Origin of the sequence: Mesonia ostreae (assembly GCF_031845265.1) — a bacterium.
Lineage (GTDB): Bacteria > Bacteroidota > Bacteroidia > Flavobacteriales > Flavobacteriaceae > Mesonia > Mesonia ostreae.
Map to the genome: position 1 here is coordinate 57672 of NZ_JAVRBG010000009.1, position 115343 is coordinate 173014.

Annotated in this window: 103 protein-coding genes, 1 tRNA gene and 2 pseudogenes (2 of these 106 cut by a window edge); 58 read left to right on the forward strand and 48 right to left on the reverse strand. The window is 33.6% G+C overall.

Annotated elements, in window-relative coordinates; translation table 11 throughout:
• On the reverse strand, positions 1–1449 hold the 5' portion of the coding sequence (locus RLT85_RS10025; RefSeq protein WP_311401902.1) for a zinc-dependent metalloprotease. 813 nt of this gene lie to the left of the window's left edge; only the first 1449 of its 2262 coding nucleotides appear in the window; the start codon lies at positions 1447–1449; its stop codon lies beyond the left edge, outside the window.
• A 139-nt stretch (positions 1450–1588) separates the two neighbouring features.
• Between RLT85_RS10025 and RLT85_RS10030 the strand changes: the two genes are divergently transcribed.
• Positions 1589–2434, forward strand: a complete 846-nt coding sequence (locus tag RLT85_RS10030) for a DUF2911 domain-containing protein (protein WP_311401903.1) — start codon at positions 1589–1591, stop codon at positions 2432–2434.
• Between the two features lie 50 nt (positions 2435–2484).
• Here RLT85_RS10030 and RLT85_RS10035 read toward each other — a convergent pair whose 3' ends face one another.
• The 7 genes from RLT85_RS10035 to RLT85_RS10065 all read right to left on the reverse strand — a co-directional run bounded on the left by RLT85_RS10035 (position 2485) and on the right by RLT85_RS10065 (position 10197).
• Complete coding sequence (locus tag RLT85_RS10035; RefSeq protein ID WP_311401904.1) at positions 2485–4158, reverse strand: sodium:solute symporter family transporter; 1674 nt, start codon at positions 4156–4158, stop codon at positions 2485–2487.
• A gap of 113 nt (positions 4159–4271) precedes the next feature.
• Complete coding sequence (locus tag RLT85_RS10040; protein WP_311401905.1) at positions 4272–6761, reverse strand: PIG-L family deacetylase; 2490 nt, start codon at positions 6759–6761, stop codon at positions 4272–4274.
• A 59-nt stretch (positions 6762–6820) separates the two neighbouring features.
• Positions 6821–7360, reverse strand: a complete 540-nt coding sequence (locus RLT85_RS10045; RefSeq protein ID WP_311401906.1) for a mechanosensitive ion channel domain-containing protein — start codon at positions 7358–7360, stop codon at positions 6821–6823.
• Between the two features lie 84 nt (positions 7361–7444).
• On the reverse strand, positions 7445–8038 hold the full coding sequence (locus RLT85_RS10050; RefSeq protein ID WP_311401907.1) for a Maf family nucleotide pyrophosphatase: 594 nt from the start codon (positions 8036–8038) through the stop codon (positions 7445–7447).
• Positions 8029–8943 carry a geranylgeranylglycerol-phosphate geranylgeranyltransferase gene (locus tag RLT85_RS10055; RefSeq protein ID WP_311401908.1) on the reverse strand — a complete coding sequence of 305 codons (915 nt, stop codon included), beginning with the start codon at positions 8941–8943 and terminating at the stop codon, positions 8029–8031. The genes RLT85_RS10050 and RLT85_RS10055 overlap by 10 nt, the downstream gene beginning before the upstream one ends.
• Before the next feature lie 2 nt (positions 8944–8945).
• The gene (locus tag RLT85_RS10060; RefSeq protein WP_311401909.1) at positions 8946–9455 is read right to left on the reverse strand and encodes a KdsC family phosphatase; all 510 of its coding nucleotides are present in this window, start codon (positions 9453–9455) and stop codon (positions 8946–8948) included.
• On the reverse strand, positions 9439–10197 hold the full coding sequence (locus RLT85_RS10065; protein WP_311401910.1) for a Rossmann-like and DUF2520 domain-containing protein: 759 nt from the start codon (positions 10195–10197) through the stop codon (positions 9439–9441). Before RLT85_RS10065 ends, RLT85_RS10060 begins: the two co-directional genes overlap by 17 nt.
• A 121-nt stretch (positions 10198–10318) precedes the next feature.
• On the opposite strand from RLT85_RS10065, the gene RLT85_RS10070 reads away from it, so the two are divergent.
• Entirely contained in the window at positions 10319–13513 is a 3195-nt protein-coding gene (locus tag RLT85_RS10070) for a cytochrome c biogenesis protein CcsA (protein WP_311401911.1), read from the forward strand.
• A gap of 109 nt (positions 13514–13622) precedes the next feature.
• Positions 13623–14237: a class I SAM-dependent methyltransferase gene (locus RLT85_RS10075; RefSeq protein WP_311401912.1), complete on the forward strand. Its 615-nt coding sequence runs from the start codon at positions 13623–13625 to the stop codon at positions 14235–14237.
• Between the two features lie 77 nt (positions 14238–14314).
• Here RLT85_RS10075 and RLT85_RS10080 read toward each other — a convergent pair whose 3' ends face one another.
• From RLT85_RS10080 to fumC, 3 genes and pseudogenes are all read right to left on the reverse strand, one after another.
• Positions 14315–15043, reverse strand: a complete 729-nt coding sequence (locus RLT85_RS10080; RefSeq protein WP_311401913.1) for a hypothetical protein — start codon at positions 15041–15043, stop codon at positions 14315–14317.
• 1 nt (position 15044) lies between these two features.
• Positions 15045–16665 (reverse strand): annotated as a pseudogene (locus RLT85_RS10090) (sulfatase-like hydrolase/transferase).
• Positions 16666–16774: 109 nt separating this feature from the next.
• On the reverse strand, positions 16775–18172 hold the full coding sequence (fumC, locus tag RLT85_RS10095; RefSeq protein WP_311401916.1) for a class II fumarate hydratase: 1398 nt from the start codon (positions 18170–18172) through the stop codon (positions 16775–16777).
• Positions 18173–18630: 458 nt separating this feature from the next.
• Here fumC and RLT85_RS10100 point away from each other — a divergent pair, with 458 nt between their 5' ends.
• The gene (locus RLT85_RS10100; RefSeq protein ID WP_311402006.1) at positions 18631–18810 is read left to right on the forward strand and encodes a hypothetical protein; all 180 of its coding nucleotides are present in this window, start codon (positions 18631–18633) and stop codon (positions 18808–18810) included.
• Between the two features lie 83 nt (positions 18811–18893).
• Here the strand turns inward: RLT85_RS10100 and RLT85_RS10105 are convergent, their stop codons facing one another.
• From RLT85_RS10105 to prfB, 4 genes are all read right to left on the reverse strand, one after another.
• Positions 18894–21410: a TonB-dependent receptor gene (locus RLT85_RS10105; RefSeq protein WP_311401917.1), complete on the reverse strand. Its 2517-nt coding sequence runs from the start codon at positions 21408–21410 to the stop codon at positions 18894–18896.
• Positions 21411–21533: 123 nt separating this feature from the next.
• Entirely contained in the window at positions 21534–21920 is a 387-nt protein-coding gene (locus RLT85_RS10110; RefSeq protein WP_311401918.1) for a hypothetical protein, read from the reverse strand.
• 250 nt (positions 21921–22170) lie between these two features.
• Positions 22171–22515, reverse strand: a complete 345-nt coding sequence (arsC, locus tag RLT85_RS10115; RefSeq protein WP_311401919.1) for an arsenate reductase (glutaredoxin) — start codon at positions 22513–22515, stop codon at positions 22171–22173.
• Positions 22516–22687: 172 nt separating this feature from the next.
• Positions 22688–23786 (reverse strand): peptide chain release factor 2 gene (prfB, locus tag RLT85_RS10120; protein WP_311401920.1). Its coding sequence is split into 2 segments (ribosomal slippage): positions 22688–23722 and positions 23724–23786, totalling 1098 coding nucleotides; the frame shifts between segments, so codons are not numbered across the junction.
• A 259-nt stretch (positions 23787–24045) separates the two neighbouring features.
• Between prfB and RLT85_RS10125 the strand changes: the two genes are divergently transcribed.
• Positions 24046–25065, forward strand: a complete 1020-nt coding sequence (locus tag RLT85_RS10125; protein ID WP_311401921.1) for a threonine aldolase family protein — start codon at positions 24046–24048, stop codon at positions 25063–25065.
• A 90-nt stretch (positions 25066–25155) separates the two neighbouring features.
• Here RLT85_RS10125 and RLT85_RS10130 read toward each other — a convergent pair whose 3' ends face one another.
• From RLT85_RS10130 to porX, 6 genes are all read right to left on the reverse strand, one after another.
• Positions 25156–25506, reverse strand: a complete 351-nt coding sequence (locus tag RLT85_RS10130; RefSeq protein ID WP_311401922.1) for a hypothetical protein — start codon at positions 25504–25506, stop codon at positions 25156–25158.
• An 86-nt stretch (positions 25507–25592) separates the two neighbouring features.
• The gene (locus RLT85_RS10135) at positions 25593–25970 is read right to left on the reverse strand and encodes a hypothetical protein (protein ID WP_311401923.1); all 378 of its coding nucleotides are present in this window, start codon (positions 25968–25970) and stop codon (positions 25593–25595) included.
• 6 nt (positions 25971–25976) lie between these two features.
• Positions 25977–27173 (reverse strand): alanine dehydrogenase, encoded by a 1197-nt coding sequence (locus tag RLT85_RS10140; RefSeq protein ID WP_311401924.1) that lies wholly within the window; start codon positions 27171–27173, stop codon positions 25977–25979.
• A 63-nt stretch (positions 27174–27236) separates the two neighbouring features.
• Positions 27237–27767 (reverse strand): hypothetical protein, encoded by a 531-nt coding sequence (locus tag RLT85_RS10145; protein WP_311401925.1) that lies wholly within the window; start codon positions 27765–27767, stop codon positions 27237–27239.
• Between the two features lie 257 nt (positions 27768–28024).
• Positions 28025–28432: a tRNA (adenosine(37)-N6)-threonylcarbamoyltransferase complex ATPase subunit type 1 TsaE gene (tsaE, locus tag RLT85_RS10150; protein ID WP_311401926.1), complete on the reverse strand. Its 408-nt coding sequence runs from the start codon at positions 28430–28432 to the stop codon at positions 28025–28027.
• A 10-nt stretch (positions 28433–28442) separates the two neighbouring features.
• A complete protein-coding gene (gene porX / locus RLT85_RS10155; RefSeq protein ID WP_311401927.1) occupies positions 28443–29990 on the reverse strand; it encodes a T9SS response regulator signal transducer PorX in 1548 nt (515 codons plus the stop codon).
• Between the two features lie 35 nt (positions 29991–30025).
• Between porX and RLT85_RS10160 the strand changes: the two genes are divergently transcribed.
• The 24 genes from RLT85_RS10160 to RLT85_RS10275 all read left to right on the forward strand — a co-directional run bounded on the left by RLT85_RS10160 (position 30026) and on the right by RLT85_RS10275 (position 53551).
• Positions 30026–31255 carry an HD domain-containing protein gene (locus tag RLT85_RS10160; protein WP_311401928.1) on the forward strand — a complete coding sequence of 410 codons (1230 nt, stop codon included), beginning with the start codon at positions 30026–30028 and terminating at the stop codon, positions 31253–31255.
• Between the two features lie 23 nt (positions 31256–31278).
• Entirely contained in the window at positions 31279–32313 is a 1035-nt protein-coding gene (gene lpxD, locus RLT85_RS10165; protein WP_311401929.1) for a UDP-3-O-(3-hydroxymyristoyl)glucosamine N-acyltransferase, read from the forward strand.
• 5 nt (positions 32314–32318) lie between these two features.
• The gene (locus tag RLT85_RS10170; RefSeq protein ID WP_311401930.1) at positions 32319–33704 is read left to right on the forward strand and encodes a bifunctional UDP-3-O-[3-hydroxymyristoyl] N-acetylglucosamine deacetylase/3-hydroxyacyl-ACP dehydratase; all 1386 of its coding nucleotides are present in this window, start codon (positions 32319–32321) and stop codon (positions 33702–33704) included.
• A gap of 9 nt (positions 33705–33713) precedes the next feature.
• Positions 33714–34496: an acyl-ACP--UDP-N-acetylglucosamine O-acyltransferase gene (lpxA, locus tag RLT85_RS10175; RefSeq protein WP_311401931.1), complete on the forward strand. Its 783-nt coding sequence runs from the start codon at positions 33714–33716 to the stop codon at positions 34494–34496.
• A 6-nt stretch (positions 34497–34502) separates the two neighbouring features.
• The gene (gene efp / locus RLT85_RS10180; RefSeq protein ID WP_311401932.1) at positions 34503–35069 is read left to right on the forward strand and encodes an elongation factor P; all 567 of its coding nucleotides are present in this window, start codon (positions 34503–34505) and stop codon (positions 35067–35069) included.
• A 68-nt stretch (positions 35070–35137) separates the two neighbouring features.
• Positions 35138–36073, forward strand: coding sequence for a UDP-3-O-(3-hydroxymyristoyl)glucosamine N-acyltransferase (locus RLT85_RS10185; RefSeq protein WP_311401933.1), 936 nt, complete (start codon positions 35138–35140; stop codon positions 36071–36073).
• A 1-nt stretch (position 36074) separates the two neighbouring features.
• A complete protein-coding gene (locus RLT85_RS10190) occupies positions 36075–36485 on the forward strand; it encodes a nuclear transport factor 2 family protein (RefSeq protein WP_311401934.1) in 411 nt (136 codons plus the stop codon).
• 105 nt (positions 36486–36590) lie between these two features.
• Entirely contained in the window at positions 36591–37466 is an 876-nt protein-coding gene (sucD, locus tag RLT85_RS10195) for a succinate--CoA ligase subunit alpha (RefSeq protein ID WP_311401935.1), read from the forward strand.
• A 384-nt stretch (positions 37467–37850) separates the two neighbouring features.
• Complete coding sequence (locus tag RLT85_RS10200; protein ID WP_311401936.1) at positions 37851–39176, forward strand: hypothetical protein; 1326 nt, start codon at positions 37851–37853, stop codon at positions 39174–39176.
• Positions 39177–39192: 16 nt separating this feature from the next.
• Positions 39193–39798, forward strand: a complete 606-nt coding sequence (locus RLT85_RS10205; protein ID WP_311401937.1) for a DUF6705 family protein — start codon at positions 39193–39195, stop codon at positions 39796–39798.
• A gap of 109 nt (positions 39799–39907) precedes the next feature.
• Positions 39908–40654: a 3-oxoacyl-[acyl-carrier-protein] reductase gene (gene fabG, locus RLT85_RS10210; protein WP_311401938.1), complete on the forward strand. Its 747-nt coding sequence runs from the start codon at positions 39908–39910 to the stop codon at positions 40652–40654.
• 21 nt (positions 40655–40675) lie between these two features.
• A complete protein-coding gene (locus RLT85_RS10215; RefSeq protein ID WP_311401939.1) occupies positions 40676–42703 on the forward strand; it encodes a vWA domain-containing protein in 2028 nt (675 codons plus the stop codon).
• A gap of 19 nt (positions 42704–42722) precedes the next feature.
• Positions 42723–43538: a prohibitin family protein gene (locus RLT85_RS10220; RefSeq protein ID WP_311402007.1), complete on the forward strand. Its 816-nt coding sequence runs from the start codon at positions 42723–42725 to the stop codon at positions 43536–43538.
• 221 nt (positions 43539–43759) lie between these two features.
• Positions 43760–44617, forward strand: coding sequence for an ATP phosphoribosyltransferase (gene hisG, locus RLT85_RS10225; RefSeq protein ID WP_311401940.1), 858 nt, complete (start codon positions 43760–43762; stop codon positions 44615–44617).
• 71 nt (positions 44618–44688) lie between these two features.
• Entirely contained in the window at positions 44689–45972 is a 1284-nt protein-coding gene (gene hisD / locus RLT85_RS10230) for a histidinol dehydrogenase (RefSeq protein WP_311401941.1), read from the forward strand.
• 96 nt (positions 45973–46068) lie between these two features.
• A complete protein-coding gene (hisC, locus tag RLT85_RS10235) occupies positions 46069–47121 on the forward strand; it encodes a histidinol-phosphate transaminase (protein WP_311401942.1) in 1053 nt (350 codons plus the stop codon).
• A 49-nt stretch (positions 47122–47170) separates the two neighbouring features.
• Positions 47171–48313 (forward strand): bifunctional histidinol-phosphatase/imidazoleglycerol-phosphate dehydratase HisB, encoded by a 1143-nt coding sequence (gene hisB, locus RLT85_RS10240; RefSeq protein ID WP_311401943.1) that lies wholly within the window; start codon positions 47171–47173, stop codon positions 48311–48313.
• Between the two features lie 52 nt (positions 48314–48365).
• Complete coding sequence (hisH, locus tag RLT85_RS10245) at positions 48366–49001, forward strand: imidazole glycerol phosphate synthase subunit HisH (RefSeq protein ID WP_311401944.1); 636 nt, start codon at positions 48366–48368, stop codon at positions 48999–49001.
• Positions 49002–49086: 85 nt separating this feature from the next.
• Positions 49087–49845: a 1-(5-phosphoribosyl)-5-[(5-phosphoribosylamino)methylideneamino]imidazole-4-carboxamide isomerase gene (hisA, locus tag RLT85_RS10250; protein WP_311401945.1), complete on the forward strand. Its 759-nt coding sequence runs from the start codon at positions 49087–49089 to the stop codon at positions 49843–49845.
• Positions 49835–50590 carry an imidazole glycerol phosphate synthase subunit HisF gene (gene hisF, locus RLT85_RS10255; protein WP_311401946.1) on the forward strand — a complete coding sequence of 252 codons (756 nt, stop codon included), beginning with the start codon at positions 49835–49837 and terminating at the stop codon, positions 50588–50590. The genes hisA and hisF overlap by 11 nt, the downstream gene beginning before the upstream one ends.
• Positions 50591–50768: 178 nt before the next feature.
• Entirely contained in the window at positions 50769–51371 is a 603-nt protein-coding gene (gene hisIE / locus RLT85_RS10260) for a bifunctional phosphoribosyl-AMP cyclohydrolase/phosphoribosyl-ATP diphosphatase HisIE (RefSeq protein WP_311401947.1), read from the forward strand.
• A 6-nt stretch (positions 51372–51377) separates the two neighbouring features.
• Positions 51378–52055 carry a DUF2461 domain-containing protein gene (locus tag RLT85_RS10265; protein WP_311401948.1) on the forward strand — a complete coding sequence of 226 codons (678 nt, stop codon included), beginning with the start codon at positions 51378–51380 and terminating at the stop codon, positions 52053–52055.
• Positions 52056–52059: 4 nt separating this feature from the next.
• Positions 52060–52842 carry a tRNA pseudouridine synthase A gene (locus tag RLT85_RS10270; protein WP_311401949.1) on the forward strand — a complete coding sequence of 261 codons (783 nt, stop codon included), beginning with the start codon at positions 52060–52062 and terminating at the stop codon, positions 52840–52842.
• A 4-nt stretch (positions 52843–52846) separates the two neighbouring features.
• On the forward strand, positions 52847–53551 hold the full coding sequence (locus RLT85_RS10275; protein WP_311401950.1) for a TVP38/TMEM64 family protein: 705 nt from the start codon (positions 52847–52849) through the stop codon (positions 53549–53551).
• Between the two features lie 200 nt (positions 53552–53751).
• On the opposite strand, the gene corA is transcribed toward RLT85_RS10275, so the two are convergent.
• Together corA and RLT85_RS10285 are read right to left on the reverse strand one after the other, a co-directional pair.
• Positions 53752–54834 carry a magnesium/cobalt transporter CorA gene (gene corA, locus RLT85_RS10280; protein ID WP_311401951.1) on the reverse strand — a complete coding sequence of 361 codons (1083 nt, stop codon included), beginning with the start codon at positions 54832–54834 and terminating at the stop codon, positions 53752–53754.
• A 3-nt stretch (positions 54835–54837) separates the two neighbouring features.
• Complete coding sequence (locus tag RLT85_RS10285; protein WP_311402008.1) at positions 54838–55248, reverse strand: glyoxalase; 411 nt, start codon at positions 55246–55248, stop codon at positions 54838–54840.
• 168 nt (positions 55249–55416) lie between these two features.
• Here RLT85_RS10285 and RLT85_RS10290 point away from each other — a divergent pair, with 168 nt between their 5' ends.
• The 4 genes from RLT85_RS10290 to RLT85_RS10305 all read left to right on the forward strand — a co-directional run bounded on the left by RLT85_RS10290 (position 55417) and on the right by RLT85_RS10305 (position 59358).
• Positions 55417–56769, forward strand: coding sequence for an NAD-dependent succinate-semialdehyde dehydrogenase (locus tag RLT85_RS10290; RefSeq protein ID WP_311401952.1), 1353 nt, complete (start codon positions 55417–55419; stop codon positions 56767–56769).
• Positions 56770–56888: 119 nt separating this feature from the next.
• A tRNA-Arg gene (locus RLT85_RS10295) sits at positions 56889–56962 on the forward strand.
• A gap of 261 nt (positions 56963–57223) precedes the next feature.
• Positions 57224–58024 (forward strand): restriction endonuclease, encoded by an 801-nt coding sequence (locus RLT85_RS10300; protein WP_311401953.1) that lies wholly within the window; start codon positions 57224–57226, stop codon positions 58022–58024.
• A 401-nt stretch (positions 58025–58425) separates the two neighbouring features.
• Entirely contained in the window at positions 58426–59358 is a 933-nt protein-coding gene (locus tag RLT85_RS10305) for a mechanosensitive ion channel family protein (RefSeq protein WP_311401954.1), read from the forward strand.
• 156 nt (positions 59359–59514) lie between these two features.
• Here the strand turns inward: RLT85_RS10305 and RLT85_RS10310 are convergent, their stop codons facing one another.
• The 3 genes from RLT85_RS10310 to RLT85_RS10320 form a co-directional block, all read right to left on the reverse strand.
• Positions 59515–59820, reverse strand: coding sequence for a potassium channel family protein (locus RLT85_RS10310; RefSeq protein ID WP_311401955.1), 306 nt, complete (start codon positions 59818–59820; stop codon positions 59515–59517).
• Positions 59821–60406: 586 nt separating this feature from the next.
• Positions 60407–61285 (reverse strand): alpha/beta hydrolase, encoded by an 879-nt coding sequence (locus RLT85_RS10315; RefSeq protein WP_311401956.1) that lies wholly within the window; start codon positions 61283–61285, stop codon positions 60407–60409.
• Positions 61286–61388: 103 nt separating this feature from the next.
• Positions 61389–61796 carry a nuclear transport factor 2 family protein gene (locus RLT85_RS10320; RefSeq protein ID WP_311401957.1) on the reverse strand — a complete coding sequence of 136 codons (408 nt, stop codon included), beginning with the start codon at positions 61794–61796 and terminating at the stop codon, positions 61389–61391.
• Between the two features lie 395 nt (positions 61797–62191).
• Between RLT85_RS10320 and RLT85_RS10325 the strand changes: the two genes are divergently transcribed.
• The 3 genes from RLT85_RS10325 to RLT85_RS10335 all read left to right on the forward strand — a co-directional run bounded on the left by RLT85_RS10325 (position 62192) and on the right by RLT85_RS10335 (position 66496).
• Positions 62192–63175 carry a hypothetical protein gene (locus RLT85_RS10325; protein ID WP_311401958.1) on the forward strand — a complete coding sequence of 328 codons (984 nt, stop codon included), beginning with the start codon at positions 62192–62194 and terminating at the stop codon, positions 63173–63175.
• A 159-nt stretch (positions 63176–63334) separates the two neighbouring features.
• A complete protein-coding gene (locus RLT85_RS10330) occupies positions 63335–63820 on the forward strand; it encodes a ferritin-like domain-containing protein (protein ID WP_311401959.1) in 486 nt (161 codons plus the stop codon).
• Between the two features lie 528 nt (positions 63821–64348).
• A complete protein-coding gene (locus RLT85_RS10335) occupies positions 64349–66496 on the forward strand; it encodes a catalase (RefSeq protein WP_311401960.1) in 2148 nt (715 codons plus the stop codon).
• A gap of 147 nt (positions 66497–66643) precedes the next feature.
• Here the strand turns inward: RLT85_RS10335 and RLT85_RS10340 are convergent, their stop codons facing one another.
• Complete coding sequence (locus RLT85_RS10340; protein WP_311401961.1) at positions 66644–67654, reverse strand: helix-turn-helix transcriptional regulator; 1011 nt, start codon at positions 67652–67654, stop codon at positions 66644–66646.
• 74 nt (positions 67655–67728) lie between these two features.
• Positions 67729–67872, reverse strand: a complete 144-nt coding sequence (locus RLT85_RS10345; protein WP_311401962.1) for a hypothetical protein — start codon at positions 67870–67872, stop codon at positions 67729–67731.
• A gap of 180 nt (positions 67873–68052) precedes the next feature.
• Here RLT85_RS10345 and RLT85_RS10350 point away from each other — a divergent pair, with 180 nt between their 5' ends.
• The 6 genes from RLT85_RS10350 (at position 68053) to RLT85_RS10375 (ending at position 72432) form a co-directional block, all read left to right on the forward strand.
• Entirely contained in the window at positions 68053–68589 is a 537-nt protein-coding gene (locus RLT85_RS10350; protein WP_311401963.1) for a DUF421 domain-containing protein, read from the forward strand.
• A gap of 267 nt (positions 68590–68856) precedes the next feature.
• A complete protein-coding gene (locus RLT85_RS10355; protein ID WP_311401964.1) occupies positions 68857–69042 on the forward strand; it encodes a CsbD family protein in 186 nt (61 codons plus the stop codon).
• Positions 69043–69276: 234 nt separating this feature from the next.
• Positions 69277–69729 carry an MgtC/SapB family protein gene (locus RLT85_RS10360; RefSeq protein WP_311401965.1) on the forward strand — a complete coding sequence of 151 codons (453 nt, stop codon included), beginning with the start codon at positions 69277–69279 and terminating at the stop codon, positions 69727–69729.
• Positions 69730–70106: 377 nt separating this feature from the next.
• On the forward strand, positions 70107–70856 hold the full coding sequence (locus RLT85_RS10365) for a 3'(2'),5'-bisphosphate nucleotidase CysQ family protein (protein ID WP_311401966.1): 750 nt from the start codon (positions 70107–70109) through the stop codon (positions 70854–70856).
• Positions 70857–70957: 101 nt separating this feature from the next.
• The gene (gntA, locus tag RLT85_RS10370) at positions 70958–71617 is read left to right on the forward strand and encodes a guanitoxin biosynthesis heme-dependent pre-guanitoxin N-hydroxylase GntA (RefSeq protein ID WP_311401967.1); all 660 of its coding nucleotides are present in this window, start codon (positions 70958–70960) and stop codon (positions 71615–71617) included.
• A gap of 230 nt (positions 71618–71847) precedes the next feature.
• Positions 71848–72432, forward strand: coding sequence for a DUF1989 domain-containing protein (locus RLT85_RS10375; RefSeq protein WP_311401968.1), 585 nt, complete (start codon positions 71848–71850; stop codon positions 72430–72432).
• Positions 72433–72595: 163 nt separating this feature from the next.
• On the opposite strand, the gene RLT85_RS10380 is transcribed toward RLT85_RS10375, so the two are convergent.
• From RLT85_RS10380 to RLT85_RS10390, 3 genes are all read right to left on the reverse strand, one after another.
• A complete protein-coding gene (locus RLT85_RS10380) occupies positions 72596–73333 on the reverse strand; it encodes a DUF3891 family protein (RefSeq protein WP_311401969.1) in 738 nt (245 codons plus the stop codon).
• A 30-nt stretch (positions 73334–73363) separates the two neighbouring features.
• A complete protein-coding gene (locus RLT85_RS10385) occupies positions 73364–74383 on the reverse strand; it encodes a hypothetical protein (protein WP_311401970.1) in 1020 nt (339 codons plus the stop codon).
• 129 nt (positions 74384–74512) lie between these two features.
• Complete coding sequence (locus RLT85_RS10390; RefSeq protein ID WP_311401971.1) at positions 74513–74674, reverse strand: hypothetical protein; 162 nt, start codon at positions 74672–74674, stop codon at positions 74513–74515.
• An 883-nt stretch (positions 74675–75557) separates the two neighbouring features.
• Here RLT85_RS10390 and RLT85_RS10395 point away from each other — a divergent pair.
• The 7 genes from RLT85_RS10395 to RLT85_RS10425 all read left to right on the forward strand — a co-directional run bounded on the left by RLT85_RS10395 (position 75558) and on the right by RLT85_RS10425 (position 84167).
• Positions 75558–75698 (forward strand): hypothetical protein, encoded by a 141-nt coding sequence (locus RLT85_RS10395; protein WP_311401972.1) that lies wholly within the window; start codon positions 75558–75560, stop codon positions 75696–75698.
• A 565-nt stretch (positions 75699–76263) separates the two neighbouring features.
• Positions 76264–77322 (forward strand): endonuclease/exonuclease/phosphatase family protein, encoded by a 1059-nt coding sequence (locus RLT85_RS10400; protein WP_311401973.1) that lies wholly within the window; start codon positions 76264–76266, stop codon positions 77320–77322.
• 372 nt (positions 77323–77694) lie between these two features.
• Positions 77695–78690 (forward strand): 2,3-diaminopropionate biosynthesis protein SbnA, encoded by a 996-nt coding sequence (sbnA, locus tag RLT85_RS10405; protein ID WP_311401974.1) that lies wholly within the window; start codon positions 77695–77697, stop codon positions 78688–78690.
• A 15-nt stretch (positions 78691–78705) separates the two neighbouring features.
• A complete protein-coding gene (locus RLT85_RS10410) occupies positions 78706–80442 on the forward strand; it encodes an FAD/NAD(P)-binding protein (RefSeq protein WP_311401975.1) in 1737 nt (578 codons plus the stop codon).
• 10 nt (positions 80443–80452) lie between these two features.
• Complete coding sequence (locus RLT85_RS10415) at positions 80453–81916, forward strand: Y4yA family PLP-dependent enzyme (RefSeq protein WP_311401976.1); 1464 nt, start codon at positions 80453–80455, stop codon at positions 81914–81916.
• A 256-nt stretch (positions 81917–82172) separates the two neighbouring features.
• The gene (locus tag RLT85_RS10420) at positions 82173–82349 is read left to right on the forward strand and encodes a BF3379 family histone-like protein (protein WP_311401977.1); all 177 of its coding nucleotides are present in this window, start codon (positions 82173–82175) and stop codon (positions 82347–82349) included.
• Positions 82350–82787: 438 nt separating this feature from the next.
• Positions 82788–84167 carry an NAD-dependent succinate-semialdehyde dehydrogenase gene (locus tag RLT85_RS10425; protein WP_311401978.1) on the forward strand — a complete coding sequence of 460 codons (1380 nt, stop codon included), beginning with the start codon at positions 82788–82790 and terminating at the stop codon, positions 84165–84167.
• Positions 84168–84327: 160 nt separating this feature from the next.
• Here the strand turns inward: RLT85_RS10425 and RLT85_RS10430 are convergent, their stop codons facing one another.
• The 4 genes and pseudogenes from RLT85_RS10430 to RLT85_RS10440 all read right to left on the reverse strand — a co-directional run bounded on the left by RLT85_RS10430 (position 84328) and on the right by RLT85_RS10440 (position 89432).
• Positions 84328–84885 (reverse strand): DUF6624 domain-containing protein, encoded by a 558-nt coding sequence (locus RLT85_RS10430; RefSeq protein WP_446221216.1) that lies wholly within the window; start codon positions 84883–84885, stop codon positions 84328–84330.
• 6 nt (positions 84886–84891) lie between these two features.
• A pseudogene (locus RLT85_RS15120) lies at positions 84892–85029 on the reverse strand (TPR end-of-group domain-containing protein); the annotation flags it as partial.
• 84 nt (positions 85030–85113) lie between these two features.
• A complete protein-coding gene (locus RLT85_RS10435) occupies positions 85114–85293 on the reverse strand; it encodes a hypothetical protein (protein WP_311401981.1) in 180 nt (59 codons plus the stop codon).
• 539 nt (positions 85294–85832) lie between these two features.
• Positions 85833–89432 carry a metallophosphatase gene (locus RLT85_RS10440; RefSeq protein WP_311401982.1) on the reverse strand — a complete coding sequence of 1200 codons (3600 nt, stop codon included), beginning with the start codon at positions 89430–89432 and terminating at the stop codon, positions 85833–85835.
• A gap of 330 nt (positions 89433–89762) precedes the next feature.
• Here RLT85_RS10440 and RLT85_RS10445 point away from each other — a divergent pair, with 330 nt between their 5' ends.
• Entirely contained in the window at positions 89763–94865 is a 5103-nt protein-coding gene (locus RLT85_RS10445) for a translocation/assembly module TamB domain-containing protein (protein WP_311401983.1), read from the forward strand.
• Entirely contained in the window at positions 94865–97162 is a 2298-nt protein-coding gene (tamL, locus tag RLT85_RS10450) for a translocation and assembly module lipoprotein TamL (RefSeq protein WP_311401984.1), read from the forward strand. Before RLT85_RS10445 ends, tamL begins: the two co-directional genes overlap by 1 nt.
• Positions 97163–97288: 126 nt before the next feature.
• On the opposite strand, the gene RLT85_RS10455 is transcribed toward tamL, so the two are convergent.
• The 6 genes from RLT85_RS10455 to RLT85_RS10480 form a co-directional block, all read right to left on the reverse strand.
• The gene (locus RLT85_RS10455) at positions 97289–97612 is read right to left on the reverse strand and encodes a YbaB/EbfC family nucleoid-associated protein (RefSeq protein ID WP_311401985.1); all 324 of its coding nucleotides are present in this window, start codon (positions 97610–97612) and stop codon (positions 97289–97291) included.
• Between the two features lie 130 nt (positions 97613–97742).
• Positions 97743–97919, reverse strand: a complete 177-nt coding sequence (locus RLT85_RS10460) for a hypothetical protein (RefSeq protein WP_311401986.1) — start codon at positions 97917–97919, stop codon at positions 97743–97745.
• Positions 97920–98261: 342 nt separating this feature from the next.
• Positions 98262–99695: a hypothetical protein gene (locus RLT85_RS10465; RefSeq protein ID WP_311401987.1), complete on the reverse strand. Its 1434-nt coding sequence runs from the start codon at positions 99693–99695 to the stop codon at positions 98262–98264.
• Positions 99696–99740: 45 nt separating this feature from the next.
• Complete coding sequence (locus RLT85_RS10470; protein ID WP_311401988.1) at positions 99741–100331, reverse strand: AAA family ATPase; 591 nt, start codon at positions 100329–100331, stop codon at positions 99741–99743.
• A 67-nt stretch (positions 100332–100398) separates the two neighbouring features.
• Positions 100399–100764 (reverse strand): hypothetical protein, encoded by a 366-nt coding sequence (locus tag RLT85_RS10475; RefSeq protein ID WP_311401989.1) that lies wholly within the window; start codon positions 100762–100764, stop codon positions 100399–100401.
• On the reverse strand, positions 100765–101694 hold the full coding sequence (locus RLT85_RS10480; RefSeq protein WP_311401990.1) for a hypothetical protein: 930 nt from the start codon (positions 101692–101694) through the stop codon (positions 100765–100767).
• A 190-nt stretch (positions 101695–101884) separates the two neighbouring features.
• On the opposite strand from RLT85_RS10480, the gene RLT85_RS10485 reads away from it, so the two are divergent.
• The 3 genes from RLT85_RS10485 to capB all read left to right on the forward strand — a co-directional run bounded on the left by RLT85_RS10485 (position 101885) and on the right by capB (position 106487).
• Positions 101885–103951, forward strand: a complete 2067-nt coding sequence (locus RLT85_RS10485) for a S9 family peptidase (RefSeq protein ID WP_311401991.1) — start codon at positions 101885–101887, stop codon at positions 103949–103951.
• Between the two features lie 78 nt (positions 103952–104029).
• A complete protein-coding gene (capA, locus tag RLT85_RS10490) occupies positions 104030–105082 on the forward strand; it encodes a cysteate synthase (protein ID WP_311401992.1) in 1053 nt (350 codons plus the stop codon).
• 145 nt (positions 105083–105227) lie between these two features.
• A complete protein-coding gene (gene capB / locus RLT85_RS10495) occupies positions 105228–106487 on the forward strand; it encodes a cysteate-C-fatty acyltransferase (RefSeq protein ID WP_311401993.1) in 1260 nt (419 codons plus the stop codon).
• 144 nt (positions 106488–106631) lie between these two features.
• Here the strand turns inward: capB and RLT85_RS10500 are convergent, their stop codons facing one another.
• The 7 genes from RLT85_RS10500 to RLT85_RS10525 all read right to left on the reverse strand — a co-directional run bounded on the left by RLT85_RS10500 (position 106632) and on the right by RLT85_RS10525 (position 110303).
• Positions 106632–107228, reverse strand: coding sequence for a hypothetical protein (locus RLT85_RS10500; protein WP_311401994.1), 597 nt, complete (start codon positions 107226–107228; stop codon positions 106632–106634).
• A 110-nt stretch (positions 107229–107338) separates the two neighbouring features.
• Complete coding sequence (locus RLT85_RS15095; protein ID WP_375712350.1) at positions 107339–107416, reverse strand: hypothetical protein; 78 nt, start codon at positions 107414–107416, stop codon at positions 107339–107341.
• 16 nt (positions 107417–107432) lie between these two features.
• Entirely contained in the window at positions 107433–107879 is a 447-nt protein-coding gene (locus tag RLT85_RS10505) for a cytochrome c oxidase assembly factor Coa1 family protein (protein ID WP_311401995.1), read from the reverse strand.
• Between the two features lie 22 nt (positions 107880–107901).
• The gene (locus RLT85_RS10510; protein WP_311401996.1) at positions 107902–108096 is read right to left on the reverse strand and encodes a hypothetical protein; all 195 of its coding nucleotides are present in this window, start codon (positions 108094–108096) and stop codon (positions 107902–107904) included.
• 163 nt (positions 108097–108259) lie between these two features.
• Positions 108260–108886 carry a hypothetical protein gene (locus RLT85_RS10515; protein WP_311401997.1) on the reverse strand — a complete coding sequence of 209 codons (627 nt, stop codon included), beginning with the start codon at positions 108884–108886 and terminating at the stop codon, positions 108260–108262.
• A gap of 153 nt (positions 108887–109039) precedes the next feature.
• Complete coding sequence (locus RLT85_RS10520; RefSeq protein ID WP_311401998.1) at positions 109040–109207, reverse strand: hypothetical protein; 168 nt, start codon at positions 109205–109207, stop codon at positions 109040–109042.
• Positions 109208–109325: 118 nt separating this feature from the next.
• Positions 109326–110303, reverse strand: a complete 978-nt coding sequence (locus RLT85_RS10525; protein ID WP_311401999.1) for a transporter — start codon at positions 110301–110303, stop codon at positions 109326–109328.
• Between the two features lie 103 nt (positions 110304–110406).
• Between RLT85_RS10525 and RLT85_RS10530 the strand changes: the two genes are divergently transcribed.
• The 4 genes in view from RLT85_RS10530 to RLT85_RS10545 are tightly spaced (at most 33 nt apart) and all read left to right on the forward strand, a layout consistent with a single transcriptional unit that may run on beyond the window.
• Positions 110407–110682: a DUF4834 family protein gene (locus tag RLT85_RS10530; protein ID WP_311402000.1), complete on the forward strand. Its 276-nt coding sequence runs from the start codon at positions 110407–110409 to the stop codon at positions 110680–110682.
• A gap of 33 nt (positions 110683–110715) precedes the next feature.
• A complete protein-coding gene (locus RLT85_RS10535; protein WP_311402001.1) occupies positions 110716–113142 on the forward strand; it encodes a YfhO family protein in 2427 nt (808 codons plus the stop codon).
• Positions 113143–114432: a glycosyltransferase family protein gene (locus RLT85_RS10540; protein ID WP_311402002.1), complete on the forward strand. Its 1290-nt coding sequence runs from the start codon at positions 113143–113145 to the stop codon at positions 114430–114432.
• Positions 114433–114436: 4 nt separating this feature from the next.
• Positions 114437–115343, forward strand: partial view of a lipopolysaccharide biosynthesis protein gene (locus tag RLT85_RS10545; protein WP_311402004.1) — the 5' portion only. Its footprint extends 539 nt past the window's final position; 907 of the gene's 1446 nt are visible here — the first part of the coding sequence; it begins with the start codon at positions 114437–114439; its stop codon lies off the right edge, out of view.

Genomic DNA, 115343 nt, shown 5'->3' on the forward strand with positions numbered 1-115343 from the left:
TGGAGCTGGTGCAAGTTCATTGTCTATCTGTTCCCAGCAATAGGTTAAATTGTCTCCATCTGCATCCGTAGCCTGAGCCGTTAATTCGAAAGCAGTTCCGTAAGGAATTGTGTAATCTGGTGTTGAAGTTATACTAGGGGCATTATTTGCAATGTTTATTTCTTGAGCGCAATTGCTACCACTTAATAAAGTTACATTAGTATAGATATTATTAATACTTACCGCATGAAAATGAGGGTCACTAGAAAACTGTACATTTTCTCCAGCACATAAGCCTGCGTAAGCCATAATTGTAGATCCACTTCCTGGCTCTACAGCTGTAGCATTAGTTCTATTTGGTCCGCAAGAATTAGTATCAGAATTAAAAGTATGGGTAGCTGAAAATTGGTGTCCAACCTCGTGAGCTACAAAATCAACGGCATAAGCATCTCCAATTGGTGCAGTAATACCAGTTACTCCTCTTGCTTTTCCTTGATTACTACATACAGAGAATAATTGAGCTAAACCGCCAGCTCCAGTACTAAACGTATGACCAATATCATAATTAGCAGTACCTACAAATCCATCAATCACAGTTTGACTCTGGTTAATTAAAACCTGTGTATTGTTATTGTCAAATGGGTCAGTAGTGCCGTCTAAGTAAATAATGTTTTCATTATCTACCAAAGTAAAAGTTACAGCTGCGTCTCTTTCATAGATTACATTTAATCTATCCACAACCGCAACAATGGCTGCTACTACCGCTTGTTTTTTTACAGCATCTGAGCTACCACCATTTCCTGTTTGGCCAACGTGATACGAAGAATACTCTCCCGTAGCTGCAACAGCCAATCTGTAACTTCTTAATTTAGAATCATTCACATCTGCCAGGTTAGAAGTGTTGTTGTTTGATGCATTCGCTTCTTCCTCTGCTTGTTCATCAAATAAACAAGTGAAATCTAAGTTATTAACAGTATTTTTTCTAAAAAACACTTGATATTCCTTTCCAGTAGAAGTATAAGGATTAATATATAGGTAGCCATTCGCAGTAGAAACGGAAGCAAACATACCTTCAGCTGTTAAGGTAATTCTTATACTACTTTTTTTATCTTTAGAAGTACCAACATATGAAGAAATAGCGGGATATTTAGTAGCCATTTCATCGCTCATGGTTTGAGCCTTATACATCGTAAAACTTTGATAATTAGAGTTTCCTACAGGAAAAGTTAATTCTAGATCACTAGTAATTCCTTGAAATCTAAAGGGAGCTTGTAAAATCTCATTCTTAAAAGTAGCTAAATTTAAGTTGTACACTTCAAATTTATTTATACTCGTAACACTTTCTCTAATATCATTTTGGTTCACTTCATTCACATCACTTTCTGTCCAAAAATTTCTGTTTTGAGCAAATACGAAAGTGGGTAAAGCTATCATAATCAATAGCAAATTTGTAATTTTTTTGTTTTTCATAATTTCATTTTAAAATATAGCCATAAATATACGGCTCAAATCTCATTATCTAAAGTATTTAGTAGATTTTTTATGCTAAATTAAAGAATCATTGTCTTTGATTTCCTATTTTTACCTAACTAAAAAAATAAAAAAAATTATGAGAAAGTTTACATTTCTATTGGTTTGTATTTTATTTGCAGGTGTTTCATCTGCGCAAATTCAAACGCCGCAACCTAGTCCAAGCGCTAAAATGGAGCAAATGGTGGGTCTAACAAACATTGAATTGGAATACTCTAGACCTTCTATGAGAGGGAGAGAAGTTTTTGGAAATTTGGTTCCTTACGATAAAATGTGGAGAACTGGAGCAAATACCAATACAACAATCTCTTTTAGTGATGATGTAAAGATAGGAGGAGAAAAACTTCCTGCTGGAACTTACGCAATCTTTACAGTGCCACACAAAAATAATTGGGATGTTATTTTTTATTCAGATTCAAATAATTGGGGGCTTCCAGAAAAGTGGAATGAGAGTAAAGTAGCTTTAAAAGCTAGTGCTGAGTCTCAAAAAATGCCGATGGAAATGGAAACATTTACTATGGTTATTGATGATTTAACGAACAACTCTGCCGTGATTAGCTTTCTATGGGGAGATACAGCTGCCTCTTTTACGGTAGATGTTCCTACAAAAGATAAAACTATGGCTAATATTGAAAAGGCTCTTAATGGACCTACCGCAAGTGATTATTATGCTTCTGCAGTATATTATTACGAAGAAGGAAAAGACATCAAACAAGCTTTAGAGTGGATCAATAAGTCAGTGGATATGCAGAAAAACACTCCTTATTATATGTTAAGAAAAAAATCTTTAATTGAAGCTAAAGCAGGAAAGAAAAAAGAAGCGATTGCTACAGCTAAAGAATCATTAGCTGGTGCTAAAAAAGCTGGAAATAAGGATTATGTAAAAATGAATGAAGATTCATTAAAAGAGTGGGGAGCTAAATAAATCTTAGTTCAAAATATAATTATTAAATAAGGAAGTAATTTTTTACTTCCTTATTTTTTTGTTCCTAATTGAAGGATTGTCGCGATTCCCATCACTAGAGCGCAACCAAATAAGTTAAGCCATAAATACGGCATCCAATCATTCCACCAACCTATCACCACAATAATTTGGGTAATAATGGCCGCAATAAAGGTAGCATTGCTTTTTACATATTTTATAAAAAACGCCAATAAAAAAATACCCAAAACATTTCCGTAAAAAATAGAACCTATAATATTTACGAGCTGAATTAAGTTATCAAATAGATTGGCCGTACACGCAATTATAATGGCGATTATTCCCCATACAAGAGTAAAAACCCTTGAAGCATTTAAGTAGTGCTGATCAGATTTTTCTGATTTTACGTTTCTTTTATACAAGTCTATCACGGTAGTGGAAGCCAATGAATTTAACTCTGAAGCAGTAGAAGACATTGCTGCCGATAATATCACGGCTAATAACAATCCAATTAGCCCAATCGGTAAGTGATTTAGGATAAAATGAATAAAGACATAATCTTTATCGTTGGTTTGTATGGTTTCATCTGCTTGTTTAATTAAAGCACTTGCTTCTTCACGTAATACTGATTCTTCTTGTTGAAGCTGATTTAATTCCGCTTTAGCGATATTAACCTCTGCAGGATTAGACAATTTCACAAATGCGGTAGATTTTTCTGCTTTTTTTAGCTGAAGCCGATTTAACTCCTCCTGCAATTCACGATATTCGTTTTGATAAGACGAATTCTCGATCACTTGCGTGGAAACTGGATTAAAATTTAAGGGTGAGGGATTGTATTGATAAAAAACAAAAACCATAATCCCTACCAATAAAATAAAAAATTGCATAGGTACTTTTAACAAGCCATTGAAAATAAGACCCATCTGGCTCTGCTTTAAACTTTTAGCCGAAAGATAACGTTGCACTTGGCTTTGATCGGTTCCAAAATAAGAGAGTGCAAGAAAGGTTCCGCCAATAAGTCCGCTCCAAATGGTATACCGATTTTCAAAATCAAAAGAGAAATCTAAAATTTCCATTCTTCCGTTAGCTCCAGCAATATCAAGGGCTTTGGTAAAAGTAATTTCTTCAGGTAAATATTTTAGGATCAAGAAAAATGCGATAAACATTCCGGTAAAAATAATCGCCATTTGTTGCTTTTGCGTGACGCTAACGGCTTTTGTTCCGCCAGAGACGGTGTAGATGATCACTAAAATTCCGATAAGGATATTGAGCGTAAATAAATCCCATCCCAAAACTGCTGAAAGTACGATGGAAGGTGCAAAAATGGTAATCCCAGCTGCTAACCCTCGCTGCACTAGAAACAACAATGCGGTAAGCGTTCTGGTTTTTAAATCGAAACGAGATTCTAAATATTCGTAAGCGGTATATACTTTTAAACGATGGTAAATAGGAATAAAAACCATGCAAATGACAATCATCGCAATAGGAACTCCTATATAAAATTGCACAAAACCCATCCCGCTATGAAAAGCTTGTCCTGGTGTAGATAAAAAGGTAATCGCACTGGCTTGAGTTGCCATAACCGATAAGCCAATGGTCCACCAACGAGCTTCGTTGCCACCTTTTAAATAGTCGTTTACATTTTTGCTTCCGCGGGAATGATAATAACCATAAATGACAATAAAAGCCAAGGTTGAAAATAGGATAATGAGATCAATGTAATGCATGGCGGCTTATTGAAAGAATTTCATAAGGATATAAAAAAACAGAATATATATTACATTCATTACTAACAGTAAAGTGTAGCTTTTCTTCCAACTATATTTTTCGGGCTTTTCCATTATTTTCCTAATGAGATTAAGTTGGCAAACAAACGGTAAGAACCTGAAACTCCAGCAGGAAATTCTCTAAAGAAGCTCAATCCAGTATAGATGTAATTTCCTTTTCCATAAGAAGCTACTAATAAACTGCCGTCCATCCAAGATTCTCCTTTTTCTTTTAAGGAAAGAATAGGAGTAAAGTGTTCTTTATCCCATTCTCCTGGAAAATACAAACCGCGTTCTTGCACCCAATTTTCAAAATCTTTACTAGTAATTTTGTTGGGTGAGTTAAGGACGGGATGTTTTTTTGCCAAAAATTTCACATCAGAAAATTCATCGGTTACGCGATCTCTAGAAAGCTGAAGTGAATATGGCGTCAAATCTTGCGTAACTAAACCTCTATTGGTGTTGTATTGCACAATCATATTTCCGCCTTGTTTTACATAAGCAAACAAAATCTCTTGTTTATAAGCCAACTCATTTACGGTATTGTAAGCTCTAATTCCCATAACAACAGCATCAAAAGCTTTTAATTTTTCTAAAGAAATTTGACTAGGCGTTAAAACACTTACTTGGTAACCAATTTCACGAAGACTTTCTGGAACTACGTCTCCCGCGCCTTCAATATACGCTATTTTATCTCCTTTCTTTTTGATGTCTAAAGCGATAAGCTTGGCATTTGCAGGCTCTAACAAAATTTGCTTGGGAATATGCTCGTAATCTATTTCTACTACATTCTGTTGGTAGGTTTTACCTGAAATGATAAAACTAGCTATTAACTCATCCTCGGTTCCTTCATTGGGCGGTGTAATGTTTGCATAAATGATTTTTTCCTCTCCTTTTTTGCTGAATTGTATCTCTTCATTTGAATATTCTATCTTCCAGTGATTAGGAGCATCTAATTTTAGTCGGCCTGAAATTTTATCAGAAAAAGTCTTAATATGTATAGGTAACACTTTAGTTTTTTCGTTTCCAAAAATTAAGATAGGTTTTTCTATGCTTACTGAAATGGTTGGAACCACTTGAAAAGGCTCATAAACCTCTCCTTCTACAGGATCATTGTATTTATAAACCAATTCTTTCTCGAAAGTAAGCGTTTCTCCTTCTATTTCTATGCTAAAATTAGCGATTAGCGTAGGAGGGGTTTCGGGTAAACCGATTACATCTTTATTCTCTACTTCATACATTCCTATTCCACTAGGTTTTTTTAACCAATATGGATTAGTGTATGGCGTATTCGCCGGAAGCGTAAATTCTTCTTTGAAAGCAACTTTTTGATTCGGATTTAAACTAGTGTTTAATTTTTTACTGAAGTTAGAATTACTGATCGCAATTTCTTTCAGCACAGAGTTACCTAGGCGTTGTGTAGCTTCAATTTGTAAGAAAAGGGTTTCTCCTGGAGTTGTTAATGCAGTTTCGGTAACGGCTTCTAAATATAAACCAGAACAAGCAGCAATGAGATTTTTAGTTTCCTGAAGCTTGATGTCTCTCCAATGTTTATTTTCTATTTTCTCAATTAGTCGGTAGACCTTTACCAAGTCTTTCACGCTTTTTGAAGGAGTTTTAAAATCGTATTCCGTTTTAATTTTAGCAATTAAAACACCTATTTCTTTTCCTCCTTTTACGCGAGTCCAAGTGGTGTTGATGCCTTCAAAAACAGAATTTCCTTCTATGGGATTTCCTTCAATTAACTCAATATATTCTAATTGTTCACCTCGTACGGGTGTATTTCCAAAACCTTGTGATTTATGCTGACTTCTACTGTGTGATGCGATTTCGCTATTAGAAATTCCTATAAGCGGATTGTAAACTCCGGCGTCTATGGCTAGCATCTTGCTTTTATCGGCGGAATCAAACTTCTCTTGGCTTCCGTAAAACCACCAAGAAGTATTAAAGAATAAACGTTGCGGCTGCCAAGTACCAAGTGTTTTTGCTTCCGCGGAAGCGTAATTTTTATCTGCCGCTTTTGCAAAGGCTTCTAAACTTAATCTCGCTGATGCCGTATGATGACCGTGCGTATTACCTTCAGTGCGATGATCAAAACGGTTAATAATTACATCGGGTTGAAATTTACGAATGCTTTTTACCACGTCGTTTAAGACCTTTTCTTTATTCCAAATGGCTAAGGTTTCTTGTGGGGTTTTAGAATACCCAAAATCATTGGCGCGGGTAAAAAATTGTTTTCCGCCATCAATTCTTCTGGCTGCCAATAATTCTTGTGTACGTATAAGACCTAATTTTTCTCGTAATTCTGAACCTATAAGATTTTGACCACCATCGCCACGCGTAAGCGATAAATAAGCAGTATTTGCGTGAATTTGATTAGAAAAATAGGATATAAGCTTGGTATTTTCATCATCTGGATGAGCGGCGATATATAAAACAGAGCCTAAAAAATCTAACTTTTCTAGTTGCTGATATATTTCAGAACTGTTGAGTTGAGGCGGCTTCTGACCGTAAAAGGTGAAATTACTTAGTAAAATGAGGAATACGAAAGCGTACTTTTTCATTGACATTGAATTTGGGTGCTGCCAAATATAACAACTTTCAAAGCATCCAAAAGTTAATCTTATAAAGAATCTGAGCCATCGTCTACAAAAGCATCTTTCTTCACCAAAGAGATGGCTTTTTGCAAGACCAAATTATTAGGGTAAGTCACCAATTCGCCATTTGGAATTCTTAAATATACATGAAAAGCTTTAATGTCTTCAATAATGCCTTCTAGAGGTATATCTGCATCGTGAATTTTAATTTTATCTCCTATCTTATAAGGAAAAGAGAAGAACATAATTACACCAGAGGTAATGTTGCTCAAAATAGACCAAACAGCAAACAAACCAATTCCAATTACTGCAAATACCGATGAAAAAACAAGCGCTAAATCTTCGGCTTTCACGCCCCAAACAATCATAAGTAAAAAGACGGCGATAAAGATCATTAAAATATTAATGTACTTCACCATTAATCTTACACGTGCTAAATTAATGCCTTGTCTTTTCCCTACTTTATTTGCGGTGGTAGTTAAAATTAGACGCAGCAATAGTAAGCCAATAAGTACGGCGGCGCTGATAATAAAATCTGAAGAATGCGGTAAAAAATAGATATGCATAAATATTCATAATTGATGTGCAAAATTACGTAATTCAATTACAATACAATGGCTTTGTAGTTTCTAAATGACGATAAAATTAGGTTAAAACTTCATAAGATTTTCATACAATAAATGTGTAGGCATTCCCATAACGGTATAAAAAGAACCTTCAATTTTTTTAATGCCTATTTGTCCAATCCATTCTTGAATTCCGTAGGCGCCAGCTTTATCATAAGGTTGATAGTAATCTAAATAATAATCTATTTCAAACTTCGATAATTTGTTAAAGTGAACTAGGGTAATATCTTTAAATTCAAATAATTTATCTTTCGATTTTAAGCAAACCGAAGAAATTACTTGATGCTCTTTTCCTGATAGTCTAGAAAGCATCTCAAATGCTTCCTCACGATCTTTTGGTTTTCCTAAAATTTTATTTTCGAGACAAACAATCGTATCTCCTGTGATGAGAATATCATTTTCTCCCAGGTCTTTTTTAAAGGGCTCTGCTTTTAGGTTTGCCAAATATATAGCAACTTCTGGCGGAGTTAAATGGCTGGGATAGGTTTCAATCACTTTTCTAATTTCTACGGAAAAAGAAAGTCCTAGTTCTTCTAAGATTTGTTTTCTTCGTGGCGATCCTGAAGCGAGAATAATATTCTTGTCTTTGAGTCGATTTTTTAAAGGGTTTACTTCCATAACAAAGGGTATAAGGCAATAGATATGATTCCCAAAAGTAAAATGAGTTTTAATATTCCGCTCAAATTACTAAATTCTTTTTTATTTTTTGCAGAAATAATTTTAGACATAAACCAAACGAGTGGTATTAAAATGAAAACAAAAGCATAGATCATCGCATATGTGTTTTGATATAGATATGCGTAGATATAATATAAAATGGCAAAAAGCGGAATGAGGCTAAATCCAAAAATCAATTTATTAGTTCTTTCTTTTCCCAAAGCGATAGGTAGCGTGTTCACTTCAGCTTTATGATCGCCTTGAATGTCTTCTTGATCTTTTACCATTTCTCTTAACCAGTTGATTAAGAAAGCAAAAATGGCGTAATCTACTAAAATGGACACAAACGTTCTTTGCGTCTCTTGATTTTGTGGTGTAATCGCAGGAAGTAAATCAAATAATCCTGGAAGAATAATTACCAAAGCCACAAGAGCGCTTATGAGAAGATTACCCACCACCAAATATGATTTAAAGGAAGTCGCATATAGGTATAAAATTCCCGAAACCATAATAAAGATTCCGCTAAAGATAGGTTTACCAATCATATTAGAAAGATAAAACCCGAGTAAGACGCCAATTACATTAAATATTAAAAATAAATTATAAGCGGTCTTTTCTGAAATGTGCTTACCAAGAATTACTTTATGCGGTTTATTAATTTCATCGGCTTCCACATCGTGAATATCGTTAATAATATTTCCAGCGGCAGCCAAACAAACCGTCGCTAAAATCAGCAAAGAAAAACCAAATCCGTTTAAGGTAATTTCAACTGGAAAAGGCTCAAAAAAGCAATATTTAATCACCAGTTGGGTGAGGGCAATCATTAATAAATTGGGAAGACGAATCAGTTGTAAATACTTCTTCATAATTAATCGTTAAGCCATTTTCCTTGTACTTTTAATACTTGCTCTATAAGATCGCGCGCACAAGCTTTTCCGCCGTTTTTGTGAGAGATGTATTTAGAAATCGCTTTCACTTCTGGAACGGCATCTTGAGGACACGTAGGTAAACCAATTAATCGCATAGGGTAGAGATCTGGAATATCATCGCCCATATAAGCTACATTTTCAGCTATGATGCCTTGAGATTTAAAAAGCTTCTCTAAGCAAGCTACTTTATCTTCTATTCCTAAATGGATTTCGGTAATTCCTAATCCGTTTAAGCGTTTTCTTACCGCTTCATTTTTTCCTCCAGAAATAATACACACCGTAAAACCGCTTTTTACCGCTTTTTTTAGGGCATAACCGTCCTTAATATTCATACTGCGTAAAAGTTCTCCTTCGGCAGAAACGTGTACGGTACCATCTGTGAGTACACCGTCTACATCAAAAACAAAGGTAGTAATGTCGTTAAGAATTTCTTTATAATTTCGTTCCATAAGTAGCTTGTATCGATTGGGTGAGCAATGTATAAATTTCTTTATATTTTTCATCGGTTAAGCGTTCTAAATGCGTCGCGATGCTTTTTTGATCGTTTCTAACAGCCGGACCTGTTTGTACGGCTTTGGGCGAGTGAAGACTTGCTTTTCTTGCCGTTTCTAAAATTAATGCGTGTAAAATCTCAAAAGGCACCTCATTTTTTTCGCATAAAGATTCTCCTATATGATACAGATGGTTCACAAAATTACATACAAATACGGCAGAAAGATGTAAAGATTTTCGCTGCTCACTAGAGATGGAAAACACTTTAGGGGAAATGCTCAAAGCTAATTTTTCTAGTAGCGTATAAATTTCCTTATCGGAAGCTTCCAAGCAGAGCGGAATATGTTTAAAATCTACCGGTGTATCTTTTGAAAAGGTTTGCAACGGATAAAAAACACCATTCTTTTTTGCCGATTGAGAAAGTGGAATACTTCCTGAAGTATGTGCAATAATTGCATCACGATGCTTCAGTTTTTGAATAATTTCTTCCACAGCATCGTCTTTCACGGCAAGTATAAAAATATCTACTTTTTTTAGGTCTTCTAAACGACTACAAGTAGAAACCTTATCTTTAAAAGCAAGTAAGTTTGTAGGATTTCTACCATAGATTTGAACTAACTGAACTTCAGTGCTTTCCGCGAAAGCGCGATAAAGATGCGTAGCCACATTTCCCGAGCCAAGAATAGAAACTGTAATCATATAAATTCACTTTAAAAATACGTTGGTTAACTTTAACGAATAACTCCATATTTTACCGCTAAAATAAGAAGTATATCCCACAAAAATGGTAAATTTGCAGCGTTTATAAAAATGCATTTTTATGTTTCAGAAGAAGGTTGCCCAAATTCTTTTCTCTACCCGAACCATGTCAATTTTGTTTATCTCTTTTGCAGTGGCGATGGCTATCGGAACTTTTGTTGAAAACTCATATAGTACCGCTACTGCCAGAGCTTGGATTTATAATGCTTGGTGGTTTGAAGCTATTATGATTGTATTCGCGCTTAACTTTCTAGGAAATATTAAAAGATACCGTTTGTTGCGAAGAGAGAAACTCAATACCTTAATTTTTCACTTATCATTTTTGCTAATTTTAGTGGGTGCAGGTGTGACGAGATACATTGGTTATGAAGGGATTATGCCTATTCGGGAAGGAGAGACAACTAACGTAATGCTTTCAGAAAAGACATATCTTTCTGTTATGATGGATGGAGAAGTAGACGGCGAACCCTTAAGAAGAGCCCAAGACTTAAGATTAAATCTTGCTCCTAAAATTGATAATAATAAAATCATAACCACCGATTTTAAAGGGCAAGAAGTACAATTTGAGGTGGTTAAATTTATTCCGGCAGCAGAAGAAGGATTGGTAGAGACAGAGGATGGTAAAAAATACTTGAAGATTGTAGAAGCTGGCGGTGGAAACAGACACGATCATTATTTAGAAGAAAATGAAGTTACCTCTATTCATAATATTTTATTTGCATTCAATAAACCTACAGAAGGAGCCATCAACATTAATATAAGCGAGGAAGGAAGTACCATTTCTTCTCCGTTTGCAGGTGATTATATGCGTATGTCAGATCAAAAGAAAGGCGTTGTGGTGGCAGATTCGGTTCAGCCGCTAATGATGCGTTCGCTATATAACATGGCAGAAATGCAATTTGTATTGCCTGATGCTCCTATAAAAGGAAAATATGATTTAGTTGCTTCTGATCCTAAAGAAGATGGGCAGGCAGATGGCGTTGTATTAAATATTACAAGCAATGGAGAAACGCAGCAAGTAAAAATGTTGGGAGCAAAAGGATATGTAAATGATTATAAGCAAGTAAATGTAGGTGGTTTAGAAGTTTTTGCCCGTTATGGAAGTAAGGAATACGAACTGCCATTCTCAATTAAATTGAATGATTTTATAGCCGAAAAATATCCTGGAACCGAGAACAATCCTATGCCTAGTTATTCTTCCTTTAAAAGTAAAGTAGATCTTATTGATGGTGAAGACGTAACTAAGCATGAAATTTTTATGAATAACGTTTTAGATCATAAAGGCTATCGCTTTTTTCAAGCCTCTTTTGATACCGATGAGAAGGGAACTGTACTCTCTGTAAATCATGATTGGTGGGGAACCTGGATTACCTATATAGGATATTTCTTATTGTATTTAGGAATGATGATCTTACTATTTGAAAGAGGTTCTCGTTTTGGAGAATTAGAAAGAAAATTAACTAAGATTAAAGCAAAGAAAGCGAGTTTAGGTGTTATTGCTGCTGTATTGCTAAGTGTTTCTGGGTTTGCCCAAGACACTAATCATCAAGAGGACGAAGATGCGGCTCATGAGCATAGCACTTCCATGATTACTCCAAAATCAAAGATGGACTCTGTAGTTATGGCTACAGCAGTAAGTAAAGAACACGCTTCCAAATTTGGGAGATTAGTTATTCAGGATGCTGGCGGTAGAATGAAACCTGCCAATACCTACTCGTCAGAATTAATGCGAAAGCTGAGTAAAAGCGATCATTATGAAGGTTTAAATAGTGACCAAGTGTTGGTTTCTATGACCCAAAATCCTACCTTATGGTATAATGTGCCTTTAATTTATGTGAAAGCAAAAAATGATAGTTTGCACCATGTTATTGGGGTAGAAAAGGGTTTAAAACATATTCCATTAGCTCAATTCTTCGATGAGCGCGGAGTATATAAATTATCGCCGTTTTTGGAAGAGGCGTATAGAGCGAAAGTTAAAAATCAATTTCAAAAAGATTTTATCTCAGCAGACGAAAAAGTGAATTTATTATACAATGCCTTGGAAGGTAAAATCCTAAAAATTTTCCCCATTCCTGATGCAGAAAATAATAAGTGGGTTTCTTATCCTGAAGCTATGAAATCTGAAGGTCAGTTTGAAGGAGTTGATTCTTTGTATACTCGAAATGTGCTCCCACTTTATATGCAAACTTTAAGAACCGCAAGAAGTACTGGGGATTATAGTAAATCCAATGAGGTATTGAGCAGTATTGAAGGCTTTCAGAAAAAATACGGAGCAGAAGTAATGCCTTCACAAGAAAAGATTGATACCGAGATTCTCTACAATAAATTTGACGTGTTTAAAAACCTGTTTTGGCAATATATGGTGGTTGGATTGCTGATGTTTGTGGTGGTTATCATTCAAATTTTTAAAAACTCTAAGAACATAAGAAGGAGTATCAAATTCTTTCAAATTCTTATCTTTATACTGTTTCTAGTCCATACGGCTGGCTTAATAGCACGTTGGTATATTTCTGGTCACGCTCCCTGGAGTGATGCGTATGAAAGTATGATTTATGTAGCTTGGGCAACGATGTTCTTTGGATTGGCTTTTGGTAGAAAAAGTGATTTAACTACGGCATCTACGGCATTTGTGACGTCGATGATTCTTATGATTGCGCATTGGAACTGGATGGATCCTTCAATTGCAAACCTAGTTCCTGTATTAGATTCTTACTGGTTAATGATTCACGTAGCCGTGATTGTTGCTAGTTACGGTCCGTTTACTTTAGGAATGATTTTAGGTTTGGTGTCACTGCTTCTTATGATTCTTACTACAGAAAAGAACAAGAAAAAGATGAATATTAATATTCAAGAGTTAACCATTATTACAGAACTTTGTTTAACTGTAGGCTTGGTCTTATTAACGATTGGAAATTTCTTAGGCGGCCAATGGGCTAATGAAAGCTGGGGTAGGTATTGGGGCTGGGATCCTAAAGAAACTTGGGCATTAATTAGTATTATGGTGTATGCCTTTGTAATTCATATGCGTTTAGTGCCAGGATTACGCGGAAGATTTGCTTTTAACTGGGCAGCAATTCTTGCTTTTGGTTCTATCTTAATGACATACTTTGGAGTTAATTTTTACCTTACTGGATTGCATTCTTATGCGAGTGGAGATCAAATTATTAGTTACCAATTTATCTTTATCGCTTTTGGAGCTTGGGCCCTTATAGGAGCCGTAGCTTACAGAAAATACAAACGTTTTTATAAGAAATAATTCTGGTGATTTAATTTTGGAAATAAGAGTTAAAAAAGCTAAGTTCCTTATGACTTAGCTTTTTTGCTTTGTTAGAAATAATAGAATTATTAAACATTAAATTCAAGAAATGAAAACGAATAAAAAGACTCATTGGGAAAATGTTTACGAAACTAAGAACCCTAATCAGGTAAGTTGGACACAAGAAGTCCCTAAAACTAGTTTCGACCTTATACATTCGTTTAAAGTAAGTAAGAAAGCAAAAATTATAGATGTAGGCGGCGGTGATAGTAATTTGGTAGACCATTTATTAGAAGAGGGCTATGAGAATATTAGCGTTCTAGATATTTCGGCTAAAGCTTTGGAAAAAGCAAAAGCTAGATTGGGTGCTAAAGCCGAAAAAGTAACTTGGGTGGTAAGTGATGTCGTAGATTTTAAGCCCGAAACCACCTATGATATTTGGCACGATAGAGCTGCGTTTCACTTTTTAACTACTCAAGAACAAATTGCACAGTACGTAGAAAACACTTCAAAAAATGTTACTGGTTACTTGGCTATAGGAACTTTTTCTAAAAACGGTCCTTTAAAATGTAGCGGACTTGAGATTAAACAATATTCCGAAGAAGAGCTGAAAGACAAATTTAAAAATAACTTTACTCCATTAAATTGTTTTACGGAAGACCACCTCACTCCGTTTGATACTAAGCAAAATTTCTTGTTTTGTAGTTTTAAGAAAGTGAATTAAAAATTTAGTCTTATGTCTAAAATCTAGAAGCTTTCAAACTTGGTTTGAAAAGCGGTGTAACTATCTAATTTTATGACTTAATTCCAATTATTATATGGGGTTAACACCGTTTGGACGCTAGAGTCTTGAAGCATTTTTCTTAGCGTTTTGTAACTTTTTAAAATCTTAACGGAATACGTACTGTGCATGACCCAAAAGTTCTTTTTTTTCTTCGGAAAATATTTTGAAATTACAGCGTAATCCGTAAAATCTGAGGAGATCTCTAAATCTTTCTGCTTTTGAAGCTGCGCTTTTATCTCTTGAATACTTTTAGCTAATTCCTCTTCCGTTTTTTGATGTAGATTGATGGGGAGGTAATAACTGGTGCGATAGCCTTTTTTTTGAAAAATATTTAAAAGTTCTGCTTGGGAAGATTCAATAATAACCTGACTTGGATTGATTTCCGCGGAAGCGATACCTTTTTCAATGCGATTAAACACCGCCTGTTGATTTGTTGGCGTCAAATTTTTAAGATCTAACCACATTCCTAGTTTTTTGTTGCTCACATGATTTACATATTCTTTAAAAGACAAGCCGGTAGATGGGGCAGGAGGATGATTCACCTCAAGCCAATCACCCTCTTTTTGATATACTAAATCCAGTTCGATACCTTTAAAACGGGATTGGCTGTTTTCTAGTTTTTTAAGATCGTTTGCACGATGAGCCCAAACTTTGTCGTAGTAGCCGTAAAACTCTATGCGCTTGCTGCTATAACGATACGCAATCGCCAAAATCAAGAACACGGCAAGTATAGCAATAAAAATCATCTTAGTCTTTTTGCGCATCATAATCTATTTTACCCTTAATTAGCCTTGGTTTTTCAACGTAGGTAGAATAATAAATGCTTTTAGTTTTATCTAAAGCATGAAAAGAAATCTGACTCAAATCCGCGAAAGCGTGAATAAATTCATCCATTAAATACTTTCTATTTTCAATTTTAGCAACCTCTACACTTAATTTTAATTGCTCCTTAAATTGCGGAGAAACCCAGGTGATATAAGGAATTTCGAACATGCCGTTGGTGCCAATATCTTCGCTGTGTCCCGCATTATCATAATCATCAAAGACATCATCTCCGTGATCTGAAAAATACAACATATATGAGGAAGTCTGCTGTGCTTTTAACTGTTCTAAGAGTTCGTTGATAATATAATCGTTGTAGCGAACAGAATTATCATATTCATTAATAAATCGATACGCTCTCTCGTGTTGAAACTTCGTTTTTGGAGTGTCATTAAAATGCTCGTAGGTATTGGGATAGCGTTCTTTATACCCCAAATGTGTCCCCGAAAGATGCAAAAAAAATCATTTTGTAAGTCGCAGAATCTTGTAAAGCCTCGTTGAATGCAGGTAATAAAACCTCGTCGTAACTTTTTCGGTTATAATTATCAGTGTTTAAAAACTTCTTTTCATTCGCGGCATTACCAATCAAAGTAGGCACAGATTCGTTGATGCCCACAGGCCGCTGATTAGAAAGCCAAAAAGTCTTGTATCCCGCTTGGTTAGCCAGTTGAATTATAGAAGCGTTTTCTTTTTTTCTTTTGTTTTCAAAAGAATTTAAGGTGAGAATTTTATTTAAAGCGGTGACGGTATGCACGTGCGGCGTGATCACATCTTTAGAAATCCATAATTCTATTTGTTTCGCTAAGAGCGGATTTGTATTTCGGTAATATCCATATAGCGACATATGATTTCTATTGGTAGATTCTCCTATAATTACCACTCCTATTTTAGGAGCATTAGCATTTTTTTTCACTTCCTTTAAATAAGGAGAACTAGGTTGAGCCAGTGTTTTTTTAATCAGTTTTTTGGTGGCTTTATAGTCTGCGTAGGAAGTTTTGGTGGTGTAGAGAATATTAAATTCAGAAAACTTCCAATGTATGAGGTATGCTGAAACTACCGCGAGACCAAGTAATCCCATTTTTATAATTATTCGCAATGAAGGTTTTAAGTCAAGCTGGAATATCATCTTTCTCTTAAAAAGCGTGTATGCGTAGCCCAAAAGATAAAGTATAAAAATCCCCGCCAAGAATAAAAAAGTACTGCTAATATAGACTTCTAGAAACTCTGAAGTTTCTTGAGCATTGGTTTCAAAAATGACAAATAGGGCAGAGGCGCTCAGTTTTACCTGATAAATATGATAAAAGTTAAGCTTTATCAATAAAAGAAAACTCAGTATAAAACCAATAATCCAAGAGATAATAGCTTTTAGCTTTACGGAAGAAATTAAAAAGCAAAGCGCATAAAAGAATGCGGTGAGCAGGGTGAAATTACAGACTTCCCGAATAAAATCTGCTTGTTGGGGAATTAAAAAAATTCCGCTAAGGCATAACACCAATAGCGGAATTGATAATAAAATACTATGTGCAAGATTGTTTTTTGTAAACATAAATTTGTCAGCGTATTCTACCAATCAAGTTGTTAGATATTTAGCTCAAAAACTGATTTAGCATTCATCACAAATTTAGAAGAAATCTGCAAACCCCGACTTATTAAATTTAGTTTATATCACCCACCATATCTTCTGGTTTCACCCAAGCATCAAACTCTTCCGCAGTAGTGTAACCTAAATTCACGGCTTCTTCTCTTAAAGTAGTTCCGTTTTTATGCGCTGTATTTGCAATTTCAGCAGCTTTATAATATCCAATTTTGGTATTTAAAGCAGTTACCAACATCAAACTGTTTTGCAACAACTCATCAATACGTTCTTGGTTAGGCTCAATACCTGCGGCACAATGCTCTTCAAAAGAGACACAAGAATCTCCAATAAGCTCGGCGCTTTGCAGTAAGTTGGCGGCCATGACAGGTTTAAAAACGTTCAGTTCAAACTGCCCTTGCATCCCGCCAACGCTAATCGCCACATCATTCCCCATCACTTGCGCACAAACCATGGTTAAAGCTTCACATTGGGTTGGGTTCACTTTTCCTGGCATAATAGAAGAACCAGGCTCGTTTGCAGGAATGTTGATTTCTCCAATTCCGCTTCGAGGTCCAGACGCTAACATTCTAATATCATTACCTATTTTATTTAAGGCAACAGCGAGTTGCTTCAATGCGCCGTGACTTTCTACCAAAGCATCGTGCGCTGCCAAGGCTTCAAATTTATTTTTAGCTGAAGTAAAAGGAAGTTCCGTAAATTTTGCGATATGCTTTGCCACATTTACAGCGTAATCTTTAGGCGTGTTTAATCCCGTACCTACCGCAGTTCCTCCTAGAGCTAATTCTCCCAAATGCGGAAGTGTTGCTTCCAAGGCTTTTAAACCGTGATCCAATTGAGAAGCATAACCTCCAAATTCTTGACCCAAAGTTAGGGGCGTAGCATCCATAAAATGCGTCCGACCTATTTTTACGATTTTTTTAAATTCTTCTGCTTTTTTCTGAAGGGTATCTCTTAACTGCTTTACTCCAGGAATCGTTACTTCCACGATTTTCTTATAGGTAGCGATATGCATTCCTGTGGGAAAAGTATCGTTAGAAGACTGAGATTTATTTACATCATCATTTGGTTGAAGCGTTTTATCGCCTTCGCCAATGGTTTTTCCTGCCAATTGATGTGCGCGATTTGCGATTACCTCATTCACGTTCATATTACTTTGCGTCCCTGATCCAGTTTGCCAAATCACCAATGGAAATTGGTCATCATGCTTGCCTTCTAAAATTTCGTCGCAAACCTTTGCGATAAGATCTCTTTTTTCTTTAGGAAGAACTCCTGCTGCTTCGTTGGTGTAGGCCGCAGCTTTTTTCAAATAAGCGAATCCGTAAACGATTTCTAAAGGCATAGAAGCCGCGGGACCTATTTTAAAGTTATTTCTAGAACGCTCGGTTTGCGCTCCCCAAAGTTTATCGGCAGGTACTTTTACCTCGCCCATAGTGTCTTTCTCTATTCTATATTCCATGAAATTGTAAGTTTTTTGTAACTAATTACAAATTTAATGATTTCCGTTAGGATAGCGTAAGAAGTTCTCACAATAAGTCTAGATTCTCTCCATTAGAATTTTCCTTTTTTAGCTTTTAGGAAGAAATCAGATTTATTGGTCTTAGAAGTAGGATGTGAATTTTTAGGAAAACGAGATTCCTTGTCAAGAATAATCAATGAATACAAAATTTAATCTTAAATTTATAAAAATCAGAATAGAAAATTAATTAATATTTTTAGAAGAAAACAAGTACAAAGGTTTTCATTGATCCTGATTATTAAAACCCTACCAGTTAATAAAAGCCAGATTAGCAAACTATTTGGAGTAACTTTAAAATTTAAACTGAAAATTAATAGTCTAAAACCTTAGATTTTGTTTGTATTAAATTTCAAATTTTATGTATCTTTGAACAAATTCTTTTAAACTTATAAATTATGATGTTCGAATTTGATCAGTACCTTGGCTTTTTAGCGTTCGCTGGTATCGCTTTAATCGGTTTTTGGTTAATGGTATTTTTACTGACTTTCGCTGTACCTTACTGGATAGGAGGTTCTTTATTGGAAATGTTTAAAGAGAAGAAAGAGGAAAAACGTAGAAAGAAAGAAGCGCTCAAGTAAATGCACTTCATATATATAAAAAAAGGAAGCTAAAATTTAGCTTCCTTTTTTTATGTCCTTTTGTGAAAGGAGTTATGAAGGGATTAACCTTCATAGTCTCCTCCTTCATCCATTCCTTGATTATTATTTCCATTACGCCCTCTTTGATTTTTAGGCTGATTAAATCTATACACCACACCTAAAGTAATTTGTCTCTCTCTCCATTGGAACTCACTATTTGACGTAAAATAATCTAAATCATCTACACCGTTTCTATTGTTTGTAAAAGAGCTTCTTTTTCTTGTATTAAACACATCACTTACGTTTAATGAAATGGTAGCAACATCTTTGATTATGTCTTTGCTAAAAGCCAAATTCATAAAAAATATACCGTCACTTTCTGTAGTCGCATTTCTACTGGGTCCTCTATAAAACCCTGTAGTTTGCCACTGTATATCACTAGGTAGGGTAACTTTAGAACTAAAACGAGCAAACCAACTCGTATTTTCTGAGTCATAATTTACACCATTAAAATCTCCCTTAGTGGTAGAATTATAAATATTAAAACTTCCGTTAAGTCTAAGCCATTTTTGAGGGTTATAAATAATACCTAACTCTCCTCCAAAACGATCGTTTTCTGCTAAGTTAATTGGGATAGATCTAATTATTTTTTCTCCATCTGTGGTGGTATTTCCCGTATCTTCTTGAATACGCTCAAAAGATTCGGTTTCGTGCTGGTAATAAATAGAGGAAGTTAAGGTTAATTTATCCCATTGTTTAAGGTAGCCAATATCAAAAGCATCAGAATATGCAGGATCTAAATCTGGATTTCCTTGAAATATATTGGTTCTACTAGATCTAGATGGGAAAGGATTAATGTACCAACCACGCGGACGGTTAATTCTTCGGTTATAACCTATAGAAATATTCTCCTCTTCTCCTAACTCATATATTAAATTTACCGTAGGGAAAAGGCCTAAATAATCCTTATCAAAATTTACATCTATATCTGTTCCTAACTCATCTTGCAAGGCATTTTCATCAGAAAATTCAGAATCTATTTTTCCTTTTAACTGCGTTTGTTCTAAACGCAAGCCTAATAGGAATGAAAACTTACCAATTTTATTACCATACTGTGTGTAAACGGCATTTACATTTTCCTTGTATGTAAACTTATTGGTTAATAATGAATCTATTTCAAATTGATTCGTTTCTAAATTGAGACTTTCTGAATTATAATCGGTGATTTGTTCTTCAAAATTACCTCGGTAACCAGCCTCAAACTGTGCTTCTCCCATAGGTAATACATAATCTGCTTGAATAAGAAATTCTTTCTGCTTTTCATTTTCAAATATTCTATCTCTTCCTTGCAAAGTTTCTGTAGGAAAATTAAAGTTTTCTACAATAGAAGTAGGTCGGTCTTCATTATCATAAGAATATTGTAAATCGGCAGTTAATTTATGTCCTTCATCATTAAATTTATTCTCATAATTTAAAGCATATTGATAGCTTTCATCCTCTTCTTTCTCAGTTTCGGCTCTAGTGGTTTCATTCACTAGAGTATTATTTAAATAACGAGAAGTATAATTGGTACTTATATCTTTATCATCCCCAAAACGCATAAATACGCTTCCTGTAATAGAAGAGCTTTCGGTTAGATAATATTGCATTCCTAAGTTAGTATTAATTCCTTGACGTCTGCGATCATAATCCCTATCTTCTATAGATCTATCTACACTCAAACTGTCTCCATAATAGCGGTTATCAAAGAAAGCATTTCCTGGCGCTTTTCTATAATAAACCCCTGTGGTATTAAAAATATTAAACTTATCTGTTCTTAAATTCAGGTTCGCTGAAATAGAACTGTTGGCAGGATATCCCAAGTTGGCCGAAACTGAACCGTTTAAGCCTAAAGTCTTTTCTTTTCTTAGAATGATATTTAAAATTCCGGCGGTACCTTCCGCATCATAACGCGCAGAAGGAGAGGTGATTACTTCTACACGCTCAATAGCATCTGCCGGAAGTTGTTTAAAGACATCTGTATCACCAAATCCTGCCATAGCAGAAGGTTTCCCGTTAATTAAAATTTTAACGTTCTCATTTCCGCGTAAGCTAATAGCGCCTTCTACATCTACAGTAACCGATGGGACATTACTTAAAGCATCACTAACCGTGGCTCCTTGGGTGGTTAAATCTTTACCAATATTATAGATTTTTTTATCTAATCTTACATCTACTTGAGTAGTTTCTGATCTCACTACAACCTCATCCAAGCTATCTGCATTAAGCCCTAATCTTACGGTCCCAAGACTCATATCTTTGGAAATAGTTCTATTATTAAACTTCTTTGGTTTAAATGAGATGTATTCTACGATAATATTATAGGTTCCTTCTTTCACTTCGATAGAGAAGTTTCCGTCAAAATCGGTAACTCCTCCTTGCGGAGAAAGTTTACCGGAAGGATCATTAAAGGTAATCGTGGCATATTCTAAAGGGATTCCTGCATCTTCATCTGTAACGCTACCCGAAACAGTGTAATTATTCTGAGCAAAACTAGCTACAGAAAGGAATAAAAATAATTTTAATACTACGAAATTGCGTAGAGATTGGTTCATCATCATTGGGATTGTTTTGTAGCTAAGACCCAAAAGGAGAAAGATGGTTTAATGAAATTTTGTTAAAATTGAGTTAATAAAAAATCCGCTTTAAATGAATAAAGCGGATTATAAATAAGATTTTCAATTTTAATTGTTTTGCACTTTCTTTTGATTAATTTTTCTTTTCTCCTTAATCCACTTTATATAGGTATCATACTGTGGACCAGTTAAAATATCTCTCATTTCTTTAACCTTATTAATTTCTAGAGCCGAGATTTGTTCCGATTTTTCGGAAATAATCATATCAGAATTTAAAAGCTCTTTTTCCCTCATTTTAAATTCGGTTAATTTAATTTTAGCTAATTTTTGCTGTTTTCCAGTTAAGGCAAGTTCTTGAGTTAGAGATTTAAGTTCTTTATCAACAACATCAGTTACAGTAGCAGAAGGATTCCCTTGAATTAAATCTTGTGCGTTTATATTCATAGAACTGGTACCAAATAGTACTAAAGTTAAAATAAGTATTAATTTTTTCATGATTGTTTTTATGTTTAATATAATAGGAAACAGCTATTTAAGCGGTTAAAAACATGTTAAAAATAAAAACAAACATAGTTCAGAAAAGAGTAGAGCGAGTGTTTTAATTGCTAGATTCAATAAAATTATAAGACAATCAAGGTCAATTTTTCCATTTAGATTTCCATTAATTAAGTTACAGTATGATCAGTTTTAAAAATGTTCTTCAATTTTATCTAAGACAAATTCAATACAATTGATTTATAACATTTTAAGAAATAATATCCTTAATTTTTTCTGGAGGCCTTCCAATAACTGCTGTCTCATCGCATACTACAATGGGACGCTCAATTAATTTTGGATGTTCTTGCATAGCTTGTATCAGCTCATCATCAGACAGTTTTTTGTCTTTATAATTTTCTTTCCAATCCTTTTCATTTTTTCTGATAAGCTCTTCGGCAGAAATACCCAAAAGACTTAACACTTCCTTTATTTCTTCCTTTTCCATAGGAATATCTAAGTATTTTACAATCTGAAAATCCTGTCCAGATTCTGCTAATATATTAAGTCCTTCTCTAGATTTAGAACATCTAGGATTATGGTAAATTTTAATCATAATTTTTAATTTTTATTAAAATAGAATTTTTAGTTGATTTTTTCACAAAAGATTACTTTTTATTCGGCAGTAAACTACTAAATTTGAGTGTTTTATACTTCAGTTCTATATTTTTACTAACGACTAACGACTAACGACTAACGACTAACGACTAACGACTAACGACTAACGACTAACGCTCCTCTTTCTGTCCCATCATCATAAGATAAGCTTTTAAGAAATCATCAATATGTCCGTCCATTACCGCATCTACATTTCCGGTTTCTTCTGCCGTTCTTACATCTTTCACCAGCTTATAAGGATGCATTACATAATTTCTAATTTGTGAACCCCATTCAATTTTCATTTTTTCGGCTTCAATATCTTCGCGTTGCGCGAGTTGTTTTTGAAGCTCAATTTCATACAATTGCGACCGAAGCATCTTCATGGCAGTCTCCCGATTATACTGTTGGGAGCGAGTTTCTGAACATGAAATTCGAATTCCTGTAGGATGATGCACAAGTTGAACTTTTGTCTCTACTTTATTTACATTTTGTCCTCCGGCACCACTAGATCTAGCGGTAGTAATCTCAATATCTGCTGGGTTAATATCTATTTCTATAGAATCATCCACCAAAGGATACACATAAACAGAAGCAAAAGAAGTATGTCGTTTCGCATTGCTATCAAAAGGGGAAATACGCACCAAACGGTGAACGCCATTTTCTCCTTTTAGCCAACCAAAAGCATAATCACCCTCAATTTCTAGGGTCACGGTTTTAATTCCTGCCACATCTCCCTCTTGGTAATTGAGTTCTTTTACTTTAAAACCTTGCTTATCTGCCCACATGAGATACATTCTCATAAGCATATTGGCCCAGTCACAACTTTCTGTTCCTCCCGCACCAGCAGTAATTTGAAGCACCGCCGAAAGTTCGTCTCCTTCTTCAGAAAGCATATTTTTAAACTCTAAATCTTCCAAAAGATTCTTTAGCTTCTCGTAACGTTGAGTTACATCTTCTAGAGAAGCTTCCCCTTCTTTATAAAATTCAAAAATGACTTCTAAATCTTCATAAAAGGTGAGGCTATTCTCGTAGGCTTCTACCCATTTCTTTTCTTGATTAAGACTTCGTACTAATTTCTGAGCTTCTTGCGGATTGTCCCAAAAATCTGGAGCGAAGGTTTTTTCTTCCTCATTAATAATCTCTATGCGTTTGGCATCAATGTCAAAGATATTGTTTTAGGGCAGTGACACGATCTTTAAGGTCTTTTAGGGTATCTTGGGTAATCATCTTTGCTTATTTTTTAGTGTTGAAAACAAAAATAGAAGTTCGTTAGCCGTCACAAAAAGATTTCAGCACTTATTTATGAAGAAATGCCGTTTTATTTGGGCGCGTCCCTTATAAAAAATAAGGGTCGGGCTTTCGTTACTCGCTTTTTTACTTTTTAAAAAAGCAAAAAGAGCTCAAACATGCCACTCAATCCCTCGCGCAAAAACAAGTACAGCTTAAACATTTCATGTAAATTTGACTTCCTTGATAAAAAAATGAAATGATAGACTTAAAAAGTGATACCGTTACTAGACCTACGCCTGGCATGATGAAAGCTATTATGCAAGCAAAAGTAGGGGATGATGTTTATAAAGAAGACCCCACCGTAAATGTATTGGAAGAACGTTTGGCTAAAATGTTTGGGAAAGAAAAAGCCTTATTCTTTCCTACGGGAAGCATGGCAAACCAAGCCGCTATTAAACTTCACACGCAACCCAGCGAGCAATTAATTTGTGATAAATGGGCACACGTTTATAATTATGAAGGTGGCGGAGTTTCTTTTAACAGCGGAGTCTCTTGTAAATTACTAGACGGCAATCGTGGAATGATCACAGCAGCACAAGTGGAGGAAGCTATTAATCCTCCAGATTTTTACCACAGTCCGTTGACTTCCTTAGTTTGTTTAGAAAATACCACCAATAAAGGCGGCGGCGCGTGCTATGATTTTGCGGAGCTTAAAAAGATAAGAAAAGTTTGCGATGCACATGATTTAGGATTGCATCTAGATGGAGCTCGGTTGTTTAATGCGTTGGTAGCGAAAGAAGAAAGTGCACAACAATATGGTGAAATTTTTGATAGTATTTCCGTTTGTTTATCCAAGGGATTGGGCGCTCCTTTAGGTTCCGTTTTAATTGGGAGTGAGAAAGTCATGAAAAATGCGATGCGCGTGCGTAAAGTATTAGGTGGCGGAATGCGGCAAATAGGCTTTATGGCTGCCGCAGGAATTTATGCCTTAGAAAACCATATAGATCGATTAGCCGAAGATCATAAAAGAGCTCAAGAGCTAGGGAAAGTTTTGACAAACCAAGCTTACGTAAAAGAAGTAGAGCCTATAGAAACCAATATCATTATTTTTTATTTAGCAGAAGAAATCAGCGAAAGCGAGTTTGTAATGAAGCTAAAAGAAAAAGATGTAATTATTAGCAGTATGGGACAAGGAAAGCTGAGAATGGTTACGCATTTAGATTATACGCAAGAAATGCATGAGAAGCTACTGGAAATTTTAAAAAAGATGGCCTAGCTGATGTGGGCGGATTAAAAAAATTTATATAAAAACAAAAAAGCCTTTCCGTGAAAATGGGAAGGCTTTTTACAATAATTCTAATATAGGTTACTCTTCTTCTTTGTCGTTCTCTTCATCATCATCATCTTCAGCATCTATATCTAAATCTTCTTGTAAAAGTTTCTTGTCGTTGGCGTTGATTTCTTCAATAGGCTCGTTTAAATCCTCATCTTCATAATCATCTTCTTCATAATTCGCCATTGTGTTTTCTAGACGCGTACTTACTTTTACCAAGTAGATAGAATCTTCGGTTTTTACTTCTACCGCTTCAATAGTTTCGTTTTTAGCATTTTTAAACGTGATTATATGGTCATCATCATAACCATCGGGATATTTTTCTACCAAAAGCCCTAAAATTTCTGGCGTCAATTTTTTGTAATCAACTATTACTCTTTTCATAAAAACGACTCTTTTTTGTTTTGTATTCTTTCAGCAATAATAAAAAAAAGAATAAAGTTTTATAGACTTTTAGAAAAAATTTATTCTTAATTTTTCTTAAAGTTTATTTCTTGGATGGTAGCTTGATTTTCACAGTTCTCTATTCGTAGCAAAAGTACTTTTTCGTTTACTTTTCCTTCTACCGCATACACCTTACAAGAATCTAGAGCAGTATTGCTATTAGAAAAATTCACATCTCCCGAATTTAATACTTTTTCTACCGCGGTAGAATCCATTTGGTTCTCTTTTAAAAATAAAAGAGCCTGAGGTTGGTAGTTTTTATTCTTGATTCTAATATTCTTTAAAACTCGTGCATCTGGACCGTAATCACAAGAAGTTTTTTTTCCGCTAAGGAAAAACATCAAAATAATAATACCTATAAAAAAACCTACTGAATAGTAGGCAAGTCTTGCTGCTAACTTCATATTAATTTAAAAAATGAGCAAATTGATATCTCTGTAAGATAGGTTGAACCAATCTGCAACCGATTTGTTGGTTAAAATTCCGTGGTAAAAATACAATCCATTTCGTAAACCACGGTCAAATCTTAAGGTATTTTCTAAACCACCAGATTCTGCTATATGCAATAGGGAAGGAGTAAATATATTACTGATAGAGATAGAAGATGTACGAGAGTATTTGGAAGGAATGTTGGGCACCCCATAATGAACTACATCGTGTTTTATTTGGGTAGGATTATCATGAGAGGTGACTTCTGAAGTTTCAAAACAACCTCCCATATCAATACTTACATCAATAATCACAGCTCCTTTTTTCATCGTTTCCACCATAGCCTCGGTGACAATAATAGGGGAGCGGTCGTTTCCTCTTACAGCTCCTATCACTACATCTGCACGTTTTAATGCTTTGGTTAGATTTTTAGGTTGTAGGGTAGAGGTATATAAAGGTCTTCCTAAATTGGTTTGAATATTTCTTAATTTCGTGAGTGAATTATCAAATACTTTCACATTTGCACCTAAACCAAGCGCAGATCTTCCTGCAAATTCTCCCACAGTTCCTGCACCAATGATGACTACTTCTACGGGAGGAACTCCGCTAATATTTCCAAACATTAGTCCGCTGCCTAAAGGATTTGCTAACAATTCCGAAGCTATTAAAACCGAAGCTGTTCCCGCAATTTCACTTAAGGCTCTAACTGCTGGGTAACTTCCATCTTCATCTTTAATAAATTCAAAAGCCAACGCGGTAATGCGTTTTTCTGCCAATTTTTTAAAATATTCTTTGCACTGGGTTTTTAGTTGCAATGCCGATATAAGTATGCTTTGCGGATTCATCCATTTTAATTCCTCAAAAGAAGGCGGTTCTACTTTGAGTACAATAGGGCAGGCAAAGACTTTTGCTGTGTCTTTGGTAATTTTTGCTCCGGCTTCGCTATACTCTTTATCGCTAAAGTTAGCATCGATGCCGGCATTGCTTTCAATAAGTACGCGATGACCGTGGGTTGTAATTGCAGCAACAGCATCTGGAGTAAGGCAAACTCGTTTTTCTTGATAAGAAGTTTCTCTTGGGAGACCAATGTATAATTTCCCTTTAGATTTTTGGATCTCTAGGGTTTCTTCCTGCGGAATTAATTCAGCTTGACTGAAAGGTGTAGTTGGTCTGCCCATAGGAATTTGCATTTGTATAAAGAAATAAAAAAAAGCAGAACTTCACAAGCATTTAAGATATACTTATTTGAAAAGATCTTTGATTTGAGCAAAAAATCCTCGGTTCTTCAAAAACTCTTGTTCTAAATCGTCTAAGTCTTGAGAGTTGATACTTTTAAAAAGCTTGACTCTCATAAGATATACAAAAGGAACAATCACTAGCATAATAGGAAGTACGTACCAAAACTCAGTTTCATCGGTATATTGCATGTCGTCATTGATCACACTTAAAAGCTGAAAGAAAAACATACCCATAGGTATAAGGATTACATGATACCACCAGTGTTTACAGGTGAAAAACCAAATAATAAGTAATAACAACGGAATAAATTTCGCCATCATAGTCCAAACACTTATATAGACACGTCCATACCATTTTGCCTCATAATTGAAAAAAAAAGTTTCCCAAGTAGATATATCTTCTGGGAAACTTTCATATAAATAAAAAATATATGGTGTTGCAGCGATTACAAACGCAATAATACTACCCGTTACGAGGGACGATGATATCCGCTTTTTCGATTGATTTGATGTTATCTTGTGTGGTGTGTTCATCTATTGCTTGTGGGCTACAAGAAGTTGCTAAAAATCCTAAAGTTGCGATGGCGAAGATAAAGTTTTTTGTGTTCATAGTTGTAGTTTTTACGATTAATGTTTTATTATTACGATTAAATACAAGGCAAATTTAAAAATAATTTTGTTAAAATTAGTAATTTTCTTTACCGTACCTTTGCAAATTTTTAAAATAAAAATCGCTGATTAACAGATAGTTAATACTGTTTACTTCAACTAATGTGTCTTCTCTATATACGTTATTTTTTAAAAACTAGATTTCTTTTTGAGGAATTTATTCGAGAAAGATGAACCTCATTTTTAGTAAGAGGTAATAAATTTTCTACATGCTGAGGCCATTCTATAAAACACCAAGAATTGGAGTCTATATATTCCTCAAAACCTATATCATAAGCCTCTTCCTCTTCTTCGATTCTATGAAAATCAAAATGATATATAGAGCCATTTTCTCCTTGATATTCATTCACCAGAGAAAAAGTAGGAGAACTCACTTTATCTTGAGATCCTAGTTGCTTTACAATTTCTTTAATGAGCGTAGTTTTTCCTGCTCCCATCTCGCCATAAAATAAAAGTACTTTGCACGAAGAAACCGCTATGATTTTTGCAGCTACATTAGAAATTTCAGATAAACTGTAATCAAGTCTCATATTACTTATTTTATCGAGGAGAAAGTACTGAAAATGGAATAATCATTTCTTCTAAAGAAACGCCCCCATGTTGGTAGGTATTTCTAAAATAACTTACATAATGATTATAATTATTGGGGTAGGCAAAGAAAAGATCTCCTTTGGCAAAAATATAAGAACTACTCATATTAATACTTGGTAAATGAAAATCTTTAGGATTCTTAGCCGCGATCACATCTTTATCTTCATAAGTCAAGCTTCTTCCTGTTTTATACCTTAAATTAAGACTTGTATTTTTATCACCAATGACTTTAGAAGGATTTTTAGCATTAATCGTTCCGTGGTCTGTAGTGATGATTAATTTAAAACCTAATTGTTGCGCCTGTTGTATAATTTCTAATAATGGAGAATTTTTAAACCAACTTTCGGTTAAAGAGCGGTAAGACTTATCATTAGAAGCCAGTTCTTTTATCACTTCCATTTCAGTTTTAGAATGAGAAAGCATATCTACAAAATTATACACCACAACGGTTAAATCATTATCTTTTTGTGATTTAAAACTGTCTACTAATTTTTTTCCGCCTTTAAGGCTAGTAATTTTGTGGTAAGAAGTTTTATAGTCCAATCCTAAGCGTTTTAACTGCGCCATTAAAAAATCTTCTTCGTACATATTCTTTCCGCCATCATCGGTATCATTTAACCACCAATCTGGATGTTTTTTCTCCATTTCTGAAGGCATCAAGCCAGAGAAAATAGCATTTCTAGCGTATTGCGTGGCTGTGGGTAAAATGCTGTAGAAAGGAGATTCGCTTTCTTTTTTATAATAATTATTAATGATAGGTTCAAAAGCACGCCATTGGTCGTAGCGCAAATTGTCTATCACCACCAATAGAGTAGGCTGCTCTTTACTTAATTCTGGCACTACTTTATTTTTAAATAAGGTATGCGACATGGTTGGTTTATCATCACCATCAAACCATGTAGTGTAATTCTTTTCTACAAATTTACAAAACTGAGTATTGGCTTCTATTTTTTGGGATTCTAAGATTTCAAACATTCCAGTGTCTTCAATATGCTCCAATTGAAGCTCCCAGTATACAAGACGTTGGTAGATTTCGGCCCATCCTTCAAAAGAGTTCACCATAGACATATCCATAGCTATTTTTCTAAATTCTACTTGATAATTGGAGGTGGTTTTTTCTGAAACTAAACGAGAATGGTCCAAATTCTTTTTTAAACTAAGAAGAATTTGATTCGGGTTTACGGGCTTAATCAGGTAATCTGCTATTTTAGAACCAATAGCTTCTTCCATAATATACTCTTCCTCACTTTTGGTAATCATCACCACAGGCAAAGTGCTTTGTTTTGCTTTTATTTCCGATAAGGTTTCTAAGCCAGTTAAACCAGGCATATTTTCATCTAATAAAACAATATCAAAATTTTGCTCACTTACTTCCTCAATCGCCTCTGTACCACTTTGGCACGTAGTCACCTCATAACCTTTTCCTTCTAAAAAAAGAATGTGCGGCTTTAATAAATCTATTTCATCATCTACCCAAAGTACTTTGATATGGTTCATATATGTATATTTGCTTTAATTATTAAATTTTTGATTTGAATCAGAGAAACAAACTTAAAATATTAAACGATCCAATTTACGGATTTATTACCATTCCCAACGAACGGATTTTTGATATTATAGAGCATCCTTACTTTCAACGCTTACGTAGAATCACCCAAATGGGCATCTCTTATTTAGTGTATCCAGGCGCGCATCACACGCGGTTTCACCATGCTTTAGGTTGTATGCATCTCATGCGAAAATCTTTGGATGTGCTTCGTTTTAAAGGGGTTGAAATCTCTAAAAACGAAGAAGAAGCCCTGCTTATTGCTATTTTATTGCACGATATTGGACACGGACCTTTCTCCCACGCGATGGAACATAGTATTGTAAATGGGGTTAGTCATGAGTGGATTTCGCTTCAATTTATGGAGAAAATGAATGCCGAATTTAACCAAAGTTTAACGTTGGTCATTCAGATTTTTAAGGGAGAATATCACCGAAAATTTTTTAAGCAACTTATCGCAAGTCAGCTGGATGTAGATCGGTTAGATTATTTAAAACGCGACAGCTTTTACACGGGAGTAGCCGAAGGTAATATTAACAGCGAGCGTCTTATTGCCATGCTTAATGTGGTTAATGATGAATTGGTGGTGGAGCAAAAAGGAATTTATTCCGTAGAAAAATTTTTAGTTGCTAGACGTTTGATGTATTGGCAGGTTTATTTACATAAAACAAGTTTGGGAGCAGAGCAATTGCTTATTCGGGTTTTAAAAAGAGCCAAATATGTATCGAATACAGGAGTAAAGCTTCAGGCAAGTAAAGCCTTAAATTATTTTTTAACTCAAGAAATTACGCAGGAAAACTTTACGGAAGAAATTCTAGATGAATTCAGCAAATTAGATGATTACGATATTGTTTCAGCAATGAAAGAATGGGTAAATGAAGAAGATTTTGTACTGCGTAATTTGTGTAGAATGGTTATAGATCGAGATTTGCTGAAGGTACAACTTAAAAAAAGACCCATTTCTGAAGCGAAGAAAGAAAATTACCTAAAAGATCTAATTAAAAAATATAATATTTCAGAAGAAGAGGCATCCTATTTTGTATTTACGGGTAAAGTTACTAACCTTGCATATAATGCCAACCTAGAGAATATCAATATTTTGCATAAAAACGGAAAGATTAAAGACGTTGCAAAGGCATCAGACCAATTGAATTTAAATGCGTTGTCAAAACCGGTTGTCAAATATTATATCTGTTATCCAAAACAAAAAGATTAACATTTTTTTCTATTTTTGTCAGAATGAAATTTAAAGCATCACAAATAGCCGAAATATTAGAAGGAGAAATTCAGGGTGATCCTGAAGTTGAAGTTACTCAATTGGCGAAAATTGAAGAAGGCGAGGCAGGCTCATTAACTTTTCTATCTAATCCCAAATACGAATCTTTTATTTATGACACCAATGCGTCTATTTGTATTGTAAATAAAGATTTTGTGTTCGAAAAACCTATTAAGACTACACTAATAAAGGTAGAAGATTCTTACAAATCGTTTACCACTCTTTTGGAATATTACAATCAAGTAAAGTTAAATAAATCTGGAATTGAACAACCAAGTTTTATGGCAGAATCTTCAACGCATGGAGAAAATTTATACTTGGGTACTTTTGCTTATATAGGGAATAACGTGAAACTAGGAGATAATGTAAAGGTGTATCCCAATGCTTACATTGGTGACAATGTAGTAATAGGTGATAATGTAATTGTTTTTGGAGGTGCAAAAATTTATTCGGAAACTATTATTGGAAATTACTGCGTGATTCAAAGTGGCGCGGTAGTAGGCTCTGATGGTTTTGGATTTATGCCAAATGAAAAAGGAGAGTATAAAAAAGTACCCCAAATAGGAAATGTAATTATTGAAGATCACGTAGATATTGGTGCGGGAACAACCATAGATAGAGCTACTTTAGGTTCTACCATTATACGAAAAGGGGTTAAGTTAGATAATCAAATTCAAATTGCTCATAACGTAGAGATTGGAGAACATACCGCAATTGCCGCCCAAACAGGCGTTGCTGGATCAACAAAAATTGGTAAAAACTGTATTATTGGAGGACAAGTAGGTATTGTAGGCCATATAAGAATAGGAGATCGCGTAAAAGTACAGGCTCAATCTGGTATTGGTAGAAGTGTTAAAGACGATGAAATCTTGCAAGGTTCACCTGCATTCAGTTTAGGAAAGTTTAATAAATCCTACGTACATTTTAAAAATCTACCTAATTCTATGGATAGATTAAATCAATTAGAGAAACAGCAAAATAGTAAGAAGAAAGATTAATAAAAATGAAACAACAAACCATTCAAAAAGAAGTTTCCTTAACCGGAGTGGGGCTTCATACAGGAAAAGAGGTCAAATTAACTTTTAAGCCAGCTCCAGAAAATCAGGGCTATGTTTTTAAGAGAATGGATTTAGAAGGAAAGCCTACTTTAGCTGCAGAAGCTGCTTATGTGGTGAATACACAGCGAGGCACTTCTCTAGAGAAAAACGGCGTACAAATACAAACTTCAGAACATGTGTTGGCCGCTTGTGTAGGTTTAGAGATAGACAATGTACTTATAGAGTTAGACGCTAGCGAACCTCCAATTATGGACGGTTCTTCTAAATATTTTGTAGAAGCTTTAGAAAAAGCTGGAATTCAAGAGCAAGAGGCAGAAAGAGAATTTTACGAGGTTAAAGAAATTATTAGTTATGTAGACGAAGAAACGGGCAGCGAGATAATGGTGGTTCCTTCTTGTGGATATGAAATAACTACAATGGTAGATTTTGGAACCAAAGTGTTAGGAACCCAAAATGCTAGCATCAAAAGTTTAAAAGAGTTTAAAGACGAGATAGCCGATTCTCGCACCTTTAGTTTTTTACATGAAATTGAAACGCTTTTGGATCACGGACTCATTAGAGGCGGAGATTTAAATAATGCTATTGTCTATGTAGATAAAGAACTTTCTCCTGAAACGATGGAGAAACTAAAAAAGGTTTTTGATAAAGACAATATATCGGTTAAATCGAATGGGATTTTAGACAACCTTACTTTACATCATGCCAATGAAGCAGCTAGGCATAAATTGTTAGATGTGATAGGAGATTTGGCTTTAATAGGTACTAGAATAAAGGGAAGAGTGATTGCTAACAAGCCGGGACACAAAGTAAATACTGAATTTGCTAAGAAAATGGCTAAAAAGATTAAAGCCGAAAAACGTAATCAGGTGCCTTTTGTAGATTTAAATCAGCCTCCTTTGATGGATGTGAATCAGATTATGAAAATGTTACCGCACAGACAACCTATGTTGTTGCTAGATAAGATTTTTGAACTGACAGACAATCATGTTATAGGAACTAAGAATGTGACTATGAATGAAGAATTCTTTAAAGGTCACTTTCCTGGAGCTCCAGTAATGCCAGGGGTACTCATTGTAGAAGCTATGGCTCAAACAGGAGGAATTCTTATTTTAAGTACCGTTCCAGATCCAGAAAATTACTTGACATTTTTTATGAAAATAGACAATGTGAAGTTCAAACAAAAAGTAGTTCCAGGAGATACTCTCATTTTTAAATGTACTTTAATTTCGCCTATTCGTAGAGGGATATGTCATATGCAAGGTTACGCATATACAAACGGAAAGATATGTGCAGAAGCAGAGTTAATGGCGCAAATTGTAAAAACAAAATAAACTAATTTTATGAACCAACCTTTGGCATATGTGCACCCAGGTGCTAAAATCGCAAAAAATGTTGTAATAGAGCCTTTTACAACGATTCATAATAATGTTATAATAGGAGAAGGAAGCTGGATTGGTTCTAACGTAACCATTATGGAAGGCGCTAGAATCGGTAAAAATGTTAGCATTTTTCCTGGGGCAGTAATCTCTGCCGTACCGCAAGATAAAAAATTTAACGACGAGGATACCGTCACCATTATTGGAGACAATACAACCATTAGAGAATGTGTAACTATTAACAGAGGCACTTCAGACCGTATGAAAACGGTTGTGGGTAAAAATTGTTGGATTATGGCCTATTGCCATATCGCACACGATTGTGTTGTTGGAGATAACTGTATTTTTTCAAATAATAGTACACTTGCAGGCCATATAAATGTTGGAGATTATGTAATTTTAGCGGGAATGACTGCGATACAGCAATTTTGCAGTATAGGGAGTCATGCTTTTATTACGGGTGGTTCTTTGGTAAGAAAAGATGTTCCTCCATTTGTAAAAGCAGCAAGAGAACCTTTGTCCTATGTAGGCATTAATTCTATAGGCTTACGCCGAAGAGGTTTTACGACCGAAAAAATTAGAGAGGTTCAAGATATTTATAGAATATTATATCAAAAGAATTATAACAATTCTCAAGCAGTAGCAATTATTGAAGCCGAAATGGAAGCTACTCCAGAAAGAGATGACATTTTAGAATTTATTAAAAATTCTCAAAGAGGAATTATGAAAGGATATTTTTCAAACTAAAAAATTATGGCAAATACAAGTGATATTAGAAATGGGTTGTGTATCAAATACAACCACGATATATTTAAAGTAATAGAGTTCTTACACGTAAAACCAGGAAAAGGTCCTGCTTTTGTAAGAACAAAAATGAAAAGTGTAACTACAGGAAAAACTATAGAAAACACATTTTCTGCAGGACACAAAATTGATGAGGTGCGGGTAGAAACGCACAAGTTTCAGTTTCTATACCAAGACGGAGAGTTTTATCACTTTATGAATACAGACGATTATACCCAAATTCGTTTGTTAGAATCTGCTTTAGATTCTCCGGGATTAATGAAAGAAGGAGAAGTGGTAACCGTGATTATCAATACAGAAGATAATGCACCACTTTCTGTAGAAATGCCACCAAGTGTTGTTTTAGAAGTTGCCCATACAGAGCCTGGAATTAAAGGAAATACAGCGACCAATGCCACCAAACCTGCTACGATGGAAACTGGGGCAGAGGTAAATGTGCCTCTTTTTATTAATGAAGGAGACAAGATTAGAGTGGAAACAGATAAAGGAACGTATAAAGAACGTATTAAAGAGTAGTTTTATAGTTTAATTCTTAAGCTTCAGAAATGCTACTAATACTCTAAATCTGATTTAAAACTTACTTTATGGATTTTCCTCAAGAACATAGCCTTCAGCAAGTTGCTACAATTATACAATCTAAATTTGTAGGCGATAAAGATTTTCCTGTATTGGGAATGAACGAAATTCATGTGGTTAGAGCAGGAGATATTGTTTTTGTAGACCATCCAAAATACTACGATAAGGCTTTAAATTCCGCTGCGACGGTAATTCTTATCAACAAAGATGTGGAATGTCCTAAGGGAAAAGCTTTATTAATTTCTGATGATCCTTTTAGAGATTTCAATAAACTTACCGAATACTTCAAACCTTTTCAAAAATCTAAGAAAGAGATTTCAGCTTCCGCGGAAGTAGGGGAAGATACTATTATTCAGCCAAATGTTTTTATTGGTAATCATGTAAAAATCGGTAAAAACTGTTGTATACACTCCAATGTGAGTATTTACGATCATACGATTATTGGAGATAATGTCACAATTCATGCCGGAACCGTTTTGGGAGCCGATGCTTTTTATTACAAAAAAAGGGATATAGGTTTTGATAAACTAAAATCTGGCGGTAAAGTAGTCATTGAAAATAACGTAGATATTGGCGCTGCGTGTACTATAGATAGGGGAGTAACAGGAGAAACCACTATAAGAAAAGGTGCGAAAATAGATAATCAAGTTCAAATAGGTCACGATACGGTGATTGGAGAACGCTGCCTTATCGCTTCTCAAGTAGGTATTGCTGGCTGTGTAGTCATAGAAAATGATGTTACCATTTGGGGACAAGTAGGTATTACTAGTGGAATAACTATTGGAGAGAAAGCTGTAATTTCTGCGCAAAGCGGAGTAAGCAAATCTCTTGCTGGAAATACGTCTTATTTTGGAACCCCTGCAGATAGTTTTAGAAAAAAATATAAGGAATTAGCTTCCATACGCTTAATCCCAAGTTTAATTGAAAAAATAGATAAGTTGTAATATGAAACAGGCTAAAGATATTGTTAAAGCATTTTATGAGTCAGATATTGCGAATGATCCCAATATTTTAGAAGAATTTTTTCATCCTCAAGTAAAGGCCATTTGGAATGGAGTTGAAGGTTTGACTACCTTAGATTTTAACGATTTATCTGATTTCTTTACAGACATTAGAAAAAATTACAAAGACTTAAAAATAGAAATAAGTCATTTGCTTCAGGATGGTAATTCAGTAAGCATTCGTTATAAATATTACGTACGTCCTATTGAAAATCCAGATGAAGAAATAGGCATTGCTCATTTTCTATGTATTTGGGAAATAAAAGACGAAAAGTTACATAGAGGCTACCAAGTAAGTCAGCCTTTTAAAGATAAAGATGAAGAAGATACTTCTTATGATGAGGTAAATCTTTAATTTTTTTTAAAATTGCGCTAAAAAAGTTACCTTTGCACTGCTAGCTATAAAAATAATAGTTAACATTTTTAAATAGAGAAACAATTAATAAAACCCAATAATCACATGAGTGTTTTAGTAAATAAAGATTCAAATATAATCGTTCAAGGTTTTACCGGTAGTGAAGGAAGTTTTCACGCAGAACAAATGATAGAATACGGTACCAATGTCGTAGGTGGAGTTACTCCAGGAAAAGGAGGACAAAAACACTTAGACAGACCTGTTTTTAATACGGTAGCCGAAGCGGTGAAAGAAGTAAATGCAGATACGACCATTATTTTTGTACCACCAGCTTTTGCTGCCGATGCAATTATGGAAGCTGCCGATGCAGGAATCAAAGTTATTATTACCATTACAGAAGGTATTCCTACAGGCGATATGATTACCGCTGCAGAGTATATTAAAGATAAAGATTGTAGATTAATTGGCCCTAACTGTCCAGGTGTAATTACTCCAGGAGAAGCGAAGGTTGGTATTATGCCAGGTTTTGTTTTCAAAAAAGGAACTGTAGGTGTTGTATCAAAATCTGGTACGCTAACCTACGAAGCTGCAGACCAAGTGGTAAAACAAGGTTTAGGAATTACTACCGCTATTGGAATTGGAGGAGATCCTATTATTGGAACTTCTACCAAAGAAGCAGTAGAATTATTAATCAACGATGATGAAACAGAATGTGTAGTAATGATTGGTGAAATTGGTGGACAATTAGAAGCCGAAGCTGCACAATGGTATAAAGAAAGCGGTTCTAAAAAACCAGTGGTTGGCTTTATTGCAGGAGAAACTGCACCCGCAGGAAGAACTATGGGCCACGCAGGAGCAATTGTAGGTGGTAGCGAAGATACTGCTCAAGCTAAAAAGAAAATCTTAGCAGAATGTGGAATTCACGTCGTAGATTCTCCAGCAGAAATAGGATTAAAAGTTGCTCAAGTAATGAAAAAATAGTGTTATTAACACATCCCAAAAACCTCTTGAAAATCTCAAGAGGTTTTTTTATGCCTTAATTTTATTTAACAGTATTTTGGATGAAATATTGTATTATTTTGATTTTTTAGATATATTTATGATATATTAACTTAATAACTGTTTACATGAAAAATCTCAATTCATTCCCCCCCCCTTAAATTTTTTAGGAGAAGTAGATTAATTTTTATAAAAAAGCTCAGTTTTCTATCTGCTTTTTCTGTCTTATTTTTTGCTTGTGACAATGATGATTTCTTAAATACTTCAGAGCAACCAATTTCCCAATTTAAATCAGTTGATACATTATTTAGTTTTAAAGAAGTAAAGCATGAAATAATAAAAAATAATATTGATTTTATAGAGAAAATGCCTTCTGAAAGTTTTGGAAATAGACCTACCGAAAAATCTGATACCTTAACCTATAATGGAATTTCAATCAATAAAAATTTTATTATTTACTACCAAGATATCGATTCAGATTACCACTCTTATACCTTTCCAGTCTTAAAGAATCCTGAGAAAGGTGGTTTTGATAATATTCTTATCAGTTACCATATTGAAACCAATTCTTACAAAGATTTTTTGGTACATTATGATGTTACCGAATTAGAAAGAGAACTTTTAAATACAGGAAAAGAAGTTCAAAATATAGAACAAAAAGTTAATTTTCAACAGTTAGATGAAAATTATTTTTCTGAAATGCTATTGGGTAAAATATACTATGAGGATGGTTGTTATTATTCTTCTCATTATTTTCCAGACCATTGTTGTAGTGGCCAACATATTTATGGTGAAGCATGTAATTGTACAGAAGCAGAAGGTCAAGCTCAAGACTCAGGAGAAACTTTTATGACTTTCTTAGGATGCCCTAATGGTGATGGAGGTGACGCACCGTCATCCCCACCAAGCTCAACTAGTGGCCCTAACCATCCTGGGGGATCAAATTCACATTCTACTTTACCAGCAAGTTGTAGAAAATGCATAGAAAACGAAGAGGACGAAGAAGAAGAAATTTTAACATCTTGTGAAAAAATAAAAAAGGCTTTTGAAGATTTTCCAAATTTAAAAACAAAACTGCAAGCTATAAAAACAAAAACAAGTGAAACCGTAGAGCATGGTTTTTATGCGTTAAAAGGCGGTAGCGGTATTGAAGATCAAGCTCCAGGAACCAATGGGAAGATAGACTTTAATCAAAACCCTCTTAAGAAATACGTAATTATAGCCCACTCGCACAATAGCCTGGCAAGTGAAACGTACTCTGTTTTTTCTTGGGACGATTTATACTGGCTTGCAAATGCGATTAGAAAAGGTAGTATTAAAACCAGTAAGTTTGTGATGTTTTTGACGACTGCGGATGGTACCAATTATGCTTTAACTATTAGTAATCGTTCTTCTTTTAAAAACTTTTTTGCAGATATGGATAACATGTCACTTACAGAACAGGCAAAATTTTCTAAAATGGAACAGGTACAAAAAAATGCTTTCAGTAAAAAAGAAGCTCCTATAAAAGAATCTAATCAAACGACTACCGAGCTTGCTAACGAAGAAAGGGAGTTCTTAAAAATGTTGCAAAATGCAGATTTGGGTGCAGAAGTCTTTGAATTTGATGCCAATTTTGAAAATCCTAAAGAATTAAGCCTTACCAATCCAAATATTGGAAACCCTACGGTAAGTGAAGCAAATTGTGAATAAATTAAAACCTAATAAAATGAAAAAAATACTATATATTTTATGCTTTACTATCTTCAGTTTAAGTTGTAAAGCCCAAGAAGTTGTCAATATTAATCAATATGGAAGTTTATTTAATAATGCTGGAAAGTACTATAAAGATGTTAATAACGTTTTTGATGACTTTGTAGGAACATGGCAATGGCAAAACGGGAGTCAAACTTTTAAAGTTACATTATGGAAAGAAACAATGGATGAACAACTAAATGGTAATGAACCATCTTTTTATATGGATGAAATAAGAGGACATTTTCAACTTCTAGAAATGCAAAATCAAAATGGAGCTTTGGTAGAAGTAGAGCTTTATAATTCTCATAAAAAAATAGGTAATACCAATAAGTGGTGGCAGCATGTTATTTCTGGTGATACTCACGATGGGATAGAGTTTTCTGGTTTAATTAGAGATGTTTCTATAGATTATCCTAATTGGCAAGCGGGAGTAGGAGGTCACCTCAAATTAACTATTATTCCTAATACACCTTTGCAAATGCAATGGGAGGTAAGTTTACCTGAGGGAATGTACGGCATTGGGCAGCCTACCACGTTTAATATTCCTACAGATATAACTTTAACTAAGCTTTATTAAAACCCATTTAAATTTTTAAAACCTCTTGAAAATCTCAAGAGGTTTTTTTATGCCTTAACGGCATAGTTGCTTATATTTGAAGCTAGGTTTATTAATTAGACAATTAACTATGAAATTATTAGAAGGAAAAAACGCAATTATTACTGGTGCTAGTAGAGGTATTGGAAGAGGAATTGCGCTGGTTTTTGCTCAACACGGAGCCAACGTAGCTTTTACCTACAGTTCTTCTGTAGAAGCTGCACAAGATTTAGAAAAAGAATTAACGGCTTTAGGGATTAAAGCAAAAGGCTATAAAAGTAATGCAGCCAATTTTGAGGAAGCTCAAAAGTTGGTAGAAGATGTAAAAAAAGATTTTTCTAGCATCGATATCTTAATAAATAACGCGGGAATTACCAAAGATAATTTATTGATGCGTATGACCGAAGAGGATTTTGACAAGGTGATAGACATCAACTTAAAATCGGTTTTTAATATGACCAAAGCGGTACAGCGTACCATGTTAAAACAACGCAAAGGAAGCATTATTAATATGAGTTCTGTCGTTGGCGTTAAAGGTAATGCCGGACAGTCTAATTACGCAGCTTCGAAAGCAGGAATGATTGGTTTCTCTAAGTCTATGGCCTTAGAATTAGGCTCTCGTAACATTAGAACCAATGTAATTGCTCCTGGATTTATAGAAACTGAAATGACCGCTAAACTCGATGAGAAAACGGTAGAAGGTTGGCGAAATGCAATTCCGCTAAAACGCGGGGGAAGTCCAGAAGATATCGCCAATGCTTGCGTATTTTTAGGAAGTGATTTAAGTAGCTACGTTACAGGGCAGGTATTGAATGTAGACGGCGGAATGCTAACCTAACATCTATTTTATAACAATTTAATGACAGGACAAACCCTTCTTTTTACGATTTTAGCAGCTATTGTAGCTATAGGCTTGTCTTTGTTGTTCTATTTCTATAACAGCAAAAAGAAACGCTCAAAACACTGGATTATTTTCAGTGTTTTGCGCTTTTTAAGCCTGTTTTCTCTATTTTTATTACTGATTAACCCTAAGTTAGAAACATTAGAGCTTTCTACAGAGAAGCCGAATCTAGTGGTTGCGGTAGACAATTCTTCCTCTATTGCGTATTTTAATGAAGAAGAAAATGTAAGATCGTTTCTTCAGCAAATAAAAGATCACCAAGAGTTACAAGAGAAATTTAAGGTAGATTATTATAGCTTCGGAAGTGAAATAAAAAAAGTAGATACACTTTCCTTTACGGAAAACAAAACCGAGATCACTCCATTATTTGACAACTTAACCGAAATTTACGCAGAACAAGTAACGCCAACGATCCTTATCACTGATGGAAACCAAACCTACGGAGAGGATTATTTATTTACAGCAAAACAATATCCTCAAGATCTCTATGCGGTTGCCGTGGGCGATACCACATTTTACAGCGATTTAAAAATTGAAAGAGTTAACGTAAATAAGTACGCTTATCTAAATAACAAGTTCCCTGTAGAGGTATTTTTAAATTATACTGGCGACAAAGCGATTACCAAAGAAGTTAAAATTGAATTAGGAAATACGAAAGTGTTTTCTAAAAAGCTCTCTTTCTCTAAAGAAAAAAATAGTGAAATTCTTCAACTTCATTTACCTGCCAATCGGGTAGGTTTGCTTTCTTATACGATTACTGCGGAAACGATAGAGAACGAAAAAAACACCAACAACAATACTAAAAAGTTTTTAGTAGAGGTGATTGATGAAAAGACGAATGTTTTAATACTGTCATCATTCTTACATCCAGATTTGGGCGCATTTAAAAAAGCGATAGAAAGCAATCAGCAGCGGGAAGCTTCTATCAAGCTAATTTCAGATTTTAAAGAGAGTCTGCTCGATTATCAATTGGTTTTATTGTATCAACCTACTTCGGCTTTTAAAAGTGTATTCGATCAAATCCGTAAAGAAAAACTCAACAGCTTAATTGTTACAGGTACAAAAACTGATTATCAATTTTTAAATAAGAGTCAGGATTTCTTCCGTAAAGAGATTTTTACGCAATTGGAAGAGTTTCAACCGAGTTATCATTCCGGTTATAGTAGTTTTCAGCAACCCGATATTCAGTTTAGTAGTTTCCCTCCTTTAAAAGATAATTTTGGAGATGTGGCTTTTAAAACGGCTCCGCAAGTTCTGTTATATCAAAACATTAACGGCGTAAAAACCAATCTTCCGATTATCGCTACAACGGAGGAAAATCAGCAGAAAACGGGATTTTTATTTGGAGCAAATACTTGGAAATGGAGAGCCAAAAGTTATGTACAACAAAAAAGTTATGAAACGTATGATGATTTTTTCGGAAAAATAATTCAGTATCTTTCCTCTAATCAACGCAGAGAACGCTTAACGGTAGATGCACAGGCTTTTTATAATTACGGGGATAAAATTAGTATTCTCGCTGGTTATTTTGATAAAAACTATACGTTTGATGACCGTGCTAAACTTCAAATTTCACTTCAAGAAAAAGAAACCGAAAAAACGTATCAATATCCTTTTATTCTTCAATCATATAGCTACGGAGTAAATTTAAATCAGCTTCAACCAGGCACTTATACGTATAAGGTGACGGTAGAGGAAGAAAATATTCAAAAAACAGGCAGTTTTACTATTGTAGATTTTGAAGTGGAAAAACAATTTTTAAATACTAACCTAGATAAGCTTCAAAAAATTAGTGAAGAAAACGTATCTTTCCTCTCTCAAGGTACGGCTTTATTGACTCAACTTGTAGAGAGTAAAAATTACCAATCCGTTCAAAAAAGCGCGGTTAAAAAAAGCAGTTTGATCGACTGGAAAATTCTCTTAGCTATTATCATAGTTTGCCTTTCGGCGGAATGGTTTTTAAGAAAATATAAAGGATTAATTTAAAATTGATATGAAAGAAAATATGGAAAGATTACCAAAATTAGCATTACCGATAGTATTTATCGCCATTGTGGTTATTATTTTAATTTTTAAAAGTACTGTAACCATTGGGTCTGGAGAAGCAGGCGTGCTTTATAAAACTTTTGATGGCGGAGTTGTAGATGACCAGCCACCTTTAAGTGAAGGTTTCCATTTTGTGGCACCTTGGAACAGCGTATTTATCTATGAAGCAAGACAACAATCTTTAGAGGAAAAAATGCAAGTTCTAAGTTCTAATGGACTAGAAATTAAACTAGATGCTTCTACATGGTTTCAGCCAAAATACAATGATTTAGGAAAGTTACATAAAGAAAAAGGTGAAAAGTATATAGAACGTTTATTAAAACCAGCCGTTAGATCTGCGGCTAGAGCTGTAGTAGGACGATACAGTCCAGAGCAGTTGTATGCTAGTAAACGAGAAGCGATTCAGAATGAAATTTTAGAGGAAACTCAAATTCTTTTAAAAGAACAGTACGTGCAAGTGAACGAAGTTTTGGTAAGAGATGTTTCTCTACCAACAACCATCAAAGATGCGATTGAGCGTAAATTACGTCAAGAACAAGAGTCTTTAGAGTATGAATTTAGATTAACCAAGGCAACTAAAGAAGCTGAGCGTCAAAAAATTGAAGCTGAAGGTAAAGCGAGAGCAAATACGATTTTAAGTGAATCTCTTACAGATAAGGTATTGAAAGAAAAAGGAATACAGGCTACGGTTGAGTTGTCTAAGTCTAATAATACAAAAACCGTTATTATTGGAAATTCAGACAATGGGATGCCATTAATATTAGGAGATAACTAGACAAAACTTAAAGTTTTATCAAATTAGAAATTTTTCCAAAATATTGTATATGTTATGCAATCATAATGACAGCATTTAATTTACATCATCATTTTCACTTCCACGCTCAGGCGAGGTGATAATGTATTTGAGGTAATTCAAAAATATTTTACAAACCCGTTTGAGTAATCAAACGGGTTTTTTGTTTTTAAACCCGACTGCTCAAACATATAAATTTACGTATGAAAAATTTAAAAATTGCAATTCAAAAATCGGGAAGATTACACGACGATTCTTTAAAAATTTTAAAAGAAGCTGGTATTTATATCGATGACGCGCGAGGACAGCTAAAGACTTCTGCTAGAAATTTTCCTTTAGAAGTTTTATACTTAAGAAATGCAGATATTCCCCAATATTTAAGAGATGGGGTGGTAGATGTTGCCATTATTGGTGAAAACTTGTGGGTAGAAAAAGGAAGTGATCTCCCCATTGCAGAAAAATTAGGCTTTTCTAAATGTAAAGTTTCTATAGCAGTTCCTAAAGACTCTTCTTATCAAAATTTATCGGACTTAAATGGTAAAAAGATTGCTACTTCTTATCCCAATACGGTTAAAAATTATTTGGTTAAACAAAATATTTCAGCAGAATTACATATCATTAGTGGTTCTGTAGAAATTGCGCCCAATATAGGATTGGCAGATGCAATTGTAGATATTGTTTCTAGTGGTAACACACTTTTTAAAAATAACCTAAAAGAGGTAGAAGAGATTTTAACGAGTGAGGCAATACTATCAGTTTCTCCTAAAATAGAGTCCAAAACGAAGCAAATATTAGAAAAACTTCAGTTTAGAATACAATCGGTTTTAAAAGCCAGAACTTCTAAATATGTATTGCTTAATGCGCCTAATAATAACATCAAAGAAATTATTAAAATTTTACCAGGAATGAAAAGTCCTACACTACTTCCCCTAGCCAAAGAGGGATGGAGTTCCCTACATTCGGTAATTGAGGAAGAAAGATTTTGGGAAGTAATCGACGATCTAAAAGCTAAAGGAGCTGAAGGCATCTTGATTTGTCCTATTGAAAAAATGGTGTTATAAAATTAAGTAGGTTTAACTAAGAACTAATATTTTTTAAATGGAGATTTTAATTTAAATTCAAGATTAAGAATATGCATATTATAAAAAATCCGTCGTCAGAAAAATGGTCAGACTTACTAAAAAGACCTACGCAAAGTCTTGAAAATATAGAGTCCAAAGTGAACGAGATATTTAAAGAAGTGAGCTCTAAAGGAGAGCAGGCTCTCTTAAAATATACGCAACAATTTGATGGTATTTCTTTACCAAATCTTAACGTAAGTCCACAAGAAATAGGGGAAGCAAAGAATTTGGTGCCAGAAGAATTGCAGCAAGCGATACAGCAAGCAAAAGAAAACATCACTAAATTTCACGCAGCTCAAAAAACTGGAAAAATAAATGTAGAAACGCAAAAAGGAGTACAATGCTGGCAAGAAAAACGTCCCATTCAAAAAGTAGGATTATATATTCCTGGGGGATCAGCACCTTTATTTTCTACTATTCTTATGTTAGCCATTCCTGCAAATTTAGCGGGCTGCCAAGAGATTGTTTTGTGTTCCCCTCCCAATAAAGAAGGAAAATTAGATCCTGCTATTTTATATACGGCAAATTTATGTGGTGTAACCAAGATTTTTAAAGTTGGAGGAATACAGGCCATTGCAGGAATGACGTTTGGAACAGAAAGTATTCCAAAAGTATACAAAATTTTTGGTCCAGGGAATCAATTTGTAACGGTAGCCAAGCAATTGGCGACCAAATATGATGTAGCTATAGATATGCCTGCGGGACCTTCTGAATTGCTCGTGTTTGCAGATGAAACAGCTAAAACTAATTTTGTAGCTTCAGATTTACTATCTCAAGCAGAACACGGAGCCGATAGTCAAGTAATTTTAGTAAGCACTTCAGAAAAGATGCTTCAGGAAGTAAAAGAAGAAGTGAAAAAGCAATTAGAATCGCTTCCGCGGAAGCAAATAGCGACTAAAGCAATTCAAAATTTTAAGCTTATTTTGATGAATACAGAAAAGTCTGCTTTAGCGCTTATCAATGAATATGCGCCAGAGCATTTTATTGTTGTTTCCAAAAATGAAGATTTTTTTATTGACGGAATTAAAAATGCAGGTTCCGTTTTTATAGGAAATTATACGCCCGAAAGTGCTGGAGATTATGCTTCTGGAACAAATCATACCTTACCTACCAATGGTTTTGCCAAACAATATAGCGGCGTAAATTTAGATAGTTTTTTAAAGAGTATGACATTTCAAAAAATAGATGCAACGGGAATTAAAAACCTAGGAAAAACAATCGAATTGATGGCGGAAGCAGAAGGTTTACACGCGCATAAAAATGCAGTAAGCTTACGCTTGAAGAGTTTGGAGTAAAATAAGCTTAGTTGGAACTATAAAAATGAACATAAATGATGTTTAATTTCTACCGAATACTACAGAAAATAAGGCTTAATAGAATACGATTTAGATATGAAAAAAGAATTTAACCTACAAAACCTAGTAAGGTCTAATGTAAGAAAGCTGCAAGCTTATTCATCTGCTCGCGATGAATTTAAGGCAAATAAAACCGGCATTACTTTTTTGGATGCAAATGAGAATCCGTTTGAAAATGGCCTCAATCGCTATCCAGATCCGCAGCAGCGTGAATTAAAATCCGCTTTAGCGAAATTAAAAAATGTAAAACCAACTCAGATTCTTTTAGGAAATGGGAGCGATGAAGTTTTAGATCTTTTATTTAGAGCTTTTTGTGAGCCTAAAGAAAATAATATCATCACTTTACCGCCAAGTTATGGTATGTACCGCGTTTTGGCAGAGATTAATGCGATTGAAAATAGAGAGGTTTTATTGGATGAAGATTTTGAACCTAACTTTCGTGCGATATTAGAGCAGCAAGACAACAACACCAAACTTTTGTTTATTTGTTCTCCAAATAATCCAACAGGGAATTCTTTTGATGCCCGAAACATTAAGAATCTATTGGAGAATTTTAATGGTTTGGTGGTGATTGATGAAGCGTATATAGATTTTTCGAGCTATGAAAGTTGGGTAAATTTTTTGGATATCTATCCTAATTTGGCGGTTGTGCAAACTATGTCTAAAGCTTACGGAATGGCGGGAATTCGTTTGGGAGTTGCTTACGCTTCCGCGGAAATAATCACGGTCTTAAACAAAATAAAACCTCCGTATAATATTAATGAAGTCACTCAGCAACACGCTTTAAAAAGAGTTTTGGATATAGATAAAGTAATGGTTGAAGTAGAATCTATTCTCAAGCAAAGAGAACAGCTTATTCCCGAATTATCGTCGATAGGATATTTTGAAAAAGTCTATCCTAGCGATGCCAATTTTGTACTGGTAAAAGTAGATAATGCCTTGCAAAGGTATCAAGAATTGATACAAAAAGGAATTGTGGTTAGAAATAGAACTCACGAACCTTTATGCGAAAATACGTTAAGATTTAGCGTAGGAACCCCCAAAGAAAATCAAAAATTAGTGCAAGTTTTAAAAGAAATGGATTCGTAGAAGTTTTTTTCTATAGCCTACTAAAATGTATTGTAAAAAATTGAATAAGATGAAAAAAGTACTTTTTATAGATCGTGACGGAACTTTAATTCTAGAACCCAAAGATCAACAAATTGATTGTTTAGAGAAGTTAGAATTTTATCCTGAAGCCATTTATTACCTTTCTAAAATTGCTAAAGAATTAGATTATGAACTGGTGATGGTGACTAACCAAGATGGTTTAGGAACCAAAGCATTTCCGGAAGAAGATTTTTGGCCTATTCAACACTTTATAGAAAAGGTATTCGCTAATGAAGGGGCTGTTTTTGTAGAAAGTTTAATTGATAAAACTTTTGCTAAAGACCAAGCAGATACAAGAAAACCAAATATTGGTTTATTAAAGCAGCAAGCCTACTTAGCAGAAGGTGAATATGATTTGAAGAACTCTTTTATGATAGGAGATCGGTTAACAGATATGGAATTTGCTTATAATTTTGGAGGACAAGGTATCTTTATAAATACGCACGTAGAATTAGGTGCAGATGAAATTAAAAATGATAAAAAGGAAGTTGTAAATGCAATTGCGTTAGAAACCAATTCTTGGCGAGAGATTTATGAGTTTTTAAAGCTAGAAAATAGAACAGCGCAGGTAAAGAGAAAAACCAATGAAACCAGTATTTCCATAGAATTAAATCTAGATGGTACAGGAAAGGCTCAAATAGATACAGGAATTGCATTTTTTGATCATATGCTAGAGCAAATTGCGCGCCATGGCAATATGGATTTAGTGATTGAAGTAAAAGGAGATTTGGAGGTAGACGAACACCACAGTATTGAAGACACGGCTATCGCATTGGGGGAAGTTTTTTCTAAAGCTTTGGGAAACAAACTGGGTATAGAGCGTTACGGTTTTTGCTTACCTATGGACGATTGTCTAGCGCAAGTTGCTATTGATTTTGGAGGAAGAAATTGGTTGGTTTGGGAAGCTGATTTTAAGCGAGAAATGATAGGCAAAATGCCTACAGAAATGTTTTATCATTTCTTTAAATCATTTACCGATGGCGCAAAGTCCAATTTAAATATTAAAGCAGAAGGCACTAATGAACACCATAAAATTGAAGCCATTTTTAAAGCTTTCGCAAAAGCCATGAAAGCGGCCGTAAAGCGAGATACAGAAAAAATGCTATTACCTTCAACCAAAGGAATGTTATAAAAGCCCCTTAACCCCCGAAGGGGGAATTTGATTTATATATTGATTTAGAAAGATGAAAAATAAAGAAAAAGAGTATTCCCCTTTCGGCGGAAATAAAGGGGACTTAGTCATCATTAATTACGGGGCGGGTAATATACAGAGCATTAAATTTGCTCTTCAGCGCATAGGTTTTGAAGCAATTTTATCTGATAATGCGGAAGAAATTCAGCAAGCCGATAAAGTGATTTTCCCTGGAGTTGGCGAAGCAAGTAGTGCCATGAACAAATTAAAAGCGACGGGATTAGATTTATTAATTCCTAAGTTAAAACAACCCGTATTAGGAATTTGTTTGGGAATGCAATTGATGTGTATGCATACGGAAGAAGGAAACACCGATGGCCTGAAAATTTTTAATACCCGAGTAAAACGTTTCTCTAATCAAGTAAAAGTGCCTCAAATAGGATGGAACCAAATTTCAGAATTAAAATCTGACTTATTCAACGGAATAAAGGAAGAAGAATTTATGTACTTGGTGCATAGTTTCTATGCAGAACCAAATTCAGAAATGATAGCGCAAACCAACTATGAGTTGAATTATGCTTCTGCTTTACGGAAAAATAATTTCTATGGCGTACAATTTCATCCTGAAAAAAGTAGTCTTGCTGGAGAGAAGATATTAGAGAATTTTTTGAAGTTAGAAAATTCATAAACAATAAAAATATTGAACTTAAATCACGTTGTGTCATGCTGAACTTGATTCAGCATCTCATCAAAAATATAAAATCCCACTTCCAATGAGAATTATACCCGCAATAGATATCATAAATGGTAAATGTGTCCGCTTGACAAAAGGCGATTACAGCACACAAAAAATATACGATAACAATCCATTAGAAGTCGCTAAGCGTTTTGAAGCGAATGGCATTAAACATTTACATTTAGTAGATTTAGATGGAGCTAAACATAAGCACATTGTAAATTATGAAGTTTTAGAAGAATTGGCTTCAAAAACAAGTTTAAAAATTGATTTTGGCGGCGGACTTAAATCTGATCAAGATGTAAAAATTGCTTTTGAAAGCGGCGCAAAACAAATCACAGGAGGAAGTATTGCAGTTAAAGATTCGTTTGCATTTAAACAGTGGCTGCAAGAATACGGTTCAGATAAAATTATTTTGGGTGCAGATGCTAAAGACGAAAAAATTGCCATAAGTGGTTGGCAAGAAGATTCTAAAGAAGAATTAATTCCGTTTATACAACAATATCAAAAAGAAGGTATACAGTATGTAATTTGTACCGATATTAGTAAAGATGGGATGCTGGAAGGACCTTCTTTTGATTTGTACAAAAAAATATTAAAAGAAACTGTCAATCCGAGCGGAGTCGAGAAATTGAAATTGATTGCTTCTGGGGGAATTTCTAGCTTTGAAGAGCTTCCTCAACTTTCCAAATTAGGCTGTGAAGGCGTAATTATAGGAAAAGCCATTTATGAAAATAGAATCAGTTTAAAACAATTGCAAAACTATATACTAACCCCATCTTCTTATGCTCACTAAAAGAATCATCCCGTGTTTGGATATCAAAAACGGAAGAACCGTGAAAGGAATTAATTTTCTAGATTTACGTGATGCTGGTGATCCAGTTGAATTAGCTGCATTTTATGCTAAAAATGGAGCAGATGAATTGGTGTTTTTAGACATTTCGGCGACAGAAGAAAAACGGAAAACCTTAGCTAATTTGGTGCTTCAAGTAGCCGAAAAAGTGAATATCCCTTTTACTGTAGGTGGCGGTATTTCTTCCGTAGAAGATGTAGATGTTCTATTACAATGCGGAGCAGATAAAGTTTCTATAAATTCTTCCGCAGTTAAAAGACCAGAGTTAACCAACGAACTTTCTGCTAAATTTGGAAACCAATGTATCGTGGTGGCTATTGATGCAAAGCAAATTCATGGAGAATGGATAGTGCATTTGGTTGGTGGTAAAAAGGCCACAAAACTCAATTTATTCACTTGGGCAAAAGAAGTAGAAAAGCGTGGCGCTGGCGAGATTTTATTCACCTCTATGGATCATGATGGTACTAAAAATGGATTTGCTAATGAGGCGCTCTCTCGCTTATCTCAAGAACTTAATATTCCCATTATCGCTTCTGGCGGTGCGGGAACTATAGAACATTTTTCTGATGCTTTCACAGAAGGAAAAGCAGACGCAGCATTGGCAGCAAGTGTTTTTCATTTTAAGGAAATCGCAATTCCAGACTTGAAGAATTATTTAAGTTCCGAAGAAATTTTAGTGAGAAAATAGAATACTAACGTCAAACGAGCTTTGATTTAGCATCACACTACAATGTATGTGGTAAAATTTTAATGATGAGATCCTGAAAAAAGTTTAGGATGAGAAAAAAATAATAAATGTTACCTCGAGCCTTTCGTCTTCGCTCAAGACAGGTTAAGGTCGAGAGGTTATTTAAAAATATAAATAAATGGATATAGATTTCAATAAAAATAATAACGGACTAGTACCTGCCATTATTCAGGATTACAAAACACAAAAAGTTTTGATGTTGGGGTATATGAATGAAGAGGCTTTTTTAGAAACCAATCAAACCAAAAAAGTAACTTTCTTTAGCAGAAGTAAGCAACGATTGTGGACGAAAGGGGAGGAGAGCGGAAATTTTCTTCATTTAGTTAATATAAAACTAGACTGTGATAAGGATACGCTTTTAATTCAGGTAATCCCAAAAGGTTCTGTTTGTCACACTGGGAGCGATACGTGTTGGCAAGAAGAAAATAAGCAAGATTATGGTTTTATTTCTGAATTAGAACAAATTATCGAAAATCGAAAAAATAGAGCCAATTCCGAAGAAAGTTATATTGCTGCTTTATTTGAGAAGGGAATGAATAAGATTGCTCAAAAAGTAGGAGAAGAAGCCGTGGAAGTGATTATAGAAGCAAAAGATAATGACACAAAATTATTTTTAAATGAATCGACAGATTTGTTGTTTCATTACCTAATTTTGCTAAAAGCTAAAGGTTACTCTATTCAAGATGTGATTAACATTTTAGAAGAGCGTCATCAAAATTAAAAATATATGCAATCAGTTTCTAAAGAAATGCTTCAGTTTTTAGAGAAGCTAAAAGTTAATAATAATCGGGAGTGGTTTGATGAGCATAAACCCGAATTTAAAAGCTTAGAGGCAGATATAAAACTTTTTTATAATGAGGTAAGTGCATTATTGCAAAAACACGATCGTATTGAAAAAACGAAAGCCTTTAGAATTTATAGAGATGTACGTTTTTCAAAAAATAAAACTCCTTACAAACAGCACGTTGCGGCAAGTTTCACTAGAAAAAAACCTGCATTAAGAGGTGGTTATTATTTACATCTACAACCCGATAATAAATCTCTTATTGCGGTGGGTTTTTGGGCTCCCAATAAAGAAGACCTCAAACGCATCCGTAAAGAATTAGAAATTGATGCGAGTGATTTTAGAGCAATTCTACAAGATAAAAATCTGCGTAAGTATTGGAACGAACTCCAAGGAGAAACTTTAAAAACAGCTCCGCGTGGTTTTGATAAAACCCATAAAAATATTGATTTAATCAATCATAAGCAGTTTACTTTTAGCAAAAATTTCACCGATAAAGAAGTTTTACAACCTAATTTTGCTGAAGTGATAGATGAGCATTATAAAGCAATTAGACCCTTTTTTGATTATATGAGCGAAATTTTGACGACAGATTTAAACGGACGTTCTTTAATAGATTAGAAATATGCAGCGTAAAAAGTTTTTTTATCTTATTGAATTGCAATATTTAGGTTTTCGTTATCACGGTTGGCAAAAACAACCCGATGTGTTAACCGTGGAAAAAATGGTAGAACGAACGCTTTCCTATATTCTCGACCGCAAAAGATTTAAAGTCATCGCTGCTGGAAGAACCGATGCAAAAGTATCTGTTAATCAAACCTATATAGAATTATTTCTAGAGGAAACGCCGCTAGATTTAGAAGATTTTTTTACATTACTCAATCAAAACTTACCTCAGGATGTAAGAGCATTAAGCATAAAAGAAACCGATGCTAAATTTAATATCATTCAGCATCCTAAAGTAAAGGAATACATTTATTTGTTTAGCTACGGAGAGAAATTTCATCCTTTTTGCGCTCCGTTTATGATTCACATTTCAGAAGAATTAAATATTGCTGAAATGAAAAAAGCAGCTCAGCTCTTTGAAGGCGAGCACGATTTTAGGTCGTATTGCTACAAACCTACACCTAAAACGGAAACACGTGGAACTATCATTCATTGCGAATTGAAAGATAACACCTTGTATACGGCTAATTTTTTCCCAGAAAAAAGCTATATGCTTCAAGTGAAAGGAGAAGGTTTTAAGCGACATCAAATACGCTTGATGATGGGCGTGCTTTTAGATATAGGGAAGGGGAAAATTGATCTAGAATTCATCAAGCGCACTTTAGATCCAAAGGAAGATATTAAGTTAGAGCATATTGCTCAAGCTTCAGGATTAATGCTGCATCATGTGACTTTAAAGTAAGCTTATGGAAAAACAAAAACTAATAAAAAATAGTTCATTAATTATTACAGCTGCTATTTTCGCTGTCCTAATTTTATTATATTTTTTCTATCCCAATTTTCAGCAAGGGTTTAATGAATTTTGGGAGGTTTTAATGACAGGTAATGAAGAAAAAATAGCCAATGAAATAAAAAGTTACGGTGCGTATGGAATTGCGATCATTATCTTATTTATTATTTTGCAAATGTTTCTAATTATCTTTCCTTCTTGGCTCCCTATGATTGTTGCAGCCCTGGTGTACGGTATTTGGCCATCTATATTAATTTCTTCTACAGGAGTTTTTCTGGCTTCTACATTGGGATACTTTATTGGAATACAGCTTAATGAGAACGCATTACAAAAATTTATAAGTGAAAAAATATATAAAAAACTAGAATATTGGGTTTCCAATTATGGGTTTTGGAGTGTGGTACTTTTTAGAATTTCTCCTTTTTTATCTAATGATGCGATTAGCATTATTGCCGGAGGATTGCAAATGAAATATGTAAAGTTTATTTCTGCCACCATGTTAGGCATTATTCCGCTTGCGACGGCTATTGCCTTTTTTGCTCAAGATATAAATACGCTAAAAACAGGAATGTATTGGATTGGCGGAGCAGGAGTTCTTTTTTACGTAGCTTTTGTAATTATAGATCACAAAAAAAGAAAAAAACAAAATTCATCACAATAAAACTGCATATCCGTTTAGTTTCCAGTATAATCAAATAATAGTTTTAATGTCCTGTCGAGCGGAGTCGAGACGCTTTTGTTTAACCTTTCGACTAAAGCTTGTCTTGAGCGATAGTCGAAAGACTCAAGGTGACAAAAACTACTTTGAGGAATGAAAGCGGATAAACACCAATAAAGTAATTTTCTTGGTGACACAGCTTTTTATAGCCACTTTTTTCGCTTAAAATACCATAACATCATAAAAAAAAGAAAAAGCATTACTCCCCAAACATAAAAATAGGAATATTTAAAATGTAGCTCCGGCATATAATCAAAATTCATCCCATAAACGCCTGCAATAAAGGTTAGCGGAATAAAAATACTAGCCATAATAGTTAGTACCTTCATCACCTCATTCATTTTATTGCTAATCGTAGTCATATACATATCCATAAGTCCCCACGTCATCTCTCTATAAACTTCAATATTTTCAGAAACTTGAATAATGTGGTCATATAAATCTCTTAAATAATGATGTGTTTTTTCGTGAATAAGAGGATGTTCTCCTTTTTCTAAACGATTAATGACCTCTCTTAAAGGATATATCGCCTTACGTATTCTAATTATTTCTCGCTTTAATTCTTGAATATCTTGGGTAATATTTTCATCTGGGTTTTCTAGAAAAAGACTATCCTCTAAGGTTTCAATCTTATCGCCCATCGTTTCAATAATGACAAAATAATTATCTATAATGGCATCTAAAACCGCATAAGCAAGATAATCTGCGCCAGAGTTTCGTATTCTTCCTTTAGAATTTTTAATATGGTCTCTTAGTCCGTCAAACACATCGCCATCAGCCTCTTGGAAGGTAAGTATATATTTATTGCCCATCACAATACTAATGTGCTCTTTCACCAATTCACCAGCATCGGTATAATACAGCATTTTTAGCACAATAAAAATATAGTTCTCATATTCATCAATTTTAGGGCGTTGTTGCGTGTTTACAATATCCTCAAGAATTAAAGGATGTAACTTATAAAACTTTCCCAATTGTTCAATTTCTTTGATAGTATTTAGGCCGTTAACGTTAATCCACGTTACGTTTTCAGACTCCTTGTATGGAAATACTTCTTTTACATCATTTGTATATTTTACTTGATGACTCTCTTTATTGTAATCTATAATTTCTAAAGAGGTAGAAAGGTTTTCTTTGCTTCCTACATAGACTACTTGCCCAGGAACCTGATTAAAGGATGTATTTTTTACCTTTACTCTTCTATGCTTCTTTTTTCTTTTGCTCATGTCTTAGTTTGGGATAGGAGAGGGCTCTAATAATTGTAAGCTATCCATTAAACGTTTTTTTACCATATTCATCATGCGTTTGTTCAATGCTGAAGAATTTTGAATATATATTTCATATTCTTCCGTAGTAAATTGTCCAATGATCATTCCCTTTACGCTATTTCTAAATTTAGTATCTTTTTGAATGGCATTCTCAATGTAGGTAATTCTTTTGTCTAAAGAGAGTTGAGAAAATACAATTTTATGTTTCTGAATGTAATTTTTAAACACTGCTATAAGTAAATCATGCTGCAATTTAATTACAGGTCTGAGTGTTTTATTCTGAAATTTTTCATCGAAAGACATATTTTCTCGAAGTTGAATCCCTTCAATCACTGGTCTTATTTCTAGTAGGTCTTTATTTCTTTGCATCATCATACATAGATTTTTATGAAAGATACAAATTCATATATTTTCTATATGTTAAATTAAGGAGGGCTTATTGAATTCTTTTTCACAAAATCTTAATAGTTAAAGTCATCTTAATAGAATCACGTTCTAGCGCACTATTCTTATTTTTATGGAGAATGAATTTATACAAATATGATCAAATCTATCAATCCATATACGAACGAAATTATTGAAAAATTTAAACAAGACTCAAAGAGTAGCGTCAGCAAAAAAATAAAATTAGCAGATAAAACTTTTCAAACTTGGAGTAAAACGGATTATGCCCGAAAAAAGACTTTAATGCTTCAATTGGCAAAGGAATTAAAGAAAAATAAGAACGAATATGCGCTTGCCATTACCAAAGAGATGGGGAAACCTATATCTCAAGCGATTTCCGAAATAGAAAAATGCGCTTGGGTTTGTGAATATTATGCTACTAATGCCAAATCTCAATTAAAGCCTCTAGAGATAGAAACTGATGCCAAAAAATCTTATGTACGGTTTGATCCTATTGGAGCTGTTTTAGCGGTAATGCCTTGGAATTACCCGTTTTGGCAGGTATTTAGATTTGCAGTACCTTCATTAATGGCTGGAAACGTATGCCTTCTTAAACACGCTACTAATGTGATGCGCAGTGCAGAAAATATACAACAAGCTTTTATTAATGCAGGTTTCCCAGAAGGTTGCTTTCAAAATTTAATCATTAAAAGTGGTAAAGTTGAAGATGTAATTAGAAATAAAAGGGTGAAAGCAGTCACACTTACGGGAAGCAAAGCTGCAGGGAGCTCTGTAGCTTCTATTGCTGCGGAAGAAATTAAAAAATCGGTTTTAGAGTTGGGAGGTAGCAATGCCTTAGTCGTTTTTGAAGATGCTAAAATAGAGGAAACCGTTAAAACTTGTGTGCAGGCAAGATTTCAAAATACAGGACAAAGTTGTATTGCAGGAAAAAGATTACTGATTCATGAATCTATTTATTTAGAATTTATAGAACGCTTTATTACGGAAGTACGCGAACTTAAAAGCGGAAATCCAGAAGATGAAGATACGTTTATTGGGGTTATGGCTTCTGAAAAACTTGCTAAAGAATTAGAAGCGCAATTGACTTCTTCCGTAGAGAAAGGCGCCAAAATCATTTTGGGAGGAAAACGCAGCAAAGCGTATTTTGAGCCTACTGTAGTGATAAATGTACATAAAAAATCACCTCTTTTTGAAGAAGAAACTTTTGGTCCCGTAATGGCAGTAACCTCTTTTAAAACCGATATGGCAGCTTTAGATTTAATTAACCGCTCTAAGCTTGGACTCGGGGTTTCCCTTTTTACAGAAGATTTAGAAAGAGCAAAAGCTATGATTCCACAAATTGAAGACGGAGCCGTATTTATAAATGAAATGGTAAAAAGCGATCCGCGTTTGCCTTTCGGCGGAACAAAAGAATCTGGTTTTGGCCGGGAGTTATCTTCTTTTGGTATTCATGAATTTGTCAATAAGAAAACGGTTTATATAAAATAGGTATTCTAACTGATTCTTAGCAGGTTAAATAAGAATGTTCATTTTTATTAAAATTAAGGCATTTAAAAGCTTGATTTTTTTAAAACAATTAATATATTTGCACCGCTTTAACGCATAAGGGTTGCATAGCTCAGTTGGATAGAGCACCTGCCTTCTAAGCAGGCGGTCCCAGGTTCGAATCCTGGTGCAATCACTTATTAAATTTAAAACCTCTTGTTTTTCAAGAGGTTTTTTGTTTTTAAAATGTTTTATAATTTACATTAATAGAATAGATTCTAAAAATGGTATAGTTTTACTATTTCTCATAGATTTTGTAATAATATAAGTAGTTTTTTAACATACAAAATACCGAATTGAACCGATAGAAAGGAATTAGATGGGAAGAAAAAAACCTTACGATAAAGTACCAACTTACGACAAAATGCTAATTCCGACAGTATAAGCACTTAAGGAGTTGGGAGGTTCTGGTTCAATTGATGAAATTAATGAAGAGGTATATAAAGTTGCTGGATATAACGAAGAGATTCTAGAAATACCACAGGACGAAAATGGCGTACAGACCAAAGTAGAATATCGTTTAGCTTGGGCAGGAACATATTTAAAAAAATTCGGAATACTTGATAATTCTTCTCGTGGAGTTTGGGCATTGGTAGATAACGAAATCGAGCCAAATAAATTAAATTCCGATAAAATTGTAAAATTTGTTCGAGAAAAAACACGAAAATCAAAAACAGACAAGCCAACAAGTTCAAAATTAAAAAATGAGGAAGTTGAGGATGAAATAGAAGATAAAATTGATTGGAAAGAAAACTTAATATCCGTACTGCTTACAATTGATCCCTCTGCATTTGAGCGATTATGCCAAAGACTTCTAAGAGAAAGTGGATTTTTCCAAGTCGAAGTTACTGGTAAATCTGGAGATGGAGGAATTGATGGAAAAGGAATTGTTCGCATTAACGGATTTTTGAGTTTTCACGTCTTTTTTCAATCAAAGAGATATAAAGGTTCAGTCAGTTCTGGCGATGTCAGAGATTTTAGAGGAGCAATGCAAGGTCGTGCAGATAAAGGATTGTTCATCACAACAGGAAATTTTACGAGAGAAGGTGTTAAAGAAGCTGCGCGCGATGGTGCCCCACCGATTGATTTAATTGATGGCGAGCAACTTTGCGAAAAGCTCAAAGAATTAAAATTAGGAGTTGAAACTGAATTTATTGAGGAAGTTATAATAAATCCGGAATGGTTTGATAAGATTTAAGTAGCGTATTACTTAGCATAACCAAGTACTCCGTCAGTACAAGTATTTCATTAGTAAAAGAGTTAAAACACTCCCTCCATTTTTTTCAAGAAAATTTATTTAAATACATCCTATAATAATCTCGAATTTGCATTAGTGAATACGTTGCTAAGTATTATAGTTTATTGATCATAAATTACTATACTATACGAAGTCGAGCTTAAACGCAAAACTTGTAGGAAATTCAAAATTAGATATTATTTCTTATTTTATGTATAGTTATTATTCCCAGTAAAATATTTAAATCTTGTTATTTTAGATACTTGATTTGTTAGAACGATATAAAATATTCTCCGTTTAAACTTTCTCAATAACTCGTGCAAATACTGTATTTTCACGAAATGGATTAGAACTTCAACAGCATGAAATATAGAAATAGAGAAAAAAATAAAAAATGGATTGTAATTTATGCCATTATTGCGGTCGTCTTATTTGTTGTATATTATTTACTAAACTTAGAGGTACTAGACGCTTATGATAAGTATATACCCTTTTTGAAAAAATTTACTTTAAGTTTAATCTTAATTTCCATCATCTTTATGATTAGTAAAATCGTAGGGAGAATTGTGAATAATCAAAATCATCTTGAAGGAGATCGGTATAATCTTTTGCGAATTATACGTTTTATTTCTATTGTTCTTAGTCTCATTGTCGTGACTTCTTTCTTGTTTCAAAATCTATTGGCCGCCGCTGCGACATTAGGTTTATTTTCTCTTATTTTGGGTTTTGCTTTGCAGGCTCCCATTACTTCTTTTATAGCTTGGGTGTATCTAATATTCCGACGCTCTTATTTGGTAGGAGATCGTATTCAAATAAAAGGATTTCGTGGAGATGTTTTAGAAATCAGCTATTTAGATACTTCCATTTTGGAGTGTAGTGGAGACTATTTAGGAAACGATAGAAAAAGTGGTAGAACCATTAGATTTCCAAACAGTCTTATTTTAAAAGAGGAAATAACAAATTATTCTGGCCCAGATGTTCCCTTCATTTGGAATGAAACTCCGCTTCAAATTGCTTTTACAAGTGATTTGCAGTTTGTGGAAGATTGTCTTTTAACTGTTTGTCTTGATGATTTTAAAGAACGTTATCCCCAGTTGGATGCGCAAAAGAAAAATGAATGGGAACCCGCGGTGTATTTCAGAATAAATTCTTATGCTTGGATGGAAGCGGTGATATCTTATCCTGTGGAGCCATTAGATACGACGGGACGTAGAAATCGTATTTTAAAAAATGCACTGCCTAAATTAAACGGTGCCCCAGATAAAGTTCAATTTCCTGAAGGCTCTTTCCGCTAAAAGAAAAATACGTTCAATTCGGCTTAAAATTTTAGTGGGATTACTTCCGTATAAAAATGAAATTCAGTAACTAATTTTTTTTACTAGAAATAGAGATTGTTTAATACAATTAGAGAATCCTTACTTTTTATAAAAATCTGCATTTGTAAAGTGATTTTATTTTTTCTTCTCCATATTTTCATCTTCAATTTCTCTAGCTTTAGATAATGCACTTGCCACCAAACCTGCAGGAATGGTGACAATACCTACTCCTATTAAAAGCATAAAAAAAGTGAAGATTTTATCACCTACGGTAATGGGGAAAACATCGCCATAACCTACAGTGGTTAAGGTTACAATTCCCCACCAAGCGCTATGTATGACCGAGGAAAAAACATCTGGTTGCGCTTCGTTTTCAAAATAATAAATTCCTGCTGAAGCTAAAAAAAGAAAAATAAGAGTCACAATTAAAAATAAAATCACTTCTTCTTTAACTAATTTTGCTGCAATATGAAACCTAAAAAGCGCTTTATTATACCTATTAATTTTAGAGCCCTAAAACACTCTAAAATATCCTAAAAGCTACTTAATACTCTGAGATCGTAAACCTTGCTTAGCTAAAAAGGGAAAATCGCCAAAAAATCGATAATACCGTAAAAGCTTAAAATATAGCTAAATGGTTTCTTGGCAAAATAGATTCTTAGTAGATACTCTAGGCTAAAAATGAACACACAAAACATTTCAAATAATATAGCAAGGCTATGGTAGCGGCCGAATTATTATGTAATGTTTCAATGGTAAATGCCACAAGAGATAAGAGAATTAAAACCTGAATAAAATAGTCAAAGATTTTACCCTTTCTAGTAGGATTATCTTCAATAATCTCTCGTAATTTTTTTCTCACTAATTGTGATTGAAGATTATAATGCAGAAAATAGATTTTTTCTGTTAAACCAAATGCAAATATACCTAAAATTCTTCTTTAGATAATTTTTTGACATGTATCCATGTAAAAATAAACCATTATTATAGGTTCATTGTAATTTCTATTTTTTTGCAGAATTTATGATTAGTCTCTATTTTGTTTTATCCAATCTAAGACCAGCGGAGATAATTCTTTAACGGAATTTCTGGAAAGTGTAATTCTGCTATGATTGTAATCTTCTAAACTTCCATTTTCTTTGGAACAATAATACAACCGATTTTCTTTATTTTTAAAAGCATCTAGAAAATCTTCACAGCCTTTTTTGGGAGCAATAAAGTTGTCTCCCTTGGCACAATTGGAAAGAATGGGAATAGTGATGCTAGGCATTTTTTCCAAATAGTTAAAACCGTCTTCTCCTAAAAAATTACGATTCAAATTCCAACTGAACCATTGCTTTAGAGTGTAATAGGTTTCGCTATTTTCAGTAGAACCGACAGATTTGGCCAGAACTTTTCCTAGCAAAGCTGAAAAATACTTTCCCATTAAAATTCTAGTTTTTCCTTTTAGCTTTGTTCCAGCTCCGAAGGCCTGCACTGCAAACATGCTAATGCTGGTTATATAAGTTTTATAAGCCAGATTTTTAATTAGAAACATCGTTAAGGCAATTCCGCCGCCGCTATGCACGATACAGTGCAAGCGTTTTAATTTGATGTTATGAATGAGAAAATCAAATGTGGCGTGTATATCATAGATTGCAATTGTTTCTAAATTAAATTTCTTTCCGCTATTAGAACTTTCTCCGTGATTTCTCCATTCCATCACCCAGCAGGTGAAACCTTTTCTGGTGAGAACGGAAACAATTCCATTGAAAATTTTCCTATTGGAAAAAGCTCCTTGAATTAAAAGAATATGTTTATTTAAATCCTTTTCTGAATTTAATTTCCAAAGAGCAATCCTAACACCATCTTTTGTCTTTATAGGATAAAGTTTCTCTTTCAGATTTGTTTTTCTTATTCTAGTCAAGATCTTGCTTTAATTCTCCTTTGTTTTGTGCTTTTCAAAATAAAGTATTTTATATCACAATTTGATTTTAAATATTAGAAAAGCGTTCATGTTTTGGAGTGTTTCATTCTTTCAATTTCGTGTCATGCGCGTAACTCAAACTTCTAGTCAGTTTCCATGCTCCGTTCTCTAAGAGCCAGAGGTGAGTGAATTTAGCCGAACTCGCAAAACGTTCCTTTTCACTGGCTACCTTCTCATAAAATCTATGTGTAGCAGTTTGAATCGCTCCGTATAGTTTACTATTTTTATAAAGCGGATAAATTTCTACGCTCTTTTTTACTAATTCCCTTCTAGATTGATACGTATTGGGGCGAGAACATAGGCCATTTCGTAAATTAGATAAAAACTCTTGCTTGTTTGAAGTTCCGCTTTTGTCATGATAAAATTCGAGGTCTTCACTCATTAATACCTCAAACTGACTTATGTCGCAAGTATTAAAACCTACATCAAAAAGCAAACTATCTTTTGACATAATGGTTTTATATAAATGAGAGTTTCTCTCCTCTTGTGCAATTAAAAAAAGGGAGGTCAAACTCAATATCAGTATTAAAATTGATTTGATCATGGTGTATTGTTTTAAAAAGCATTTAAACAGCGATAAATTACCGTCAACTTTTTCATTAATAGATGTTGCATAAAGTTTATTAGAAATAAATTTTTGTAAAGTAAAAGTAGGAAAGTTTAATCCATTCATTCGTGTTTGCTACTTTTTCTTATACTGTTGAGAAATATAGGTCTAAAAGTTTTTACTTCAGAAATAATTTTCATTTAATTCAAGAGTATTCTCTCAACAAATTGCTTGATGCAAATCAGTGTTTATGGCTATATTTGTAAAATAAATGTCAAAGCTTAAAATTGTAAATATTTATGTCCCATATGCTTTTTAATCCATTCCAAGACTTAACTTTTGATGAACATTTCTGTTTTCTTTCGGGAGTTTTAGCAACAGAAACGATAAGTGTTTTTCCAGAGTGGTTAATGCAACATTTTAAATTGGGCGAGGAGAGAATTGAAATGATGGACAAAACAAAGTCTTACCAATACGCCGATCTCAAATTGCCATGTTCGCCAAAAGTAAAGCAAGCTTTTGAAGCTTTAGATGTAAAAGTGCGTACGGCTTATAACAAAGGTTATGAAGGCATGTCCGCCTTAGAAGAAGAGCAGCTTTTTCAATGGACAGGGAGAATGGTGTATGGTTTACTGTATTATGAAATGCTTTACGAAAGAGATAGGCTATTGAGACTAGGGAAGGAGTTTCAACTTTCTACACACCTTAAAAAACGCTTTGGTAATTTTCATCTCATGCTACAATCTATTATAGAGCCTGTAACTTTTATTGGAAAAAAGCCTTGGAGTATAGCTGTTTTCCCACTTAAATATTCTTCAGATATTTTTAGCTATCGCGACGATGCGATAAGTTTGATGTTCTCTTTTGGAGTTAATGGCTTCGGATTTATCGCGTGTTTACAAGATAATGGTATTGTGGGAGAGAGTCAAAAAGAGATCCTACATAAAATGGAAGGACACGTTTTACATCCCGTTCAATTTGAAGAATTATACGCTAGGTTTCATTATTCAGATTATATATTGCAATATAGGCCAGAGCAAAAAATAGAGAATGTTGAAAATGGAGTTACGGTAGAGACTATTCCTATTCAACCCATTGCAAATAAACCTATTTTTGGGTTATGGAGCGATGATATATTTGCCCAGTTATTGTCTAACTATTGGCAAGTTTATGGTATTGAAAGAGAACATATTCTTAGATTTCAGAAGCCACCGCTAAGCTTTTTAGAGCATCCATATTCTAAAGATTTTATTGATCCGGAATCTATTGAATTACCTTTCTAACTCATTAATTCCCTTATATACGTGGTTTAGGAGGTATTTTAGAAAGGCTTTGCTGTTTCACTACTCTCACTTCTAGATGTTAAGCTATTGCTAATTAAGATAATTCTAAGATTGTATCTTACTTCTGTTTGTATATTTAGACAACTTAAAAATTATACGATGAAAACGACCAGAGAAAAAGCAAAAGAAGATAGCCATAAAAATTTAGTAAATAATCTTCAAGAATTATTAGAAAAAAATTACGATGCAGAAAAGGGTTTTAAAAAAGCCTTAGAAGATTCTGATCACGAAAATTTGAAAGAATTTCTAAAATATCAAGCAGTGAAACGTAGCCGATTTGCTACAGAAATTGATAAAATACTTCGTGATTTGGGTGAAAAGCCGAAAGAAGATGGAAGTGCGCTTGGGACGGCGCATCGCGCTTGGATTGATGTAAAAACTGCATTTACTGGAAAAGATGATGAAGCTATTCTAGAAGAGTGTATTCGTGGAGACAAAGCAAGTATAGAGGAATATGAAGGGAAGATGAAAACGAATGATTTTCCTGCAGATATCAGCAAAGTTTTAGATAAGCAGCTCATGGATATTCAGCAGACATTGTCTACAGTTAAATGTTTAGAAAATTTAGAGGAAAATTGGAAATAATTTTAGTTCTAAATTAAACTACGTGCAAACTTCTAAGTAGTACTTTTAAAGTTTGAAAATTAATTACTAAAAATTCAGAAATGAGAATGCATTTTATAGCGTTTTTTATTTCTGAATTTTTTTATAGAACAAAGAATTGATTTTACCAGATAAGAAAGAGATAAAACAAATAGAATTCAATTTTTCAGAATTAACAATTTGCGTATCCGCTTTCATTCTTAAAACTAGTTGTTATCACCTTTAGCCTTCCGACTATTGCTCAAGACAAGCTTTAGTCGAAAGGTTAAACAAGTGAGCAGCTCAACTCCGCTCGATGTGACAATTAATACTACTATTTGATTACAGTGGACGCTACGTGGATATGTATTTAAGAATCAATCTTAGTTTAATGGAATGTTACGTCAACACAATATTCCATTTCACAAAAAAAATAACCAAAAACGTCAATTTTAATTCTAAACCCTTACCAAGATAAAAATCTTTTAGTTAACTTGGGGTACTACTTATTAACGAACAAAATTTTAAGTTATGGCGAATGAATCAAAAGAAAATAACGAGAAAAATTCAAATCAGAAGATAGATGATTTAAAAAAAAATGAAAAGAATTCAGCAGGAAAAGTATTCACCACAAATCAAGGATTAAAAGTTAATGATACCAATAATTCATTAAAAGCAGGCGAACGAGGTTCCACTTTGCTGGAAGATTTCTTGTTGAGAGAAAAAATTACTCATTTTGATCATGAAAGAATACCAGAGCGTATTGTTCATGCAAGAGGTAGTGCTGCTCACGGTTATTTTGAATTGTATGAGAGCATTGGTCAATATAGTAAGGCAGGTATATTTAATGACACCAACCGCAGGACACCAGTTTTTACAAGGTTTTCTACGGTAGCAGGTTCTAAAGGATCTGCAGATTTGGCGAGAGATGTTCGGGGTTTTGCAGTTAAATTTTATACAGAGGAAGGTACTTGGGATTTGGTAGGTAATAATATGCCTATATTCTTTATTCAAGACGCGATGAAGTTTCCAGATTTAGTACATTCGGTTAAACCTGAACCTAAAAATGAAATTCCTCAGGCCGCTTCTGCTCATGATACTTTCTATGATTTTGTTTCTCGCGCCACAGAAACTCTTCACAATCAAATTTGGGTAATGAGTGATAGAGCGATTCCAAGAAGCTTTAGAATGATGGAAGGTTTTGGAATTCATTCCTTTAAATTAATTAATGATCAGGGAGAAGCTCACTTCGTAAAATTTCATTGGAAACCTAAATTAGGCGTACATTCCGTTACTTGGGACGAGGCGGTAAAAATTAATGGTGCCGACTCAGATTTTCATAGACGCGATTTATGGGAAGCTATTGATGAAGGCCATTATCCAGAATGGGAATTAGGAATTCAAGTAGTGCCAGAAGAAGATGAACATAAATTTGATTTTGATTTATTGGATCCAACCAAACTAATACCAGAAGAATTAGTTCCTGTTCAGATTATTGGAAAAATGGTATTGAATAAAAATCCAGAAAATTTCTTTGCTGAAACGGAACAAGTAGCTTTTTTACCAGGACATATTGTCCCGGGAATAGATTTTACCAACGACCCCTTACTTCAAGGACGTTTATTTTCATATAGAGATACTCAACTTTCTAGATTGGGAGGACCTAACTTTCATCAAATACCAATTAATCGTCCTGTAGGAGTAACTCATAATAATCAGCGTGATGGACATATGCAAATGGATATTCCAAAGGATCCTACGGCATACTTTCCAAATTCTTTAAACGGGGGTTGTCCACATATGGCTAAAATGGCTGAAGGAGCGTTTCATTCTCACGAAGAACGTGTAGATGCGAAAAAGGTAAGAACAAGAAGCGAAAGTTTTAGTGATCATTTTTCACAACCCGCTTTATTTTATAGAAGCTTATCAGATTGGGAAAAAGAACACGTAGCAGATGCATATACTTTTGAGCTTGGTAAATGTAACCACGTACATATTAAAGAACGTATGCTATGGTTAATTTCTAAAATTGATGAAAACTTAGCCGAAAAAGTTGCAGAAGGATTAGGTTTAGATATTCCAAATGATATTGAAAAACCCATCAATCAAGCTATTGGTGCAGATGCAGATGTAGAAAAGCATCAACCGCCAGAGAAGAAGAATTATTTAGATAAAGATTTCGCTTTAAGTCAAGCGAATACGAAATTTGAAAGTATTGCTACTAGAAAAATCGCAGTTCTTGTAGCGGAAGGATTTTGTATGAAAGATTTCAGAAATATGAAAGATGCTCTTGAAAAAGAAGGCGCAGCGGTAAAAATTATTGCTCCTCATGGAGGAAGTGTTTTTTGCGATGAGAAAATGAAGCATGAAGTAGATGCTGCAATAATGACTACAGAAAGCGTATTGTATGACGCCGTTTATATTCCTGGAGGAAAAGAATCTGTCGAGAAATTAGGAGAGAAATCTAAATTTCACAAGTTTATAAATGAGGCATTTAAGCACTGTAAAGCTATCGCTGTAGATAATGAAGGTGAACACATATTGGATGAAACTTTCGTTTCTAAGCATAAAGAAGACAAAGCCATTTTCATCAATGCAAAGCCAGAGTTATTTATAGAAGCTATTAAAAAACACCGTAATTGGGATAGAATGGATATTGCAGAGAGCGTTCCTGCTTAAATCTAAAGAAATCTATAAATCTATATTCAAATATGCATAAAGGCGAAGCTTTAAAGCTTCGCCTTTTTTTTTGTAATAAATTCAAGCTTGAAGAAGTAAGAAATTTGGTGTCAAATACTTCGTCAAGTAATATTTATAAAACTGAAATTAAAATTTATTCTGGTACGCTGAAGGAAGAATTCCGAAGTGATTTTTAAAAGTCTTAGAGAAGTAACTTTTGCTAGAGATTCCTACAGCTTCAGAAACTTGACCTAGGGAATAATCCTTAGTTTTGAGTAGAATAGAAGCCTTAAGCATACGCTGATTCATAACATATTGATTTACAGTTATACCAAATTTAAATTTAAATCCTGTTTGTAACTTATTGGGGTTTAAACCACTTTTACGTGCCAAATTCTCTACTTTTAAATCTTTGCTTAGATCTTGAGCAATAAATTCGGCTATTTCTGATATTTGATGTAATTCACTTTGTCTTAATATGGATTTATCTTGGTCAGATTTTAAATCATCTTGAAATAGAGCAATCTGTTTAATAAATATTTCTAAAGCCTTAGCTTCTAAAAATAATTTACGCAGCATCATTTCATTTTCATGTTCATGTAATGATGAGATTAGCTGCTCAAAGGCTATGCTATAAAAACCTTTATGATAAAAAGCACGGGTAGCTAGTGAGTCGTAAAATAAAGATTTAAGATCATTGTCTAATTGAGAAACTTCACATTTTAAATCAGAGAAAAATTTTGTTCTATCAATTTCAAGACTTACTACGTAAATATCTTCATTTGCCTCAAATTTTAAAATATGTCCTTCTTTACCTTTACTTGCAATAATCGCACATTCAAATTTATGAAGAAGATGGGTAGTTTCATCATTTAAAAAGTAATGTTTTAATTCTCCTTGTGCGGTATAAAGATACTTAACAGGATGAATTTCGCTTTTGGTAAATCTAATTTCAACTTCTTCCAGAAACATGCAATCATAAATAATGATGCCAAGACCATTACTAAAATTGATTCCTCTTATAGAACCTTCACCTATAGATTTAGGTATTTCTAAAGAAGTTTCCTCGCATTTTTCCGAATAATTTGTATTAAAAGAAGTTGCCAATTCCCTAATAACCTCTCGAAATGGTAAGGATTTCACTTGGATTTTTTTCATCGATAAAGCCTAGAAGGTATTTTTATCATTTTACATTTTAAATTGAATCAGCATTAAAAAATTGTATTTATAAATTAATCCCAACCAGCCATTGTACGTAATCGCTGTATATTTGCTCTCTTTTCTTTAGCTTCCTTTTCTTCTTTAATATGTTGATACAAATACACTCCTACAAATCCTACTGGGATGGATAGAAGCAAATAAGCGAACTGTCTCATGAATATTTTATTTCCGAACAAAAATAACGATTTAGTTAGATTTTCGCTCCAAAATTGAATCTTTTTTAACACACTTATTTTTGCTTACATCTAACGATAAAAATTTATCTTTTTATTATTTTTGAGGTAGTTTTAATTACTTAATATTGAAAAGATGTTTTTAATCATTTAATTTAAATTATGGAGAATTGGATATATGCCTCGTTGCCTACTATTTTAAAAGTTTTTGCTACGATTTTTTTAATATTTACTATCATTATTGTAATTACTCGCATTTCGGGACTTAGAACATTTGCTAAAATGTCTAGTTTTGATTTTGCTTCTACCATCGCAATAGGTTCTATTTTAGCCTCTGTAGTGATGAATACCAATCAAAGTATTCTTAAAGGAGGATTGGCGCTGGCCGGAATTATTCTATTTCAAACTATTTTCTCTTTATGTGTAAGAAAGTCGAATGCATTTCAAAAACTTTTCACTAATGCACCGTTGATGTTAATGTACCAAGGTGAGATTTTGAAAGAAAATCTAAAAAAAGCTAATGTGGGAGAAGGAGATTTAATTGCGAAGTTAAGAGAGGCAAATGTAATTGAATTTAGTGAGGTACTCGCTGTAGTTTTGGAATCTACAGGAGATATGTCGGTGCTGCATTCTTCAGATAAATCTGCTTTACAAGATAAAATTTTACATGGAGTGGAAGGAATTCCAAAAGAATTTTAGATAAATCTGGAAGTAGTTTAGTGCAATTACTCTATTTCACAACCTCTATACATAAGGTGTAATATTTTTTTAAATAAAGAATTATATGTCACTACAAGAGTGGAATGTAGGGAACTATTGTTTTGACTTTTTAATTTAATGAATTTTCTCGAAAAAGATATATATCATAAATTAAGATATATTTAAAGATTTTATAAGTTTTCCTTGGGAGAGCACTATCAGTTTTTTCATTAAATTTACACTTTAACAATTAAAAACTTAACTATTATGAACGAGCAAGAATTTAAAGGTAAATGGAACCAAGCAAAAGGAAAAATGAAGCAACAATATGCAGATTTGACCGATGATGATTTGAAGTACACAGAAGGTAAGTCTGATGAACTTCTTGGAAGACTTCAAGAGAAAACAGGTAGAACTAAGGAAGAATTAAAGAATGAAATCGATAAGTATTAGTTTCTAGAAACCATATACTAAATGAGTAGAAAGCCGCATTAATATGCGGCTTTTTTTATACCTAATTTTCTACTAAATTATGACTTTTTTGTCATCAACTTTTATGACAGAATTCTGATTTCATTTAAGGGTTTATTGTATAGAATTAATTATTATCTGGAATTTGTTATCATTTTATGATGCGTTAGATTTATATTTATATGATTGAAGAATAAAAAACTAATACAATAAACCATGGAGGTGGAGTTTACAGATTTCATTTTAAAGTCCGGGGCAGCAATCGCAGCAAGTCTTTGCATTGGTTTGGAACGTCAGATTAAAGGTAAGCCTGCTGGACTCAAGACGAATATATTGGTAGCCTTAGGAGCAACCATATTTGTGATCATATCTAATCTCTATATCACCAGTTCAAATGCAGTTCCCACACGTGTTATAGGTCAGATTATAGTAGGGGTGGGATTTCTTGGCGCTGGTGTGATTTTAAAACAACAAAGCTCAGAGAAGGTTTGGGGTTTGGCCACTGCAGCGACCATTTGGTGTAGCGCCGCAGCGGGTTGTCTAGCTGGTTTAGGTATTTATAATGTACTCGCTGGGTTTTCGATTATGGTAGTCCTAATTAATTTGATTTTTGGTTACTTCGGAAAAAAATTAAATAAAGATTCATCTGATTTTTTAAATGATGTATAGTGGTTATTCATCTACTGAATAAAATGTACCTACTTCTGCCAAGTGTCAAATCCTATTCATTTAGAGTTCTCATTTCTTGTGCCTTGGACAGATGTAAAATCTTTTTTAAGCGGAAGCGGTGTAATTTGGCGTCAACTTTCAAATTTGTTTAGAGAAACGTAAACTAACTTTAGAAAGGAAGTTGGATATACAAACTTATACGTCTTAAACATATGTTCTACAAGGTAAATATCAATTTTTGAAATCATAATTAGTTGTATTTAACACTATTGGCATTAATCATAGCTCGAAAGAACTGTAAATTTTGTAGTGTGAATCAAACAAAGTATTTTTGTCATAAAGTATAAATTGAAAGAACTTAAAATAGAAATATCTGTATGAATGTAAAAGATTATTTGGCTATGGCAATTGATGGAGCGAGAGATGCTGGGATTAAGCTTATGAGTATGTATCATAAAAACCCACAAAGTTTTACTTCCGAAGAAACTATAGCAGCCAAAATAGAAGCTCAATCAATTTTAATTCATCAATTATTAAAAAGTGATTTTCCAGTTCTTTCTGAATTAGGAGCGCAGGTGAACTATGAAGAAAGAAAAGATTGGGATTATTTTTGGATGATAGATCCTTTAAATGGTCAAGATTCCTTTAAAGAACATAAAGACGAGTTCACAGTTAATGTGGCTTTAATTTATAAGGAGGAGCCTGTTTTGGGAGTGGTATACGCACCCGCATTGGATAAATTATTTTTTGGAGGAAAGGAATTTGGAGCTTATATGGATGAAAACATGGAAAAGGAACACCGATTAGAAATTTTCAAGAATAAGACAGATACTTTGAGACTTGTAACTTCACCTAAAGGTTTATCACCAAAGGCAAAAAAATATTATGAACCCTTAGGAGATGTTGAAACTATTACTATGGACAGCTCGTTGCAATGGATGTTGTTGGCAGAAAGCAGAGCAGACGTATATGCTTTTTTTGAAGAATCTTGGGAATGGAATACAGCTGCACCCCATGCGATATTAAAAGCATTGAACTTAGATTTAAAAACAATTCATAATAAGAATATACTCACCTATAATAAGTTAAATCTTAAAAACACAGATATTATTGTGGAAGTAGAATAGCAATTACTCTAAGCAATACATATTTGTTTTATTCATAATTCCTAATACTATTTATAGTTCAAATTTGGCTTTCGTAGAACATAGGATTAAATAAATCTTTGATGATGAAAAGTGAAAATAAAAACTTCCAGCTACTTAAAGAGTGGATTGTAAAGGATAATCATCCTTGCATCATGGCGCAAACAGTTTTTAAAATGGATATGGTAGACTATCACGAATATGCTGGTTTTGGTTCTAAATCTGCTATAGAAATAATTCTAAGTGATTTGGAAAAGTATATTGCAAGCTATGATTTTAGTTCTAACGATTTTTTCACTTTTATAGCAAGCTTTCCAAACGAGACGGAAGAATTCTCTGAAAAAGAATTTGAAAAATTACTATGGCGTCAATTACAGTATCTTCACGATGCAGATGATTTTGATTGGGATCCCGAGGTGAATTCCAATCCTGAGGATGAAAATTTTAGTTTTAGCATAAAAGGAAGAGCCTTTTATGTGGTAGGACTGCATAAAAATTCTTCTCGAAAGGCTAGACAAACACTTCATCCCACCATTGTATTTAACCTGCACAGTCAGTTTGAAAAATTAAGAGAAATGAATTCTTATCATAAAGTAAGAGATCGTATCAGAAAAAGAGATATAAAATTACAAGGTGATATGAACCCTATGTTAGAAGATTTTGGAGAAGATTCTGAAGCCAAGCAGTACAGTGGGCGCAAGGTAGAACAAGACTGGAAGTGTCCATTTCAGCATAAAAAATAAGTAGTTACCACAGTAAAATTTAAAAATATAATTTTTTAATTGACAGGTAATTTTTTACTTGCTATGTTTGAGATAGTTTTGATATTTGTGAGTGACGCATTTTGTAAAGTTTGGATATAACTGGGTGAATAGAGTATAGGTTTCTTAGCTAGTTGAAAATAACAAGAAATATGCTTCTGAATTTATATAAAAAACGCTTAGAAATAAAATAATTAATTTAAAGTTAGAGCATGATTTGTGAAATAAAAAAACAAAGCGGAGTTGCCTTTTTGCTGAACAAGGGCCAACGCCTAAAAGTGATTGATCCTAAAGGAGAGCAAGTAAGTGATATGGTATTGTTCAATCTGGAAGATTCTAGAGAAAAATTGTCTTCTGGAAAAACCTTAGATTTTGAGGAAAATTTACTCATTACTACAGGAAATTTCCTTTGGTCGAATCGAAGTAACAAAATGATGAAAATTATAGAGGATACTAATGGTAGAAACGATTTTCTATTAGCTCCTTGTAGTCCAGAAACTTTTCAAATTATGTATGATAATCCAGATTATCACCCAAGCTGTTTCGAAAATCTGTATGTAAGCTTGAAAGAACATGGGATAGAGAAAGATGATATACCTACTGCGTTCAACATTTTTATGAATGTACAGTGGGATATGCAAGGCAATTTGAGCGTTGAAGCTCCTCTTAGCAAAGGGGGAGATTATATGATTTTAGAAGCTCAAATGAATTTAATTGTAGCATTAACCGCTTGTTCTGCGGAAGATAGTAATAATGGGAGCTTTAAACCAATTCACTATGAAATCTTAAATCAGTAAACTAAGAATATAAGAAATTATTTAGGTTTCCATATCTCAAACAAATAAAAAAGGTCTGAAGGCTTTGGTGCTGCAGACCTTTTTTTTGGATATAAATTTTAATTTCAGCATATTAGAAAAAATCATTTTAGTGTTACTTATTTAAAACTGTATTTTTTTAGTTCTATTTTACAAAATGAAACTTTTGAATGACTGGTAAAGCATTTTCAATACAATTTTTAAAATAGCTTTCACTTTTAAAGTTGGCTTGATTTAATATTCTCGTTTCAATATTCAATACAAATTTTTCTTTTTCGAAGATCCACGGTTTTACGGTTAAACTGCCATTCTTACGCCCCGAAATAAAATACTTTTTACCATCAATAGAGGTATTAACTTCCAGTTCTCTCCCCATTACTGGTATTTCATTTTTACATAAGATCAATGAAAGTCTATCACAAAATCTTAATAATTCATATTTTTCTAAAACATCATCTTTAGTAAGTTGATAAATATTCATCATTTCTTGCTGAAGAACTTTTTGTTGCTCAAAAAAATTACGAAGCATTTTGCTTTTGGGAATTCTTGATTGGTTTAAAAAATTTAGATGCTCTATAGTCATTAGAAAAATCAAACCAGATTTTCTTAAGGCCTGTTGTGTAAGGCGATCCATTCGCGTAATGAGATCTGTAATCTGATCTTTGTTATTGGTAAAATCTAATGGAATTCCATTTTTGGATAGATGATTTTTTTCGGAAAAACTTAATTGAAGATCATCGTGATAGTTCACAGCTTGTTGCAAATCTAACCAATTCTTAGGACGCAATGCTTTATCTAAATGAGAGGCAATTTTACTAGCTAGCAATCCGTGAGCCGCTTGATAGATGATTACATAACCGTCTTTTATTTTATTTACAATCATGATAGTTCACATTAAATTTTTAAAACCCTATTATTTGTCTTTTTCCTTTCTAGGGATAATTACATCGTCCCAGGTCCAACCATCATTTTGAATATAACCTAATACTTTTTTCCGACGATCAGATATCTTACCTAGTTCTAGCATAGGATCTGCCATTACCTTATTTGCAAATTCTTTAGATAATTGCGATTTGTAATCAAATGGAGGTGGTTCTTGAGCGGCAATAATGAAGCTACAATCTAGTCGCTCATAAAAATTATCAAGCGCACCCTTTAATATATACCAGTGATAATTTTTAGGAGAATCGTCTATTTTATAAATTTCTTGAATAGAAATGGTTTCATCTAAAACGGCCAAACTAAGTGAAATCGCGTGAGCCTTTTTATTGGCATGAAAATAATGCAATATGGGATAGGCCAGATGCCGCTCTCCGTGTTTAATCAAAAGACTTTCTAAGTTGCTAAAGCGTTGATAAAGGGGTTCAAAACCATCTCCATTGTAACCGTTTTTGATAATTTCAGCAGGTGTAGAGCCTAATTTATCTATGTGTACAGCTAAAGTTCGCTTATCAATTACCGCTTGTAGAACTGGTAAGAGATATGAAATTCCTAAACTGATAAAAATCATAGAATTTAATCCCATGATGTTCGATATAATTTGCCAAGTACCACTGCCAGCTCGAAAATCACCATTACCCAAGGAAGTGAGCATGTAACCCACATAGTAAATCTTTCCGACTAGAGAAGCTGAATTTCCTGTTGTATTACTAATTACAGAGCTTGGTTCTGAAATATAAATTAAACTATATCCCAACCAGATAAAGCTTATCCACATAAAAAGAAAAACCAATAATATGATAGGTCCACATAAATTTAGAATTTTCCGCTCTCCATTACCGCCTGAAATCTTGTAAAAAAGGCGCCATATACCTTTAGAAACGGTACTCGACAAGAATCCCGCACCGTTAATATAGATAATGGTTTTAAAAATATCTACTAATACCACCGCTTGTATTAATAGTCCTAAAAAAATTAAAATTACTTTTACCATATGTGCTGTATTATTTCACAAAACTGGATAATTATGATAAAAGTGAACCACTCTTTCCATTTTTTTTATAACAAAATAGGCATATAATTAATAAAGTGTTTTTACTCTAAATTTATTAAGCGGATTATTTTAAAACCAATCGAAAAAATAAGTTCCTAAGGTAAGTATAGCTACTCCTATAATCACTATTCCTAGAATTATTGCTCCTACATTACTAAAGTTGATGTTGCGTTGAATGGATTTAACTTCCTCTTTATTATTCTGATTTTTTTCTCCTGTATGATGTTTCATGATATTTCTTTTTGCTTACTGAAAATTAAAACAACTGACAGATATATGAAATGAATTTAATAAATAATTAATAATTTATTTATGAATACTTAACATAACCTTCTGGATTAAAAATAAAATGAGAAATTTATATGTGTATTATTGAAGATGTGTTTACTAGTCTTAATTGGATAGAACTTGATGAATAGATAATTTTCTTCACATAAAATATCACTAAATTTGTACGCATGTTACTAAAATTTGGTAATGTACGTTAAGGAATCTATTGGTATAACTTCATTGTGGCCATATAACTGAGTCGAAAGATGCCGCGTACTATGAAGGGCTGCAGATAGAGTTCATTACGATCAATTGTTGGGAGTAAGTACTGATAACAAAATTACATATGCCATTCTCTAGCACCAATAACACTGGCTATAATTTCTCAAATGCTTCCACTAATCGGATACAGCGAAAAAGAACGATATTTTTCTATATAATTATTTATAAGAAATTTCTCTCAAAGCCTTTTCTGCCGACATTCTGTATTAATTTAAGACATGAAATGTGTAAAGCTATTATGCTAATCATAGTTCGATATTCATCTAAAATTAATTCAAATATGTCGCACATAGCAATTTCAGAAATATACAATCCAGTAATAGACAATCCAATGAAATTAAATTTTATTAGGGAGAGGTAAAGTTTAAACTGTTAAATATTGGAAACAGTTATATTCATTTTAAGTATTTTCCTATTCTACTTTATATTTCAACACCAATAACTAAAAATCATTATAGAAAAGTGAAGTGAAATTAAGTTAAAGTTAAAAATTGTTTAACGCAAGTTCTTTTTAAGTAGAATCTGTCTATCTTTTATTATAAAATTTAATAACCTGATAATAATGGATAAGGAAGAACAAAACGAAAAGCACGTTGTAGCAGACAAAACAACGGAAAAGAAGTATAATGCAAGTGAAGAAAAACGAGAATCTTCAGCTAAGACGATGTGGACTAAATTGAAAAATATTTTTTTTAATCGATAGTTTAAAACATCCAGAAATTTAGGGTAGTTCTATGATTCGCACTGTAATTTTGAAAATGGATTTCAAATTTGTATTGCATAGTGTTAAAGATTCGCGCAAACATATCCGAAGAAATTCCGCAATTAAAAATATTTAGCGAAAGTTGTCTCTATATGTAAAGAATTTTGGAAACAAAAAATGGCAGTAGAGAGATAATTTAAAGCGGTCGTGAAAATAAATTTAGTAAATAGCTTATCAATTCTCTACATATATGTTTATGTTATGGGAGAATACTGTGGTAAATCTAGATATTTAATATAATTTTGGACCTGTATTTTAAACGTTGTTTAAAATACAGGTGTTTGAGCAAAATTTTACTAGCAATTATTTTGCGCGATTTTTATTCTTCATATAATACACATAGGCATAAAAACCAATTTGTGCAATTGTTGTGATTTTAAAAATAGTGCTAATTGCTTTACGGGTTTCCTTTTTCATAAATCTTTATTTTTTTAAATTTACATTTTATTTTTGCAGCTGATAGTTAAAATATTGCCATAATAAATAAATTTCACAAAACAACTGTATGAATTATATTGAGGTTATCGTTTTAATTCTAAATTTATTGATATGTCTCCCTATTTTAGCCTCTCTTACAAAATTAGATTATTGGTGGGTAAGGGATTTTGATTTTCCCAGAATACAAATTAGTGTACTAATTGTCTTAAACATAGGATTAGGCTTATGGGCATATCCCTTTAACGAATGGTATACCTTTCTAATTATTGGTACGCTATGTCTCTGTCTTATTTATCAATGTTGGTATATTCTTCCCTATACTGTTTTCTGGAAAAAACAAGTTTTAAAATATAGAGGGCCAAAAAATGATAATGAAATCAGTATTTTAGTAAGTAATGTGTTAACATCAAACGATAAGTATGATCAATTGATAGGTTTAATCAAAAAGAGAAATCCAGATGTTTTTTTAACTTTAGAGTCAGATAAAAATTGGGAAAAGGCGCTAAATGTTTTAGAAGATGATTACGGGTACAGCGTTAAAGTGCCTTTAGATAATCTTTACGGAATGCATTTATATTCTAAATTTCCTCTAGAGAAAACCGAAGTGAAATACCTTATTAAAGATCATATTCCTTCCATTCACGGTCTTATAAAGTTACCTAATGGAAAAAATGCCACATTTCACTGTTTGCATCCAAGACCTCCAAGCCCTACAGAAAGCAAAACTTCAACAAATAGAGATGCTGAATTGCTACTAATAGGAAAAAAAATAGATAAAGATGCAGAATTGGTTTTGGTATTTGGGGATCTTAATGATGTAGCGTGGTCCAGAACCACAAAAATATTTCAGAAGATTAGCGGATTGATGGATCCAAGAAGAGGACGAGGATTTTTTAATACTTACAATGCTAATTACTTACTTCTGCGCTGGCCTTTAGATCACGTATTCCACAGCAGCGATTTTACGCTTATAGAAATGGCTAGAGAAAAACATATAGGATCAGATCATTTTCCTATGTATATAAAGTTAAATCATACCCCACGAGCACAATGGAAACAGAAGAATCTCGATTCTTCTAAAGACGAAGAAAAGTGGGCGAATGAGAAAATAAAAAAGGCGGAGTAAGCTATAAAATTTTTAGAAGTGTTGTAAGGCTATCTTTACTTTATGAAGGCTACAGGTTTCTATTCATAAATTCTTCGATGACTATGTGTAGCGAAACTGCCTTTCCTCTAGAAATTGTATAAATATTTATTGCTATTTGAACCCATAATTGAGATAATATTTTCTGTTTTTAATCCATTTGCAATAAAGATTAACACGTTAAAGCACGTGGTATAAAGAGTACTTGTTCTTAAATAATATATATACTATTTTAGCAACGTTGTTCTTAATTTTGCCAGATTATGGGTTCATCCTTCATCTTAAACAGGCAAATTTTTCAACAAAAAAATAAAGATTCAAAACACATTTATTTAAAAAATAGTTTAAAATAAGATGATTTCTATTTCCAAATCTAAAATTATTTCTGAAAGCAAAGTGGCTAATTCAGTGCTAGAAGTAATAGGTAATACTCCATTAGTGCATTTATCTAGAATTTCTAAGCGAACTGACTTATTAGTTTATGGAAAGCTAGAATCTTCTAATCCTGGAGGGAGTATAAAAGATAGAACAGCACATTCTATTGTTAAAGATGGATTTGCTAACGGTTCAATTCATGCCAACACGACATTAGTAGAGAGTAGCAGTGGGAATATGGCCATTGGATTAGCTCAAGCTTGTAACTATTATAAATTACCTCTCATAATTGTCGTTGATCCTAAGGCAAATACACATACGCTCAAGATTTTAAAAGCATACGGCGTTCAAATAGAAAAAGTTGAAGAACCTTTAGAAAATGGCGGCTTTTTAGCTGCGAGGTTAGAACGGGTTCAAGAGATATTACATAAAAATCCAAATGCATTTTGGACTAATCAATATGGAAATGAGGCCAATCCTAAGGCTCATCATCAAACCATGCATGAAATTGCAAATACAGAAGTAGGCACATTTGATTATGTATTGGTATCTACCAGTACCTGCGGTACTTTAATGGGATGCGCAAAATATATTAAAACCCATAACTTACCAACTAAAATTATTGCGGTAGATGCAAAGGGCAGTGTGATTTTTGGACAAAATTCAGAAAATAGATTAATTCCAGGTCACGGGGCTGGTTTACCTTCGCAATTTTTAAATAAAGATAGCGTAGATGAAGTAGTGCATATTAGCGATTGGGATTGTGTACAAGGTTGTGATACTCTGCTTCATGAAGAAAGTATTTTAGCGGGAGGATCTTCTGGCGGTATTGTTTCTGCTTTATTAAAAATCGCTAGCAAATTACCTAAAAAAAGCAAAATTGCCATAATTCTCTGCGATCGCGGAGAGCGTTATATGGATACGATTTACAATCCTGTATGGAGAGAGGAACATTTCAGCAAAAAGAATGTTTGAATATAGTATATCGTGATGGAAGCCACATTTCATATTGGTATTGTAGGATTAGGTTCTAAGGGTCTTTTTGGCTTTGAGCGCTTACTTGCAAACCTCAAATCGATTAAATTTGCAAGTATTGAAATTCATCTTTTTAATGCTACTAATTTGTTTGCAACCGGTTGGATCTATGATCCTAAGCAACCCGATTATTTGAAAATGAATTATCCCAATATTTATATATCATTAGAACCTCCTAAAGAGCCACCAGCCCTAATTAAAATTTTATCGTTTTCACAATGGCAGGCAAATAAGTACAAAACTTCTGCGGAAGAAGTAGATTACGCTATAGCTTCAAGGAAAGAGGTAGGAGCTTATTTTCATCATTATTTCACAAAGCTTTGTGCAAGTTCTCCCAAAAATATTAAAATCCATAAGCATTTGGCGAAGGTATTATCTATTCAAAATATAGATGAAAAATATTCCGTACAAACAGATCGTAAAAATTGGAAAAGTCCGTGTTTCTCTTCTCTCTTAATTACAACGGGACACTCTCCAAGTATCTCTAGTAAGTTGCAGAAACCTTATCCTAAGCAAGACAATATTCCATTTATTTATCCTGTAAACGAGAAACTGAATTTTATTCTACCCAATGCTAGCATTGCCTGCAAGGGGATGGGTTTAACTGCAATAGATGCTATTTTAGCCCTAACGGAAGGTAGAGGTGGAGAATTTGATTCTAAAAATAAGCAAGAATGGAAGTATGAAAAATCGGGGAAAGAGCCTTTAAAGATCTATCCTTTTTCCATTTCAGGAATTCCTATAGTTCCTAGAAATCCGCATCCTTCAGGACCTCAAAAGAGTTATCTTTTTAAACGATATATAAATAGTTTTGATTCTCAGTTAAAAGTGTTTGACTTCGAAAAAGAGTTGCTTCCTGTCATTAAACAAGATATGGTAGGGGAATATTATTTTCAAGTTTTTAAAAATTATGGTAAAAATTTATATCTAGATCAGCCTTTTGAAGAGGTAAAAGAGGAAATTCACGAATTTCATAATCTTTATCCTTTAGAGAAAGAATTTAAAGCTACTGATTTGTTATATCCTAAATTTAATCCGAAGAAACTGAATTCAGAACTACTAGAGTATTGGAAAATGTGGTTGGAAGAATTAGAAAGAAAAGATAGTCCGCTTGTAGCAGCTGCAGGAACATGGAAAAATTTAAGTGGAGACTTTAATACGCTGTATTCCAATAATAGATTAACTGCAAATTCTAAGGCGAAATTTACAAAAACCTATTTTTCGCTTTTTAACCGTGTTTCTTATGGTCCGCCCATACAAAATATTAAAAAGATGTTAGCTCTTGCAGATCGAGATATTTTGGAATTTACATTAGCCAAGAACCCAAATGTAGAAGAGGTAAATGGCAAAAATTATTTGACTTTAAACCATAACCGAGTTTCTTTTGATGTACTTTTAGATGCGCGTATTCCTAGAGGATATGATAAAAATTCTGAAGTGCTTTTTACCGAAAAAAAATCAGAAACTATTTTTAGGTTCCACACATCAATGCTTAATTTTAATTTTGCAGATACGTTGATGATTGATAAAAATGGAAATCCTTTAGACGAAAAGGGTATTCCAAACCTTAATATTTGTTTGTATGGAACGCCTACGGAGGGAGTCTTATTTGACAACGATACCTTGTCTAGAAAAAGAAATGATACCGCCAGCCTGTGGGCACAAAAGGTTAGTGAGCTTATAAAAAAATAAAAATTTAGTTATGAAAAATGTAATTCCAATTTTAGAACCAATTGTTTCTCCTTGGATGGAATATGTAGTGAACGATTTTCAGCTGCAGAAAGACTTATTAGATACGTATGATTCTCCCTTAAATATTCATCATTTGCAATCGTTTGAAGCAAATATTGAAGAATATGTATCGTTTTTTAAGCAGTATAATTTCAGAAGTAAAATTTTTTACGCTAGGAAAGCAAATAAATGCAGCAGCTTAGCAAGTGCGGCTTTTAAAAGTGGAATAGGAGTAGACACCGCCAGCTATGCCGAATTAAAACAGTGTTTAGATGTACAAATAAATGCTGAAGATTTAGTGCTTACAGCCGCCATAAAAAACACGAAGTTATTGCGTCTTGCGATTCAGCATGAAGTATTAATTATTATAGACAATCGGGATGAAGCAAAGCTGATTTATAATATATGTCAAGAAGAAGATAAGCAAGCTAATGTAGGATTACGCATAAGCGGATTTGAGTTCGACAATAAAAAGTTAAGAAGTAGATTCGGATTTGATATAGATCAGGTGGAAGATTTTATACTTCAATTTTTTGATAGTAAAAATGTTCAAAAATATATGAATTTTACCGGGTTTCATTATCATCTAGATGGTTACGATACCCGACAACGCGGAGCTGCGCTGCATCAAACTTTAGACCTAATTGAAACTTTGAAAAAGCATCATTTTAATGCTAGTTTTATTGACATTGGAGGTGGCATTTTAATCAATTACTTGAAGAGTAAAGAACAGTGGGACCTTTTTCAGGATGAGCTAAAAAAAGCAGTTTTAGGTAACCGAGACCCTATCACATATAACAATAATGGTTTGGGTTTTATAGCTCGAGATAATAAAGTTGAAGGCAAATTAGCGACTTATCCATACTACAATGAAATGCCAAAGATAAATTTTATAAAAAGCGTTTTAGAAGTTAAAAATGAAGAAAATATTTCGGTTTTTAAACGCTTAGAAGAAATGGACATTGAATTGCGTTTGGAGCCAGGACGTAGTTTACTAGATCAAGTAGGGATTACCATGGCAAAAGTAGCGCATAGAAAACAAGATGCGAATGGGAATAATTTGATAGGTTTAGAAATGAATATGACACAGATGACAAGTTCTAGTGCAGATTTTTTGTTAGATCCCATAGTAACTTACTCGCGTCCAAGCGAAAATAAAAATGAGGTGGAAGTTTATTTTACGGGAGCCTATTGTTTGGAGCGAGATTTTATATTAAAAAGAAAAATTACGCTCCCCAAACTACCTGAAATAGGGGATATCGTAACTTTTGTTAATACTGGCGGTTATATGATGCATTTCTTTGAAACTGAAGCTCATTTATTTGAACTCTCCCAGAATATTTTCGCACATAAAATTTCTGCCCAGACAAAAGCATCTGATTTTTTTAGAGATGAGAAAAATTTAGAATCTATGCGGGATAAAAAAACAGTGTAGAGAATGTTAAAGATGCAATTGCGAACTCAAGTGATTTTTTTAATCTTGGATGCTGGAAAAAATAGTTTTAAAGGGAAAGCATCAGTAGAAATTTTGCAGGATAACCCAGATAAATAGGGAAGGCAAGGAAAAACTGATAAATTTAAGGAAAAGCACTAATATACAAACGCATTGTTATAATTTAATGTGTAGGATAAGTGGGATTTAAGCGGAATAATTATATTTTCGCTTTTAAATTTAATTTAAACCATATATTATGAAAGAACTTATTGAAAACATGCAAAGCACTTATGAATCTTTTGAAAGTGATGCTACCACACAATTAGAAAACGGTAATAAAGCAGCAGGAACAAGAGCAAGAAAATCTTCATTAGCCTTAGAAAAATTATTAAAGGAATTCCGTAAAGTTTCGATTGCGGAATCAAAAAAGTAAGTAGTACGAACCTTCTAGAAATAGAAGGTTCTTTTTTTTAGTTTTTTTAATATAGAATTAAAGTTTACATCAGCTAATACAAAAAAATAATTGGTTGATATTCAATCTCAAATAACTGAATGATATTCTCCTTCCAGCGATTCAGCTAAGTCATTTAAGAGTATTTGAAGCATCTAAAAGCGTATTTTAGCTAAAGAAGTTATGTTTTTCCGAAAAAATTCCGTGGCATAGTATTCTGTTGAAGTGGTGATTTACAAGCTAAATATAAGTCAATTTCAAAGCTTATGTTTCTGATTTATTTCAGAAATAACAATTCAAATGCTCTTTCAACATACTCTTTTTCGGAACTATTATTTTCCTAAATAATTGTTTAATAACATTTTATTGGGAATTTTAGTTCTAAACTTTCTTAATTTTAATGAAAAAATATAGAATACTATGTCAAATACATTTAAAACAACAAATCCAGCAAACGAAAAAGTTCTTGAAACATATACTTATATGACTTCTGAAGAAACTGAGAATGCCATCGAATCTTGTCATCATGCTTTTTTAGAATGGAAGAAAAATACACCCAAGGAAAGAGCTCGCTATATTAAAAAAATAGGAGAGGCACTTCAAAAACATCGAGAGGAATTGGTTCATTTAATGACCGATGAGATGGGAAAGTTGCTGCAACAGAGTAAACAAGAAATTGACTTATGTACTCAAATTTGTAATTGGACGGCAGAGAATGGTCCCGAAAATTTAAAAGATGAGCAGAGAGAATTACCTAACGGCGGGAAAGGTGTTATTTCATATTCTCCTACCGGCGTTATTTACGGAATTCAGCCTTGGAATTTCCCAGTGTATCAAGTAATGAGATATACGATTGCTAATTTAATGGCAGGAAATGCTGTTCTCTTAAAACATGCGGTAAATGTGACGGGAACCGCCTTGTTGTTAGAAAAAGTGATAGGGGAAGTTGGTTTACCTAAAGACTTATTTAAAGTTTTAATAATTGACCACGATGCTTCTGATGATGTTATAAAAAATAAGTTAGTACGTGGCGTTACTCTAACTGGAAGTCCTGACGCAGGAAAGGTAATTGGTGAAAAAGCAGGAGCGGCTTTAAAGAAAACTGTATTAGAATTAGGTTCTAATGATGCATACATTGTTCTTAAAGATGCCGATATTGATATTGCAGTAAAAGCTTGCGTTAATGGAAGAATCTATAATAATGGGGAAACTTGTGTTGCCGCTAAGCGTTTTGTAGTAGTAGAAGAGGTGTATGAAGAATTTAAAAATGCATATGTAGCAAAAATGAAGTCCATTACATATGGCGATCCTAAAGAGAAAGATTCTAAAATGGGACCTATGGCTAGAAAAGATTTAAGAGAAAAATTACACGAACAAGTTGAAAATAGTGTAAAAAATGGAGCTAAGATTTTATGCGGAGGAGAACTTCCAAAAGTAAAAGGATATTACTATCCCGCAACGGTTTTGGAGAATGTATCTTCAGGACAACCTGCTTATGACGATGAGCTTTTTGGACCTGTAGCCGCTTTAATTAAAGTGAAAGATGAGGAGGAAGCTTTTAAAGTAGCCAATTCGAGTCGGTTTGGATTAGGAGGTGGAATTTTCACCAAAGATGAAGACAGGGCTTTTGAACTGGCTAAAAATCATTTTGATACGGGTATGGTATTCATTAATTCCTTTGGACTTGCACAGCCGAATATGCCATTTGGTGGAGTTAAAGATTCTGGTTACGGAAGAGAACACGGAGGATTTGGAATGAAAGAATTTGTAAATGCTAAAGCGATGATGCGTTTAAAATAAGACTTAATTTTAAAAAACTAAAAGCTGCATATACTTTATATGCAGTTTTTTTTATGTGTTGTTTTTAAAGAGGAGAGTGTAAAAAACGCTATTTCATTTTACTTTCATTTTCCATGTTTGCCATTCTTTCTTTATGTTTTTCAACATCCCAAGTCATATCCTAGTTAGAAACATAATCAGCAATAGAACCTAGGCCTACTTTTGCTCTTCGTTTATCCACATTTTCTGGATCGATTAGCGGAGAAACATAAAACTCTCCAGTTTCTGGGTCTCTTCCTATTTGGCTTCCGTAAATTTGTTTTTCTCCCTTTCTTAAGGCCACTCGGTCTTCTAATAAAGCTAAACTACTTGCTCTAGCATTTCCTTCATCTACAGCGTCTCGCATCATAGGAAGGTATTTTTCTTGTATTTCTAAATCTGAGTGTTGTATCACTAAAAATAGGGTGGAATTTCCTTGTCTACCAATCACATCAGATCCTAACCAACCGCGTTCATCTAATATGTTCTGAATTTTAATTAAGTTGATAGAATCCTTCTCTATGATTTTAGCCCAATGCGCTTTCATCTCTTTAGAGTCCCTTCCAAATTCAGCTTCCACATCCCTAATTTGTTTTCTTAAACTCTGGTCTTCTTCATAAATAGTATCTAAAGTCGCTACAAGAGGCTTATCTAAGTTGGCTTCTGCTTTTTCTTTATTTGCTTTTACTTGTGCTAGAATTTTATCCCAACGCTTGTCGCTATGTAGATTGTCCAAATCAGAATCTGTAGTAATGTGGTCGTAATTAATGTAATTCCCTTCTTCTGCAGCCTTCTGCAACTGTACAAAAGAAGAGTCTACTTTATTGGCTAATGCCCAAGAACAAGCCGCGTTGTACCTGTCTGTAGTCTCAGATTTTTTGCCAAGAACCTCAAAAGCTTCACTATATCTTTCTCCTGATTTTACATATTATTCTTCTTGATAAAAGTTCCAAGCTTCACTTTTTAACCCGTTATACATAGCCATTTCTTCTATGCTAGGTTCTTTCTCATTAGTTTGTGTAGTAGGATTTTCTTCCTTTTTTTCTTGCTGATTTTTACAAGCGCTAATCGCTATGGCTAATGCTAGTAAGAGAATTGTTTTCTTCATAAATGATGATTTTAGGAATTAAATAATTATTTATGTTTTAGTTTCTGCCTATAAAAGGCATTGTTGTCCCATAAAGAGCCAAGACCTCGCGTACCGAAGTGGCACATTTGGGCGAGCCGCCATCCGCCCGTTCCGAAGTGGGCGTGCGCTTATAGAAACAAGAGTCAAGACTTAATTGTAACTAATTAATAGACAATAGAATTTTAAAATAAAAATATTCTCTCGCTCTCTATAAAAATCATGTTCAAAAAACAAGATATCCATTTTAAAATCTTCATACATCTCATACTTTTAATGAGAAAATCAATTTCACATAATTTTTAATCGAACACTAATGTATAAATATATAAAACTAAAATTAAAAAAAACTTCTATTTTACGATGGAGGTAGAAATAACTACGTGTAAAAATTTAGCGTTGAGCATTTTAGAGGTGTCATCCTAGGTGAGTGTAATTTCTTCTGAATAAAATGCTGATATGAAATCAAAAAAAAAGCTTCAGGCGTAAACCTGAAGCTTTCAAATACTATAATTTATCACTTAGAACCTAAATCCTAAGATAAACATAAGTCGGTTATCTTCATCACTCATATAATAACCTACATTGGCAGTAAAGGCGCTAAACCCGTTAATAAAGACAGATCCTCCGTAGCTATTGTGCCACTTGTTAGAATCTTCACCATCTATCCAAACTCTACCATAATCAAATCCCGCAGTTACTCCAATTCGCAACGGAATAAAATTGGTTCTTACTTTAGCAATTCCCAATCGTAAATCTGTACTGTGGAAGAACGAAGTCTCTCCTAAAAATCTATCGTTTCTAAATCCGCGTAAGCTTTCATTACCACCTACTGTTGCAGCGTGATAAAATTCATAATCCTCTCCAAACTCACCTAATACAAAATTTGCACTCGCCCTAGTTGCCACCGCAGCAACGCCACTTTCGTGAATAGGATAAACGAAAGAAACCGTCGGATTTAAATAGGTAAATTGATTATCATAATCTTTGTTGATACTCGATTTATATCCTGCTTTTAAATCTAGCTCCATTCCTCTTCTTGGATAACCAATCATATTTCCTTTATTATTAAAGTTGAAGCCTACTTCTGCACCTACATACATTTGATCTGCAAAAACATCGTTTTCTTCGGCATAATATTCTCCAATAAAATCATTGTAAGAATTGTCTACTTCATAAGATTCTATGCTTGGCTTAAAATAAGCGGTAACCGTCTCACTTTCTTTATAAATTAAAGAGGGTGCAACGTGCCATTGCTTTATTGGTACACGATTAAAATCTTTGTCTGTATCGTTGTCATAACTAGTTTCGTTTCCAATACCAAAGAAATTGATGGAGTAATTAGGACTGGTGATTCTAGCGTCTAAGCCAAAATTCCAATTGTAGAAAATATGTGCAAACTCTCCGTAATATTCGACTTCAAAACCTTGCGTAGCCGAAAAATAATTGGCCGTTAAAGTATGTTGGGTTGTAAATGGATTTCTTACTAAACCATAGGTAGTAAATGTATCGGTTAAGCCAACTTTAAAACCTGCATCTGGATCAAAGCCAATGCTTGGCAAAATCACATTATTGGTGTAGATTTTTTTATTAGGATCGTAATTGTTGATAGAGTAGGAGTCGGTTAATCTTTTAGAGCCTACATTTTGTAAGGTGTTGTTTTTCGACCTATAATCGTACACTTTAGTTTTGGCTTTTCTTTCAAAATCATAGATATCATTTTCTTCTCCTCCTAAAATTTTTAATTTTATGAGTTTGTTTCCATCTCCAACTACTTTAAATTCATCATCGCCATCTAAACCATAAACCCAAATCTCTTTGGTTTCTCTTGAATTGTATTCGTTAGAAAAAATAACTTCATCTTCTTCTCTAATTTCAATTTTGGTGATGCCATTATCTTTTCTGGTAATTAAGAATTTATTGTCTTCATTGGTTCCTATAACCGTTTCGAATTTTTTAAAGTAAGTATAATAGTCTTTAGCAATAGACACTAGATTAGCTCTTCTTTGCTTCAGAGTTTCTTTAATTTTTTCTATACTTTCATCTTGCGCATCATTAGGTAATTCCGCGAAAGCGCTTTCAATAGCTTCATCACTCAAGTTATTTTGAATGAAAAGTGCTTGTTTCTCCCATTCTTGCCAACTAGAAGTTTTGATAAAATTTTTATCCAAAGGATAGCCCGCCACATTAAACCACTTAGAGTTTTTGAGGTTTGCCTCATATTTTTGCATGGCTCTTAAAGGAGGAACACCCAATTTTAGTAAGCTCAAAATAACGCCATCGTACTTAGGAAAAGCTTGATCTCTATCTCTTGGGATTGCTTGATATATATCTTTACCATCTCTCTCATATTTTGCCCAACGCCATTGGTCCTGATGTCTATCCCAATCCCCAATAAGCATATCAAAAATACGAGCTTTTATATATTCGACTTCGTCTATTTTAGCGTCCTTATTGTCTTGCAATTCTAGCAACATATCTGCCGTACTCAAAATATCTTCTGAAGCACCAAAGGTTTCAAAATCTTTATTTTCGTCTCCTACGTGCTCTTCTATCATGTATAGTTTATCCCCGTAAGATTCGTTAAATCTACCTAAACCTATTTGTTTAGGAACGTAATATATTTTAGGATTGGCGTGAAGAATACCTAAACTTTTAGAAAGTCCGTTTACCGCAAACGGGGCGTAAGGATGTGCCGTGGTATAAAAATCGGTAACGATATCTTCCGCAACCGTATTTTTCATATAGTCTACCACATAATGATTTTCAATGCTGGATTGGATAAATCTAACCGCACTTTTTCTCATCTCTCTAAGCGTAAACTCATTTTCGTTATCATCTAGGAGTCTTAATGATCTAGATTGATTACCACCGCCGGCTGATATCGCTTTAGGATTTGCTGGAAGGTCGTCTAAAAACAATACAGGAACTTCAATTTTCTTACCATAAACATTACGGTAATGATCTCCCCAAGCCCAGGTATGCAATCCAGATTTATCTACTTCTTCTTCCGTATAAACAGAAGCCATATAGGTTTTTCCAAATTCACTTTTTTGATGGTAGTCTACTTCCTCAATAGTAGCTCTTTCTCTTTTAATCGTATTCCTGTTAATAGGAATGGTGCTACTTTCCAAATTGTAAAAATCTACTTGAGAACTCCCATCCTTATACACGCTTAATTTTGCATAACCATTTTCCTCGCTTCCAAAGAAACCTTTATCTTCTTCGGGTCTTGTTTTTTCTGTTTTTCCTGTAGCACCACTAATAATCTGTGGGATTCCATCGTCTGCTAGGTATTGTAAATTTTTATGATTTCCCGAAACAAAAATGACATCTTCAAACTGGCTCGCTAAAGTTTCTAATCTTTCCACAAGCGCTTGCATTTGATTGCTATAAAATTCCTGACTAGAAAAACCACCCATTCTCCCAAAAAAACCTTTGCGGTTGGCACTCATAATGGGATGATGAACCGCTACGATAATTGTTTTATCTTGGTTATCTTTTAATTCATCTTTAAATTCAGCTAAAAAAGCACTACGCGTTTTATATTCACATTTGTTATTGATATAAGGATAGTGATCCCAGTCTTCGATATACCATTGAGAGTCTACCATTACCAAATGCGTTTCGTCGCTTAATTCTTCTCCTTCTATAGGACAACCATCATTTGGCCAAAATTTTGCTTCACTATTATCTTGTAAAAAAGATTCTAAATCATCTATATTTTTATGTCCGCCTTTGCTATTCCACTCATTTTTACCTGGAGTAAAAATAATATTTCCGTTAAATCCTTTTAAAGGATCTAGCAAATGCTGTTTTAAAAATTTTTCTTCTTTTTTTCTTTGTTCTTCGTTCTTAGGATAACCAATCTCCCGAGTCAAATTTCCTAGTATTACAATGGCAGCATCTTCATCTTGCTGAGATGATTCTACAATTTGCTGAAGAATTTCATCAGATTTTGACTGCTTCTCTAGACCTGTGTTTGCCGTAAAGTATATGGTTTTAGAAATTTCTTTGTTTTTTTCTTGTGCTAGAACGCCGAAGGATAAAAACAAAAAAATGCTTGAAAAAATCAGTAAAAACTTAGAGTTTTTATTGACCTGAATAAAGTGATTTTGCATAGTATATAAATATGATCTTTAATTAGTGCGCTAAAATTCTATAAAATTTTTTAATTGGAATATTTTTTAACTCATTATAACATTTTTGTATGATTTTAAAGGAGCTTTAAGAGCTGAATTGTTTTCTCCTTCGTAACTTACTCGGTTCTGTATATAACACCTCTCAATTTCTTTTAAAGATATGCTGTTGCAGTTTGGAAAGAAATTTCTCATGATTTAATTTTAAGCGAAAAGATAAAAATTACCGATAAACTTTAACTTAATTTAAACACTTAAAATGTACAATGTTAAGCTTTTGCTGAATAAATTTGAAAATTAATAACATTACGTGTGAGCGAACCCCAAAAAGATAAAGAAAAAAAGAAAAAGTCAACCCTTAAAAAAGTTTTGCGCATTATTGCCAAGTCTTTTTTAGTACTGCTTATTATTCTTGTGTTACTGCTTCTTTTTATTAGAAGTCCGTGGGGACAAGGCATCATCGTAGACAAAGTCACCAACTACGTTTCTAATAAAACTGAAACTAAAGTAGAGATAGAAAAACTCTTTATCACTTTTACGGGAGATATTTCTATAAAAGGACTTTTTTTAGAAGATAAAAAAGGAGATACTTTAATCTACACCAAATCTTTAGAGGCAGATATTCCTTTATGGAGTATTTTAAAGAAAAATGAAATTAATATAGATGATGTAAGAATTGAGGAACTCACCGCCAACGTGATTCAAAAAGACAGCCTTAGCGGATTTAATTATCAATTCCTTATCGAAGCTTTTGCTGGGGATTCTACACAAACCGAAGAAGTAAAAGAAGATCCCAATGCAGAACCTTATACTTTTTCCTTAGGAACCCTTGCCTTAGAGAAAATAAACCTCAATTATCAAGACGAAGTTGCGGGAACTTTCTTAAAACTCAAATTAAAAGAATTAGAGGTTAAAGGAAAAAAGCTCGATTTAGATAAGAGTATCTACGAGTTAAAATATGTTAGGCTTAGTCAAACCTCTGTAAGTTATCAGCAAACCAAACCTCTAGTGAGTGAAGAACAAGATACGGTTCCCTTGCCTCAATTGGCGATAGGAGAAATAGAATTAAAGAATGTGAGTGCTGTGTATGACGCTAAGCCAGACGATTTAAAAGCAATTATTGATCTAGAAGATTTCTTTGCAGAAGTCCCTATGATTAATTTACAAGAGCAGCAGGTAGAAATTAATAATTTAAAGCTCCATAACTCTTTGGTAGATATAAAAACAGGAAAACCAAAAGAAGAGGTTCAAGAGAAAGTGGAGGAAGAAGCAACTCCAGACAATGGTTTTTGGCCAGATTGGGAGGTAAAAGTAAGCGATGTAGATTTTGAAGATAATACAATTGCTTTCCGTCAAGCGGAAGAAAAAACGAAACCTGGAGAATTTAATCCTTTAGCTTTTAAACTTCAAAATTTTAATTTACTGGCAGAAAAATTACAGCTTTCTAAAGATGAAACCGCCGTAGTAAACTTAGATGCACTTTCTTTTGCTGAAGCGGGAGGTTTCAGGCTGAAAGAACTTTCTACACAAATTTCTTTAAATAAAAAGCGCCTAGAGGTAAACAATTTAAAAGCCGCAACAAGAAAAAGTAAACTTAACGGAAACATAAAAATGAGTTTTGCATCCTTGCAAAATTTTATTGAAAATCCAGAAAAAGCAAGTTTTCAAATTTCGGTTCCCAACTTTAAGGTAGATGCGAAAGAAGTCTATTACTTCTCACCCGAATTACGTCAAAATGAAGAATTTAAAAAAATAGCGGCTAAAAATTTCTACGGAAAAATAAACACCAGCGGAACCTTAGCTAACTTAGAATTAAAAAACACCAAGTTAAATTGGGGGAATAAAACTTCTGTCATTGCCACTGGTAATCTAAAAAACGTCACCGATACGGATAATTTGATGTTTGATATTCAGCAATTCAATATTAATTCTGTGAAAGAAGATATCTTAGTTTTTGCTTCCGAAGAGGAATTGGGAATAAGTCTTCCAGAAACGGTACAAATTGACGGGCAGTTAAAAGGCGGTTTAGACCGCCTTTCCGCGAAAGCGCAAATGACTATTCCAGAAGGAGTAGTGAATGTAAACGGATCTTTTAGAAATGACAATCAGCTTGCTTTTGATACCAAATTGGAAACCATCGATTTAGATTTAGGTAAAATTTTACAAATGCCAGAACTGGGAAAAGTTTCTTTAGTCTTAGAAGGTTCTGGGAGCGGAAAAGATATGAACTCTTTAGACGCCACTTTAGATTCTCAATTTACTCAACTTACCTATAACGATTACGATTTATCTGCCATCAAGCTCGACGGAAAAATTGTAAATGGTACAGGAGATGTAAATCTTGTCTTTAAAGATAAAAATGTAAATCTAAAATTAGACTCACATATTATTTTAGATTCGGTGGCTCCAAAGTTAGATTTTAATGCCAAAATGGAAGGTATAGATCTATATGCTTTGGGCTTTACCAAAAAAGATATTAAAGCTAAAGTATATGTAGACGGTCATTTTGAAGGAAATTCTGAAAATTTCAATGCGCAGATAAATATCACCGATGGCGTGGTGGTGTACGACGAAAAACCTTATTATTTGGGAGATATCGCAATGAATACTCAAGTGACTAAAGACAGTACCGCTTTAGCAATTGATGGGAGCTTTCTAAAAACGCGATTAAATTCTAATGCGAGTCCAGATCAAATTATGAAGGCGTTACAGCATCATGCCAATCATTATTTTAAGGAAACGCTTCATAACGATTCTATACCTCATTTTGTGAACTTAAAAATGGAAACGACCATTACAGAATCGCCTATTATGACAGATGTTTTCCTTGATGGAGTTAAAGAAATGGATACCATTTACTTTAAGGTAGATTTTGATGAAGAGAAAGAAGATTTAAAAGCAAAAGTATCTTTACCGCGTTTGGTATATCAAAACAATAGATTGGATAGCTTGCAAATAAATATAGATTCTAATAGTGAGGAAGCCAATTTTAGTGCTGGTTTTGGGAATCTAGAAGCTGGTCCGTTGGCAATAGACAAAACAGCGATTAGCGGTAGTCTTACTCAAGATACTTTATATGTAGATTTTAACTCGTATGCAAAAGGCGAGAAACTTTTCCGTATACAATCTGAAATGACGCGAGATAACGATAATCTTTATTTTAGAATTAATCCTTCAGATTTGATTTTAAATAAAGAACCTTGGGAAATGCCTAATTCTAATAAAATTAGTATTTCTAAGGAAGCTATTCTTTTTAAAGATTTTGTGATGTCACGAAACAGTCAAGAGATTAAACTTAGCGATGACTTGGGAGAAACTGAAGAACATTTAGGCATAGCACTCAAAAATTTCGAGCTTTCTACGTTTATGAGTTATCTTAATCCAGATGAATACTTGGCTTCCGGTACTGTAAATGGAGATTTTAAAATTTTAAATCCGTTAGGAAATTGGGGTCTTGTTGCAGATATGGGTATTGATGATTTTGAAGCTGTTGAAGTTCCGCTAGGAAAATTGCAGCTTACAGCAAATTCAGTAAGTCATGAAAAATATGATTTTAACCTAGATGTACAAGGCGATAATATAGATTTAAACGTTGGCGGTGATTATATAACGCAAAATACGGGACCAGAACTTAATTTGAATGTAGACCTCAATAAGTTAGCCATGGTAGTTTTAGAAGGTTTCTCTGGCGAAGCACTAAAAGAGTCTAAAGGAAGTATGGCGGCTAACTTTAAAATAGATGGTCCTTTAGACGATATCAATTACAAAGGAGAGGTTAATTTTAATGATGCAGAGTTTTTTGTAAGTATGCTTAACTCCAAGTTTAGCTTAAATGAAGATATTATTAAGGTAGATAATGAAGGTATTTACTTTAATAAATTTTCTATTAGCGATGCACAAAGCAATGATTTTACCGTTAATGGAGATATTTTAACCAAAGAAATTACAGATCCTACTTTCGATTTAAGTATCAAAGCCAATGATTTTGAAGCGCTTAATTCTACCATAGAAGACAACGAACTTTATTATGGAAAGGTGGTTTTTGACGTAGATGCTACGGTAAAAGGAAAAATGAGTTTCCCAAAAGTAAATGCGAAACTTACCGTAGATGAAAAAACCAATGCTACCTATGTATTACCAGAAGCGCAAGTAGATATTGTAGAGCGAGACGGAGTGGTAATTTTTGTAAATAAAGAAGATCCTAATGCTATTTTAACACGTCATAATGAAGACGATGTTACCGCAGTTATTACAGGAATAGAGCTAAATACAGAACTCATTATAGAACCTAATTCTACCTTTAATATCATTTTAAATCAAAGAACGGGAGATAATTTACAAGTGGTTGGAGAAGGAAATCTATTTTTTAATATTGAACGAAGCGGAAGAACCACACTTACTGGAAGGTATGAAATTAGCGATGGTCATTATGAAATGAGTCTCTATAATCTTGTAAAAAGAAAGTTTGATATTGCGCCAGAAAGTTCTGTGTCTTGGAGTGGAGACCCTATGAATGCCAATTTGGATGTAAGAGCGATTTATGATATTAAAACTTCGGCTTCTGGATTAATGGCGAGTCAAACTTCTGGAGAATCTACTTCTGAACAAAATAAGTTTAAACAACGACTTCCTTTTATGGTTTATCTTAATGTAAAAGGAGAATTGAATAAACCTATTTTAGAGTTTAGTTTGGATATGCCCCAAGATGAACGCGGAGCTATAGGTGGAGCTGTCTACGGAAGAATTTCTCAACTAAATCAACAAGAAGATGAATTGAATAAACAAGTATTTTCTTTATTGGTATTAAACCGATTTTTCCCACAATCTGGAACCGATGGAAGTGGAGGTGGAGCCGCGACTGTGGCAAGAGATAACTTAAATCAAGCTTTATCTGATCAACTAAACGTATTTTCAGATAAGCTTACTGGCGACACAGGAATAGAACTTAATTTTGGACTTGAAAGTTATACAGATTATCAAGGCTCTTCGCCAGAAAGTAGAACCGATTTAAATATTAGTGCCAGTAAAAAGTTGCTAAATGATAGGTTGGTGGTAACCGCAGGAAGTGAAGTAGGAGTGCAAGGAGAATCGCGACCGGGAGAAGATAATCCCGTGATTGGTAATGTGAGTATAGAATATTTATTAACCGAAAATGGAAGATGGCGCTTACGCGGATTTAGAAAAAGCGAATACGAAAATATCATCGACGGTCAAGTATTTGTTAGTGGTATCGCTTTAATTTTTACCCGAGAGTTTAATAAATTTAGCGAGCTTTTTGAAAAAGAAATCAAGAAAGAAGAAGAAGCGCAAAAGCAAAAAGAAGAGAAGGAAGAAGAAGAAAAAGAAACTCCAAATAAAGAGGAGAAAGAACAAGAAAACACTTCCGCGGAAGCGATAAAAGAAGAAGAAAATTAATGAGAAAGCATATCAAAATCAAGTCCTCTTTTGTTTTTACAACGGTTATTTTATTGATGCTGCTCAGTTCTTGTGCGGTAAAAAAATATGTACCCGAAGGAGAGTTTTTGTACCGTGGCGCAAAAATTAATCTAGAAGACACGTTAAATATTAAGAATAAACCAGAGTTGCAATTGGAGTTAGATAATCTGCTTTATCCGCAGCCCAATACCAAGATTTTAGGACTTTATCCTGGATTGCATTTTTATTATATAGGTCAAAAGGAGAAACCAGGCTTTATCAATCGGTTTTTAAGTAAAAAATTTGGCGAAGAACCCGTGTATCTATCGGATGTAGATGTGAATAGCACCGAAGATATTATAGAAAATAGACTTGAAAATAATGGTTTTTTTAGCAGTAGGATTACTTCCGCCGTAGAGCGAGATAGCAGCGCCATAACGGCAAAAGCGGAGTATGATGTTACCCTCACTGCGCCTTACCAAATGGAGACCTTTACGGTAGAAAAAGATTCTTTAGATTCTATAAGCTTAAGATTAGTTAAGGATATTGAGCTTTCTATGGAAGAAACGCTAATAAAAAAAGACATGCGTTTTGATTTAACTCATTTTAAAAGCGAAAGAGAGCGCATAGATGATTTTTTAAAACAGAAAGGGTATTATAATTTTAATCCTAATTTTCTCATTTTTGAAGCCGATACCAATCAATACGATAAAAGAAAATTTGACTTATTTCTTCGTTTAAAGGAAGGTGTTCCAGAAAGGTCTAAAGTGACCTATATTTTAGATAAAGTGAATGTGTACCCTAATGAAGCCTTGGATACAGGTGAAGGTGTGGAAGATACCACCGTTTATGACCAATTGCATTATATTCAAAAAAATGAGTTTTTTAAACCCCGTCGTATGGATCCGTATATTTTACTACGTCCGTCGCAAAAATATAATCCTTTGTTTTCAAAATATACGAGTAGACGTTTGTCTTCCATAGGAATTTATAAGTATGTAAATATTCGCTACAACGAAACCGATACGATCACAGATGAGGACGGATATAGGCATTTAGAAGCAGATATTCGCTTGTCTCCATTTAATAAACGTACGCTAAGAGCAGAATTGCAAGCGGTAACCAAATCTAATAATTTTGCAGGACCGGGAATTGGACTAACGTACCTCAACCGTAATTTATTTAGAGGTGGAGAAATTTTGAGAGTTACGGGAAGCTTTGCCTTCGAGCAACAATTTTCTGGACAAGGAAGTCAATCTGGACTGCGAAGCATACAGTTTGGTTTAAATTCTTCCCTAACTTTTCCTAGGCTTTTGTTTCCGATTGATTTTAATAATCGTTTTAAATATTCTATTCCGCAAACACAAATAAAAGCCGGTGCAGATTATTTAGATAGAAGCGAGTTGTATTCTCTTACTTCATTTTCAACCTCGTTTGGTTACATCTGGAAAGCCAATAAATTTGTGACGCACGAGCTTAATCCTATTAATATTAATTACGTAAAATTAGGTAATACCAGTGAAGAATTTGATCAAATATTGGCAGATAATCCGTTTTTAAAACGAAGCTTTGAGCAGCAATTTATTGCAGGACTCACCTATAGTTTTACCTATAATGAATTGGTAGATTCTTCTAAAAAAGGCGCATTTTATCTCAATTTTAATTTTGATATAGCGGGAAATACCATAGATCTTTTTGCAAAAGAAAATAATGAAGGAGATAGAACCTTTTTAGGTTTAAAATATGCTCAATACGCTAAAGCGGATTTAGATTTACGCTATCATTATAAACTAGGAACTAAAGGAGATGTATTGATAGGAAGAGTTTTTGGTGGTGTTGGTTTGCCTTACGGAAACTCAAAATCTTTACCTTTTGTAAAGCAGTATTTTTCTGGAGGACCGTACAGTGTGCGCGCATTTCATATTCGCTCGCTAGGACCTGGAACGTATAATCCCGAGGAACAAGGATTAAATTCGTATTACGATCAAGCGGGAGATATACGATTAGAAGCCAATGTAGAATATCGTTTTCCATTATTTAGCTTCTTAAAAGGAGCTGTTTTCGCCGATGCTGGGAATGTATGGTTAACACAGGAAAACGAAGCTTTGCCCGGAGGAAAATTCTCAGGTAGTTTTGCAGATGAATTGGGAATAGGTGCTGGGGTAGGTGTGCGAGTAGATGTACAAGGTTTTGTGATACGATTCGACCTTGCTTCTCCGTTAAAAAGGCCTGCCAAGAAATTCGATTTCGAATATGACAAGCCAGTATTTAATTTTGCTATTGGTTATCCTTTTTAGAAACTAATTCTTTCGAGCACTGACCGAAAAGATGAGAGTAAACAACTTTTAAAAATCATCATAAAAAAAGAAGGTTTGGAAAACACAGTTCTCCAAACCTTCTTTTTTAAGTATAAAACGTTTTTTTTACTTAAACATATCCATTCCTGGGATGCTTGGCATCCCTTCTTTGGCTACTGCTCCAAGTTCTGCTTCTTGTATATCGGTTGCTTTTTTTATGGCTTTGTTTAAGGTTAACACCAAGTAATCTTCTAATTGTTCTTTGTCTTGAAGAAGTTCATCTGAAACTTCAACCGATTTAATTTCTCTATTAGCGGTGATGGTCACTTTTAATAAACCGTCATTAGATTTCTCTTCTAGACTCACCGTATCTAATCGTTTTTTAGTTTCTTCTACTTTAGCTTGGGTTTCTTTGATTTTATCCATCATACCCGACATATCTCCAAACATAATTATCTATTTTTTGTGAACTGTAAATATATTAAAAAAACTATTCGCGCCCGATGAATACTAATTTAAAATTGAAGATACATTTGGTTTTATTTTTGGTTTTTGAAATATTAACTTTTCTATTCACTTATCAATGTTTTTCCATAAATAATTCATAATCCGTTACTTCTCCATTTTTAATTTCCAACGAGGACTCGTCAATTTCCTCTTTTTGTTCAAGAGATAAATCATCCCAAAAATCAGCAGTATTATCCTTTTTAAAATTCTTTTTTATAGACTCAATTATTTTAGAATTTTCAGTATCCAAAAGCAGTTTAGCTAAATATATTTTATCAGTTTGAATATTAATAGCAAATCATGTTTACTTTAAAAATAAGAATTAAAGTCTAAATTTTTGTTTTAAAGGCGATTTTTTAAAATGAAGTAGAACGGATTTATATATGGCTTGTAGTGTGTAGTTATGACTAAATTTTTACTTTACACATAAGCCAATTTGTTGTTTTTAAGTTTTATCTTTTTGCTTTAAATGACTAAAACAAGCTTTTGCTAAATCAGGATTAATATAGAAAAGAACTTACAGAAATACCTTGCTAAAAAAATAAGCATTCTTACTTGTTTTTTATCATAGTACTTTGTTGTAGCCAGTGCTTTACGCAATTGGTTTAATTAACTTCTCATCAATATAATTTAAGTGAAATTCAATACCTTCAGTAGCTTTTTTAAACGTTTCATCAGAATTTTCAAAAGATGCAAATAATAATGTTTGAGCATTTTTATAAGTTGATAGTTCTTTTAAAAAATTTGAAAAATCGTTAATTGACATATCCTGTTGTTTAGGCTCATCAAACATTAATAGATTTGGATGGTTACCATTTTTTACAATTGAAGTTTTATATAAACTACAAGTATAAGCCCAAATACTTCTTATAAAGTCACTAGCAGATGAATCAAATCTAATATTATAAAATAGATTGTCATTCGGCTTCTTTGCTAACGGGAGATAGTTTTCATCTGATATAGCGATGTCATTAATTGTTTTACTACTGTAATTGAAAGCTTTTAATAATGATTTAAAATTATTGGTTAATACTTTAATTTTATCTAAGTCATTTACAGAAAAAGTGTCATTTTTCAAATCTTCTTGTTCTTCTAATATTCTTTTCCACTTATCGGAAAGTGAAGAAAGTTCGTCTTTTAGCTCAACAAAATCTTCTAAATATTTTGAATAAAACTCAATTCTTTTTTTTAAGTTAAGTCTATATTCAATATCGACTATAGAGGGAAGTCGTTCATCAGAAATTAATTCTTTTTTAAGTTCTCTTATCTGACTTCTTAGATTGTTTTGGGCACCTCTAAGGTTTTTTAAATTTTTATTCTTCGCTATAATTCTCGACTTTAAACTTTCGATGTTTACGTGAAGCATCTTTATTTGAGCAGATAAAAAGTCGATATTGTCATCTAAACGCATTGGAACTTGCTTAACATTTAGGGGAAGTAGAGAATCATTTATCTCTTGATTACAAGCAGGGCAATTATTTTCAGAAACTTTTAATTCAATATCAGCTCCCATTTTTTGAACTTTAGAAGCACCTTTGTTTTTTCTTAAATCTTCATTTAAGTTCTCAAGTTGGTAATTAAAATTACTTAATTTCTGCTTGTCAAAGGTTAACTCACTAGATATCATTTCTACGTCAAAACTAATTTGATTTAATCTTTCTTCATTTTGGACAATTAAGGTTTCATTACCATTAACTTTATCTTTTACGGAGATGGTTTCATTTTGTTTTAAATTTTCAAATTCCTCAATTATTAAATCTAAATAATTTGAAATTGAATAATCATTTTCATCTTTTGAAAGTAGAATGTTAATCTCTTGAAGGTTATTTATTATCATAGGGGATTGTGAAAAACCAACAAGTTTGCCACCTCCTTTTTCAGTAAATCTCTCAAATCTTTTGCCTAAGTTTGACCAATCATTTTCAAGAATTCTCTTAGAGATACTTAATTCCTGTTTTTTCATTTTATTGCCATAAACATCCATATCAAGTATAAACTCAACAATTCGTGCTTCTTTATTATTCAAGCCAAAAATTGGCATTGTTGCAAAAAAATCAGACCAACCAGATTTCTATTCTATAATAAAACTGGAAGCAATTTGTTGAATGTATATTTTGCGTAAATCGCCTTTATTAGTCAAGACTTTTGGAAGTTCCCAATTCAGAAATTCTTCTAAATATAGGTGAAATCCATAGTTTTCATCAGAAGCACCACCGTTGTCGTGGATAAACATTGGTCGACTTTTTAAATTATCGTTTGTAGATAAACTTCCAAAATAAACATCTATTAATTGAGATTTTCTATTTGGATTTTGAACAAATCTACGAATCGTAATAATATCTCCATTCGTGTTTTCTATCTCTAACAAAATTAATGATTGTAGAACATTATGAAATGTATGTTTGGGAAATTCCACTTGGTCTTTCAAAACCGATTGCATTGTTTTTTCAAATCTTCCACCAATCAACTCTTCAAAACCAAGTGCATAAACAATAGCTTGGAAAAGACTACTTTTTCCACTAGTGTTATTGCCTCTAACAATATTTAGTCCTGACCTAAAAGTATGGGAAGCGCCAAAAAGACCATTATTGGTATTTACATCAATTTTTATGTTATTAATTTTAAGCATTATAATTTTTCCATTTTTTATAGATTGAATCAATACGATTATCTGTGATTTTTCTTTTTCCTAAGAATTTTAAGAAATCAATTTCTTCATTTAGGTACTCTTAATTCTCTATTATTTTTGAGTAAAATAGTTCCCCCTTTTCTAATAACTGATATTTGCCATTAGTGATTGAGCAAATTCCTTCGTGGATAGAAAAATTTAAGGCTCTATTCAAACTCGGTTCAATACCCCAAGTTTTCGAACTTTCCGTATAATTGCTTAATACAAATTTTCTTAACGAATTTCTATTCTCATCACTTTTTAAAGCCCAATTTATTAAATGAAGTTTAAGTAAACTAGATTTTGACCCTTGACAACATATTTTCAATATTAGAACTATTAATCCAATAGTGTAAGCAGGTCTGTATTCTGGAGGAATAGAAATTGGTTTTTTCGAGAATGTTATTTTTTCAGCGTATAGTTCCATTTATTCAAAGTTTATCGGACATCTAAATATCCAGTCAGCCAATGCCCAATTTGTTAGTTTTAAAATCATTTGTGGAGCTAAATTTTTAAAAGACATTTGCAATTCTTTTTTTAATAAAACTCTAAAATCTTCATATAACTCACTAGGCTTTTTTGAATTGGTAATACATCTTTCTTCGATTTCCGATTCAATTACACTAGTGATTTTTAAAAAATTTTCATAGCCCATTGGGTAATCTTCTTCCCATTTTGTTAAAATGTTTTTTCCTTCTAAAAAGTGTTCAACAATCAAATCGACTAATTTGTCAAGCTTTAAATCATAGTTTGGAGAATCATTACTTATTCGATGTGCATTTTTGTTTTGTGAATTTTCGATCAAAGAGATTTTCGAATCTTTCCATTTTAATTTTTCAGCTGATTCAATTGGCAATTCAGGAATAACATCAATTTTAATATCGGAATTTTCTATCGCAGTTTTAAGGAATGGATGAAGAAAACTTATATCTTCAAAAATCACTTCGAAATCGTCGTTGTCAATTATTGATAAATTCCAGCGTTTGACCTCTTCTTTTTTCTCGGAGCAATGTTGAACAATATTATTTTTTGCATACTGTGGTGTTACAAAATACCATTTTTTGATTTTAGTTGTACCTAACACTTTTTGCAGTTGTTTTTCGTAGGTCTTTAATTTCTTTAAATCCTTGGTGATTTTATCTCGGTGGTTTTCGTAAAGTTCTTTTGTTGAATAGTTTTCATTTGGACAGTAGCATTGAAATACTTTGCCTATTCTTGTAAAGCCTTCAATTCCATAATCTCCGGGAGTTGCTTTAATTTCTTGATAAGCTTCTTCTCTGAAATTATTTTTAAAACATAATTGAGAAACACTTTCCCATTTGTTGCCATCAAAAGTTCCGAATTCTGTTCTTATCATTTATTCTGAGTGTTTTTTTGCATTGGCTACAACTAATCATATAACCATAAACATACACTTTTAACGTTAAAATTTTAACAATCTCAAAGCGTTTTTATTAGCGTATGGCAAGGAATAGAAATTAAAATCTCTATCCGTTTTTCCTTATCAACTAAGCTTTATCTTTGCACTCGTTAAAAAAAAGAATAAAATGTTGAAAACCGAAATACTTCCGCCACAAGCGAAAAAAATAGCCAAAGAACTTCACATCCACGGAGAAACAAGAGTAGACGATTACTTTTGGATGAATGACAGAGAGCATCCAGATGTGATCAAATTCTTAGAGGATGAAAATGAGTACAATACGCAAATGACGGCGCATACGCAAGACTTTCAAAAAGACTTGTTTGAGGAAATGAAGAGCAGAATTAAAGAGGACGATGAGTCTGTGCCTTATAAACATAATGGATATTGGTACTATGCGCGTTTTGAAAAAGGAAAAGATTATCCTATTTATGCGCGTAAGAAAGAAAGCCTAGAAGCTCCCGAAGAAATTTTATTCAACGTGAATGAAATGGCAAAAGGACATCAATACTATAAGCTTTCGGGTATTAATGTAAGTCCAGATAACAAACTGGTTGCTTTTGGGGTAGATCATGTGAGTCGGAGAAAATATACCATTCAGATTAAAGACCTAGAAACAGGTAAAATTTTACCTGTTAAGATAGAAACTACTACGGGAAGCTCTACGTGGGCCAATGACAATAAAACACTTTTTTACGCCAGAAAAGATGAAAAAACGTTAAGGTCTAATCAGATTTTTCAACATGTTTTAGGAGAAGATCCTAAAGACGATCTATTGGTGTATCAGGAAGAAGATGATACTTTTAATGCGTATGTGTACAAAACAAAGTCTAAAAAATATGTGGTTATAGGCTCTAGCAGTACGTTGAGCGATGAATATAGAATTTTAGATGCCGATGAGCCTCGCGGAGAATTTCGTATGTTTCAAGAACGTTGCCGCGGATTAGAGTTTAATATCTATCATTTTGAGGATCATTTCTACATTTTAACCAATAAAGATGAGGCCACCAATTTTAAATTAATGAAAACGCCTACAGATGCTTTAGGAAAAGAGAATTGGACAGAGGTTTTAGCGCATCGGGAAGAAGTTTTATTGGAAGATATAGATATTTTTAAAGAATATTTAGTGGTGAGCGAACGTTCCAATGGTTTAAATCATATTAGGGTAATGCGTTGGGATAAAACCGACGATTATTACATTCCTTTTGATAATGAAACCTATACGACGGGGACAGGTGCCAATCCAGATTTTGATACCCTCACGTTAAGATATGCTTACAACTCGCTAACCACACCAACTTCGGTGATTGATTTTAATATGAAAACGAAGGAAAGTGTGTTAATGAAAGAGCAGAGTGTCTTGGACAAATCGTTCCGTAAAGAAAATTATATTTCAGAGCGTATTTGGGCTACGGCAAAAGATGGAACAGAAATTCCTATCTCGCTGGTTTATAAAAAAGGAATTCAGCGGGACGGTACTAATCCCGTTTTACAATACGCTTATGGAAGTTATGGGCATACCGTAGATCCTTCATTTTCTACCACCAGATTAAGCTTGTTAGATAGAGGTTTTGTGTTTGCGATTGCGCACATTAGGGGAGGAGAGTATCTAGGAAGAAACTGGTATGAGCAGGGAAAAATGCTTCAGAAGAAAAATACCTTTACAGATTTTATAGCGTGTTCCCAATATTTAATCGACCAAAAATGGACTTCCCCGCAGCATATGTATGCCATGGGAGGTTCGGCCGGAGGATTATTGATGGGCGTGGTGCTAAATGAAGCTCCGCAGTTATACAACGGAGTTATCGCAGCAGTTCCTTTTGTAGATGTAATTAATACCATGTTAGATGATAGCATTCCGTTAACTACAGGCGAGTATGATGAATGGGGAAACCCGAATGAAAAAGAGTATTATGAGTATATGAAATCTTATTCTCCTTATGATAATGTAAAAGCTCAGGATTATCCTCATATTTTAATCACCACCGGCTTTCATGATTCACAAGTACAATATTGGGAACCTGCAAAATGGACAGCTAAGTTAAGAGCACTAAAAACAGATAAAAATACTTTATTGTTTCATACCAATATGGATGCAGGTCACGGCGGAGCATCAGGGCGTTTTGATGCGCTTAAGGAGGTGGCAGAAGACTATGCTTTTCTATTAGATTTAGAAGGAAAAATTCATAATTAAAAAAAATAATGTAAATTTGCAGTGCTTTGTTTATTTCCTAAAGATAAATAATGCATTTTTTAATATCAATTTCATTATATGAAAGAAGACTTACAGGTTTATAATAACGTCTTAGAATTAATAGGAGACACCCCATTAGTTAAATTAAACCGCATAACTCAAGATATTGACGGAGAGTTCTTTGCGAAAGTAGAGGCTTTTAATCCAGGACATTCTACCAAAGATAGAATTGCGTTATATATTATTGAAGAAGCAGAGAGAAAAGGTATTTTAAAACCAGGAGATACTATTATTGAAACCACCTCAGGAAATACGGGTTTTAGTATTGCTATGGTCTCCATCATTAAAGGTTATGACTGCATTTTGGCAGTGAGTAGCAAATCTTCTTTAGATAAGATAGATATGCTTAAAACCATGGGAGCAAAAGTATATGTTTGTCCGGCAAATGTTTCGGCAGACGATCCTCGCTCTTATTACCAAGTAGCAAAGCGACTTCATGAAGAAATTAAAGGTTCGGTTTATATCAATCAATATTTTAATGAGTTAAATATAGATGCTCATTATAAAACTACAGGACCAGAGATTTGGAAACAAACCGAAGGTAAAATCACACATTTAATCGCTTGTAGCGGAACTGGAGGAACCATTTCTGGAACTGCACGTTTCTTAAAAGAACAATCCCAACGCTTTGGTACAGACCTTAAAGTGATTGGAATAGACGCTTACGGATCTGTTTTAAAGAAATACCACGAGACTAGAGAGTTTGATGAAAATGAAATTTATCCTTACCGCATTGAAGGTTTAGGAAAAAATTTAATTCCCACGGCAACAGATTTTGATGTGATTGATCGTTTTATTAAAGTTTCTGATGAAGAGAGTGCTCATACCGCCAGGTATATTGCAAAGACAGAGGGAATGTTTGTAGGTTATACCAGTGGTGCTGCTTTTCAAGGAGTAAAGCAATTAGCAAAAGAAGGAGAATTTACTAAAGATTCTAAAGTAGTTATTATTTTTCCAGACCATGGTTCTCGTTATATGAGTAAAATCTATAATGACCAATGGATGCTAGATCAAGGTTTCTCTGATAGTGAAAACAATGTAGATGCAGAAAAAATAGAATTTATTAAATAACGAATGACAAAAATAAAACAAAAGCATCCCTCAAAGGATGCTTTTGTTTTGTTTATAACTTAGTGAATTGAAATACTGCGGGTAAGCCCAAACATTGCCTTTTATTCAGTATTTTTGTCTTCTAGGTTGTATTAAACAATTTTTTATGAAAGATTTATTCAATAAAATATATAAAGATAAAGGTCCATTAGGGAAATGGGCAGATCAAGCAGAAGGGTATTTTGTGTTTCCTAAATTAGAAGGAGACATTAGTAATCGCATGAAATTTCAGGGAAAAGAAGTAATTACTTGGAGTGTCAATGATTATTTAGGTCTTGCCAATCATCCCGAAGTTAGAAAAGTAGACGCAGAAGCTGGAACCAAATATGGTTCAGCTTATCCTATGGGAGCGCGTATGATGAGTGGCCACACTCATTTGCACGAGCAGCTAGAAAAAGAATTAGCAGAATTTGTAAATAAAGAAGCTGCTTATTTGCTAAATTTTGGCTACCAAGGAATGGTTTCTACCATCGATGCTTTGGTAGGTAAAAATGATGTGATTGTTTATGATGTAGATGCACACGCGTGTATTATTGATGGAGTAAGATTGCATATGGGGAAACGATTTACCTATAAGCATAACGATGTGGAAAGCATCGAAAAAAACTTAAAGCGAGCAGAGAAGATTGCTGAACAAACGGGAGGCGGAATTCTTTTAATCTCTGAAGGTGTTTTTGGAATGCGTGGAGAGCAAGGAAAATTAAAAGAAATTGTAGAACTTAAAAAGAAATACAATTTTAGATTGTTTGTAGATGATGCCCACGGTTTTGGTACGTTAGGAAAGACAGGAGCAGGCGCAGGAGAAGAACAAGGCGTTCAAGATGATATAGATGTGTATTTTGCCACGTTTGCCAAATCTATGGCCAGTACTGGAGCTTTTATCGCAGCAGATCAAGAAGTTATAGATTATTTAAAATACAATTTAAGATCTCAAATGTTTGCCAAATCACTACAAATGCAATTGGTAGAAGGCGCTTTAAAACGTTTGGATATGTTAAGAACGATGCCCGAGCTAAAAGAAAAACTTTGGGTAAATGTGAATGCATTACAAAACGGACTTAAAGATAGAGGTTTTGATATTGGAACCACGCAAAGTTGTGTGACTCCCGTATATTTAAAAGGGAGTATACCTGAAGCGATGGCCTTAGTAAAAGATTTAAGAGAAAATCACGGTGTTTTCTGCTCTATTGTTGTGTATCCTGTGATTCCTAAAGGACTTATCTTGTTAAGAATGATTCCTACCGCTTCTCATACGTTGACAGATGTAGAAGAAACTCTAGATGCTTTTGGATCTATTAGAGAGCGATTAGAAAACGGAACTTATAAAAAAATGTCTGCCGCAGTAGCAGCTTCAATGGGAGAGTAAAGCCCACGTTATTATATATGCGAAAGACCATGTTCAGCTTAAGTTGGATATGGTCTTTTTTTTTAATTCTTTTTACGCTTTCGCGGAATTAAAATACTCTACTTTAATTTTTTGAAGCTTATGTGGTGTTGTGCTGGATTAAATCTAATCAGCAGCATAACCCAAAACACTCAAGATATTATCCATCCCAAAGAAAACATAAACTTCTCCGCTCGGTTTAATCAATAAATGATTGAGGTCAAAATCTGAATCTTTAAAGAACAACTTTCTTAAAATATCATAAGAGTCTACATAGATATTATTTTTTTCATCTGCTTTTATTTCTGAATTTTTTGTTCCCATTAAATAGGATTGATAGTTTCTTCTATTCATAGAAATCCATCTCCAATACTTCTTAAACTGTGCATCCTCTTGTATTTTATCATCATTCTTACTATAAAGATGAATCATATTTTTTTTATCAGAATTATACTTCTCACCAATATTTTTCTTTAATAAAAGATTGATTTGATTATGTTGAAGAGAATCTAAATGTCCGATGTTTTTGTGTTGATATGCTTTTACAAAAATAGCAGTATCAGTAACTACTTCTTTATGATAGGTTTTTCTTTCATCTAGTTTTAAAAACTGATCTTTATCTATTTCTTGATTTTCTAAATAGAAATAGGTAGGCTTACCTTGAGACTGACTAAATGCAACGAAGTTGAATAAAAGAAAGAGTAGTGATATGCTTTGTTTCATAGATAAAAGCTTTAAAATTATTTTCCTTTAGAAATAATTAATAAATATACTAAAAGTAGTAGTACTATAAAGCAGTCAAATGTTCCTTAATTTTCTGACTTAAAGTTTGCTTAAAAACTTTGAATTATTTTTTTGTAGGTAAAACATTTCCAAATCCATTCTAGAGGTCCCAATTGCAAATAAGTCAGCCATTAATTCCACTTGTCACTTTGCAGAAATAATAGGAATGTGTTGTCTTTTTTCAGAAGGACTTTTAATTCTCACTAGAATTCTTTCGTAGTTCCATTTCCCTTGAACTCGGTTGGCAAGAATATGCATTCTTGCTTTCCCTTTCATGCCCACAATTCGTATCGTAGAATTTACACGCTGGTTATTATTGGAGTATTGAACTTCCCCTTCCAATATCGCCAGTTTATCGATCGGCTGAATCTCGCCCAAAACTTCTACTGCTTTAGGATTAGATTGTACGTGTTTGAGTGCGTCTTGATAAAGATCTTCATCAGAATAAGCTTGCGCATAGTTGTTAGTGATTACAGCTATTCCTGAAGAAAAGAAAACTGCTGCGACAATTAAAATAAGCATACTGACGGGTAAAAACCATTTCCAGTTTTTATTCCACCAACTTCTTTGTACTATTAATTCGTCATCCACTAACTTTACTTTTTAAAGCTTATTATCTCACTTTTTTGTAAACAAATCTAGTACTGAAATAAATGGTGGAAATGAGGATACTTAACATGGCTATCATCCCGAAAAACTCTACGAAACGCATCAACATACTCGGTTCTTTAGGATCGCTATCCATTAAAAAACCAATAATTGTGAGAGACAATGAAATAATGAAAATGTTTATAATGGATTTTTTCATTGGAAAAGGTTTTGATGTATAGATTTAAAACAAATTCTGAAACGTTTTAGTATAGCTCTTTAGAATTGGTTGTACCGAATTTTTACAGGCCTATTTTGAACCCATACTATTTTCTAAAATTAATTCCGCGAAAGCGCAAAGCAATCTATAGAAGTAAGTTAGTTTATTTTTTTTGTTTAAAGGTGGTTTTTTCTCCATTTTCAGTTAAAACCCCTGTGCTTCCTTGAGAGCGCCATTTTACTTTCCCTTTGCCATATTCAGCACCTTTTGCCCAAGCAGAGATTTGCTTTAACGTGATTTTAGACTGATTTTCTTTTTCTAAACTTACAAACCTTTTGTCGTCCTTACTGAAGTAAATGACAGTCATATTCAAATCGTCACTAGTGAATTGATACTCCAACGGACTTATAAGCACCAAGTTCATACTTTTCTTTCCTTCAGAAAAAGTTATATTTTCTTTATCTTTTTTCCAGCTATAGTTTTCTTTTTCATACATATCTGAATTCCTAGAAGATTTTTTCAGAACTACTTCGTCTTGATTTTTTCTGTCTATTTTGAGCAAATCCTCATCATTTTCTTTTATAAAATGTACCTCTATAATTTCTCCATTATCACTTTTATAAAGATGATCTGGGGTAATTTCATTACTTTTTAATTGGGTTGTATTGTCTCCCTTAAAATCTTTAACAGGCTTATTTTCTTTAGTCTCGGTCTCTTTTTGATTGTTTTGATCGTCGCAAGAGGTAAATGAAAGTCCGCAAACAAGCGCAATTATGATTATTTTTTTCATCGTGTTCTTAGTTTTAAAAATAAAAGCTAAAGATATTAAAAGTAGGCTAGGGATAACTAGCTTGAAATAAGAATCCATAATTATTTATGCATCATTAAAAATTAGCTTCCGTAAAGCTAACAACCTTAAGTTTTTTATAATCTAGACCAGACACTAATCGGCTATGAAGAGACCTATGGAAATAATTACCGCGCCCAGCCAATAAAAACCTGAAGCAAATTTGTAAATTTCTTGCTCGTGTTCAACCACAAATTTAACAGGTTGTCTATGTAAATCTTGCGCGTTGTACTTTTTATGAAAGCCAATTAAACCTTTAATCACGTTTTTAACAATAAGTCTATTCCAAAGGTAAATTGCGCCAAAAATAAGTGATACGATTAGAATTTTAATAAGAAGATCCTAAGCTTAATTTCTAATTCATCTAAAATCCATATAAAAATTAATCATTGGTAGTTCCATCTGGATTAACCAATTGGCTATTGCGTTTTTGCTTTTTAGATTTTTTCTCTTTTTTATCCTCATTATCATCGGTAGACATGATAATCTCATCCTCTGCGTGCATGTCTAATCGGTATGAAACTCCCAGTGCAACTTGCCATCTAGAAGGTGTATTCTTAAAGTTTAACAAACCAGAGACATCTACTTGTAAATCTTTAGTAATAAGATAAGCTCCTCCAGCACGCGCAATATCATCTGCATAGAAATCGCTTTTTATGGCTTGGTACTCTGCAAATACCGAAACTCTTCCATTTATAGAATGTGTCATAGTAAAAATCCCAGAGTAAATAGGATCATTCTCAGTCACTTTATCGGCGATAAAATTCATTACAAATACAAAATGCCCCCAGTTATTTTGCGTTATTAATGCGACCTGCGGACTTATACTCGACTCGTTTTTTAAAAGATATGGATTATCACCAAAAAGAATATTTGCTCCTGCGTAAGCCGATACGGCAGGAATTAAATCTCTCCACTTAAAACTAAATGTATTGTTGGCTTTCCAACTGTAAATATTTGGTTTCTCAAGACTCCTTTTTTTGTAAGGATCATAAATCAAGTACTTTACGCCTAAAGTATTGCTTTGAAAGTTACTATACTTATACTCTTTTTCAACTCCGCCAACATCCATACGTTTGGTGGTACTTAAAAATGTTCCTTTTAAATTAAACTCTAATTGTTCCATAAAAAAACCAAATCTAAGCTCGTAGTCTAAACCTAAAAGATCTTTTTCCATTCCTAATAAATCGTGAGTATCGTTTCCAAATTGGGGACCAGTTTCTAATTGTAACACTTGGTTTCCTACCGCAAATGCACCTTGGGAATCTCCAGGTCGATTGGAGTTTATGGTTTCTGTATATTGAGCTTGTGTGTAAAAACAAGCCAGTGAAAATAGCGATGCAATAAATAATCTTTTCATAAAAAAATAATTTCATCCAAATATATAGATTTTTGCTATTTTTTATCATTTAAAAGATGTTTTTAAGCGCGACAATTAATAATTTTGTCAAAAATTGGACTTTATGTATTTAGCTTCTTTTACAGGACTATTAAAAACCATACTTATCATAGTTATGGTTTACTTTGGTATAAAATTTTTGTTCAAGCTTTTTAAACCTATGATTTTAAAATACATCATGAAAAAAATGGGAGAGAAGGTAGGAAAGAGTTTTCAGCAAGGTTTTCGTCCGCCTAATCAATCCAATAAAAGAGAGCCCGAAATTCAGCATCAACCCAAAACGTCAAGAAAAAATAAGAAACCCGTGGGAGAATATATTGAATACGAAGAAATTGACTAATTTTCACACTTCTACTTTTTAAATTTCTTCTGAATGAATTTCAACTATAAAAAATTACTTCCGCATCTTTTTGTTGTTTTTGCTTTTATAATCATTGCGCTGGCCTATTTTAGTCCAGTTTTACAAGGAAAAGTAATCTATCAAAGTGATATTGCTCAATATACCGGAATGGCTAAGGAGCAGAATGACTTCCGCGAAAGCGAAAAACAAGAGCCTTACTGGACCAATTCTGCATTTGGAGGAATGCCTACTTACCAATTGGGGGCTAATTATCCGTATAATTTTGTAAAAGAAATTGACAGAACAATTCGGTTTTTACCAAGACCAGCAGATTACTTATTTCTTTATTTTATAGGGATTTATATTCTCTTCTTAGTTTTAAAAGTAGATTACAAGATCGCTTTTTTAGGCGCTTTAGCCTTTGGTTTTAGTACGTATTTAATTATTATTCTGGGAGTTGGTCACAATGCCAAAGCGCATGCCATTGCTTATATGCCAATGGTCCTGGCGGGAATTATTTATAGCTTTAAAGGTAATTATTTTAAAGGTTCGCTTTTGTTTACGGTTGCAATGGCTTTAGAAATTAATGCGAATCACCCACAAATGACCTACTATTTACTGCTTTTAGTATTGGTTTTAGGTTTGGCTTATCTTATCGATTTTTATAAAAAAGAACAACTTCCGCAGTTCTTTAAAGCATTAGTTTTTATGGTTGTTGGCGTAGTTATTGCCGTTGGCGTAAATGCGACTAGCTTAATGGCGACGCAAGAATATGGCGAGTTTAGTACGCGCGGTAACACCGGACTTACGATTAACGCAGATGGAACTGAAAAAACTCAAAAAGCAGGTCTTGAATATGATTACATCACCGAATATAGCTACGGAATAGCCGAAAGCTTCAACTTGTTTATTCCTAGATTTATGGGTGGTTCAAGCTCAGAGAAATTAGACGAAGATTCTGCCTCTTATGAATCTTTGTTAAAAATAGGGGCGAGTCCGCAGCAGGCCAAAGATTTTATAAAAAATGCGCCTACCTATTGGGGAGATCAAACCTATATTGGCGCGCCGGCATATATTGGAGCAAGCCTTATCTTCTTATTCGTTTTTGCTTTATTTTTGATTCGAGGAAGACTTAAATGGTGGATTGTTGGCGGTTCTATTTTGGCTTTAATTTTATCTTGGGGAGATAATTTTGCTTTTGTCACCAAGTTTTTTATCAATTATGTACCGCTTTACAACAAATTTAGAGCGGTTTCTTCCATACAAGTTATTATTGAATTGTGTGTGCCTATTCTAGGAATTTATGCATTGGCGCAGGTTTTCCAGAAGAATTATACCAAAGAAGAAATTTTAAAAGCACTTAAAAATAGTACCATCGTTGTAGGAGGTTTAGCTTTGGTGTTCTTACTTTTTAAGTCCATGTTTCTTGATTTTACCGGCAAAGGAGATCGCGGGTTAATTGAACAAGTAGGACCCGATTTTGTACGAAGCTTACGCGAAGACCGTAAAGCTATCTTTACGGAAGATACCTTGCGCTCACTGTTTTTTGTTTTGGCTTGCGCCGGAATTATTTGGGCGTTCATTAAAGAAAAAGTTTCCAAGAATTTAGCCATTGCCGGTTTAGGAATCTTAATAGTTATAGATTTAGTAGCCGTAGATAGACGCTACGTTAATAATGATGATTTTGTATCTAAAGTAGCGATGGAGCAACCTTTTCAGCAAACTTCTGCAGATGCTCAAATTTTAGAAGATAAAGGACATCATCGTGTGCTCGATGTTTCTGGAAGTCCGTTTAACTCGGCTAGAGCTTCTTACTTTCACAAGTCTATTGGAGGTTATCATGCAGCCAAACCAGGAAGAATTCAAGATCTATTCGATTTTCATATTGCCAACGGAAATCAAGAAGTCTTGGATATGCTGAATATGAAATACATGATTATTTCTAACCAAGGAAAAACCATGGCTCAAATGAATCCTGAAGCCAACGGAAATGCATGGTTTGTAGATGAAGTAAGCATGGTTAAAGGTGCCAATGAAGCTATTTTGGCCTTAGATTCGCTTAATACCAAGAAAAATGCGGTAGTAGAGGAGAAGTTTGCGGCTATGCTTCCGCGGAAGCGTTTTGAGAATCATTCAACAGATATCATTCAATTAAAAAGTTATCAACCTAACGAGTTGGTTTATGAGTATAAGCTAACAGAAGATCGATTGGCAGTATTTTCAGAAGTTTATTATCCCCACGGATGGCATGCTTATGTAGATGGAGAAAAAATTGAGCATCTTAGAGCAGACTATGTTTTACGAGCGGCTATGTTACCCAAAGGGAATCATGAGTTGGTGTTTAAATTTCAACCAGAAGTGGTGCAGCAAGGAAGTATGATTACCTTGGCGAGTGGGATTGTTTTCATACTTCTTATTTTAGTTGGTGTGTTTTATACCAACAGGAAAAAAACTACCTAGATGCCCAAAAAAGTACTTATTGTTCTTTATTATTGGCCTCCCGCAGGTGGTCCTGGCGTTCAGCGTTGGTTAAAGTTTGTAAAGTATTTACCAGAGTTTGGAATAGAACCTATTGTTTATGCTCCCCAAAACCCTAATTATCCTATAGTAGATGTGTCATTGTTAGATGAAATTTCTTCCTCTATCCAAGTGATTAAGCAGCCTATTTTTGAGCCTTACGCGGCAGCAAAAGTCTTTTCTAAAGCTAAAACCGAAACCATTAGCTCCGGAATTATTCGAAAAGACAAGAAACAATCTTTTTTAGAAAAAACTTTGTTATACATAAGAGGAAATTTTTTTATCCCCGATGCCCGAAAATTTTGGGTACAACCATCGGTTAAATTTTTAAAAGATTTTATTCAGAAAGAAAATATTGAAACCCTAATTACTACGGGTCCGCCACATAGTTTGCACCTTATAGGGTTGCAGTTAAAACAGGCGTTAGGCGTTCGCTGGATAGCCGATTTTAGAGATCCTTGGACTACGATTGGGTATCATCAAGAATTAAAGCTTACACAAAAAAATAAAGCCAGACACATCGCACTAGAAAAGCAGGTATTGCGAGAAGCCAGTACCGTTATCGTTACAAGTTTTAAAACTCAACAAGAGTTTTCAGCAAAAACCAATCGGCCTGTAATTACCATTACCAATGGTTTTGATGGAGAAGTAGTAGAAGAGAAAGTTAAGCTAGATAAAAAATTCACTATTTCTCATATAGGTTCGTTGCTTTCAAAAAGAAATCCGGAGATGCTTTGGAAAGTATTGAGCGATCTCTGTATCGATAATCCTGAATTTAAAAAAGCATTTAAACTACAGCTTATAGGAAAAGTGAGTGAAGAAGTTTTAGAAGATTTAAAGACTTATGGTTTGGATAAAAATTATAATTATTTAGGTTATATAAAACACTCGTTAATATATGATTATCAAAAATCATCTCAAGTATTACTTTTGGTAGAAATTGACAGTGAACTAACTCAAGGAATTATCCCAGGAAAGCTTTTTGAGTATCTTAAAAGCAACCGACCTATTTTAGCGATAGGTCCAGAAAATTGGGATGTGGAAGAGATTTTAAAAAAGACACAGCGAGATTCTTTTTTGCTTCATGAAGATTATTCCGGCTTAAAAGAACGAATTTTAAACTACTTTCATCACTATCAATCGCAACAATTGAAGGTAGAGAAAACATCAATTGGGGCATATCATCGTAAGGAATTGACTTCGCAGTTGGCTTCTGTTATTCATAAAGATTAATACTATGGGGATTATTCTAGATCAGTCTTTTAAAAATATGATGGTAACCTACATCGGTTTTGCGATTGGTGCCATTAATGTCCTTATTTTATATCCACATTTTTTTGAACCTAAATATTATGGGTTAATCACTTATTTACTTTCAGCGAGTACGCTGGTTTGGCCCATTATGGGATTTGGCGTTCACAATACCATTATTAAGTTTTACACGTCTTATAAAAACGAAGAAGATAAAAATGCGCTTCTTACGTTGGCAATTCTGCTTCCGTTAGCAGTAGGAGCAGTGATAGGCATCATTAGTTACCTCTTTCAGCAGCAAATTTTAAATTATTTTGATTCCAACACTTTAGTCCGACCTTATGTATGGCTTATTCTGGTCATTGCGATTGCTGTCGCTTATTTTGAAGTCTTTTTTGCTTGGAGTAAATTAAAGCTAAAAAGCGTTTTCGGAAACTTTATGAAAGAAGTTTTTCATCGCTTATTTGTGACTATATTTTTAATCTTATTTTATTATAATATTATAGACATAAGCTTGTTTATCTATCTATTAACAGGGGTTTATGTGCTAAGAACACTTATTATAAAACTTTATGCGTATTGGCTTTTGCCACCAAAACTAAGATTTCAATTTCCTCAAAATAAAATTCAAGTTTTTAAATATTCATTTTTAATCATAATTGCCGGTTCTATCGCTACCGCTTTATTAGATTTAGATAAGGTTATGATAGAGCATTACTTACCTATAGAAGAGGTTTCTGTTTATGGAATCGCGGTGTATATCGCTTCTGTAATTGCCGTTCCTTCTAGAGCGATGCATCAAATTACCTTACCCATTACAGCGCAATATTTAAACCATAAGGAATTTGATAAACTGAAGGATTTATATCAAAAAAGCTCCATTAACTTGTTGG

What these genes read in the sequence shown, in the direction of transcription:
- capA (WP_311401992.1), top strand. Translation starts at nt 104,030, where the DNA reads ATGAAAGAAGACTTACAGGTTTATAATAACGTCTTAGAATTAATAGGA.
- corA (WP_311401951.1), bottom strand. Translation starts at nt 54,834, where the DNA reads ATGAGCAAAAGAAAAAAGAAGCATAGAAGAGTAAAGGTAAAAAATACA.
- hisA (WP_311401945.1), top strand. Translation starts at nt 49,087, where the DNA reads ATGAGAATTATACCCGCAATAGATATCATAAATGGTAAATGTGTCCGC.
- RLT85_RS10375 (WP_311401968.1), top strand. Translation starts at nt 71,848, where the DNA reads ATGATTTGTGAAATAAAAAAACAAAGCGGAGTTGCCTTTTTGCTGAAC.
- hisIE (WP_311401947.1), top strand. Translation starts at nt 50,769, where the DNA reads ATGGATATAGATTTCAATAAAAATAATAACGGACTAGTACCTGCCATT.
- lpxA (WP_311401931.1), top strand. Translation starts at nt 33,714, where the DNA reads ATGAACCAACCTTTGGCATATGTGCACCCAGGTGCTAAAATCGCAAAA.
- RLT85_RS10480 (WP_311401990.1), bottom strand. Translation starts at nt 101,694, where the DNA reads ATGATAAGAACAGAATTCGGAACTTTTGATGGCAACAAATGGGAAAGT.
- RLT85_RS10320 (WP_311401957.1), bottom strand. Translation starts at nt 61,796, where the DNA reads ATGTCAAAAGATAGTTTGCTTTTTGATGTAGGTTTTAATACTTGCGAC.
- RLT85_RS10035 (WP_311401904.1), bottom strand. Translation starts at nt 4,158, where the DNA reads ATGCATTACATTGATCTCATTATCCTATTTTCAACCTTGGCTTTTATT.
- RLT85_RS10485 (WP_311401991.1), top strand. Translation starts at nt 101,885, where the DNA reads ATGTTGAAAACCGAAATACTTCCGCCACAAGCGAAAAAAATAGCCAAA.
- RLT85_RS10475 (WP_311401989.1), bottom strand. Translation starts at nt 100,764, where the DNA reads ATGGAACTATACGCTGAAAAAATAACATTCTCGAAAAAACCAATTTCT.
- RLT85_RS10335 (WP_311401960.1), top strand. Translation starts at nt 64,349, where the DNA reads ATGGCGAATGAATCAAAAGAAAATAACGAGAAAAATTCAAATCAGAAG.
- RLT85_RS10420 (WP_311401977.1), top strand. Translation starts at nt 82,173, where the DNA reads ATGAAAGAACTTATTGAAAACATGCAAAGCACTTATGAATCTTTTGAA.
- porX (WP_311401927.1), bottom strand. Translation starts at nt 29,990, where the DNA reads ATGAACCATATCAAAGTACTTTGGGTAGATGATGAAATAGATTTATTA.
- RLT85_RS10415 (WP_311401976.1), top strand. Translation starts at nt 80,453, where the DNA reads ATGAAAAATGTAATTCCAATTTTAGAACCAATTGTTTCTCCTTGGATG.
- RLT85_RS10530 (WP_311402000.1), top strand. Translation starts at nt 110,407, where the DNA reads ATGTATTTAGCTTCTTTTACAGGACTATTAAAAACCATACTTATCATA.
- hisH (WP_311401944.1), top strand. Translation starts at nt 48,366, where the DNA reads ATGAAAAATAAAGAAAAAGAGTATTCCCCTTTCGGCGGAAATAAAGGG.
- RLT85_RS10290 (WP_311401952.1), top strand. Translation starts at nt 55,417, where the DNA reads ATGATCAAATCTATCAATCCATATACGAACGAAATTATTGAAAAATTT.
- RLT85_RS10410 (WP_311401975.1), top strand. Translation starts at nt 78,706, where the DNA reads ATGGAAGCCACATTTCATATTGGTATTGTAGGATTAGGTTCTAAGGGT.
- lpxD (WP_311401929.1), top strand. Translation starts at nt 31,279, where the DNA reads ATGAAATTTAAAGCATCACAAATAGCCGAAATATTAGAAGGAGAAATT.
- RLT85_RS10400 (WP_311401973.1), top strand. Translation starts at nt 76,264, where the DNA reads ATGAATTATATTGAGGTTATCGTTTTAATTCTAAATTTATTGATATGT.
- RLT85_RS10080 (WP_311401913.1), bottom strand. Translation starts at nt 15,043, where the DNA reads ATGATTTTTATTGCTATACTTGCCGTGTTCTTGATTTTGGCGATTGCG.
- RLT85_RS10050 (WP_311401907.1), bottom strand. Translation starts at nt 8,038, where the DNA reads ATGGAAGTAAACCCTTTAAAAAATCGACTCAAAGACAAGAATATTATT.
- RLT85_RS10365 (WP_311401966.1), top strand. Translation starts at nt 70,107, where the DNA reads ATGAATGTAAAAGATTATTTGGCTATGGCAATTGATGGAGCGAGAGAT.
- RLT85_RS10305 (WP_311401954.1), top strand. Translation starts at nt 58,426, where the DNA reads ATGAAATATAGAAATAGAGAAAAAAATAAAAAATGGATTGTAATTTAT.
- RLT85_RS10170 (WP_311401930.1), top strand. Translation starts at nt 32,319, where the DNA reads ATGAAACAACAAACCATTCAAAAAGAAGTTTCCTTAACCGGAGTGGGG.
- RLT85_RS10215 (WP_311401939.1), top strand. Translation starts at nt 40,676, where the DNA reads ATGACAGGACAAACCCTTCTTTTTACGATTTTAGCAGCTATTGTAGCT.
- RLT85_RS10350 (WP_311401963.1), top strand. Translation starts at nt 68,053, where the DNA reads ATGGAGAATTGGATATATGCCTCGTTGCCTACTATTTTAAAAGTTTTT.
- fumC (WP_311401916.1), bottom strand. Translation starts at nt 18,172, where the DNA reads ATGGAATATAGAATAGAGAAAGACACTATGGGCGAGGTAAAAGTACCT.
- arsC (WP_311401919.1), bottom strand. Translation starts at nt 22,515, where the DNA reads ATGATTAAAATTTACCATAATCCTAGATGTTCTAAATCTAGAGAAGGA.
- RLT85_RS10125 (WP_311401921.1), top strand. Translation starts at nt 24,046, where the DNA reads ATGATAGACTTAAAAAGTGATACCGTTACTAGACCTACGCCTGGCATG.
- RLT85_RS10340 (WP_311401961.1), bottom strand. Translation starts at nt 67,654, where the DNA reads ATGAAAAAAATCCAAGTGAAATCCTTACCATTTCGAGAGGTTATTAGG.
- RLT85_RS10385 (WP_311401970.1), bottom strand. Translation starts at nt 74,383, where the DNA reads ATGGTAAAAGTAATTTTAATTTTTTTAGGACTATTAATACAAGCGGTG.
- RLT85_RS10130 (WP_311401922.1), bottom strand. Translation starts at nt 25,506, where the DNA reads ATGAAAAGAGTAATAGTTGATTACAAAAAATTGACGCCAGAAATTTTA.
- RLT85_RS10535 (WP_311402001.1), top strand. Translation starts at nt 110,716, where the DNA reads ATGAATTTCAACTATAAAAAATTACTTCCGCATCTTTTTGTTGTTTTT.
- RLT85_RS10200 (WP_311401936.1), top strand. Translation starts at nt 37,851, where the DNA reads ATGCCTTCTGAAAGTTTTGGAAATAGACCTACCGAAAAATCTGATACC.
- RLT85_RS10525 (WP_311401999.1), bottom strand. Translation starts at nt 110,303, where the DNA reads ATGAAAAGATTATTTATTGCATCGCTATTTTCACTGGCTTGTTTTTAC.
- RLT85_RS10355 (WP_311401964.1), top strand. Translation starts at nt 68,857, where the DNA reads ATGAACGAGCAAGAATTTAAAGGTAAATGGAACCAAGCAAAAGGAAAA.
- RLT85_RS10330 (WP_311401959.1), top strand. Translation starts at nt 63,335, where the DNA reads ATGAAAACGACCAGAGAAAAAGCAAAAGAAGATAGCCATAAAAATTTA.
- RLT85_RS10285 (WP_311402008.1), bottom strand. Translation starts at nt 55,248, where the DNA reads ATGATGCAAAGAAATAAAGACCTACTAGAAATAAGACCAGTGATTGAA.
- RLT85_RS10065 (WP_311401910.1), bottom strand. Translation starts at nt 10,197, where the DNA reads ATGATTACAGTTTCTATTCTTGGCTCGGGAAATGTGGCTACGCATCTT.
- RLT85_RS10040 (WP_311401905.1), bottom strand. Translation starts at nt 6,761, where the DNA reads ATGAAAAAGTACGCTTTCGTATTCCTCATTTTACTAAGTAATTTCACC.
- RLT85_RS10325 (WP_311401958.1), top strand. Translation starts at nt 62,192, where the DNA reads ATGTCCCATATGCTTTTTAATCCATTCCAAGACTTAACTTTTGATGAA.
- RLT85_RS10105 (WP_311401917.1), bottom strand. Translation starts at nt 21,410, where the DNA reads ATGATGATGAACCAATCTCTACGCAATTTCGTAGTATTAAAATTATTT.
- hisG (WP_311401940.1), top strand. Translation starts at nt 43,760, where the DNA reads ATGAAAAATTTAAAAATTGCAATTCAAAAATCGGGAAGATTACACGAC.
- RLT85_RS10265 (WP_311401948.1), top strand. Translation starts at nt 51,378, where the DNA reads ATGCAATCAGTTTCTAAAGAAATGCTTCAGTTTTTAGAGAAGCTAAAA.
- RLT85_RS10270 (WP_311401949.1), top strand. Translation starts at nt 52,060, where the DNA reads ATGCAGCGTAAAAAGTTTTTTTATCTTATTGAATTGCAATATTTAGGT.
- RLT85_RS10500 (WP_311401994.1), bottom strand. Translation starts at nt 107,228, where the DNA reads ATGAAACAAAGCATATCACTACTCTTTCTTTTATTCAACTTCGTTGCA.
- RLT85_RS10510 (WP_311401996.1), bottom strand. Translation starts at nt 108,096, where the DNA reads ATGAAAAAATCCATTATAAACATTTTCATTATTTCATTGTCTCTCACA.
- RLT85_RS10110 (WP_311401918.1), bottom strand. Translation starts at nt 21,920, where the DNA reads ATGAAAAAATTAATACTTATTTTAACTTTAGTACTATTTGGTACCAGT.
- RLT85_RS10360 (WP_311401965.1), top strand. Translation starts at nt 69,277, where the DNA reads ATGGAGGTGGAGTTTACAGATTTCATTTTAAAGTCCGGGGCAGCAATC.
- gntA (WP_311401967.1), top strand. Translation starts at nt 70,958, where the DNA reads ATGATGAAAAGTGAAAATAAAAACTTCCAGCTACTTAAAGAGTGGATT.
- RLT85_RS10205 (WP_311401937.1), top strand. Translation starts at nt 39,193, where the DNA reads ATGAAAAAAATACTATATATTTTATGCTTTACTATCTTCAGTTTAAGT.
- RLT85_RS10380 (WP_311401969.1), bottom strand. Translation starts at nt 73,333, where the DNA reads ATGATTGTAAATAAAATAAAAGACGGTTATGTAATCATCTATCAAGCG.
- RLT85_RS10075 (WP_311401912.1), top strand. Translation starts at nt 13,623, where the DNA reads ATGAAAACGAATAAAAAGACTCATTGGGAAAATGTTTACGAAACTAAG.
- RLT85_RS10140 (WP_311401924.1), bottom strand. Translation starts at nt 27,173, where the DNA reads ATGGGCAGACCAACTACACCTTTCAGTCAAGCTGAATTAATTCCGCAG.
- RLT85_RS10220 (WP_311402007.1), top strand. Translation starts at nt 42,723, where the DNA reads ATGGAAAGATTACCAAAATTAGCATTACCGATAGTATTTATCGCCATT.
- RLT85_RS10395 (WP_311401972.1), top strand. Translation starts at nt 75,558, where the DNA reads ATGGATAAGGAAGAACAAAACGAAAAGCACGTTGTAGCAGACAAAACA.
- RLT85_RS10060 (WP_311401909.1), bottom strand. Translation starts at nt 9,455, where the DNA reads ATGGAACGAAATTATAAAGAAATTCTTAACGACATTACTACCTTTGTT.
- RLT85_RS10345 (WP_311401962.1), bottom strand. Translation starts at nt 67,872, where the DNA reads ATGAGACAGTTCGCTTATTTGCTTCTATCCATCCCAGTAGGATTTGTA.
- hisF (WP_311401946.1), top strand. Translation starts at nt 49,835, where the DNA reads ATGCTCACTAAAAGAATCATCCCGTGTTTGGATATCAAAAACGGAAGA.
- RLT85_RS10425 (WP_311401978.1), top strand. Translation starts at nt 82,788, where the DNA reads ATGTCAAATACATTTAAAACAACAAATCCAGCAAACGAAAAAGTTCTT.
- RLT85_RS10390 (WP_311401971.1), bottom strand. Translation starts at nt 74,674, where the DNA reads ATGAAACATCATACAGGAGAAAAAAATCAGAATAATAAAGAGGAAGTT.
- hisD (WP_311401941.1), top strand. Translation starts at nt 44,689, where the DNA reads ATGCATATTATAAAAAATCCGTCGTCAGAAAAATGGTCAGACTTACTA.
- RLT85_RS10275 (WP_311401950.1), top strand. Translation starts at nt 52,847, where the DNA reads ATGGAAAAACAAAAACTAATAAAAAATAGTTCATTAATTATTACAGCT.
- RLT85_RS10030 (WP_311401903.1), top strand. Translation starts at nt 1,589, where the DNA reads ATGAGAAAGTTTACATTTCTATTGGTTTGTATTTTATTTGCAGGTGTT.
- capB (WP_311401993.1), top strand. Translation starts at nt 105,228, where the DNA reads ATGAAAGATTTATTCAATAAAATATATAAAGATAAAGGTCCATTAGGG.
- RLT85_RS10440 (WP_311401982.1), bottom strand. Translation starts at nt 89,432, where the DNA reads ATGCAAAATCACTTTATTCAGGTCAATAAAAACTCTAAGTTTTTACTG.
- tsaE (WP_311401926.1), bottom strand. Translation starts at nt 28,432, where the DNA reads ATGAGACTTGATTACAGTTTATCTGAAATTTCTAATGTAGCTGCAAAA.
- RLT85_RS10190 (WP_311401934.1), top strand. Translation starts at nt 36,075, where the DNA reads ATGAAACAGGCTAAAGATATTGTTAAAGCATTTTATGAGTCAGATATT.
- efp (WP_311401932.1), top strand. Translation starts at nt 34,503, where the DNA reads ATGGCAAATACAAGTGATATTAGAAATGGGTTGTGTATCAAATACAAC.
- RLT85_RS10185 (WP_311401933.1), top strand. Translation starts at nt 35,138, where the DNA reads ATGGATTTTCCTCAAGAACATAGCCTTCAGCAAGTTGCTACAATTATA.
- sucD (WP_311401935.1), top strand. Translation starts at nt 36,591, where the DNA reads ATGAGTGTTTTAGTAAATAAAGATTCAAATATAATCGTTCAAGGTTTT.
- RLT85_RS10435 (WP_311401981.1), bottom strand. Translation starts at nt 85,293, where the DNA reads ATGAAGAAAACAATTCTCTTACTAGCATTAGCCATAGCGATTAGCGCT.
- RLT85_RS10540 (WP_311402002.1), top strand. Translation starts at nt 113,143, where the DNA reads ATGCCCAAAAAAGTACTTATTGTTCTTTATTATTGGCCTCCCGCAGGT.
- RLT85_RS10045 (WP_311401906.1), bottom strand. Translation starts at nt 7,360, where the DNA reads ATGCATATCTATTTTTTACCGCATTCTTCAGATTTTATTATCAGCGCC.
- RLT85_RS10455 (WP_311401985.1), bottom strand. Translation starts at nt 97,612, where the DNA reads ATGTTTGGAGATATGTCGGGTATGATGGATAAAATCAAAGAAACCCAA.
- tamL (WP_311401984.1), top strand. Translation starts at nt 94,865, where the DNA reads ATGAGAAAGCATATCAAAATCAAGTCCTCTTTTGTTTTTACAACGGTT.
- RLT85_RS10145 (WP_311401925.1), bottom strand. Translation starts at nt 27,767, where the DNA reads ATGAACACACCACACAAGATAACATCAAATCAATCGAAAAAGCGGATA.
- RLT85_RS10055 (WP_311401908.1), bottom strand. Translation starts at nt 8,943, where the DNA reads ATGAAGAAGTATTTACAACTGATTCGTCTTCCCAATTTATTAATGATT.
- RLT85_RS10100 (WP_311402006.1), top strand. Translation starts at nt 18,631, where the DNA reads ATGTTCGAATTTGATCAGTACCTTGGCTTTTTAGCGTTCGCTGGTATC.
- fabG (WP_311401938.1), top strand. Translation starts at nt 39,908, where the DNA reads ATGAAATTATTAGAAGGAAAAAACGCAATTATTACTGGTGCTAGTAGA.
- RLT85_RS10515 (WP_311401997.1), bottom strand. Translation starts at nt 108,886, where the DNA reads ATGAAAAAAATAATCATAATTGCGCTTGTTTGCGGACTTTCATTTACC.
- hisC (WP_311401942.1), top strand. Translation starts at nt 46,069, where the DNA reads ATGAAAAAAGAATTTAACCTACAAAACCTAGTAAGGTCTAATGTAAGA.
- RLT85_RS10070 (WP_311401911.1), top strand. Translation starts at nt 10,319, where the DNA reads ATGTTTCAGAAGAAGGTTGCCCAAATTCTTTTCTCTACCCGAACCATG.
- sbnA (WP_311401974.1), top strand. Translation starts at nt 77,695, where the DNA reads ATGATTTCTATTTCCAAATCTAAAATTATTTCTGAAAGCAAAGTGGCT.
- hisB (WP_311401943.1), top strand. Translation starts at nt 47,171, where the DNA reads ATGAAAAAAGTACTTTTTATAGATCGTGACGGAACTTTAATTCTAGAA.
- RLT85_RS10135 (WP_311401923.1), bottom strand. Translation starts at nt 25,970, where the DNA reads ATGAAGTTAGCAGCAAGACTTGCCTACTATTCAGTAGGTTTTTTTATA.